Origin of the sequence: Photobacterium sp. GSS17 (assembly GCF_028621875.1) — a bacterium.
GTDB lineage: Bacteria > Pseudomonadota > Gammaproteobacteria > Enterobacterales > Vibrionaceae > Photobacterium > Photobacterium ganghwense.
On sequence record NZ_CP117518.1, the window covers coordinates 230,414 to 345,756 of the forward strand.

A 115,343-nucleotide genomic window follows, 5' to 3' on the forward strand; every position below is an offset into this window, starting at 1 on the left:
GAGATGGCGCGCCAGTTCGCCGGAAAAGACATCAAAATTATCGTGGTGACTGACAGTCAGGGTATCCTGGGACTGGGTGATCAGGGCGTTGGTGGTATGGGTATTCCAATCGGTAAACTGTCACTGTACACGCTGGGAGCCGGTATTCACCCTGCACGCTGCCTACCTATCGCATTGGATGTCGGTACGGATAATCAGGATCTTCTGGATGATCCTATGTATTTGGGTATCCCTCGACGTCGTATGCGTGGTGAGGAATATAAAACCTTTATCAAGAAATTTGTGACTCAGGTGAAACGTCAGTTCCCGGAAGCGGTGCTGCAATGGGAAGACTTCAGTAAGTCCAATGCTTTTGACAACCTGAGTGACTACGAAGAGTACATCCCGTCTTTCAATGACGACATTCAGGGCACGGGCTCCGTTGTGCTGGCCGGTATTCTGGGTGCAGTGAAGCGCAAAGGCGAGTCGCTGGTCGATCAATCGTATGTGGTCTACGGCGCCGGTGCGGGCGGCGTGGGTGTGGCTGATCAAATCTATGCCGGTCTGCTGAAGGAAGGGTGTTCACATGCCGTAGCTCGTGAGCGCATTTTCATTCTGGATTCGCAAGGGCTGGTTTTTGACGATCGTGATGGTCTGGATGAGTACAAAAAACGCTACGCCAAGCCAAGAGCGATCGCTGAAGGCTGGCAGGTGGCCGAGCAGGGCAAAGTATCACTCAGTGAGCTGATTGATAACTACCCGGTAACTGTACTGCTGGGAACCAGCGGCATTGGCGGTGCCTTCAAAGAATCGCATGTCCAGAAGATGATGGAATACACCAAACATCCGATGATCTTCCCGTTGTCTAACCCGACGGCAAACTGTGAAGCGTTGCCGGAAGATATCTACCGCTGGAGTGACGGTCAGGCAATCGTGGCAACGGGTAGTCCGTTTGACAACGTGACACACAACGGCGAAGAATTCCGCATCGGCCAGGGGAATAACGTTTTCATCTTCCCGGGGGTGGGTCTGGCTGCCATTGTTGCGAAGGTGGAAAAGATCACCATGGACATGTTCACGACCGCGTCGTACGCGCTGGCTGAAATGGTGAGTGAGGAAGACATCGAGCAAGGCTGTGTTTATCCGCGAATCAGTGACTTGAAAGCGGTGTCGCTGCATGTTGCCACGCGAATCCTTGAAAATATTCAGGCCACGGATCCGAACAGCCTGGTTGCAGGTCAGGATATTCGTCAGTCACTGGCAGAGCATATCTGGGAACCGGTTTACCTGCCGTACCGTCGCGTCTGATTTGCTACAGATCTTCACGATCAAATCTGATCTTGTGTTTACAGCCCGGTTTACGCCGGGCTGTTTTTATTTGAGTTCAGACATGGTGGTGACGTTGAGCCCAGAGACCGATCAGCCCAAAGACCGCGGTCACGGTGGCTGCCAACCAGAGGGCAGGTAACCGATGAAGCTGTTTGGCGAGGTATGGGGCAACGCTGACAATCATAAAACCATAACCAAATGCATTCAGTAATATGAATGCTAGCGTGCGGACAATGAAATGGGTACTGGCAAGCTGATTGCGCATAAACCGATTGATGTCTGCGCCGAATATCACCAGCAGGCAGGCAATGATCGCCGTTGCTATCTCTCCCAGCCATGGCCGCAGCCAGAGACCGAAATCGGCTATCCACCCCAGAATAATCTCCACTTTCTTGGCTCCTCCCTAATGTTCGTCAATGGCTTAAAATACAGTTATGGGCTTGCTCTGCGCCTTGCGAATCAGTACTTACCTGAGTTATGTATGGTCGCTATTGTGAAAAGCGTCTTGGATACATGGCGTTGAACCGACAAGCTCAAACTCGTTGTAGTCAATATGCGGCCGGGAGGCGTGAGTGAATAAATCGGATTTACCGGAAAAAATCTGCCCTGTTTGTCAGCGGCCATTTCGTTGGCGCAGCAAGTGGCGTCGCTGCTGGGAAGATGTTAAATACTGTTCGGAGCGGTGTCGTCGTGCCCGTGTGCGTGACAGGCAGAATCCGAAAGACGCTTTTGAGGCATGAAATGTCCAGATGAAGGATGCGAACACGAGGAGTTCGCCTTCAGTGCCTGGATAGGTATACTGAAAGTGTGTCTCAAGACACGATAAGTCTGTATCGAAGATAATCTATTCAAGATGTTAACAATTTCAAACACAGTTCAGCTGGGTGACTGGGAAATCGAGCTGACCCCAATCCGTGCCCAGGGTGCCGGTGGGCAAAACGTCAACAAAGTGTCCAGTGCGATTCATCTGCGCTTTGACATCAACCGGTCATCATTACCAGCTTTTTATAAAGAGCGCTTACTGGCACTCAGTGATAGTCGCATAACCAAAGACGGCATCATCATCATCAAGGCGCAACAGTTCCGGACACAAGAGCTAAATCGGGAGGATGCCCTGGCGCGCTTGGTGGCTTTGATTCAGTCTGCGGCGGTGCAACATAAATCGCGGCGGGAAACCAAGCCCACGCGATCCTCTCAGCAGCGCCGAATGGACAAGAAATCGCAACGGGGACAAACCAAAGTGCTGCGCGGAAAAGTGAAGTTTTGAAGCGCTTAACAAATTCTCTTACGGCTGCTGCTCTTTGTTGATATTTAGCGCTACAGTTTGTTTTTACATCGTTTTTTAATTGTGTTTATCGGGGATAGGGATGTCAGAATTGAAGAACAAACACCTACTACAGCTTTTCTATCGTGAGTCTGATCGGGTACGGTTGCTGGAACTGGACACCTTGCCTGAGCCGACAGGAGAAGAGCGAAAGGTGATGCAGGACTGGCTGGCCACCAAGCGCAGCTTTACGGTTGATGAAATTGCTACTCAGGCCTGGGTGAAAACCTGCTGTGCCGGAAATACCACGGAGATTTACCTGCACCCCGATGGTTCACTGGAAGAGTATGCGCTATTCAAACGTACCCGTGCCACCGGAGAGTGGCAGCTGAAGGATGGTTTGCTCACGTTGGCCGTCCAGAAAGATGGCGACCGGTACGTTTCTACTGTCGTGGCCAATAAGCTCAGCAGCATTCATTCGGCGATTGAAGCGAAAAATGGCCAGGTATATTCCTATCTGAAAGTGGCTCAAACACGTCAGTTGTGATTTTCTATGTGATTTTTCTGGAAAGTTATGCTGCGAGCTGGTATTCATTGGAAGAGTAATATCTACGTCAACAAAGAGTGAGCCCAAGCTGTGACTACAAGGAAGAAAATGAATAAAGTTGCCATTGTTGGTGGTACCCACGGTAACGAATTTAGTGGTATTTATTTACTGAAAAAATGGCGTCAGAACCCGGCGAAGATTCAGCGCGGCAGTTTCGAAATTCAGACGGTTTTTGCCAACCCGCAAGCATTTGAAGCCAATAAACGTTACCTGGACTGCGATATGAATCGCCAGTTTGGCCTCGATGATCTGAACAATCCTGAACTGGCCAATTATGAACAAAGTCGGGCGAAAGCGATCAATGCGCAACTGGGGCCGAAAGGGGATGCGCAAAGTGATTTTATTATTGATTTGCACAATACCACCAGCAATATGGGACCGTCACTGATCCTGCTGAAATCAGACGTTTTCAACCGTCAGATGGCGGCGTATGTCAAATCCAATATGCCTGACGCTGTTATCGTTCTGGAAGATCAGATCGAGATGGTCGAGCATACTTTCCTGTGTTCAATCGCCGAGCAAGGCGTAATCGTGGAAGTCGGGCCTCAGCCGCAGTCTGTTGTGCGTCAGGACGTTCTGGATTGGATGGAAGCGATGACGGGTCATATTCTTGATTTCGTCGACTTGTATAACCGCGATGAGGTGCCTGAACTGCCTAGCAGCTTTGAGGCATACAAGTACCATGAAACACTGAAATTGCCGGAAGATGAAAACGGTGAGCGTATCGGCATGGTACATAAAAATGTTCAGGACGCTGACTTTAAACCGCTGCGTAACGGGGATCCTATCTACACCTTGTTTGACGGTACTGAAGTATGCTGGGACGGGGACTACGAGGCGTATCCGCACTTTATTAATGAAGCGGCGTATTACGATAATAACCTGGCGATGTCGCTGGCAAAGAAGGTACTGGTTGAGGTGTAATTTTTCGTTTTGTATCTGCAACATGGACTTGCAATACGGACTCGCTACATAGCTTTTAAACGCGACATGGTTTTTTAAAACGCTACATAATAGATTTTTAAAACGCTACATAGATGTTTAAAACTAAGAAACGCCATTCGGAGAAATCCGTGTGGCGTTTTTGATAGGCCGCCGAAAAGAAAATAGCGAGATACGCTCTGAGAAATACAGCGAGAACTGCTACGAGCAACAAGACAGACTGCTTTTCACAAAACGCCCTGCGCCCGGCGGAATTACTCCCGATGGGCTAAGCGCAGATTTAAGCGCATTTCTAAGAGGTCAAGTGGCGTAACAGCTCGGTCCCCGCTGCTGCTGGCAGGGGTCATTGGCTGCGTCCTAAAGCCAAAGCGTTGATACAAGTTTCTGGCTGGATTCTCACTGAATACCCGTAATGCCAGCCAATCATGTTGTTTTTCTCGTGCGTGACGATAGGCAAATCGCAGGCATTCCGTCCCTATGCCTTTACCGTGAAATGCCGGTTCGATTTGGAGATCCCGGATGCAGGTTGTGTCTTCCAAATAGGAAAAGCGCAAGACCCCGACGCGGCGCTTATCGTAATAAATTTCATAGTTATCATATGTCAGCCAGCTTTGTGCAAACATCTCCGGTTGCCAGCTTAATTTTCGGCTGGCGTAATAGGGTGCCATGTTGGTTTGGGTCAGCCTGGCGGCATAGTCTGCCGCCGCAAGTTCAGGTTTTGCTGCTGTACATACTACTGGCTCTGGTTCTTTACCTTGCTGATTTAATTGGACACTACGTAACTCAATAAGCATTGCCACTCCTTATGATGACTATTTGAACCACCGCAGCAGGTTCATAAGCCCGGCAGCCATTCCTCCCGCAACATGCGCATGCGCGTAATCGCCGACAGCATGGGTGAAGTGGGAACGAAATTTATCTGTGGCTTCCTCTGGGGTATCAGCATAGATCACATCGTCATCAACAATGAATCCGGCTTGCAACAGCTGGGCTTTTTCTTCTTGGAAGGTACTGCTGGCCATATCCAGAAAAGTAAAGTTACGTCGTTCTGTTTCTGGCAGACAGAAAAACTGATATTTAGCCATGTTTACAACTCCTGTGATAACCAAAATAGTGTCAGAAACGGGGGGCATCACATTCAATATCCGGTTGTGAAAACAGAGCAAACACACTTTGGGTATTTTATAACTACCTGCTTACCTGCTTACCTGCTTACCTGCTTACCTGCTTACCTGCTTACCTGCATATCAGCCGCGTAAGTGAATGACGTTGCAAGTAAAAACTTCACGCTGTTCAGTTTGTCGCCTATAAATGAAAATGACTTGGTTACAGATGTGTAAGCGATTTGGTGTTGTTATGACATGGATTGATTATGCGTGAAACGCAGGGCGTGTAAAGAGGAAAGACCGTGAGCCGTGACGAGGCAAATAAATCACTACTGAGGGGAAGGTAACACGATGACAACATGGAAGATTTTGAGCGTGACGGCGCTGGCGATGATGGCTTTTGCAGCTAATTCTCTGCTCAACCGGGAAGCATTACTGAATACCGCCATCGATCCTGCCAGCTTCACCTTCATCCGTCTGGTCTCGGGAGCTGCTATTTTATGGCTCATTGTCAATGCACGTCATCGCAAAACCGGATTTACCAGCAGTCACGGCACGAACAGGCATCACGGCAAGCAAGGTGGGCCGGCATCGCTTGCGGCTAACTGGACATCGGCTTTAGCCTTGTTTGTCTACGCGGCGGCGTTTTCATTTGCGTACGTCAGCCTGACAGCGGCGACCGGTGCTTTACTCTTGTTTGCTGCAGTGCAGGCGACCATGTTGGGCACCGGATTGTGGCGAGGCGAGCGATTGAATACGGCCCAAAGTGCCGGATTGCTGCTGGCGTTGGCTGGGCTGGTGGTGTTGCTGCTGCCAGGTGTGTCCGCGCCGTCATTCTGGGGAGCCGTACTGATGATTACTGCTGGTATCTCCTGGGGAGTGTATTCGTTGCGTGGTAAGGGCGTGACCCAGCCGATTGAAGCCACCGCAAAGAACTTTTTGTGTGCTGTGCCGTTTACGGTTTTGCTGAGTGTTATGATGTGGAGTCGACAGTCGCTGGATTGGGCTGGGGTGGGGTATGCGCTGGCATCGGGTGCGCTGGCATCTGGCGTGGGTTACGTTCTGTGGTACAGCGTGCTGCCATTTTTACCCGCGACGGCGGCGGCATCGGTACAGCTCAGTGTCCCGGTGATTGCTGCACTCGGCGGTGTTGTCCTGCTTGGTGAGACCCTTACGGTCAGGTTGGCACTGGCATCTGTCGCTATCCTGGGGGGCATTGCGCTGGTGCTCAGGCGCGACAGAAAATCCGGTTAGAAGATTTCTTCTTTAATCGGCAGCACTTCACCCAGCCATTTGGCATGCAGGGTGTGGTCGGCCAGTTCATCCGGCGTCACAGGGTGGATCAGGACTGACAGCCCTTCACGGTGCGCATCCAGCCATTCGATGAAGCCATGACGGTTATCGTTAAAATGCACTTCGAACATAGGTTTGGTATGCGGCCCGACCAGTCGGTTCACCAGTGGGAAAATGGCCGTAATATCTGAACGCGAAGTACGGATTAGTTCGTGAATACGAGATGCAAGTGCTTGTTGTTCAAGTTCAAAATAAATATGAGCGTGGTACATAATGTTCCCTCCTTTCATATCGCACAGTGTAATTCACGGTAAAAAAAACGCGAGCAGTAAAGGTCGATTATGTCGTTCAGATAATTTGAATGATGGGATTATGTCCGCTGGTGGTGATCATCTGTACGATGAACCTGGAAACGGTAGTGCTTGATGAACTGAATGATCCAGCGGGTAATCAGCAGATGTTGCGTCGGAGAGGAAAGCGAACGAAGGGCTGTACGAATGGTCGGCTCAGGTAGCTGCGGTGCTCGAAGCCGGATCAGATCCTCCAGGTAGGCCGGGGTAAATTCCGGGTGTCCTTGTATCCCCAGAAAATGCTTGCCGGTCAGACACATTGCATATGGGCAAAGTGTGCTGCCTGCCAGCACCTGACTGTCAGAGGGTAATTGACTGATTTGGTCTTGATGGCTGCTGAGAAGAGCTATCTTGCGGCGTGGATTCGTCAGCCAGCTGTGTTCAAGCGCGGCAGCCTGATAGAGCTCGGCATGTTGTACACCCAGTCCCCACCCTGTGGAGGCTGGGGTAACATTCCCCCCGAGCGCCCAGGCGATCATCTGATGGCCGAAGCAGATACCGACCAGCGGACAGCGTTGAGAGTATAGCTGTTGTATAAACCCCTGAAAGACCCGAATCCAGCGCTGGTCATCGTAGACACTAAAACGGCTGCCGCTGGTGAGATACCCGTCGCACTCCGCCAGTTGCGATGGATATTGCTCGTCTGTCACACGGTAGAACACGAGGGTAATCGTCGGGTCGACCTGTGCAAATAGCTTGCTGAACATTTCCGGATAATTACCATGCCTAAGCTGTAATTCTGGCCTGACATCGTCACAGAGCAATACCCCAATTCTCATAGGTCGACTCCAAACGGTGATCTACACATGGTTTATACAGAACGCTTTAGGGCGAGTGAGGTTGCTGAATCCCGGATCCGTCAGGGCACAGCCGCGACCGGAATGTTTCACCCCGCTCCAGGCCTGCGCGGGATCCAGAGTATCACAGCGGTTCACGCAGAAGGTGCCTGTGTCAAGGTGTGTGCCGATACCAGTGGCCTTCTGAACGTCGCTGCTGAACACGCTGGCGGTCAGACCATATTCGCTGTCGTTCATCAGTGAAATGGCTTCTTCGTCAGAACCGACTTTCTGAACGGGCAGCACCGGACCAAACGTTTCTTCTGTCATGACCCGCATATGGTGGGTGACATCTGAGAGCAATTGCGGGGCAAGGTATGGTGTCCCTTCCCGGCTCATAGGGAAGTTGGACTCGACAATATGGGCCTTGGCACCCTGATCAATGGCTTCACGGATCTGCTCCCGGACGAAGTCAGCGGCGCTGGTACTTATCATGGGTCCCAGGGTAGTCGCATCATCCAGCGGCGAACCCAGGCGGTAACGGTTGATCAGATTTCTTGCCTTGGCGACAAAAAGATCGTGAACACGGCTATCAACGTACACCCGTTCAATGGCGCAGCATGACTGACCGGAGTTATAAAAGGCACTGTTGACGATAGTGGCGACAGCATGATCCAGATTGGCATCGGCGCGAACGTAAGCCGGATCTTTGCCACCAAGCCCCAGCCCGATGCTGTGAAAGTGCCCCGCAGCGGCCTGTTCGATCATGGCTCCGCCTGCGACTGAACCGGTGAACGAAACATGGTGCAAGCGCTCACTTGCAACCAAACGGTGCGTTGTCGGGTGATCGAGGTGAAGATATTGAAACACACCGGCAGGCAACTTTGCAGTTTTGAATGCCTGCTGCAGGCGTTCAGCACAAAGCGGTGTTTGTGAGGAATGCTTCAGGATAACACTGTTCCCTGCCAGCAGTGCCGGAATGATCGCGTTAATGGCTGTTAGATAGGGGTAGTTCCAGGGGGAAATCACCAACACAGTGCCGATAGGGGCGCGGGTGATGTATCGGCTGACGCCATTTGTCCGGGACTGAGTCATAGGAGCAAGTGCTTGCTCACTCTGTGTGATTATCCGTTGGGTGCGCGATTCAACGGCACGTAATTCATTGCTACTAAACCGGATAGGGCGTCCCATCATCCAGCTGATCTCGCAGGCAATCATTTCTCTGTGCTCAAGCAGCGCCCTGATAGCATCGCGGCAAAACTGCTGGCGCAAGCTGAGCGGCATCTGTTGCCAGTGCTGCTGGGCACGGTTTGCAATGTCCAGTGAACGATCGACATCCCGCAAGCTGTGAAGAGAGACAGACGCGATAACACTGCCGTCCACCGGCGAACAAGTGTGGCGGAGGGCCGGGGTATCCTGGTGAGAAACAGCCGCGGTATTAATCATAACGAACACCTGTCAGAGAAAGAAACGTCATAGGTGGTGCCGGCCGGAGCAATGGAACGCTCTGGCGCGCTGTTCCCCTAAATAATTTCAAAATAACGACTTAGTTCCCAGTCGGTTACGTGTTTACGAAACTCTCGGTCTTCCCATTCCCGTGAGGCAGAAAAATGCTCAACAAACGCCTCTCCGAACAGAGATTTGGCGATATCAGAGGCTTTGAACGCCTGTGTGGCATCCCACAGGGTACGAGGCAGTGACAGCGCATCATCATGCGGTTGCTGGTAGGCATTCCCGGTTACCGGATCGCTGGGCTCCCAGCCCTGCTCGATGCCGATCAAGCCCGAGCCTAATGCTGCAGCCAGTGCTAAATATGGGTTCGCATCGGCTGCCCCGATGCGGTACTCAACCCGCTGGCTTTTCGCGGAACCGGGAATGACCCGTAATGCGGTGGTGCGGTTTTCTACTCCCCAGGTGGCGTCTGTGGGGGCCCAGTAACCTGGAATCATTCGGGTGTAACTGTTGACCGAAGGCGCAACCATGCACAACAGCACGGGCATCAGGCGCTGCTGACCTGCCAGGAAATGGCGTTGGAGAGGGCTCATGGCATGGGGCTGGCTGGCATCATAGAAAGCGCTGCTGCCATCTGCGGCATGGTTGAGGGACAAATGAATATGCCCGCTCTGGCCCGGATAGTCATTGCTCCACTTGGCCATAAATGTCGCCATCAGCTCATTTTTCTGTGCCAGTACCTTCATGTAAGTCTTAAATAATGCGGCTTTATCTGCGGCATCTGCGGCCTGATCAACGGCGATGGCGGCTTCAATGACACCTGGCCCGGTTTCGGAATGAATGCCTTCAATGGGGAAGTCCATGGTTTCCGCCATACTCAGAATGGCCTTATATAAACCGGAATAGGTGGAATTTCGGATCATGGAGTAACCGAACCAGTCTGGCGTGATGGTTTCCAGGTTACGGAATCCTTTTTCACGGGCGGAATGGGGCGTTTCCCGAAACAGGAAGAACTCATATTCAAAAGCCGCCTGGGCGTTAAATCCCATTGCTGTCGCTTTGTCGATAACACGACGGAGGGTCGCGCGAGGGCAGACCGTTTCGGCTTCACCGGCAAATTCCGCAATGAACAATAACATGCCGTCTTCATCCAAAACGTCCCGGCAGCTGGAAGGAATAATCCGAACCGGCGCATCAGGATAACCAGTATGCCAGCCGGTGTAACGGGTGTTGTCATAGAGTTGATCTTTCACATCCCACCCCAGAACCACATCACAGAATGCGAAACCGTGTTCCAGGGAAGCAAAGAACTTCGCTTTTGACATGTATTTACCGCGCATAACGCCATCGTTATCAAATAAACCGACTTTGATATGGGTTAGTTTGCGCTCTTCAATGATGCGTTTCGCATCATCAATACTGCGTACCTCTCTCGGAACCATAACGGCAGGTATCCTCAACAACGAGTGTTCAGCTCACATCAAGATGTCGATACGGAATCAACAAAATCACGATTCTGTGATCAACTAGGATTTTTTTGTTATTGATAATAAACGTAGGAAGGAGAGGTGAATTCGTCAACTGTGCGTTAGCGGCAAAAAGCAATGTCCATACAATTGCTCATCGTTGTTTGGGAATAAGCTCGTCAGGAGAGTGAGCGATGCATGAGACACCCTGTTGAAACAATTGATATAAAAAAGTAAAAATAACAGCGGTTGTACCATATGCATTTGGTTTCTAATTTCTGTGCGTTAAATAAAATTAATGCCAGGGTCGCCTTTAAAAACTGCTTTAAGAGGATGGGGGAGAAAATATGCGAAACGTGTTTATGCACATGTTGGTGCTGGGGATTAGTGTGGCTGCGGCGTTCAGTGCCCCTGCGATAGCGAAGGTAAACGAAGTATCGATGAAGCCACAACCGGCAATTACGCTGGAAGGTGAACTGACCCAGCATCGCGCCTGTTTCTATGACGGCAAGAAATATTCTCTTGGATCCGTAATCAGTGTGGGGGCTGTGCTGCTGGAGTGTGTGCCAGAAAAGTCATTTGAAACGAACGGTAAACTGCGCTGGCAAACGTTGGAAACAAAGGCGAAATAGCCGCTGCGCAGGCTTCCCGGCCTTAAGATAACTCATTGCATTAGCGTGCTGGTTTCTCGGGTCTTCACTCTTTGACTGGCGCTTTGGCTTTGTTGGTATGGCGTTGTAGGTATAGCTTCGTTGGTATGGTTTTACTGGGATGGCGAGTCACGACGTCAAATGTGATCCTGGTAAACAAAAATGCAGCCACGAGGGCTGCATCAGTACAACGATTAAGAGTGATTTCAGTACCCGGCGGATATGTATGATTCCGATGTCATGCTTTACATTGTTGCTGTGAAAGTGAGTCACACTCAGCCACAAGTTAAAGCCAAAAATCAGTGCACATCCCGGTGCTCAATCACTCCGATGGCGGGATAGTCATGCTTGTACTGGTCAATACTGATTAACATACCAACCAGCGAAGACTTAGATAACGACTAACGCACCATACGGCCGGAGTTCGGAGCCAGTCTGCCGGTACCACCTTGGTGATGCGGAGTGGTTGCGCCCATTTCCTGCATGAGAAACTCTTTCATTGCAGCCGCTTCACGTTCATTGACTGGTTTCCAGTTTGAGATCACTCTTGCTTTATTGCTATTCATAGAACATTTCCTTTTCCTGTCATGATGAGAATTGTCATCATGTGCCCTGTGATTCATACTGAGCTTCATTCTCATACAATTTGTAGGGGAATGCCAGCAATAAATTGGTACAGGGTATAACTGAAATAGCGATTTTATCTATAAAGCAATGGATTACATTGCAGATCTGACCAGAGTAGATGCATAAAACTGCATCAGTCCTGTTCAGTAACTCCATCCCTAACCTTAGTCTGTTTTGATGCGATAAAAAAGCCAATTCTGGCGAAGAATTGGCTTTTCAGGAAAATTCGCAACTTTGATGAGAATGCACTGAATTGGGAGGTGTCTCAGTTGCGTGCCAGAGAGCGAGTCTTCAGTTCGAAAATCAGTTTTTCAGCACTGCATTCAAACTGGAAGCGAGCGGTTAACTCGGTACTGTCTTCGCTGAGCTCAATGACTTCATGTTTGACGTTAGTATTGACTGTTTTGGCCAGTGATACGTAGTTAGCCAGTTCGGCCTCAAGGGCTGGCTTATCGCCTCCGAAGATGTGTACTTCTGCAACTTCATCACCTTCTTTGATGATGAACCCCATTTCTGCAGACACACCGCAGGCTTCACAGGTCTGGTATTCTTGGCTTTCGTTGGTCATGGCGTTAACTCTATCTCCACTATTGTTATAGGGTCATTCTAAAGCGTTGTGACAGAGATCGCTATATACGATCACGGTTTTCGTATGACAAAAATCAAAGAGAAGATAGATACCCGGCAACCAACATTGAGAATACACGTTGGAGTAAGATTACAAATTGGAGTAAGAATAAAAATTGAAGAAAAGGTCAAAGGGCAGGGGCAAAGCACTGGAAATGTGCTTTAGTGTCACTTGGAATACGAAAAGCAGGGGAAGAGGCTCTCTTCCCCCGACAGCGGTAAGCTGGAGTTCAGCGATTGTCTGACAGATACTTGTCGTAGCTGTAATCCACATTTACGACAGCACGGTATTTGACCTGACCGGAAGCTGTCGAAAATTCATCAATCTTAATACGGGAATCATCCACCTTGATCGTGTTGGTTTTCATGCCGTATTCGTAAATCCCTAATGTTCTTTTTAACCTTGAAGGAGATTCCGATTTGAGGTTGGTGGCAAAATCCTGCCCCTTACGCATAGCGCCTTCACGAGAATCACTGACGCCGGCAACAATGTTGCGACTTTCGTGATTCATATCCCGGGTAAAGGCATTTGCTCCTGTACTGATACCAAGCATAACCAAAGTGATAAGCAGCTTGTTCATGATTGAACCCTCTTGATTGCAGGTCATGCAGGCGTCGCTGTCTGCCTGACTGCCAGTGCTACTGACAGTTGACCCTCATAGGCTGTCGCCACTTTCAATTTTAGCTGTTTTTCCTTAAAAATTATGCAATTAGGTCTATACCAGATGCTAACGCCATGAAAGATGACACAAACTTAGATGACGTTTTTCTTTCAGCTGGTATGCGGAAACAATGTTCGTACCTGTTCCAGGGTTTTTGCGAAAGGGTGCGCCTCCAGTTTGCCGAAGCCGCTCATTTGCCGCGCTTTAATCTGAGTGTGTAACGGCATGGCCATTCCACACAAAAAGCGGGTTATGGCGTGTGCGGATGGCGGGGTCGGGCATGCATTAATAAACGGGTCACACCAGGTCTTCAGCAAGTTGTCGGATACCGGTTCTAGCGCATTGGGTGCCGGTAATTGGGCGACATTGCCACGGCAAACCGAGCAGTGACCACACTCGGTTGGCGCGTTGTGATCGGCGAAGTAACCGGCCAGGGTGTGGCTGAGGCAGTGCTCATTTTCAAACAGGGCCAGCATGTCTGCCAGTCGTTTAATCTCGCTTTGCTCTTTGGTTTTGAACAGTTGATACAGGCGTTCTGTCAGTTGCTCGGGATCAAAGTGCTGTTGGCATACCCGGTACACATCGGTCATTTGTTTACTTTCCAGCGTGATCCAGCCTTTTTCGCTGAAATAATCAATGGCTGCGACAACACGCTTTCGTTCCGCCCTTCCGGTATGCCACAACGCGTCAAAATCGACGGTATGCCAGGTGCGTGCTTTAGGCGAGCAGGCGAAAATCTGGCGGACAAAGGTTTGGCGTTCCCCCTGAAAACTGTTAACGATGAGGGTTTCATCAACCAACAGTTTGAATCGGTAATCTGCAAAATAGGTGTACTGCGGCTCAATGATGCTTTCAATTTCAAGGTAGACCAGCAAGGTTTTCAGCGGCAACAGGCGAATATTGACGGTTTTGGATAACCGGTTGAGCATCACTTCCCATTGCTGGGGGTGAGCCTGAATCTCGTTCAGTACGGCATGGATGGCGGAACGATCCGGGGTGTCACCGTAGACGAAGTTTTCCAGCACATTCATTCCACTCCGATCTGCCAGCAGTACGCACTCAGACCGCAAACCATCCCGGCCGGCACGACCGATTTCCTGGCTGTAATTCTCGATGGATTTAGGCAGATCAAAGTGGATCACCTTGCGGATATCCGCTTTATCTATGCCCATGCCAAACGCGATAGTGGCGATGATGCAGTGATGCCGGCCGGACATGAAATCCTGCTGAATCTGCTGGCGTTGTTCGCTGTCCATACCGGCATGGTAGGCGGAGGCCTCATAGTTGTGTGCTTTTAGCCAGTGAGCGAGATCTTCGGCGGTTTTTTGCAAGGTAACATACACAATTGTAGGTAACCCCGGAGTGTGGTTCAGTACCTCAAGTAGTTGCTGGTTTTTACTCTCAGCTGAGGCTGGAGTAATCGCAATGTCCAGATTGGGGCGGTAAAAACCGGTGATGACAATATGCTGCTTTTCAATGGCAAATTTGGCGCACATGTCGTCAATCACGGCTGGTGTCGCCGTGGCGGTCAGTAACAGCACCTGCGGAATGTTGAGATCGGCGCGGTGCTGAGGCAGTTTTAGGTAGTCAGGGCGGAAGTTATGTCCCCACTCTGAAATACAGTGTGCCTCATCAACCACCAACAGAGAAATGGGGACTTGTGAGATAAAGTGCCGGAAACGCTCGTTATTCAGCCGCTCGACGGAGATCATCAGCACTTTGATCTCTCCGGCTCTGACGGCTTGCATGACGCGCTGGCTGTCTTCCCAGCTCTGGCTTGAATCAATAGATGCCGCCGGAATTCCCTTGCTGTGGAGAAAATCGAGCTGATCTTTCATCAGCGCGAGTAAAGGGGAAATGACCAGAGTCAGATGGGGTAATTCCAGTGCAGGGAGTTGATAGCACAACGATTTGCCGGAGCCCGTTGGAAATATGGCTGCTGACGAGTGGCCATCAAGAAGCTGTTTAATCACTGTTTCCTGACCTGGTCGCAGCGAGCCAAAACCGAAGTAGTGTTTCAGATTGTGCAGATACATAGAGAGCTGTGAGGTAAGTTGCCGTAAGCCGGATCATAGCGAATTCGGACTGAATTACCCAGCCAGAGTGAAAAAATAGCGGATTGATCGCATCCCTCTGCGCCATCAGCGCCTGCTACTGTCTCAAAACGAGAAGTGGCATGCCTGCGCGTAGGCATGCCAGATGATAGCTGAGCGTTAAGACATCTCGGATGGTAAACCGAACTATCGCACCTTATGAAGGCAAGTCTTTGATATTGAAGTGCTCAAATAAACACCAAAGGTTAGCTACGGCGCTCGTTGAAGCGGTACGCCAGATGGTAAAACTCATCGACCCGGGCTTTCAGAATGGCACTGCTGTTTTCCACTTGAGTCACTTCATCCAGATTCTGATGGGAGGTGGCGGCAATCGCATGAACATGCTGACCTGTTTGTTCAGACAAGGTTTCCTGCTCCGCTGCTGATGAGCTCACCTGTTCAATCAGTTGATTGATTTCTAGCATGTTGGTTTCGACTTCCTGAATGGCCCTCACCCCGGCTTCTGCAAGTTCAACACAGGCATTGGTATCATCGCGGTTGCGTTCAATCAGTGATTGCCAGTTTTCAATGGTCGCCAACATATGGTTGATACTGGTCTGAATCTGTTCGGTCGCAGACTGGGTTCTGGATGACAGGGCTCGAACTTCATCGGCAACAACGGCAAAGCCTCGGCCATGCTCTCCGGCGCGGGCAGCTTCAATGGCAGCGTTTAGCGCCAGCAGGTTGGTCTGGTCGGCAATGCCACTGATTTCTGACATGACAGAGCTGACTTTCCCGGCTTCCTGGCTTAATTGACGGGTTGCTTCTGTTGCCTGTTCCGCTTGCTCGGCAAGGTGACACAGGCTGGTTTGCGTGGTATCTAAATGCTGGCGAGTCTGCGCGCAGTGATTGCGCGTTTGGTCCAATAGAATTTGGCTGTTGTTGGCATGTTCAGCTACGGTGCGGGCTGAGCCTGAAATATCGTCCATTGCATTTGCCACGTGCTGGATGTTGTGATTCTGCTCCGTGATTGCGTTGCTGACACGGCTGGCGGAATCATTCAGTTCATCGGCCAGGCCGTTGAGCGGCGCGACAGCATCGGTCATTCGACCCAGCACAGTGCGGATACGCGCGGATGCCATCTTGAGGTGGTAATCAGCCACTGAGAAGGGGGTCTTACCGGAGAAAATGAGGCGGCTAATACTGTCATACTGGGATTTCAGTTTGTTAAGCCGTGTGGGAGTATCCAGTAGTTCGTTACGGAAAAACAGTGCCAGAGCCGTAACCGGCGCGAGGGATAACCAGGTTTGTGCTGTCAATCCATCGTTATTCAGACTGGCGATGAATGGTGCTACGCAGGCCAGAGCCAGTAGGCTGTACTTAAAAGCTGGGGGAATAGAGAGCTGAAGTGAGCTGCTATTTCCTTCTGTTTTCAATAAGTGCTGATACGCCTGCTTGGCAGAATGGACCATTTCTGGGTCAGGTTTCACTCTGACTGACTGATATCCGGTGATCTTACCCTTGTCATAAAGTGGGGTGATATAAGCATCGACCCAGTAAAAACCTCCGTTTTTGGTGCGATTTTTCACCATGCCCCGCCATGCATTGCCAGCTTTAAGGCGTGACCACAAATCGCGGAAGGCGGCTTTTGGCATGTCCGGGTGACGGATAATATTGTGGTGTTGTCCCTGCAGTTCTTCCATGGTGTAGCCGGACACACGACAAAACGAAGGATTACAATAGGTTATAACACCATTTAAATCCGTTGTTGATACCAGTTGTTCACCTTCGGCGAAGGTTACTTCCTTGTCACTTTCTTGAGCAAATATAGAAGTCGGAATATTTTGAGCTGACACGACAATTCCTTTTTTATTGTCTTGTTATTTATGCGCGCATAAAAGCACATTGTTATTATGGATATCAATATGTTAACGGATAATTTGACGGTTTTGTTAAACCTGAAAGTCAAATGTCTAATAAATCATCATATTTGTCGGTGTTTTTTTGCGGGTGGTGTCAGAATGTGAACGGGGTGTGTCAGTCTTGGTGTATTCAAGGAGCATTTAAACGAGGCGGGAACGGAAATGTTTCGGAATGTTTGGCGATACGTCACCGCTGGTCTGAGCTTGTGTTTCCTGCTGTAAACAGACTGTTTCTGAATGAACTGTGTTTCTTAGAGCCAACAACCGATAAAATTATGCGCAACCGATTACGTCGGAATAATACATTCAAACAGTCAGCCTAAAAGATATCTTGACCATGAAATTGGAAGCAGTCGATTATAACGCCGAAAATGCCGCTGAGCTTTTCGTTGAATCCCTACGTACGACAGGTTTCGGTGTGCTGAAAAACCACCCGATTCAGCAGGAACTGGTTCAGTCTATTTATGACAACTGGCACCGATTCTTTAATACCGAAGAAAAGGAAAACTTCCGTTTTAACGTAGAAACGCAGGACGGTTTCTTCCCATCAGAAGTGTCTGAAGTGGCTAAAGGTCATACCAAGAAAGACATTAAAGAATATTTCCACTATTACCCATGGGGTCAGTGTCCGGCAGAGTTGAAAGACGAGCTGCAACGCTACTACGATGAAGCCAATAAGCTGGCTGGCGAACTGCTGGCATGGGTTGAAAATCATTCTCCAGCTTCTGTGTCTGAAGGCTATTCGCAGTCTCTGTCGAGCATGATCGACGGCAGTGATAAAACGCTGTTGCGCGTGCTGCATTATCCGCCGCTAAACGGTGAAGAAGAGCTGGGAGCGATTCGTGCGGGTGCCCATGAAGATATTAACTTGCTGACTGTTCTGCCATCCGCCAACGAGCCGGGCTTGCAGGTACAGACCAAAGAGGGTGACTGGCTGGATGTTCCTTGTGACTTTGGCAACCTGATCATCAACATTGGCGATATGCTGCAGGAAGCATCGGGTGGCTATTTCCCGTCGACGACACACCGTGTTGTCAACCCGGAAGGGACGGATAAAACTAAAGCGCGTATTTCGCTGCCGCTGTTTCTGCACCCGAAACCGGAAGTCGTCTTGTCTGAGCGCTACACTGCCGATAGCTACTTGATGGAGCGTCTGCGTGAGCTGGGTGTGATTTAACCTGATCTATAAACTGAAAGAGCCAGCCGGTGTGCTGGCTTTTTTTTTGATGAATATCAATCAACCTGCCACAAATCCGCCGATTCCCCCTCTGCCTCTTCCATTTTCATCTGCCGCATTGGCTATGCCAACTACACTTAACAACGTTGACATAATCATTGCGCTGCCGTCAGGCGGGCAAAAAAGAAGGAGTGGTGTGATGAAATCGGTTCTGACAATCATTGCCTTGAGTTCGCTGTTGCTGACAACAGGCTGTGAGCCAAATCAGCGGGGCAATACCCTTTCTTTTACCTTGCCGCAGGGGAACGCTCAACGTGGCGAACAGCTATTTGAAAAATATCAATGCCTTAGCTGCCATACGATGGAAGGTTATGAACGGCCTGAAGTCCTGGATGAATCCGGTGTAAGTGTTGAGCTGGGCGGGCGTGTACCGAAATTGAAAACATATGCCGAGCTGGTTACATCGGTCATCAACCCTTCCCACTCCATCGCCCCCGGCTATGATGTGCAGGAAGTCACGCATTCTGGCGAATCCATTATGCCAAGTTATAACGACGTGATGACAGTAACGGATTTGGTCGACCTCATTACTTTCCTCGAAGCGAAGTATGAACTTGAACCGTATGAGTACACCACTTACGGTAAGTACCGTTAATCGCATTGGATACTGACTCGGAATGCGGGCATGCCCATGGCCTGAAGTGCATCAATGTAGCAATTCAGGCGGGTTTGCCCTTCAGGAGGAGATGGGTGAGCACGGTTCAGCTGATTCTGCACAGCAATATGATCCAAGTGGATCTGGCTGCCCGTCGTTCGCAGGGCGTGGTTTTCGCTGGTGGCGTATTCAGCGTCCGGTGCCGCAGTCGAGTCACAATCCGAATGCTGCGCCTGCAAAATGTCTCCAACTATCTGAGCTCGATGCACGTGGTCTGCGGTGCTGAGCAATGTCGCATGCCGTATGCCAGCTTGCAGTAACAGCGGTAAACTGAACCGAAGATTCTCTATCGTGTTTGCAGACTGAGATTCAACTAAGAGTCGTTGCGGGCTGACCCCGTGTTGCGACAACCAGTGAGCCATTCGTTCTGCTTCGCTCATCCCTTGCTTGGCCAATCCACCACTGACCAATATCTTACTGGTTGGGTAACGTGTTGCCAGTTGAAGCGCTAATGCAAGCCGATTCAGTAGTCTCGCGGACATCGACCCATCGGCATTAAGTGTGTATCCCAGAATAACAAACGCATGTGCTGAAGATGCCTCCAATGACGAAGTCCGCCATGATGAATATGACAATGATGAACATGGCAACGAACTGATTCTCTGAGAACTATCGGGTGTCTTTTCTGAGATATCCGTCAGGTAGCGGACGGGTTGTGCCAGACATCGATTAAGTATTTCCAGCGAGCGGTTAAGAAGCACAGTAGGTGGGGCGTGATGGTTTGACTGGTACAGCGAACTGGGAGAGTTTTCAGCCAACTGATGCTGATACCATCGGCTCAACATCTGCTGACCGGTTGCATGGTGCCAGACCGCAAAGTAGCACAGTATGTCTTGCCGTTGTTGCCGGGTAGCGAGCGGTAATGCCTTTGCATACAAAGACAGGGCGCTTGAGAGTCGGCCCTGAAACGTTTTGATGTTGGCCAGTGTCAGCAATATATTGCAACGCAGTTTATCATCCAACGGGGTTGGATTGGATTCATTCAGGGCCTGATAAAGATAATAGGTGGCTACGGCCAGGTTCGATTCTGTTTTGTCCTTGAATGGGTATTGAGAGCGGTTTGGGCTGTAGAAGGCGGCACTTGCCTGCTCAAGGTACTTGTTCAACATTGCATTGGCGGCAATGGCAGGCATCGAGAAACATCCTGTTGAATGATAGCGTGAAAGTGTACGGATTATATTCTGGGCGCTGAATATCCTACTGACCGAGGCTAAGTAAAGGAATGCAAATGCCCGGAAAAGTCGACATGTTCGTCACAATATTTGCTTTTTACGTCTTTAGACGGCTCGCCTTGAACTAAGGTTAGAAAACGCTTTTTCATCACGAAAGAGGAACTGACAATGAGCAATGCGTTCGAGCAACACGGTGCCTTCAGTTGGTCTGAACTACTGACCGATGAGCCGGAAAAAGCCGTGGAATTTTATACCAAAGTGATTGGCTGGGAAGCGGAGGCAATGTCGATGCCGGAAGGGACTTATTATGTCCTGAAGGCAAACGGTCAGCCGGTTGGCGGTATTATGGGAAAACCTGACGGTTATCAGGATATACCGAATCACTGGGGGACGTACATTACCGTAGCCGATGTGGATGAAACGCTGGCAAGTATTACGGCTGCTGGGGGGAGTGCCGTGTACGAGCCTATGGAAGTACCGGGAGTCGGGCGAATGTGTGCTGTCAGGGATCCTCAGGGTGCGGTTGTGTCGATTATCACTTACGAAGCCAAGGATTGTGAGTAGTCTTACTCAAGATGAAAAGACCGCCCTGAGGCGGTCTTTTTGTCAGTCCGAATTACTTAATACTGTGCAGCATGTAATCGATGATAGGGTCGTCATTGGCTTTCATCGCCAATGCTTTTGGCAGATGAGTCGGTTTGTTTAAGATCTCCCGGGTGATTAGCTCATCCAGTAGTGGCTTAAATTCAAAACCGGTTTTGCCGACAAACAGTGAAGTCAGATCTTCCTCGGCGTAACTTTGCAGCGCATCCTTCAGCCCTTTCAGGTAGAGGTAGTCTTTGGTGAAACCACCGCCACGATACGCGCGAGCCGTAATCGTAAAGGCCAGGTTATCACTCAGGTTGTAGTTATGCTTCAGAAGGTGGAACGTTTCGCTGAAGCTCTCACCACGCACCATCATGTCAACCGCAATTACACGCAGCGCCAGAGTTTTCAGACGATGCAGCGGGAAACTGCCGGACAGATGCTCACACAAAATGGCAAGACCTTCCTGAGTATGGGTGTTACCCGGCAGACCCAGTTTCAGTACTTTCAGCGGCTGCAAGTCAGCGTTAGCACTGGTAACCAAGTGGACCCCAAGCTCATGGTGAATCAGCGCATTCAGATCCTTCTGGTTAAACTTGCTGGCAAGGTTAACCTTGATAACTCTACCGCTGACCATCGCACGAGCAATTAACTGCTTCGAGCCTGTTACCTTGCATTTCATGCCATACTCATCAGCGGCAACTTTGAAAGCCTGAATGGCTTCTTCAGCACTGATGGTTTCTGCTTCCGGCGTATTGTATTCGCTCGCATGCAGAATAAAGTTGGCATTGGCAATGTCTTGAGCGTCCGGCTGACCGTAGTAACGCAGCGAGTTATACAGGAACTCATCGCGGCCGATGCTGGTCAGCAGGTCAATACGTACTGCCAGCTGATCAATGACCTTACGGTACATCTGCTGAATATCCGCATCACGAATATCTTCTACCGGCAGGCGGTATAGTTGCTCGCGGAACTTATACGGATCCAGATCCAGCTGACGGTAAGTGAACGTCGGCTCATAATCGTGCGGACGGTGCAAGAACCGGCGCTTTTCCTGCTTCAGGTTCAGCGGGTTGATATAGCTCAGCGTATTGACGCCACGCGCAATTGTGTACAGCTGGCGATCCAGTTTCAGCACTTCTCGTGGCAGACGAGAAGCCAGAACGTGGCTGCTGGTCAGCTTTTTCACTTTGGTGCGGCGCAAAATCGTTTCGGCGGCGTGCTCACTCAGCGCGGTTTTCATAGCGGCTTTCAGGGTTTCGATCACCAGCGGGTAACTTTCCCCGCGGCTCTCATCCATGTAAACCTTTTTGATTTCCAGCGGCAGGATCAGGGTATTACGGAAGTTCGCTTTAATGAAACTTGCCTGATAACCCATGCCCATGAACACGTCATTGTTTTTAGCCGTAACATTAATGTTCGGTAACTCAATGGCGTCCAGCCCTTTCAGGAAACTATCAATTTCTTTACGCCAGCGGCGCGTATTGACCTGCTTGGTACCCAAATTGAATACCGGGGTATCGCGTTCAATTCGTTGGTAGTTGTAGGAATGAACATCATAAAGCAGGCACAGGCCAAAACGTGTTTCCAGTGTATCAACCAGACACGCCAGAATACGGTAATAACAGTTGTGCTTCGCCAGTGAGGTTGAACGCTCAGAATCTGTCAGAGGCTCGGCCCATACCGGCTTGCCCCAGGCTTCTTCGTAAATACAATTATCCGGCGCGCGGTTTAGATCGTATTCGTAACGGGAATCTTCACCTTGCAGCACGATTGGCAGAGATGAAATAAAGTCCCCGGTGAATGGATCTTCTTCGTAGTAGCGTTCATCCTCATTGAGCAAGCACTTAGGGATCAGGTCACCGCGCAGGCGGTGACCGTGATGGATGGCAGTTGCAATATAAGGCTGATACTCACTAATCCGAATTGTCAGACTCCCGTCCGGCAGCTGAGCCTCAAACGGGATTTGTTGCTGGATTCTGTCCAGCACTTCTGCTTCAGAAAGTTGTAGCATCGGCAATTACCTGTCGGAATTCGTTTTTACGTGCAATGCTAACTTCTTTAGCAGTGACTACGGTTTCAACAAAATCAATAACCTGAGCCTGAAGTTTTGTACGGTTCAGGCGGTTAATACGGGTGATACCACCAGGGCTGAGTACGTTAACTTCAACCAGTTTACCTTTGATTACGTCCAAGCCGACAAAATACAGACCATCGCGAACCAGTTTTGGACCAATGTGCTTACACAGACGCAGCTCTTGCTTCGTTAGTGTATGTTTCACTTCTTTACCACCGGCATGGATGTTCGAGCGGACATCACCCTGAGCAGGAACACGGCGCATTGCACCAATGGGTTCGCCGTTCAGCATCATGATACGCACGTCGCCTTCTTCCGCACCCTCAATGTAATCCTGCAGGATCACATAGTTCTTGTCGTCACCGATGTAGAAGTCCAGCAGAGATTTCACACTTGATTTTGCGCTTTTCTCTACCAGGATCACACCTTTACCACCGTAACCATTCAGCGGTTTCAGGATCATGCGCTCGTTAGGGTTTTCTTCCAGGACACGTTCCAGGTAGTCACGGTTCTTTGATACGTGAGTCGCTGGAATAAATTCGTTACCCGGATCTGGCAGTGAAGTCGTGTACAGTTTGTTGTTTGCAACACGTAGGCCATCAATGTCATTAACAATGAAGGTCTGGTCACGAACAGAATCCAGGAAGTTCAGTGCCATGGTATCCAGTGGCGGGTTGGCACGCATGAAAATTACGTCAAACCCGGCCAGAGGTAGCTGTGCTTTACGGAACTCGGCCTTACGGTAGAAGCTGGGGATGTTCGCGGAAACTTCACCCTGTTTCAGAACGTGGCAGAATGCGATAGCAGTGCTGTGGCGCATGGTCAGGTTATTTGGAGTTGTAATGGCTACCGTGTGACCACGCGATGCGGCTTCATGGATCAGGCGCAAGGTTGAGTCATTTTCTGGCTCAACTTTGCTCCACGGATACATAACAAAACAAATTTTCATAGCTGTTGCCTATTAGCTGTCATCAATTAGACAGGTTATAAAAAAACGTAAGCCATCGCACAACAGTGGATGGCTTACCGGTTTGACTTAATAATAGCTGGTTAAGCTGTGTGGCTTAGATGTCCAGGTCGGAATCGTTATCCACATCGTCATCTTCGTCGAAGCTACTGCTTGCTTTTCGCTGTGATACGCACAGAGTATAGCTTCGAACTTTGTTTGTGGTTTTATTTAGGTATTTCGTCCAGCATTTTGCAAAGCTGGAGGTAATTTCCTGCTTACCGCTGAGTTCGGCCAGGAAGAATTTTTCTTCATCGGATTCTGGCTCGATAGAGCCGTCGATGAGGCCGCGCATGGTACGACCATAGTTTTCAAGGATCTGAGCTTCGCTGACGGTAAAAACACCAGAACGGTTGAAGCCTCGTGGGAAATTTTTATCGTCGTAAAATTTACCTACACTTCTCATTTGATATGCTTCCAGACGAAATTTGCGATGATATTCTTTCAGAGTTGTGCTGTTGTAAAACAAATATTTTTACTTGTTACGATAAGAAACATTGATTAATCTATGTCTCTAAACTGAGATACTATCGCTGTTTTATCTTCTTCTTCGTTATAGAGAACGCTAGTGGATACCGAACTACTCAGAACCTTTCTTGAGGTCACAAAAACCCGCCACTTCGGACGGGCGGCAGACAATCTATTCCTCACGCAGTCTGCTGTCAGTTTCCGCATTCGTCAGCTGGAATCGCAGCTGGGTAATGAGCTTTTTTCTCGTCAACGAGGCAACGTCCATCTGACCGCTGCCGGTGAACGCCTTCAGCCTTATGCAGAAGCGATTCTGCAAACCTGGGGACGGGCGAAGCAGGATGTTGCCCTGAGTAACAGTCTGAACCAACAGATTACGATTGGTGCTTCTGCTTTATTCTGGGAGTTTGATGGCATTTCTGATTGGGTTAGCCGTATCTATCGTCACGTTGAAGGCTTGGCATTGCGTCTTGAGTCTGTTCCTCGTCAGAGTCTGGCCAAACAGCTGCTGGACAAAACCATCGATGTCGCGATTACCAGTGAACCGCCGAAGATTGAAAATCTGCATGTGACAAGAGTGCGCGACTTTCAGTTGCAGTTGATGGCAAGCCACCCGAACTGCACGCTGGAGCAGGTGATGTCGAAGCCATTAGTGTACCTGGACTGGGGCACGCGTTTTTCGATGGAACAAAGCCGTATTACTGAAATGCAGAAAACACCGATCATGCACACTCACTCCAGCCGTATGGCGATGGAGTTTTTACTGAGCAGTGACAGTGTCGGCTATTTACCTTCTCCGGTCGTCGCGCAATGTGTTCAGGAGGGGCGTTTGCATCCTGTCATTGATGCTCCGATCATGGAGCAATCGTTGTACTTAGTTTGGCGAGAGGACAGCGAAAAACTGGACATGTTAGAGGCACTGCTCACCGTGCCGTTTAACCAGATTATCGAAAGTCTGTAAAAAAATAGCCCACCTAATAATCAGTGGGCTATGCTTTTTCTGAACGAGAAGTTTTATTTATCGTAACGAGAAAAATATCTCGTTGTACAGAAAATGCCGATTTCTCCTATGCTCCGAATATCCCCTGTAGTAGGGGAATGGGTATAAGAAAAACCTGATGTACATCACAAATGGCATTTTCTTTTTGATAGCAGCCTTACTATTCTGTACCGCGCTTTTGGTCTTTAGTATTTCTGTCATAATCAAAAAATACACTTCAGTTTCAATAGGCAACGGCATTCTGTTTATGTCTGGAATGGTTGCTGTTGTTCAACTAACCTGTATATGTTACTTACTCTGGAATAGTTTCAGGAAACAGCTATGGCTAAGTTAGATCAAAAGTTTTCTAAACGGTCTAAGTCAAAAGACAAATTTGATATTGAAGACGAATTTTCGGACTTCAATCAACAATCAAGGAAGAAGAAACGCCGAACTACACGTCACCGCGACGAATATCCGGAGTATGACGACAGTTATTGATTTTGCTTGAAGTATGAATGCCAAGGGTGCCGACAGGGCACCCTTTTTTGTTTTGGCATTTTTGTGACTGATTTTCCTTCCACGATAGCTGTTCAGGCCTCTGCTCTAGAGTTGCAATGTAAATTGTCTGGAAGCGTTGAGCGGCTGTTGTAGTGTCAAAACAACGGACTGAAGCCAGAGCCTCTTTCAGGATACACATTCTTATACGCTTGCTTTTCTCCTATTACATATCATTCCTTCTTTTTATTTCGTCTACTATAGCTGCATCTTGTATAGCTACGTCTTGTATAGCTACGTCTTGTATAGCTATGTCTTGTACAGCTGCACCATGTCTTCCGCCGATTGCCTGTAGCTTTTTCTACGTGCAATTCTCGCTAAGGCTGCCTGTGTGAAGCCAGAAGCTTACGTTGCAAGCTGTCACGGTGTTTGATCAACATTTCTCTATTCTTATGATGTATACTGTGGCCAGCTGTCTGGTTTAGATAAAAGGTAATACCATTTTATGTTTGAGAATCTGAATATCCCTGAGGGGATGGAGAAAGAGCCTGAACTGCCTATTCCTACGTTGGAAGAGCAAAAAGCCATTGTGGCAGAACTCAAGCGCCTGGAAGACGCTGGTGAGCTGACGCCAGAAGTTCTGGAAGCCTTTATGACCGGTAAGAAAACACCGGGTCAGGAAAGCTGATTCTCAGGTTGATAGCGCCTGAGGTGAGTTGGGTTGACGCTGTATGGTTGAATCGTGTATCAGTAAATTGATACTGAAGTGCAGGGTGCGTAGCTGATGAATGTCTTGATGATTACCGTCAAAATAACGTCACGCAATAACTGGTTAGTTCCAACGCGTTAATCTCACTGAGTTTAAAACCTCAAATAAAAAGCGGTGTCTTTATAGGCGCCGCTTTTTATTTGTCTTTAGGGGGTTGGAATAGCCTTGATTAAGGCTGAGTACTATAAATTTCACTAAATAATGTTAATTAACTGTCATTTTTATTAGGACAAAAAAGTGCAGTCTTCAATTGCGAAGCTATCCTTTTAGCTATACTTATCAGTATCGGTTTTAAGACAGGAGTAATGAATTTACTGATAACGGAGTATTCATAGTTTATCTAATGGAGTGAGATGAATGGTTGAGGAAATTCAATTTTACGAGCCTAACGATGCAAATGGCTTTTTGTCCAATTTTGCGGCAAGCCCTATCGAATTAGGCGGCGTCATTTGGCCTACCAGTGAACATTATTATCAGGCGCAGAAATTCAGTGATCCTGAAATACAACAGCAGATACTTCATGCCGCTACTCCAGATGAAGCTTTTGCCTTGAGCCGCTACAATGAAGACCACGTCAAAGCTGACTGGGTGGACGTTCGTCATGCTGTTATGCGGTATGTGGTCTTTGAAAAATTTCGTCAGAACACTCGCTTGGCGCACTTGTTGGTCAGCACCGGCGATAAGATGCTGACCGAACATTCCCATAAGGATCCTTATTGGGGAGATGGCGGCGATGGGAGCGGGCAAAACGAACTGGGTAAAATTCTGATGGAAGTGAGGGACCATTTTGCTGAGCGCGAACCTTACAATCTGGTGCATTTTGTTGACAGTGCCAAACTGCCGACCCAGTGGGGCACATTTCAGATGTACGGGTTTATCGAACAAGCTACCGGAAAAGAACATCTGGCGTTGGTGTATGGTCAGCTTAAAGAGAATGAACCCCCTCTGATCCGTCTTCACTCTGAGTGTCTGACCGGGGATGCTTTGTTCAGCGCCCGTTGCGACTGTGGCTTCCAACTGGCCCGCGCGATGCAGAATATTGTAGAAGCCGGGAGTGGGGTGCTGTTCTATCTGCGACAAGAAGGGCGTGGTATCGGCCTCATCAATAAAATTCGGGCCTATCATTTGCAGGATGAAGGCGCTGATACCGTGGAGGCGAATGAGGCGCTGGGGTTTGCTGCTGATATGCGTGATTACTCTTTCTGCCGCGGTATGCTGAGCTTCCTGAATATCAAATCCGTGAAGCTGATGACGAACAACCCACGAAAAGTTAAAGCATTGGTAAAAGCGGGTATTAATATTTCAGAGCGCGTACCACTGCAAGAAGGAAATAACCCGCATAATCAAGGTTATTTAAAAACCAAAGCGAAGAAGCTGGGACATATGTTCGATTCCTCGTTTATTGATTAGAAAAAAAAGCATAACCATCAATGTTGTGGTTATGCTTTTTCTTTTTTGCCCGTCTGGCTAAGGGGGGTTAATAATACTTTTGGATAATATCGTTAATGGTTCCGGCCGTTTTTAATTCTTTCAGGCGCTGATTAATAAATGTTTCGAGTTTTGGATCCATCAGCGGGTCAAAAGCCAGGTAGATAGGATAATCGGGAATGACGGCACCAAAAGGCTGAATATCATATTGATCGTCATCCAGATGCTGAATATTCATGTTATAGCGAACGCGTGATTCCATTTCGACAAACGTAGCATCGCCGGGCAGTTTGTGAATCACGCGAAAAGCGGCCCCGTAATCTTTAACCCTGAGTTCTTCGACAGTGCCGTTATTGATGTAAGGAAGCAGTTGAGGGTAGTCAAAGCCATGAAGTAGTACTACGACCTTATTTCTGATGTCTTCAATCGTATTGAACTGAAAAGGCTTTTTATGACTGCTGACCAGTACATGGCGAACATTGTAAATTGGCTCTGCCGACAGGTTATCGGCCTGAACGCTGCCCCACTCAGGGCTGCCGTACGTGATCCAGTTGGGTTCGCCTCCGGCTTCGAGCAACGAGATCATGCGATTGAATGGGTAAGTATGATACTCAATTTGATAATCGCTGTTACTAAAAACAGCTTTGACAATGTCGGTAACTATACCTGAGTGTTGATTGTGATCTTCGATTTGAAATGGGGCTGCTTGTTTCGCAATCACATAGTAATTGATGACCTTACCGTGCTCGGCCAGTGCAGGGAGAGCGAACAAAGTAAGGAGGGGTAACAGCTTTGTCATTATATTTTCCTTACCAATCATAGAGTAAATCCGTCTACTATTATGGTAGTAAAGGATATTGAAGATGCGAGTTTAAGGATGGACAAAACGCTTCAACCATCACACAAAAAACGGAGCCTCAGCCTGTCAAAACAGCTATTGCTCTGGATCACACTGCTTAGTGTGTTATTTACCGTGCTGACGACCGGATTAAGCCTTTATGTCGATTATCAGCAGGAACTGAATGAAATTCAGAAGCGCTTTGATGAAATCGAAAAAAGCTATCTTTCAAGTCTGACAGCCAGCTTATGGGTTGAAGACCGCGAGCAACTGAAAACCCAGGCTGAAGGGATTATGAAGTTACCGTCAATTTCCTACTTGAGGATCAATGACGGGTTTGATGACATTGTTGAGTTGGGCAAACCTTTTACATCAGCCATGCTTGAGCATGAGTGGAGGATGACTCACACAGCTATCAATCGGACGTATGAATTAGGCAAAATTATCATTCACTCAGATTTGAGTGTGGTGTATCAAAACTTATGGAATAAATTTCTGCTGCTGCTTATTGGGCAAACGTTACAGATTTTTGTGCTGTCGGTGTTTATTCTTTTGGTGACCTACCGGTTAGTGGTGAAGCCTCTGACGGATATGTCCCATGCCGTTACGCAGTTTGACGAAAAAAACGTCCCCACACCGCTGACATTACCTCATCGCTGGTTTAGAGATGAAATCTCTATCCTTGCCCGCCAGTACAACAAATCGGTGAATCAAATTCGTGAGAACTACCAACAACTGGAAGAAGCCCGTAAATATGCAGAAGAGGCCAATCTCAAGAAAAGCGAATTTTTGGCCAATATGAGCCATGAAATTCGAACCCCAATGAATGGCATCATTGGTTTATCCGGCCTGATGCGGGACATGGATATGCCCGCAGAGCAGAAAGAATACATCAATATGCTTCATACCTCTTCGTTATCCTTGCTCGATTTGATTAACGATATCCTCGATTTTTCCAAGATTGAAGCCGGTCGCCTAGAGCTGGAATCCATGCCGCTGAACCTGTTTGAGCTGAACAAGGAAGTAGAATCCCTGTTCAAAGTTCGGGCCGCTGAAAAAGGGCTGGCACTGCGTTGCACGGTAGACAAGCAGGTTAGCCCGTTATTGATGGGGGATGCCACCAAACTGCGTCAGATCCTGAACAACCTGATCAGTAATGCGGTTAAGTTCACCGCTTCTGGTTACGTTCATCTTCATATACAGCATCTTGAGGAGTTGCAAGACAGTCACCGGATTCAGTTTGAAGTGATTGACAGCGGGATTGGGGTTCCTGAGGAGATGCACGAAGCTATTTTTGAAAAATTCCGTCAGGCCGACGGCAGTACCACCCGCAAATATGGAGGTACGGGGCTGGGGCTGGCAATATGCAGAGAGATGGTCTGGCTGATGGGCGGAGAGCTGAAAATTGTCAGCTCAGCAGGGAAAGGCAGTCGTTTTTATTTTGTGCTGGATTTGGCGAAAAATGTAAGTCATCAGGTAGCCGATGACAGAGATGTTCTGAACGGCTTACGCGTTCTGCTGGTGGATGACAGCATGCTCAATATGCGAATAACGTCGTCTCAGCTCAATGCCTTTGGTGCGACGGCCGTCAGTTGTGACGACGCTGCTTGTGCAGCAGGTATGGTTAATGAGGCTATCGTTGCTAATGCGCCGTTTGATATTGTCATCATTGATAAGGTAATGCCGGAAATGGATGGTTTCCAGCTTGCTCATCAGCTTAAAACGACATTTGGTGAGAATTGCCCGAAAATGATGATGATTTCCGCTGCACCTGATGTCGGCGATGATAAGCGAGCCCGGGAGGTGGGTGTCGGGGGCTTCCTGGCCAGACCGTACAAAGAAAGTAATCTCAAATGGGCAGTGCAGCAACTGGCTGCTTTCCGAACGCAGTCCCTCTCCCCGGCAACACTACATAACGATAGTGCTACACAGGTTCCGGTTACACCTAAGCCATCGGAAACGACGCCGGAAGGGTATTTCCGTTCATTGCTTAATGAGCCTGGCATGCCCATTCTTACTGAAACCAACCCTCTGGAAAGTCCTGTCCATTCCAGTGCAGGTATAGACAGGGCTGAGAAAACAAACGAGCAGCCAGTGTTGGTGAAAACATCAGTCATGGTTGTCGAAGATACCATGATCAATCAGAAGGTATCGAAAATGATGCTGGAGAAATTGGGCGCTGAAGTCACTATTGCCGAAAATGGCCAGGAGGCGATTGAAGCCTTCAAACGTGCTCATTTTGATCTGATCTTCATGGATTGCCAGATGCCTGTGTTAGACGGTTTTGAGGCGACGAAGGCGATTCGGCTGCTCGAGAAAGAAGGTGAACACATACCGATAGTTGCCTTGACGGCAAATGTTATGAAGGAGGAGCGGGATAAATGCCTGGCGGCTGGTATGGATGATTTTGTTTCAAAGCCTGTCAGCCAGACTACATTAAGGCAAAAACTGATTCAGTACACACCGGGCAAAGTGGTGACGACCGATTAAGATCGCCACCAGCAGTGGCCGTTTATGTCAGGGTTCGATTAAGTGTGCAATCTGCCTTGTTCAGTAAGGCTTTGCCACTATGGTCTTAGCATAAGGGTATGCCCTTGCCGTAAGAAGGCATCGCATCCCGGGTGCGTGAATCTGTTTAATCTACTCAGGAAACCTGGAAATCGTCAGCCAGTTCATTATCTGGCAGGTTGTACAGATTGACTGTGACGGTCAGTGTTTCTTCACTGGTGTCTTCGGTAATGTCTTCAATCACGTAAAAATCACTACTTTTATGTTTTAGTGAGTCGTCAACCAGTATCAGCAGACTGTCATTAATATTGCCGGTTATCTCTACCGTTTCGACAAGTTCAAATTGCCCATATTCCAACTCCGTCGGTGCCAGAAGCTCCGGAGTGGCGTGTGCAACAGTGGAGAGGGCCAGAAGGGAAAATGCGGTCAAAGTTTGCTTAATCATAGCTATTTGGATCTTGCTCGTAACAGAGAAAATGAATACGGTTCTACTTTGCCATGCGGGTGTTTCTGATTGTCAAATGGACGTCAAAAAGCAAACTTTTCTCCCGCAGTAACGAGAAGAGCCGCCCGAGCATCAAAATCGAAAATGATGGAAAAGTTGAAGCTTACTATTCCCCGTGTATCACTGACAGCGAAAGCCAGAGAGGAATGGCTAAAAACGAAGCGCTACTGACGAGGAACCAAGACGTGTGTTCTCAGGTGCGGCAACTAGTATCTGGGCAGCGATAAAAAAAGGGAAGCTTAGCGGGTAGCCGTCGTCTTCCCTTGGAAATGTGTGTCGTGAGAGAAACGGATATCAGGCGCGCTGTGCATCCGGCTGATTAACTTTGATTTTTTCTGCTCCCCTCAGCATGGCGTGGATCAACTCATTGGCTTCAAACTTGGTCAGGGCTTCATGCGCCCCCACCTGGTGCGCCTGAGAGACACTGATCTCACTGGACAACGAAGTGTGCAGAATAATGTAGGCCTGATTCAGGCGCGGGTTGTTTTGAACCTCAAAGGCCAATTCATAGCCATCAAGCCCCGGCATTTCGATATCACTGACCAGAATCTCAAACGGCGCGCCAGCATCTGCCGCGTGCTTGAGCATCTCGAGGGCATCACTGCCGGTTGTGGCAATGAAATAAGGGATTGAAATACTGTCCAGTGCTTGTGACAGTTGGCGCCGGGCAACGGCAGAGTCATCGACCAGCAGAATTTTCAGTGGGCGAAGAATCTCTCGCTCAATGTCGGTCAGTACCGGATGCAAGCTGTCTGGAGCATCAGGAAAGACTTTTGACAGCAACAGCTCTACATCCAGCAGTTGAATCAGCTTGTTTTCTACCGTGGTGACCCCGGTGACGAACACATGTTTACCCAGGGAGCTTGGTGGAGCATCAATATTATGCCAGTTACATTCTGTGATTTTATCAATTCCGCGTACCAGGAAACCCACCAGCATCCGGCGGCAGTCGGTGATAATGATGTAACAGTTTTTCAATTCATCCGGCTGTAAGGGAGGATAGCCAACGGCTTTTGCCATATCAATCACTGGAAGCGTTTCACCGCGCAGGCTGGCCGCCCCCAGAACAGTAGGGTGAGAATGAGGAATGACCGTCAGTGGGGTATAAGGAACAATCTCTTTCACTTTTAACGTACCAATCGCAAATGTCTGCAATGGCGTTAAATGAAAAAGCAGCATGCCTTGCGACTGATTGGTGGCTGATTTGATCATTCGGCAGTCCCTTTTTTACGGAAAGTTAAGCTCAGCAGCGCCGCAAAAAATGTCAAAGGCGCTGGATTGGTATCTTTAGCAACTATAGTAGCTTTTTATAGGGGAGGGAGGGAAGGAAGTTATTGAGTTTTAGGTGATTAAATGGACACCCACGCTAAATCGAAGGACAGAAAAGTCGCAATTTACGGCTGCGACAGGAGTCATTGAGGTGACCGGAAACTTTGAGCCTCTGGCTAACTATCTTGTTACATTTACATACTTTTCACAGAATGCTTTGAGTTGACAGCAAAAAAGTGAATTCACATTTCGCGTGTCAAAAAAACTTCGCTAAGACTTATGGAGTCTTTTTTGGTTGTGCAAAAAATGCCCAACCAATTCTGCCAATAACATGACTTCAACATTAGTGGAGAACAACATGCAAAAGGGATTACGTCTGAGCAAAATCGCCGGGGCGATGGCTGCAATGCTGATGGCTGGTGCCACCGCAAATGCTTTCGCTGCGCCAACTCATGACAAGAACGTCATTGGTTATATTACTCAGTGGGAGGCCTGGAAAGGCGCAGATGCAGGCTTTTCTGTCAAAGGTGAGGCGACCCATCTCAACGTTAATATGGATATTTATTCTATCCTGAATTTCTCCTTCTTTGGTGTCGCAAAAGATGGTTCTTTGCACAGCGGTGATTTACGCAATAAGAACATCTATCAGCCGGGTTCGGTGCAGGAGCCGGGTCCTCTGCTACACCCTGATGTGTACTCAAGCTGGGACTTCCACATTCTTTGGGGTGAGCTGGAGTATGTACACCAATTCCCTGGAAATGAAGCCTGGGAAGCTGAGCAACTGCGCAAGGTGCAGGAGCAGGGCTTCGTGAAAGATGGCAATGGCTGGCTGCACACCCCTTCCGGTGTGAAAGGGCAGATGCCAATTCCACTGAAAAAAGCGGGTGGTGCACCGGGCTTGATTGACCTGGCGCATCAGAAAGGGGTGAAGGTCATGGCTTCTCTGGGTGGTTGGAGCATGTCCAAACACTTCCCTGAAATGGCCGCCGATCCGGTGAAAAAAGCCCGTTTCCTTCAAGATATTGATAAGGTGATGGCACTGGGATTTGATGGTATTGATATTGACTGGGAATACCCAGGTACCGGCGGTATGAACTTCCAGGGCAATCCGGAAGATTATGCAAACTTTGAACAGTTGATGGAAGACATCCGCGAGCGAATTGGCCCTAATAAGCTACTGACTGCCGCATTCTCAGCATCAACGGCGAAACTGGAAGGTTACAACTGGCCTCGTCTGGTTGCGTCAATGGATTACTTCAACATGATGACTTACGACCTTAACGGTGGTTGGTCAAATGTTGCAGGTCACAATGCCCCTCTTTACCCATATCCGGAAGAAGAGTTCCAGGGGTTGAACCTGGATTACCTGAAAAACTGGATGGCAGCCAAGGGGATTCCATCGAACAAGATTAACTTTGGCGCAGCGTTTTACGGGCGTGGCGTACAAACCACAGAAGCAACCGCATACGTGGGCGCGCCGACTGACAAACGTACGGTCAATTTCAGTGTTGATGGCCCGACAGAGTCGGCGGTAGATTTGGATAACTGGCAAGTATTTGAAGGCCAGCCAAACTACAACTACATCATGAAAGCACCGGGCTGGCAGCACATGTGGGATGTCAATGCTGAAGTGCCTTACGCAGTGAAAGGAAAGTACTTCCTGAGCTACGACGATGTACCGGCTATTGAGAAAAAGGCGCAGTACATTGTTGATAACAACTTGGGTGGTGTAATTGTCTGGCAGGTACACGGTGACATTCAGTGTGAAGGGACTTTCATCAACTACGGCAGCAAGCTGAAACAATGTACCAAATTGAGTTCACCATTGGCAGAAGCCATTGACCGCGTATTCACTCAGGGGACTACCCCTAATGCGGCCCCAGTGCTGGCTGCACCAGGGACTCAGGCGGCAACTTCCGGTCAGGTGATCAGTTTTGAGGTCTCTGCGACCGATGCCGATGGCGATGCGTTAGCATTTAGCGCCACCAATGCAACGATTGTTGACAATGGTAATGGTACTGCGACGGTGACTTACCAGGCCCCCAATACTTCGGTTGATCTGCAAGACAGCATCACCGTAAAAGTATCTGATGGTCGCAAAGCCACGACGTCTGTTGTGGTTGTTAACGTTAAGGGCTCAGGGCAGGCAGGCAATACTGCTCCGGTACTGAATGCGCCAGCAACGGCTACTGTTAACAGCGGGGAGTCTGTGGTGATTTCTGTCTCTGCTCAGGACGCGGATGGCGATACGCTGACTTTCACCGCTTCGGCAGGAACAGTTAGTAATACGGCATCAGGGGCTGACATTACATTCGTTGCACCAGTAGTTACGGCGGATACGAACGTTAATTTGATCGTCACCGTTTCTGACGGTCAGTTTGAAGCAACCTCAACAATTGCCGTAACGGTGAAGGCTGGCAGCACCGGTGGTGAAACAACTTGGGATGCTAATCAGGTTTATACCGCAGGTGACACGGTTTGGTTTGAAGGCGTACAGTACAAAGCCAAGTGGTGGACGAAAGGTGAAAAACCAGGAACCAGTTCGGTATGGGAAGCGGTAACAGCCGCTGGCGCTAATGAGTGGAGTTCAGCGACAGCCTATACGGGTGGCGAAGAAGTCATTTTCAACGGCCAAAATTACCGTGCCAAATGGTGGACTCAGGGTGATCAACCTGGCAACACCAGTGGTCCTTGGACTCAGCTATAATTTCCGTAATCTGCATCTGTAACTTAGCCCGGCCTTGTGCCGGGCTATTTGCATTCAGGAAAAGTTGGTGTGGCGCCACTATAGTTAAGGGGTGGAGAGGCAATGCGGAGCTAAGGTGATCAAATGGAACTACGTAATAAATCAGGTGAAGTAGCGAAATTGGCTGACAATTTAACGTTGAAAGAAATCGTGGATATGGGCTTCTCGCTGGATATTTGTGATGAAGCTTATGATCCAAATGAACATTGGAAAGTGAAAGGTACTAAGCCAAAAGGCCATCAGGGAGAATATCCTGAAAAGTAGGGTACGATATTCATTCGGACAGCACATCAGCTCATCTGGTCAGGCATAGATATCATGCAGTCGTCGTAAACCCTATGCGACATAAGATACCCTGACGAGTCATATGGCGTTAACCATCTTATCTTTATCAGAAAGCCAGCCTCTGCTGGCTTTTTTGTTACTTCGCGATTTTTTTCCCTGCTTGTGGCGTCTTTCCTCGGTAGTGGAGCGGGCAGTCTCCACATTTTGTCGTCGCCGGGAGCTGGTGGCGAAGGCAGCATGCTATACGGGGTGTTGGCTCCTGGCTTTCCAGTTTTATGGTTCGCCATAGTGGGTGCGGGATCGTGCCCAGGTTTGGTGAATTAAAAAGTTGTTGCCGGCAAAAATGTTGTTCATCGTCGGAAAGTGACAGCTGGCCTAAATACCAGTGAATAATGTAACCAGCATGACTCCAGTGCAGTTTCGCCGCCACAGGAGAAAGGGACGCTAGCCTATCAACCATTGGTGCAAGCAAGTCGGTTAATAAAGACTCTATCTGCTTGATCGGAGATTTCAGTTTTTGACAAAGTGAGCCTTGCGAGAAGGTTGTAGTAAGGTTCAGTGGCGCATGCATGTAAACGGGTTGACTGATTTCGATGAAGAAACGTTCTGGCCGCCCGCTGTCATGTGGACGCAGCCAAACCAACTCTGGCGACCAATTCGCCTTTAAATGGGATGCGAAAGACCAGTACATCAATGGGGGAACAAGTAACCCAAAAAACCACTGGCTCCACATGGAATGCAGTGCTTTCGTGTCTACACCATGAACAGTCCCGCGTCGCTCCCGAAGCTTTTCATTGTTATCACTTTGAGCTGCATAGTCTCTTGCAAACTCGTCAATCAGTGAAAAATAAGTGTCTTGCTGCAAGAGATGCTCAATATTCAACACATTTGCGCCATGCCCGGAAGGTTGAGCGGGAATCGCTGTTAAATGTTGCGCATAAAAAGGGGCATGTTCAGCCAGCTCGGCATTTAAACGATCACACAGCGCCGCTTGAGTGGCTGGTTGGATGAGGTTGATGGCGTTCATTGATTAAGGTCTCACTCATACGCAATTGAACGGCAGAGCCGGTACCAAAGCAGGGGAGACAATATCACGGAGAGTAATAAATAGAAATCATTATCATTGTTGTTTGAGTGGCTTGAGAAGGCGTGTTCTCAGAATAACGTGTCTAGCGTCAGGGACTTAAATCTACCTAGAGATTGTCAGACGGATAAAAATAGGTGTGTAGAACTGTATTTTTGAGCGTTTTTAATACAGGTGAATAATAATTGTGTGATTTTGTTCACAACCTTGCCGCGAATACTTTTATTCATCCAATGATGTGACATTATGAAGCGGTCTTACCGATGCAGAGCGCTTCGCTCAATCATTTGCGGGCATCGTATAATGGCTATTACCTCAGCCTTCCAAGCTGATGATGCGGGTTCGATTCCCGCTGCCCGCTCCAAGAATTCTTCAATAAAAGCCCACATTTAGGTGTGGGCTTTTCTGTATGCGGTAAAAATACGGTAAATTTTGAAACATCCCGTGTTATCAGAAAATTCAACAAAATTTTTAATAGTAGTATGGGATTTCAAAAAAAAGCAAAGTAACCTAACAACACATAACACTGACTGTGTTAGTCTGCTACTAACTACTAAGGTAGTAAATCTGATGGTGCACACTCAAGCGCCTTTGCTAACTGGTAAAGCTTCTCAAGTGTTACGTTGACCTTTCCCATTTCGATCCGTTCCATATAACTTCTATCAATACCTGTAATAAATGCTAGGTGTTTTTGGGAAATGCCTTTTCCTTTACGAATCTTTCATGACCTGCCCCCAATAATTAATCCAACACTTCTTTAGTAATGTCAGTTACGTTACTGTTTAGCCCTGAACGTGTCAGTACTGCAAATTCAGAGGGAGTTAGGTATCCAATTGATGAGTGCGGCCGATTTTCATTGTAGTCAATGCGCCAGTCACTGATCAGTTTACGAGCATGGCTCAAGTCTCTGAACAGATGCTCGTTTAAACACTCGTCCCTGAACTTGCCGTTAAAGCTTTCGATATAAGCATTCTGGGTTGGCTTACCAGCCTGTATCAGCTTCAGAATGACACCATGATCATATGCCCATTGGTCGAGGGTTTTACCCGTAAACTCAGGCCCCTGATCTGTTCAAACAGCCTCAGGATAACCACGGAAAGCAGCAATAGCCTCAAGTATGGCGACCACCTCATCTCCAGAAATTCCTGATGCAACAGTAATATCCAGGCACTCCTTTGTGAAGTCGTCAACGATAGTGAGGCACTTTATCCTACGACCAGAACTGAGTGCATCCATGACGAAGTCCATTGACCAGGTATGGTTGGGCAGTGAGGGAAGTAAAAGTGGCTCTCGCCCGACACATAATGATTTCCTTCGCATCCGTTTACGAGCGGTCAGTCCAGCCTCTCGGTATAACCGGTAAACACGCTTATGATTAACCTCTGTCCCTTCCCGCCGAAGAAGATGGTGAATACGGCGATATTCGAACCTTTTTCTCTCTAGTGCCAGTTCTTGTATATGAGCCGACAGCTCCACATTACTCTCTTTAGATTGAGGTTGGTATCTCATCGATGCGCGATTTATACCGACGAGCAGACAGGCTTTGCGCTCCGAAATCGAGGTAACTTAATGCATTGCATGCACGGCCTTGCTCTTGTCTCCGACGGTCAATACTTTTGGTAAAGAGCCGCTTTTAAAGCATCAACATCAAGCATGGATTCTGCCAAGAGCTTCTTGAGCTTGGCATTCTCATCTTCCAATGCTTTCAAACGACGGGCATCGGAAACATCCATGCCTGCGTACTTTTTACACCATAGGTAGAATGTGGCATCGGAAATATTGTGCTTGCGGCATAATTCTTTGACGGGCAGACCCGCTTCCGCTTCCTTGAGAATGGCAATGATCTGCTGTTCGTTGAATAGCTTCTTCATATTCATCTTCCTTCTTATAAGATGAACATTACTAAGTTTTGGCTGGATTAGAAAGCGGGGAGCAGGTCACTCTCGCTATTTTAAAGTGAGCATGATAAAAAACTTGCAACTTTATCGACTAAAATTAATGCTCTTAAAGCTGCTATAGAATATGTAAAAAAGAACAATGGTCATTGTTAGCTGTATTTTTGTCATTATCTACTCACGTAGGTTGTAGAGAAAAGATATTTAATGGTTGCAAAAGCTTAGTTCTTTATAATGAGGAATCAAGGTCAGCGCATTTAGATAATATAAAATTATTACAACATAAGCATCAAGAGAAGAAAACGGCCTTCATAGCTGACCACGATTTTCTACTGACTAATGAGCTATCGTCTTATTTTGCAGATATCACATCCCTTATTCAGCTCAATCAAATTCTATACATGGAAGTAAATGGTATGAAGCAGTTCCCGACTTTTCAGTTGACTGATGAAGGTGTTGTTCATGAAGTACTTCAATTGTGCTTACCGCGTTTATTGAATTCAGGTAGAAGCGCCTGGGACATCTGTTTTGTCTCTATCAAGAATTAAGCGTAACACTTAAACGTACGGATCCTGACGCTGCAAGATTACAAGATGTTTCATTCTCAAGATGACAATCGACGAGGCGGTTAAGGCTGATCCATTCCCTAAACTGCTGATTAACGGTAAGTGGCAGACTCATAAGGAGTTGGCCAAAGCAACCGGGCTTGGTATCGATACGATTAATCGGCGATGGCGTAAGGGATTACCGATTGATGAGATCGTCAATCCTCCCAAAAGGCGGATGACCAAGTATCTTTATAAAGGGGAGATGCGTAGCATCAGTGCGATTGCTAAGCTGAACGGTGTACTTCATGGTAGCCTTTCAAGACATATTCGCAACGGCATGTCGCTTGAAAAGGCGCTGGCACACATGGGTGTTTCTGATTAAGAGAGCCGATTATGTAGTGTCAGCATTCTTTAAATGTCTTGTAGGCCGTTCCATACAACCCATTGATTTTATGGAGCGGCGTTATTTTTGCGCTCTAACTTCAGTATATGGCATAGCGAATTTGACATGAAGTGGTAAATCTAATACGGTCACTTAGTTAGAGGTAACTTTTGATACTTTTACTAATTTGACTTCTATCGAATTAAGTCGAAATTTTAACGAAGTTTGTCTAGTACCAAGTCAATGAGTCATAGCTGACTCATGATTGTCCTCACAAGTAATTGAAAGCTTTGTTTACTGCACTTTTTAATCTCAAGCCATTAAGTGCAATCGTTTATTTTTGAAGCGCTGACGCTGCCTATTGTGATTCGGACACTTTAGGAATGGTTTTGTGGCAAATCAGCGTATCCGTGGTTGCACTGATAACTGGAAAAGACGAGTGGTTACTGCTATAGGATGATATCAGAAATCGTAGTCTTGGATTAAATAATGAGCGCTCTGTGCTCAATTTAGTGCTTAATTTGTCAATATAAACTCAATTATTGACAAGTATTTAATTATATTAATGATCTGCCACTCATTAAAACTTTAAAGCTAGCTAGGTCATTATCAAAGGTGTGACTAGTTGTTCAGTAGTAACGGAGTAAGGTTTGAACGTCCCGCAAGTAGCCGTAATTATTGCGACCAAAAATAGACCCAATCTATTAAAACAACGTGCACTAAAATCGGTATTAAAACAGACCAGGTTACCGAACTTCCTTATTGTAGTAGACGACTCTTCAGAACAAACTCAGCAAAAAAATAGGTTAATTGTCGAATCCCTTCCATCGAGTGACTACCATATTCAATATTTGATAAATCAGCGAACGCATGGTGCTAGTGGATCGTGGAATACGGCAATAGATTACCTGAGCAGCCAGTATAGAAAGGGCCATGATTCGCTGTTTCTAGCATTTCTTGATGACGATGATGAATGGCATCCTAACTATTTAGAAAGCAGCTTAGTGGCAGCAAGCTCAAACCATTGCAATATGGTGGCTGCGGGATTCTACCGCTATGAAAGTACTGAACAGCGGCCTATCGAGTGCTTATCACCTAAGTCATTAAATGAAGATCTATTCTTACGGGGCAATCCGGGTATTCAAGGTTCTAACCTGTTCTTATCACTCGATACCATGCTGATGGTCGGCGGTTTTGATGAGCATCTACCAAGTTGCACTGATCGTGATTTGTGCATACGTCTCTGTGAATTAGAAGTGATTCGCTACCACAGCATAAATGAACCACTGTTAAATCATTATGCAGATAGTGATCGCCAACGGCTTAGCACACCAAACTCACCAGCTAAGAAAAAAGGTTTGGCAGCGTTTTGGCAGAAGTATCATGGGCGCATGAGTAACGCGCAGCGTGAAGCATTTCTTAATCGTGCGCAGAGCCTGTTTAACTGGAAACCAGAAGCATCATCGGAAATAGCATCAGAGCCGGCAATTCAAATTGCGTTAACACTTGGCATTGAGTTAGGAAGTATTTCGTTTAGTAAGTTAAGCCAAGCCATCGAGCGAATTCATCAAGTAGGCCAACAGCATCTAGTTGGCTTTAACCTAGTCTTAACGGCAACTCAAGATTTGGACTTGAACGAATTGAGCGCGTTTCTTGAATTTGTGAGGCAACAGGGAATTACTTGCTACAATTTATGCGCTCAACAAACTTGTATTGAAACGGCTACTGCTTTTGTAGCCAAAGAGAACATTGGCCATAGCGCATGGGTGTTAAGAGGTTGGCAGCCTCAAGGGCAACCATACTGTAAAAACGAAAATGTTATTTCAGCATTATTAACAGAGTTAGGTGCTCGTCAGCTGTGCGACGACAGCCTTAATGAGCTGTTAAAAAAGCAGCAAACAGAACTAGTTCAGGAAATAACACAGAGGCGTGCTGACGAAGCCCGTGCTCGTATCGATAAGCTATTTTGTATCGACACCGACGATCTACAACTGCTTGGTATTGGCTCTGAAGCCATTGTGATGACTGACGGTAAACGCGTTTTTAAGTGTATTGATTACTGGAAAACGCGTATACCTGCTGAGCAAATTAAGTTTTTACAACAGGACTGTTCACAATGGCGTTATCTGCCTGGTTTATATACCCTCGATGAAGTCATTGTCGATGGCAAAACCTTAGTACTCACTTACCCCTATGAGGTGAGCGCCCCTTACCAAGGTGGCCACTGCGAACAAGTAATTAACTTACTTCATAGTTGCAGTAAAGCGGGTATTGTATGTAATAACATTCATCCGAAAAACTTGATCAAAACCCAGAATGAAGTGAAGTTGATTGATTATGGTTCGGATATTCGGCCATGGAATGAGTTGGGTTTTGAACACATGGCGCGGCGCGCTTATCTAACTATTTATCATGCGGCTCATCCATGTCTTAAGTTCTTAATGCGTCAATCGCTGCATACCACAAAAATGCCGGAGATGGATGGCTATCAAGCGTTTCGCCAACGATTAACCGGTATTGACTGTAACTTGAAGCAAGCACAGCAAGTCAGGTTGCCCCTGGCTCCGCTAGCAGAGCTGCCAGCACCTTTTGCATTAACTATCGGTGTGATTACAGGTGATGCCCATAAATTATTACCATTGCTTAACAGCATTGCCGAACTTGCGCAGTGTGGTTTTTTATCTGAGGTAAGCACCATTGTTCTGTGCAACGGTTGCTCGGATAGCTCTTTGACAGCAGTTTTGGAGCATAGTAAGCGCCCACTCGGCAATGTGCGAATAATTACCGAAGCACAACAAGTAGAAGACTCCGAAAGTGGCTTATTTGGTTCAGGCTTAGCTAACCGCCAGAGGGGACTGGTGGGTATCGCACAAGCACGCAGTATGTTGCAAAAGTACGTTGGGTTAAAATGCGAAGCGAATCCGGATAGCATTGCTTGGATTCTTGATGATGACATGCGCCTAGATGCGCGTGCAAAGCAATATCTTCCTTGGCTACCAAAATTTAAACAAGAGGGTATTGATGTTGTGATTGGGCAATATGAAGGCTCCTCTCCCAATCCTCCATTAAATGGCCTACGTGGTCAGCTGGTAGACCTGCTGCATAACTTACGTTGGCTAGATACACTATCAAGCAATATTGAACTGCCTGACCGCAGCGACGAAAACACAATACTTCGAAATACGTACCCCGATTATTACTACGACTTATCGCGTAAACATTCGGCCCATGTTGAAGTTCCATTTTGGCTTGAACCCGCTTACAAAGGCGAAACTGTAGCGGAAGCCCGTGCACGTTTGTTTGCTTATGCGCCATTGTTAGTCACGGGCTTTCCGCTTACTCGTAGTATAATCCCGGCATGCTCTGCAGACCCACTGATGGAAATGAAAGACACGGTCAACCGTGGTGGCAATACGTTTGTACTAAATCCTAAGGCGTTAACACAAACACCTAACCTAATCCCTAAAATTAATGGCCGTGAAGCGCGCCGTTCAGATATGGTTTGGGCAATGGTCAATAAGCATCACCACAGGCTAAGTATTAAAAGTGCCCCCTTTCCTGTACAACACACCGGCCGCGTGAAAAACGAGAAAATTCTGGATTTGAAGAAGGTACAGGATGAGATTATGGGATCAGCACTGTATGCTGGTCTGCAAGAATTTTTGCTTACAAAAGAAGAGCATAATTTGGTTTTTACTCCTGCTGAAATTACCAACGTTTGGAAAGCTACTAGATTAGCACGCAACACTCGTCTTTCACGTTTAAAACATAGCTTTTATCGAATTAATGGCTTGGCACAAGCATTATCCAAGTTTCCAGAACTCACGGAGCTATGTGAATACCTTGCTCGCTCCTTTAACCCTGCCACGATTGCGAAACTAGAAGCTCAGGTTAAGCAAATGAACGAGCACCATATTTGTGAGTTTTTAAATCAAATAGTGCCGCAGAGTACTAGCTTTGCAAATGCACACCAGAAAACTGTTGAGACAATAGAATAAAAATGCCTTATAAAAATTACTGTGAACTACCTACACCACATGGCACATTCAGAATGTATGACACTGGCAACGAATTGCTACGAGTGGTCACCTTTGGCGATATTAATAAGCTAGGAAGTAAGCCAATGGTGCGATTGCATTCTTCATGCTTGGCTTCAGAAGTATTCGAAGCGCGCGACTGCGACTGCGCAGACCAATTGCGCGAAGCCATGAAATCCATGGCACACAACGGAAGCGGTATAATTTTTCATTTGCATCAAGAAGGGCGCGGTCAAGGCCTATCGAAGAAGATTCAAGCAGTATATAAAATGCAGGCTGAGGCACTAGATACAGCTGAATCATTCCAAGCTATGGGCTTAGAACAAGACATTCGCGACTATACGCCTGCTATCAAAGTGCTAAAAAAAATGGCAATAGAGCAAGTGCGTTTAGTGTCAAACAACCCGCGAAAACGACGTGCACTGGAACAAGCTGGTATTGCAGTAGAAGTTGTTAATACTCACCCCCTAGTACGCCCCGAAAATGCAGACTACTTACAGAGTAAGAATGACAAACTGGGGCACTGCCTGCCCTTGGGCCTTGAACATGATAATACCGGCCCAATCCACTTTTATCATTCCGACCAAACGTGGGGGGAGTTTTCCAACTTTTCGCAACATGCTGTTTATCTTCATGGCAAAATTTGGCGTACAACCGAGCACTTTTACCAAGCACAAAAATTTAGTGAACCCGTACTACAAGAGCGAGTTCGTTCTGCTGCGAGTCCGATGTTAGCTAAACAAATTGCTGATCAACTGGAATCACAGCACCTCCAAGCTAACTGGCACAACGTAAAAGAAAATGTTATGTGGCAAGCACTTGCAGCCAAGTTTACCCAGCACCCTGATCTCAAAGAGTTATTATTATCTACACAGCAACGTAACATAGCCGAACATACACGTAATGACAGCTACTGGGGCGACGCAGGGGATGGTACTGGATTAAACCGACTAGGCGAGTTGTTAGTGCAATTGCGCAGCCAGTTACGGGATAACAAAGAACCACAACTATGTGCGGAATAGCGTTACTCTATGGCGACACTGCGGAGCAAAGCATGTCTGCCACTCTAGCGCGGCTTTCTCATCGTGGGCCAGATGACCAGCACTGCTGGGTAAGCAATCAATTAGCTATAGGTTTTGTACGTTTGGCGATCAATGATGAAAGTATTGCTGGTCGTCAACCATACAAAGCTGGCGATTTGATTGGGGCATTTAATGGCGAAATCTACAATGCTGATGAACTTGTTAAACACCACAACTTAATGCTAAATAGCCAATGTGATACACATGTTATTGCACCGCTATTTACGAAATTTGGTAGCCAGGTACTGGCAGAGTTAGACGGATTTTACTCAGGCCTCATCTACCAACCTGGTACGCATACTCTTTACTTATTGCGCGACCATATGGGCAAAAAACCTCTATTTTATGGCCGCGATGGCAATAACCTATTTGTTGTAAGCGAACTTAAAGCGTTGCAAAACATTGAATGGTTCGAGCAAGTACCACTGGGCATTAGTCAGCTAGATTTAATCACAGGAAAATTAACACACATAGCAGTACATCAACCACCAGCCAACACTACGTCCAGTCTGGCTGTGGCGATGGAACAAGCGGTTATTAAGCGCTTGCCGAAACAGCCGTTTGGTGTTTTTCTGAGTGGTGGCTTGGATAGCTCTATTATTGCGACATTAGCTAATCAGCACCGCCAGGACATCACTTATTTTGTTCTTGGCGATCCTGATAGTTCTGATGTCGCGATGGTTAATAGACTCGTTAAGTACCTAGGGTTAAAACAAGTTCATTACATTCCATTGCCAACGGAGCAAGAGTTACCCCCATTGATTGCCAAAGTGCTTTACACAACTGAGAGCTACAATCCATCGATCATAAGTAACGGCTTGGCGACTTATTTATTAGCAGAGGCAGCACATAAGGAGGGGTTGAAGGTAGTACTAACTGGTGAGGGAGCAGACGAGCTCTTTGCTGGGTACCATGAGCAGCTATCAGAACAAGAATGGCAATCAATTCGTACAAACCTAATAACCGACATGCGCTTTACCGAGCTTCGTCGGCTAGATAAGTGCAGCATGGCGCATAGTATTGAAGTTCGATGTCCATTTTTAGATCGTGCGGTTAAGCATATAGCGGATACCTTGAAGCACAAAAAGTTCTATTTGGCTGGCCGTAACAAGGTGGCACTTAGGAATACCTTTGGGCATCTATTGCCTACCGAAATAGCTAATCGTAAAAAAACATCATTTGATGTAGGTAGTGGCATACGCAAGTTGGTGGTGACCTATTTATCTCGCAACGGAAATATGGAAATAGTCGAACTTAAGAAAATCTGGCAACAGGTATTTACTCACGATGCTGAAAATACTTATTTTTTTAGCTACCCTACGTTTGATGCCGTTATTGCAAAACGCGGGGAGACTCACAGGTGACAGTACAATTAGCCCAACAAATATTGCTCGATAAATTCAAGCAAGAACCATTTCATAACCTCTACCTACTCAATAATGTGCTACCCACCACAACGGCATATGGAGGTACTTGCTCAGACAAAACTCTGAGCTATTTAGAGGCAGCTAAAGCTGCAGGACTTGATGCACACTTGCACTCTGCTCGCATTGGCGGGCAAGAGATCCACCGGTTGGTAAGGCTTGAAATTGACAATCAGCGCTACTTTGCTGATATTGGCAATGGCTGGCCATCTATTCAACTGTTTCCAGCTGCAACCCCTATTGAGTATGAGTGCTACGGAATGCGCTATAGGACTGAAATAGAAAACGGTGTGATCAGGGTTTACCACCTCAAACGTGGTGTCGAAAAGCTACAAATGGAAATAGATATTGCAGCAAAACCTGAAGCCGAAATCCGCCAAGGTATAGCGAACCGCTTTTCGACCAACATAACCTACCCATTTAGCAACCAGTTGCGATTCTCAATGGTTGTTGGCCAGCGATTTTTATTTATTCGCGATAGACGGTTAGAGATATACAGTAGCAGCGGCTACGAAGAAGTACCTAACATCAGTATAAGTGATCTACTAAATGTGCTAACGAAATACTTTGACTATGATATTAAGTCTGTGATTCATAGAGATGGTTTCAATTTTCTTAGTTGAAGATCGAGCTTGTAATTCTGCTATTGAAACCTCTCTGACCTGCCCCAATAATTAATCCAACACTTCTTTAGTAATGCCAGTTACGTTACTGTTTAGCCCTGAACGTGTCAGTACTGCAAATTCAGAGGGACTTAGGTATCCAATTGATGAGTGCGGGCGACTTTCATTGTAGTCAATGCGCCAGTCACTGATCAGTTTACGAGCATGGCTCAAGTCTCTGAACAGATGCTCGTTTAAACACTCGTCCCTGAACTTGCTTGCCGTTAAAGCTTTCGATATAAGCATTCTGGGTTGGCTTACCAGCTTGTATCAGCTTCAGAATGACACCATGATCATAAGCCCATTGGTCGAGGGCTTTACCCGTAAACTCAGGCCCCTGATCTGTTCGAACAGCCTCAGGATAACCACGGAAAACAGCAATAGCCTCAAGTATGGCGACCACCTCATCTCCACAAATTCCTGATGCAACAGTAATATCCAGGCACTCTTGTTAAGTCGTCAACGATAGTGAGGCACTTTATCCTACGACCAGTACTGAGTGCATCCATAACGAAGTCCATTGACCAGGTATGGTTGGGCAGTGAGGGAAGTAAAAGTGGCTCTCGCCCGACACATAATGATTTCCTTCGCTTCCGTTTACAAGCGGTCAGTCCAGCCTCTCGGATAACCGGTAAACACGCTTATGGTTAACCTCTGTGTCCCTTCCCGCCGAAGAAGATGGTGAATACGGCGATATCCGAACTTTTTTTTCTCTAGTGCCAGTTCTTGTATACGAGCCGACAGCTCCATATCACTCTTTTTAGATTGAAGTTGGTATCTCATCGATGCGCGATTTATACCGACGAGCAGACAGGCTTTGCGCTCCGAAATCGTGGTAACTTCCTGCATTGCATGCACAGCCTTGCGCTTGTCTCCGACGGTCAATACTTTTGGTTAGGAGCCGCTTTTAAAGCATCAACATCAAGCATGGATTCCGCCAAGAGCTTCTTGAGCTTGGCATTCTCATCTTCCAATGCTTTCAAACGACGGGCATCGGAAACATCCATGCCCGCGTACTTTTTATGCCATAGGTAGAATGTGGCATCGGAAATATTGTGCTTGCGGCATAATTCTTTGACGGGCAGACCCGCTTCCGCTTTCTTGAGAATGGCAATGATCTGCTGTTCGTTGAATCGCTTCTTCATATTCACCTTCCTTCTTATAAGATGAACATTACTAAGTTTTAGTTGGATTAGAAAGCGGGGAGCAGGTCAGGTAAAAATACGTTCTTTTTCTAGGCCATGTCAGACGACGTCTGACAAACTGGTGGTTTCTATTGTATTGATATCATTAGATGAAGTATTGAACTCTAAGGTGTAAAATTCACTGTTCAGCGGGTTCGATTCCCGCTGCCCGCTCCAAGTTTCTTCTCTAAGTAAACTTCACATATCTACTTGAAATTAATGCGCTTAATGGCGTGTTTTGGCGTATCTAGCGTTATGCTGGTAATGACTGCAAATTTGCGCTGTGGCCAACTTGTGACCAGAATGGTGTCCACTGTGTGTTGTTTTCATGTGGAAAATGATTGGCTCAGTAAACACCGTTAGCCATTCACTCGACTAGTTATCAGCTAAATATGAGTAAAACTAACCATTCCCTTCTTGCTGAAACGCGAACCGTTCATCAACAGAAGCATTAAGGGAGTTTCACGAAGTATTGATTTTTTCTAATGTCAGTGTGAACCAACCTTAAGGTCATGGATTCTTGAGGGATTTTGTGTGAACGATTGTTAATTTTTAAATCATTTTGAATGAAAGCCAATAGTGGCGTTTTTGAGTTTCATTAAAATGAGAGAGCTTCCAGATTGCCCGACGGTTTAGCCGCGCGCAGGGTGCGTCGCGGCCAATACCAAATGACATCAGGCAAATTGCGATACTTTTTTGGGTACCAGCCACACTTCATCAGCCGGTTGAATCAAGTTGATGATTGGGTCGTGGCTGGCCAGTTCCACCTCCACCAATTGTTGTGGGGCCTGACTGTATGTTTCTAAACGTATGATGTTACCTAACGGAAGTTTACGAACGACGTTGACCGGCATCCCATGTTCTTGAGGTTTGGTATGTACGTTAAAGTCGTGTGGCCGGCAGTACAGCTTATTCAAGGCGTTTTCGTTTCTGGTGAAGGTGTATCCCCGGTCAGCGGCATAAATACGGTTTGATGAACCTACAAACTGGTACACAAATTCTGTTTTTGGTGCATGATAAATTTCTTCCGGCGTACCAATTTGCTCTATTTGTCCTTTGTTCATCACCACAATGTGATCGGCGACCTCCAGTGCTTCTTCCTGATCGTGGGTAACGAACAGGCTGGTAATGTGCAGCTCATCATGCAGTTGGCGCAACCACCTGCGTAATTCCTTACGCACTTTGGCATCCAGAGCACCAAAAGGCTCATCCAGCAGTAATACTTGCGGCTCAATCGCCAGTGCCCTTGCCAATGCCACGCGCTGACGCTGACCACCAGATAGCTGTGCAGGATAGCGATCGGCTAACCATTCCAGCTGCACAAGTTCGAGCAGTCGGTTGACTTTTTGCCTGATGGTTGTTTCATCAGGGCGGGTCGCTTTGGGTTTGGCGCGCAGACCGAAGGCAACATTTTCAAAAATGGTCATATGTCGGAACAGCGCATAATGTTGAAACACAAACCCAACCTGGCGCTGTCGAATGTCCAACCCGGAAACGTCACGCTTATGGATAGTAATGGTGCCAGCATCGGGACGTTCCAGACCGGCGATTACTCTTAATAAACTGGTTTTGCCACAACCGGAAGGGCCAAGCAATGCCACCAGCCCGCCACTGGGAAACTCGATGCTGACGTTGTTCAATGCGGTGAATTGACCAAAATGTTTGTACAGTCCTGAAACTTGAATGCTCATAAATTACTTCTCCCGGTGCTGGTTTCTTTGCAAAATTTCTTTGATGACAAGGGTGACGATCGCTAATAACGCGAGTAAGGAGGCACAGGCAAATGCAGCGGTGAACTGATATTCGTTGTAGACCACTTCAACATGCAGCGGCAGCGTGTTTGTTAAGCCGCGAATATGGCCGGAAACGACAGAAACCGCACCGAAATCCCCCATCGCACGTGCGTTACACAAAATGACGCCGTAAAGCAGGGCCCATTTGATGTTGGGTAACGTAATGCTGTAGAAAATCCGCCAGCCAGAAGCGCCTAATACTCTGGCGGCCTCTTCCTCATCGGTCCCTTGTGATTGCATTAATGGGATCAGTTCGCGGGCAATAAACGGGAAAGTGACGAAAACCGTTGCCAGGACAATACCAGGAACAGAAAACACAATCTGAATCCCCGCATTTGCTAGTGCATCGCCAAACCAGCCTTCACTGCCGAACAGCAGAATAAAGATCAGGCCGGCAATGACTGGGCTGACGGAAAATGGTAGATCAATCAATGTCATCAGCAGACGTTTACCTACAAATTCAAACTTGGTTACCGACCAAGCAGCAGCTAAACCAAATATCAGGTTTAAAGGCACTGCAATGGCAGCAACGAGCAGAGTCAGTTTGATGGCTGACAGCGCATCCGGTTCTGTGATTGAGGCCAGATAGACATGCCATCCGGAACGGAACGCTTCATATATCACCATCAAAAGGGGCAGAATGAGGGTGGTGGTCACAAACACCAACGCGATGGTCGTTAAAGTTGTTATTACCCAGTTCTGTTCGGTTGTTGCTGACGGGTGCACCGTCATCGTCGGTCTTGGCGAAATAAGAGATTGAGTCGTGTTCTGTGTCATGCCATGACTCCCTGATGTTTTTTATCTCGTCGTTCCAGCCAGCTTTGCAGACTGTTGATGACAAACAGCATCACCAGCGAAAAACTCAACATGGCACAGGCAATAGCTGTTGCGCCGGGGTAATCGAACTGTTCCAGTTTGGTGACGATAAGCAATGGGGTAATCTCGGAGACGAAGGGGAGATTACCGGCGATAAAAATGACCGAGCCATATTCACCCACTCCGCGGGCGAAGGCTAAGGCAAAGCCAGTCAGCAGCGAGGGAAATAAATGAGGAAGAATAACGTGGCGAACGGTATACCAACGATTAGCGCCTAATGCGGCCGCGGCTTCTTCCAGCTCCTGCTCAAAATCTTCCAAAATTGGCTGCACGGTTCTAACCACAAAGGGAAAACCGATGAAGATCAATGCCAGCGTGATCCCCAAAGGTGCGTAGGCAACTTTAATCCCCGCTTGGAGTAAAGGCGCACCGATTGGCCCATTGGGGCCATAAATCGCGACCAATGCAATGCCCGCGACAGCGGTCGGCAGGGCAAAAGGCAGATCAATCAGCGCATCAACAATGCGTTTCCCGCGGAAGGAGTAGCGGACTAATACCCATGCGACTAATGAGCCGAATAACAGGTTGATCAACGCAGCCACAAAAGCCGTGCCGAACGTCAGCTGATATGAAGCAACGACCTGCGGATGAGAGACCACGTCCCAGAATTGTGACCAGCTGAGTGTCATGGTTTTGCTGACCAGAGCGGCCATCGGGAGTAAAACAATCAGCCCCAGATAAAACAGGGTGTACCCCAGGCTCAGAGAAAGCCCGGGAATCACCGAATATTGCTTGAAACCGTTCATTTATTTCTGCCCTGGCTGATAAATTTCATCAAATATCCCACCATCACTGAAATGTGTTTTCTGTGCGTTTTGCCAACCTCCAAATTCGTCATCGATAGTGATGAGATGCACGTCAGGGAAACGGGTTAAATCGTGCTTATCAGCATATTGAGGGTTAACCGGACGGTAGAAATGTGCCGCTGCGAGCTTTTGTGCTTGCGGGCTGTACAGATATTCAAGGTAAGCTTGCGCTTCCTTAGCTACCCCATGTTGCTCGGCATTGCTATCGACAACGGTAACAGGAGGTTGGGCAAGAATACTGATTGACGGCACCACAATCTCAAAGTCACTGGCACCTTGCAGTTTTTCGGTCGTCAGCAGAGCTTCGTTTTCCCAGGTAAGCAGCACATCCCCAATACCGTTACGAACGAATGTATTGGTCGCCCCCCGTGCACCGGAGTCGAGAACTGGCGCTTGTCGGTATAGGTCACCGACAAATTGGCGGATTTTGGTTTCATCCCCTGCATACTGTTTTGCAGCGTATGCCCACGCTGCCAGGTAGTTCCATCGCGCGCCACCCGATGTTTTAGGGTTGGGAGTAACTACGGCGACGCCGGGTTTGATCAAATCATCCCAGTCCCGAATGTTTTTGGGATTGCCTTTACGGACCAGAAAAACAATCGTTGATGTGTAAGGCGCGCTGGCATGAGGTAGTTTGGCCTGCCAGTTTCGCGAGAAGGAATCTGTTCGCTCCTGAACGGCATTAATGTCGTAGGCCAGCGCAAGCGTCAGGATGTCGGCTTTCAGGCCGTCAATCACCGCACGAGCCTGTTTCCCTGAGCCACCGTGAGACTGGCGTATCTGCACATCTATCCCGGTTTTGGCTTTGTAATCCTGGCTGAAGCTCTGGTTAAACTCTCGATAAAATTCCCGGGTTGGGTCGTAAGACACATTCAACAGTGTTTTTGTTTCAGCCCAAAGTTGCCCGCTAAATCCGGTTAACGCAGCAAGTAAAGCAATTCCCACTACTTTTTTCATAACAATTCCTTCTTTTCTAATGATGTGGTGTCGACAATGTCGACACCACACATACAAAACAAGAAATATGCCAAAATTTAAGTTGTTGAAATACAATATAAAAAATGGTTTGGTTCTATAAGTGCTAAATTTTTATAACTAAAAAACAGTGAGATATCGTAGTTTTTCACTGAAAAAGGAGCGCAGTCGCGTGACTCTACTTAGTTGCTGTTGTCTCTGTAGTAGCAATGAGGTTATCTAGCAGGCTTTTGATTTTGGGATATGGACCGTGCCCGGATTCAATATTGATATGTCCCACGTAACCAGCGTTGTGGAATCGCACTCCCCACCGTACTGCGAGTTCATGGGCATCCGGATAAGCTAGCCAGGGATCGTTTTGGGAAGCCATGATCAGCCCTGTCACCCCAAGCGGAGAGCTTGGTAGACTATCTGAAATTGAAGGTGATGTTGGGTCGTGAGTGATATGTCCCTGTTCCGTGAAACGGTGAGGTGACGCGGGGGCAACAAGCAAAGCGGCATTCACCTGTCGCTTATGTTTTGCAATGACATGCGCAGCAGCAAGACAGCCAAAACTATGGGCCACGAGAGTGACAGGTTCGTTTTGTTGAACCAGATAGCGCTCAATTTCTTCGGACCAGGTTGAGAGTATAGGTTGATTGACGTTCACTGATTTCAATCTGTCACTATTCGGATAGTGCCCTTCAAGCCATGTTTGCCAGTGGCCTGCAGGGCTTCCTTTATATCCCGGGACGATAAGAATTTTACCTTTCATAAGCCGTATCCTGATAATGAGTTGAGCCTGTTAGCTATCAGAATGTGTGCCATTGATTGATTATCTCCAAGGGGTATTTTCAAGGTATTGAAATACAATCAAAATTTTACAACTCAAAAGCGTTCATATAACCATTTATTCAATAAAGTAATAAAAAATCATTTATAAATAACATTTATCCCTTTTAATCTAACTGAAAATCCATGAGTTTTGTTATAAAGGGAAATCATGATTGTCGGCCATGACAAGGGACTAAAACGTGCAATCCGTGAGGTCGATTTAGTTGCACAAACGGACTCTACGGCATTAATACTGGGTGAGACCGGGTCAGGTAAAGAGCTTATCGCCCGTTATATCCACCAACACTCTGCAAGGGTTCACAGCAGTTTTATTCGTGTTAACTGCGGTGCGATTCCGGCCGAATTAATTGATTCTGAGTTATTCGGTCATGAAAAAGGCAGTTTTACGGGGGCGGCATCTCAAAAGAAAGGCTGGTTTGAAAGAGCCACTGGCGGGACACTTTTTTTAGATGAAATCGGTGAGCTGAGCTTAGCAGCGCAAGTTCGTTTACTCAGGGTACTTCAGGAAGGCACGCTGACTCGTGTGGGTGGCGAGAGGGAGATTGACGTTGATGTCAGGATTGTGGCTGCAACGCATCGAAACTTAGAAGAGTCGGTTAAAGAGGGGCAGTTTCGTGAAGATCTCTGGTTTCGAATCAATGTATTTCCTATTCGGTTGCCATCATTGCGGGAAAGAGAAGAAGATATCGCCGATTTAACCGAACACTTTGCCCGAAAAGCCTCAGAAAAGCTCGGTTTACCGTTAGCGTTACCCACGGCGCAGCAAATCAATTACCTGAAAAAATACAATTGGCCCGGTAATGTCCGTGAGCTTCAGGTTATTGTCGAGAGGGCTGCAATACTGGGGCAGGGGAATTTTCTGGCGATTGAAGAGTCGTTGGTGCTTCCTCTGCCTTCACTGGACCGTGGCGCTTGCGCTGTACCTCAGGTTTACAGCCGAACTCAAGTTTCAACGGAATTTCTGACATTAAATGAAGCATTAAAACTGCATATAACGAAAGCGTTGGTTCATTGTCGTGGGCGTGTTGAAGGGCCATTTGGTGCCGCACAATTATTGGCTATTAACCCAAATACACTGCGTTCAAAAATTAAGGCGTTAGGCATTAATAAGGCAACGATACGGTAGTAAATCTATTCATAAACTCCGGTGTTGATGTGATTGATTAAATTCAGGGTATCTATCAACGGGATAAAAACACTTGGGTTTTAAATAAACGGCATACCATTAAACAGCTAAACAGCTAAACAGCTAAACAGTTAAACAGCTAAACAGTTAAACAGTTAAACAGTTAAACAGTTAAACAGTTAAACAGTTAAACAGTTAAACAGTTAAACAGTTAAACAGTTAAACAGTTAAACAGATAAACAGATAAACAGATAAACAGTTAAACAGATAAACAGATAAACAGATAAACAGATAAACAGATAAACAGATAAATAGATAAATAGCTCTGTGATCCCTTGGGTGCTTATCGGTGTTAAACAGAAGGGGGCGGAAATGGTTGCCCCCTAATAGCGATGTCGCGACTACATCACTGTATTTTCAGGCGTCGTTTCTGACTTTTAACCTGTTCTTGTTGTCTCGGTTGGTGATAACTTGCTGGTGGTCATCAACCATACCCGCTGTTTTAGCTAAGCGGTCATACAATAAAACATTGACGGTCGCGGCGAGGTTCATGCAGCCGTTGGTCGGTACGTACACAACATGCGTCGCTTTATCGACAACCTCTTGCGGCAAAGAGCCGTCTTCGGGGCCAAACAGATAGATGGCTTTTTCCGGGTGGGTAAACGAAGGCAGTGCGGTGGCACCGACAACCAGTTCTACACACACGATCTCTACGTCCTCATTAAGTCCGGCAGTGAGATCATCCATCTCAACTAACTCAATGCGTTCATGCGTTTTTTGTGTATCGGTTTGGAATTTTGCTGCGCGGTTGTAGCGCGTGCCGTTATAGCGCACTTGTGTGGCGTCATAACAGCCTGCGGCTCGCATCACGGCTCCAACGTTGGTTGGGCTTTTCGGGTTGTACAGTCCAATAATGACCGTTGACTGTGTTGTCATTGCTGTTGTGCTACTTATGGTTTTCTTTGGTTAGAGTCATAAACTCGCGAGTGACGGTATTATCGCTCTTTTTAACACAAAGACAAAAGAGCCTTTAACTAGGAAGCTTCCAGTTAAAGGCTCTTAAAAGGAGCGGATTAAGCCTGAAGGGTTCGGCTTTGCTGACTAAACTGCAATTAATAAGCGTCAATTAAGCGCTAGGTTACACACTAAAAAATCGGTCTACGTGTCTCACCAATTCGCTCGTGTCGATGGCTTTGCAGTTGTAGCCTGCTGGCTTAAACGTCAGTACGTCTTCAGCAGCGACCATCGCATTGATTACTGATTCTTCTACCGACTGAACTGCTGCCATGTAAAAGTCGTCAAACAGCTCGTCATTCACACACGTCATTGATGCGTAATTGCCGGATAGCTGAGGCAAATCTTGTGCGTTCGCCGTACTAAACGCCAGGAAGATATCGCCCGAGTTATTACCGCCAGGCGACCCATTTCGGCCGATACCAATTGCTGCACGTTTCGCCATCCGTTTCAGTTGGTGAGGCAACATAGGGGCGTCAGTGGCTAAGATGACGATAATGGATCCCATCTCTTTCTCTTCTGGCATCATCTCATCTGGCATGTATTTCCCGACAGGAACGCCAAGCACATTAAACCAAGGACGAATGCCGTGATTCGCTTGGACAAGCGCTGCGACGGTATAGCTATCATCACCGACGTTGACCACACGGGAAGACGTACCTGTCCCCCCCTTAAAGCCGTAAGCGATCATACCCGTTCCGCCACCGACGTTACCCTCAGCAATCGCACCGCCTGCGGCGTTTTCGATGGCGTCAACGGCATCTTGCTCGGTGACGTGCATGGCGTTGATATCATTAAGCACACCGTCATAAGTTTCAGCGACAACAGGCATCGCCCATAAATGATTGTTCGCCCACGCCTCTTTGTAGTGGTTCACCATCCACTTCACCGTGGCATGGTGAGTGATCCCGACACCGTGAGTATTGGTGATCATCAGTGGTCCGCAAAAATAGCCACCATCCTGAATCCAATGGGTGCCGGTCATTTCGCCGTTACCATTTAATGCATAGCTGCCCGACCAGACTGGCTGAGGAGTTTTTGAGTATCCGCGAGGCAATATAGCCGTTACGCCCGTTTGTACCGGCGAGTCAGGGTTAGGTTTGACCAAGGTTTTATAGCCAACAAGCACCCCAGGTACGTCAGTTATTCCGTTGTTCGCGCCAGTCACGCCAGGAAACGGGAGGCCTAGCTCTCTAGCTCTGAGTTTTTTAGTCATATCTCAACTCCATATCCTTATATTGAGCTTTTCTTAGATTTAAAGTAGATACCCGCATAAGCGATAACTAATGAGAACAGCAGCATTAGCGTCGCTATGGCATTGATTTCCGGTTTAATTCCTTTGCGGATCATGCTGAGTATGTACACAGGTAAAGTGGTCGAATCCGTACCACTGATAAAGTAAGTAATCACCACGTCATCAATCGAGATGATGAAGCTGAGTAAAGCGCCGCCAATCACACCTGGAAGGATTAAAGGCAGAGTCACGCGTTTGAATGTTTGCCATTCATTAGCACCGAGGTCGGCAGAAGCGCTTTCTAATAGCGGATCCATCCCAGCCAGTCGTGAACTCACAACGATAAATACGTAGCTTATCAAGAACGTACAATGACCGATGACGATTGTGGTTGAACCAAGAGTCAATCCAGAGCCAATGAAAAATATCAGCAGCGCAATGCCCAGAACGATATCAGGCATCACCATTGGTACATGCATGAGCATTTTTTAAAACGGTTGCAGCTTGAAGCGGAACCGCGCCAGTGCCAGCGCAACCATGGTGCCTAATACGGTGGAAATGAGGGTTGCACTACTTGCGACCACTAAGCTGTTTTTTAACGCACTCAGTAGTTGCCCTGTCGAATCAATATAGGTTTCCGGCATTTGCATGTCGGTTTCTAAGCCAAACATGATTCGGTACCAGTCCAAGCTTGCCCCTGCCCAGTTCATGAGGTTTACCGGGTTAGCGTTGAAGGAGTAAGCCACAATCAACAAGACTGGCGCATAAAGAAAGACAAAAAACAGCAGACTGTAAGTCGATAAAATCCGTTTCAACATCGAGTTCCCTTGCATACTATTTCCTTACTGATTTGCCGGAGAGCGATTAATTCGATAGAAAAACACACTTAATAACACCAACATAAACAGTGTGATGATCATCGATAACGCCGCACCAAATGGCCAGTTTCTCGCGTAAAGGAATTGCTGCTCAACCATATTGCCAATCATCAGAACCTTGGCGCCGCCAAACAATTCTGGAATCACAAAGTTGCCTAAGCTCGGAATGAACACCAATACGCTGCCAGCCATAATGCCGGGTAATGTCATTGGGAATATCACTTTGCGGAAGGTGGTAAACGGCGTTGCGCCGAGATCTTCTGATGCCTGAATCAGCCTCGTGTCTAACTTCTCAACACTTGAGTATATAGGCAGGAACATAAACGGTACAAAAATGTACACCATGCCAATGATCACGGCTGTCCCTGAGTACATAATGCTCAAAGGTGCGGAGATAACACCTGTCCACTCTAAAAATTGGTTAGCAAAACCGGAATCTCGCAGAATCAGGATCCATGCGTACAAGCGGACGATCATGCTGGAGAAGAAAGGCAGTGTTATCAATAAGATAAAAAGTGACTTCATCTTAGGTGATAAACGACTAATCCAGAACGCAACAGGGTAGCAAACCACTAGAGAGCAAATAACCGTTGCAACAGCTAAGCCGATTGAGCGAAGTAAGATCTCCAGATAAACAATGTCGAATTCTTCATCGATACCGTCAGCCCAGCCCAGAATTCGGCCATAGTTCCAGTGGTAAAAACTCCTTTCAACACCGCCATATAATCCCGGTGCCAAAAAGCTGTAAGTCAGCATGATCAGTACCGGGATGACGAAAAATACCCCCAGAAATAGCGAGGTGGGTGACAACATGATTAGCAGCGACAACTGCTCTCGGGAGAACCTCTTTGAGGATGGCTTCATGCGACCTCCCGCTCAGATTTCCTTTCAAGACTGATGATATGCGGGGCGCTAACCTGATAATAAAGTGTCACTTTATCACCCACGTGGTAACTACCGTCACTGCGACGAGCCAATGCGGTGACCGTCTGCCCGTTGACTAATTTGCCATGCAATTGGTAGTCGGCACCGACAAAAACCACTTCGTCGACGGTCATGTCAATACCATGGGTCAGCCCTTGATCCATCGCTGGTTTAAGAGAGAATTGCTCCGGTCTTAGCAGTAACTCAATGCTCTCGCCAACACGGTAATTATCCTCCTCGCAGAATACTTTTATCCCGTCGCAGTCAACGACCGCGACGTGATTTTCCACCAGTATTACCTTGCCATTAAACAAATTGCTTTCGCCGATAAATGTCGCGACGAATTTGTTTTTCGGGGTATGGTAGATCTCATCAGGCGTCCCCATCTGCTGCACCTTACCACCGTTAAGCACGACGATACGGTCTGACATGGTCAAGGCTTCTTCTTGATCGTGTGTCACGAAAACAAAGCAGATACCGAGTTCGGTCTGTAAACGCTTAAGCTCCAGCTGCATCTTCAGACGCAGGTTCTTATCCAACGCAGATAACGGTTCATCGAGTAACAAAAGTTTAGGGCGATTGATAATGGCGCGCGCCAGCGCAACACGTTGTTGCTGACCGCCTGAAAGCTGGGAAGGGATACGCTTTTCAGTACCGCTAAGACCAACCATTTCCAACGCTTCTTTTACGCGCTGGTTACGTTCTTCTTTATTAACTTTAGCGACATCCAATCCGTAGCCGACATTGTCTTCAATGGCCATATGCGGAAATAACGCGTAAGACTGAAATACGGTGTTCACCGGGCGTTTGTGAGCAGGGAGTGCGACGATAGACTCGTTATCAATTAAAACATCTCCTTCGTCTAGGTTTTCAAAACCCGCGATGATTTTCAGTAGTGTGGTCTTGCCACACCCTGAGGGGCCCAACAGCGTGATGAACTCTTTTTTGGCGATGGAAATATCAACGCCATCAAGCGCTTTTATTACACTGCCTTCCGGTGTTGTAAACTGACGGAAACCACGGCATATGCGGATGTATGCTTCGGATAGAGAATCTGGCATCTAAGTCACCATTTAAAATAGTTGAGTACGGGCTTAGGCTGTAAGCCCGTATTTATCGATCAATTAGTGAGTGCGGATCTTGGTCCAGACGCGGTCATACAGCTTGATGTCTTTGCCTAAATCAGCAAAGAGTTGCAGCTTTGCACGCACTTCAGGTGATGGGTTAATGCTTGGGTTATCACGAATGTGTTCCGGCAGAAGCGCAATCGCATCTTTGTTGGCCGTGCCGTTCATTTGCTGCCGAGTATTCAGCGCCGCAATTTCAGGCTGAGTGAAGAACTCTAAGAACTTTTTCGCATTGCTCTTGTTTGGCGCCGATTGAAGCACGCACATGTTTTCTTGATACATGGTGGCGCCTTCTTTAGGAATCACATAGCCCAGGTCGTCCGGTGTTTGGTTTACGTAATGCATCGCCCCGACATACCATTGAGCGGCGGCAATATCACCGGACTGTACCAGAGGGGCACTGTCATACGTGAATGATGAGACATAAGGTTTTTGTTTGATAATGAATTCTTGCGCCTTCTTCAAATCATCACGATCTGTTGAGTTCACGCTCTTGCCATGTTCGATCAACCCAACGCCGATAACTTCACGCATGTCATCCAGCATCGCAATTTTCTTGCCGTCTTTAGGTAGGTTAAAGAACTCTTCCCATGAATTAATAGAACCAACCAGTTTCTTGTTATAAAGAATACCGACGGTTCCCCACGCATACGGCAGGCAGTATTCACCGTTGGGATCGGATTTTGCGTTTAAGAAGCGGGTATCGATATGTGAGAATCCGGCGTATTGGTTGATATCCGTTTTCTCCAGCAGATTTAGCTGAGCCATGATGTCTTGCATATGCACGGAAGGAAAAACAACGTCGTACCCCGTTGCCCCTGCTTGCAATTTTGCCAACATTTCTTCGTTTGACGTATAGGCATCAACACTGACGGCGATCCCTGTTTGTTTTGTGAACGTTTCGAGAACGGCCGGGTTGATATAATCCCCCCAGTTGTAAAGCTTAAGTACTTCAGCAGAAACTGCTTGTTGAGAGATCCCTATTCCCGTGATTGTTATTGCCGTTGCCAATGTTTTTCGATTTATAAAGCGGGTGTAACTGTTAACATTCAATGCCTTCATGTATCCACCTTCCATGTGTTCAAAACAAACTGTTTAAAACTCTTCTGATTCACAAAATCATCGCTCTCGATTTCGTTAACAATTCTTTTACAATGGCATGTTTGTTTCAATATCATGATATGTTATTCATGTAACATATTAATAAGCACGGTATAGGGGGCACATTAACCTGATGATGTTCCGGGAAGGTGCACCTGAACACAAGGAGGTGTCATGGTTCATACGTTTAGTAACCCGCCAGATGCGGTCACGTCAGCAACAGCACAAAAGCTGAAGTCACTGATCCCAAAGCTCTCGGTGTCGGAGGCCAGAGTGGCACAATATATTTTGCTCAATCTGGCGCAGATAAGTTTTGAAACCGGCGCTTCGATTGCTGAAAAAGCCGCTGTCAGCCAGATAACCGTGAGCCGTTTTTTAAAAAAAGCCGGATATCACGGTATTGCGTCTTTAAAAGAAGAAGTGAAAAAAGAGCTGATAGAGAGAAAGTACAGCAGTGATGCCGATGTTTCGATTGATAGCTTTTACCAAGAGCATATGAAGAATGACATGCAGGCATTAATGCGTCTTTATGAGTTTTTTGGTTCCGAAACCTGGGATGGCATTGTCGGTTGTGTGAGCGCTGCCCAAAAAGTATATGTGACGGGTTTCCAGTCAATCAGAGGGACGGCTGAAGACGTTACTCGCAGGCTTTCTTTTGCGCGCGACAACGTACAATTTATTTCAGCTCACGATGGGATGTTAGCTGAATGGCTATGGATGGAAACACAATCTGAGAACCGGACAGGCTACGATGCTCTGGTGGTGTTGGATATTGTCCCTTACGCCGCAGAGACAAAGCGGATGTGCGAAGAAGCCAAGAAACGTGGTATTCAGATTGTCATCATCACCGACGAGTTTTGTTACTGGGCCGAAGAATATACATCCCATGTCTGTCATACCAAGTCAAAAGCGGGGTTGTTTCTGGAATCCACCTGGGGGATCGTGATGGCGGCCAACATGCTGGTGCACAGAATCGCTCAACAAAACCCTCATAGCGAACAACGAGTCAAACGTTGGCACAGCCTTTCTAAAAGTATGAGCCTCTTCTGAGTGAGGCTCAGTTAGTACGTCATAACTAAACGCACTTCCCCCAGCGCCAACGCTGGGAGAAGTGTGAATAGCCAAGGATACAAACGCTATTTATTACTAGGGAAAGCAAATTGCGCGGTTTCGTTAGATTGTGGCTTTGGCCATTTTTGAGTAATGGATTTACGGCGCGTGTAAAAACGTACACCGTCAGGGCCATAGGCATGCAGATCGCCAAACAACGAACGTTTCCAGCCGCCAAAGCTATGGTAAGCAACAGGCACCGGAAGCGGCACATTAACGCCTACCATGCCAGCTTCCACTTCATCACAGAAGATCTCTGCCGTTTCACCATCGCGTGTAAATATACAGGTCCCGTTTCCAAATTCGTGTTCGTTAATGAGCTGAATACCTTCTTCAAGGGACTTCACGCGAACCACACACAGCACAGGGCCAAAAATTTCATCGGTGTAAATCTTCATATCGGGCGTCACTTTATCGAACAAGCTGCCACCAATGAAGTAGCCGGTAGAGAAGTCAGGGACCGACAGGCCTCGGCCATCCACGACTAGTTCAGCGCCTGCCTCAACACCGCCTGCGATATAACCAGAGATTTTCGCCAGATGCTCTTTGGCAATCACTGGACCCATATCAACAGAATCTTGTGTATAAGCACCGACCCGCAGTTCTTGAATCAAAGGCGTCAGTTCCTTCACCAGATTATCTGCTACTTCATCACCCACGCAGACGGCAACAGAAATCGCCATGCAGCGCTCACCACACGAACCAAATGCCGCACCCATGAGGGCATTGACGGTACTCGAGACTTCTGCATCCGGCATGATGATCGCGTGGTTTTTAGCCCCGCCAAGTGCCTGAACACGCTTGCCGCGTTTGGTGCCTTCAGAGTAAATGTATTCAGCAACAGGGGTTGAGCCAACGAAGCTCATCGCTTTTACTTCTGGTGCCTCGATTAAAGCATCGACGACCTCTTTTCCACCATTAACCAGATTCAACACGCCACTTGGCAGCCCTGCTTTATGTAATAGTTCAACAATGAACAGGGTTGACGCTGGCACCTTCTCTGACGGCTTAAGAATGAAACAGTTACCGCAAACAATCGCCAGTGGGTACATCCAAAGCGGGACCATCGCCGGGAAGTTAAATGGCGTGATACCGGCAACAATACCGACAGGCTTGTGGTCACTCCACGCGTTAATACCCGGCCCGGTTCCTCTAGTGTATTCGCCTTTTAGCAGCTCTGGTGCGCCACAGGCGTATTCAACATTCTCAATCCCACGCTGAAGCTCACCCAGCGAATCTTCGATTGTCTTACCGTGTTCTTCACTGATCAAACGCGCGATTTGGTCTTGGTTTTCTTCCAATAGCTGCTTGAATGCAAACATGACTCGCGCTCTTTTCAGCGGTGGCGTTTTGCTCCATGCCGGGTAGGCACGCTTCGCCGCTTCTACCGCCTGCTGAACTGTTTCTGTCGTACCCATTTCAACCTGGCGAATTGACTCGCCCGTCGCAGGGTTATAAACATCGATGGTTGTGCCTGAGTGGGAAACTGTCTCTCCGGCAATAAAATGCGAAATAACGTCCATGATCTGACTTCCTTTGCTTAATTTTTAATTTAGTTGATTCAATGTTTCGTAAACCGCGTCAAATAAACGCTCAAGGTCATCGGCTTTAGCATTAAACGTCGGACCAAATTGAATCGTGTCGCCGCCTGAGCGAACATAAAATCCTTTTTCCCACAGCGACAATGTACATTCGAACGGTCGAACTGTTGGATCATTGTCTCTTGGGGCAATCTGAATTGCGCCGGCGAGGCCACAGTTTCGGATGTCGATAACATGGTTCGCGCCTTGAATGGCGTGCAACTTGTTTTCGAAAATAGGCGCAAGTTCACGCGACTGCTGAATTAGTGCGTCTTTTTCTAACAGATCCAATGTGGCTAAACCTGCGGCACACGCGACCGGATGGGAGGAGTAGGTGTAACCATGTGCAAATTCAATCATGTGAGGCGGTAAATCCTGCTCCATAAAGGCCTGGTAGATTTCATGGGATGTGATCACTGCGCCCATCGGGATTGCGCCGTTGGTCAGCTGCTTGGCTGTGTTCATGATATCCGGCGTCACGCCAAAGTACTCAGCACCACTCCAGCAACCCATTCGCCCGTAGGCGGTAATGACTTCATCAAAGATCAGCAGGATGTCATGCTGGTCACAAATTTCACGCAGACGTTGTAGGTAACCTGTCGGCGGTACAATTACGCCTGCTGAGCCTGACATGGGTTCAACAATAATGGCTGCGATATTGGATGCGTCATGCAGTTCAATGAGTTTCAAAAACTCATTAGCAAGTTCTACACCACCGGTGTCCGCACAGCCTTTTGTGAAGGCTAAATCAGGCTGCAATGTGTGGGGAATATGATCAGCATCGACTAACTGGCCGAAGGTTTTTCTGTTACCGCCGATACCGCCCAAGCTGGTGCCACCAAAGTTAACGCCATGGTAACCACGCGCCCGGCCGATGAGTTTAGTTTTCGATGCTTTGCCTTTTACACGCCAATAGGCTCTGGCCAGTTTTAATGACGTATCAGCGCATTCCGAGCCTGAACCGGTGAACAGTACATGGTCTAATCCCTCAGGCATTTTCTCGACGATTTTCTCTGCCAGCTTAAAGGAAAGCTCATGGCCAAATTGGAACGCAGGTGAGTAATCCAGTGTGCCCATTTGTTCATAGACCGCCTTTTGAATTTCTTGGCGACCGTGTCCGGCACCACATGTCCATAATCCAGATAGCGAGTCGTAAATATCCCGGCCACTTGCATCTTTCAGCCAAGACCCTTGGGCTTGAGTGATGATGCGTGGGGTTTGGTGAAAGCTGCGATTGGAAGTGAAGGCCATCCAATGAGCAGAAAGATCTGTCTCTAGTCCATCTTGTGCAAATTTATATTTACTCATCGTTATGTCGTCCTTGTATTGACTGGACTTATTTTTATCACATGAGTATGTTTAGAAAATTGTAAATCTACTGTACGTTGGTTATGGAAAAACTCAACAATAGAAGAAAAAGCATCATTAACCAGATCACCGACTTTGACATCAAATTGATCCGCCTTTTTAAAACGGTGGTTGAGTGTGGCAGCTATACCGCAGCAGAACCTGTTCTCGGTATTACTAAGTCGGCGATATCGCTACAAATGAGTGACCTTGAGAAACGCTTGAACATGAAGCTGTGTCATCGAGGCAGAGGGGGCATTACTCTGACCGACGAAGGCGAAGCGGTACTGGAGTCTGCCGACATCCTCCTTGCTTCGATTGAACAGTTCCGAAATGACGTTAACCAAATCAATAATGAACTGCGTGGTGAACTCAATATCGCACTGGTTAACAATCTGGTGACCCAGCCTCATATGAAAATCACCCGCGCGCTCAAGCACATCCGCAAGATGAGTGAAAAAATCAACATCAACATCACGATGTCGATGCCGGCAGATATAGAAAAAGGGTTAATCGATGGCCGGTTTCATGTGGGCGCATTCCCGACCAATAACAAAAGTAACAACTTTGACTACCGAGCCTTGTATAGCGAAAACTATTTCCTGTACTGCAGCCATGAGCATCCTTTTTTTTCTGAAAGCGATCAGGAAATTGAACGCCTTAAGCACACCAATGCAGTGATAACGCGACACAGAATGTCTCCAGAAGTCAGCGATCTGTATCAGCAGTTAAAATGCACGGCCACGGCGTCTGACCATGAAGGCATCGCATTTCTCATATTAACAGGCACTTATATTGGCTTTCTTCCGCAACACTATGCTGACTATTGGTGTGCGAAAGGGCAAATGCGTCCCTTGTTTCCTGAGGTTTTTAACTTCAGTTCTGATATTTCACTGGTTACCAAAAGCGGATTAAAGCACAACCAAATCATCAATAAGTTCATAGAACTCATTGAGTAATAAAGAATAATAGTGAGAAACAGAGGGAATGTTTTTAATGAATAACGTCTAGAGGCGTGGCGCGTGTGCTGAATGTCTGAGAAGTTCTGTACCAGCCATGACCAGCACAAACGTTAACTGTCGCCTGTCACCTACTGGCAAAGCAATACTTTCTGTCATTGTATCTGAATTCTTCCATACAAAGCTTTGCATATGCCTCTTGGCATCTAAAGCTTTTAATATGAATCGCTACACTTATTTCACTTCCAAACATCCCCAAAATACTGCCACAAAAATCACACTGGAAACATTTTTATAACAAAAGTGATACATCTTTGTTGTTTTTTGAAATGATGCGAATTACTTTTGTTTTAGGCTGAATGATAATTTTTCTTCTTATGATGCCTTTGTGTACAGGGAGTGCATGGTTTTTAAGAATCATGCTGAAGTCGTTAAATCGGATTCATATGGGATGAAGTAATGCGAAATTTTTCTATGACAATAAATGGTGAACAGGTTTCTGCTACAGAATCATTGTCTGTGATTAATCCTGCAACAGAAGAGGCATTTGCACGTTGTGCACTGGGCAGTCGGGAACATGTTGAGCTGGCCGTACAGGCGGCATCTCGCGCGTTTAAGCCGTGGAGTGCTCTGGAAGATAGCGTTCGCGTGGATAAAATTAATGCGCTTGCATCGCTGCTTGAAGCAAACATGGCGGAATTGACACAGCTGGTGACTCAGGAAACGGGTAAACCTGTTAATGGATTGAATGGAATTGGGTCCATCATGGAAGTCGGAGCGTCTGTCGCCTGGACGCAATATACCGGCAGTTTGTCTCTTGGCAATGAAATCATTGAAGATTCTGAAATTGCTAAAGTCGAAGTCGTTCGCCAGCCATTAGGCGTTGTAGCATCGATTACACCTTGGAACTGGCCGTTGATGATTGCTATCTGGCATGTCATTCCTGCATTGCGAGCCGGTAATACCGTGGTGATGAAGCCTTCACCCCTGACGCCAATTGCGACGCTGCGCTTTGTTGAACTGGCAAACTCCATTCTTCCTCCAGGCGTACTAAACGTCATTACTGGTGATGCCGACGTGGGTGAGACACTGGTGACGCATCCTGGTGTCAGCAAAATTGTGTTCACTGGCTCAACCCAAACGGGTAAGCACATCATGCAGTCGGCATCAGCCAGTCTAAAGCGCCTGACACTTGAACTCGGCGGCAATGACGCAGGTATTGTTTTCCCTGATGCGAAGGTCGAGAACATTGCCGAGAAGCTGTTCACTGCGGCTTTTCATAATAATGGCCAGACCTGTGCCTGTTTGAAGCGCTTATATGTGCATGAAAGCCTTTTCGATGACGTTTGTATAGCGCTTACCAAAATGGCACAGGCAGTGAAAGTAGGCGATGGAATGCTTGATGAGACTCAGTTGGGTCCACTTCAAAATGAAGTTCAATTCAATAAAGTCTGTCAGCTAGTTCAGGAATCCGTTGAGAATGGCGCGACGGTTCTTGCAGGCGGGAAGCCAATCGAAGGGAAAGGCTACTTCTTTGAGCCAACCATTCTTATCGATGTACATAACGGGATGCCAATTGTTGATGAAGAACAGTTTGGTCCTGTACTGCCCATCATCAAATATTCAGATATTGAACAGGCGATTCAGTTTGCCAATGCCTCTCCGTATGGGCTTGGCGCATCACTTTGGACCAGTGATGTGGAGCAGGCTCAACGTGTTGCTCAAGACATTGAAAGTGGTTCCGTTTGGATTAATGACCATGGTGCGATTCAGCCGAATGCGCCATTCGGTGGCGTTAAACAGTCAGGTTTAGGCGTGGAATTTGGTGAGTATGGGTTGCATGAATATGTTTCTTTGAAAACCGTCAAAGTGTGTAAAGCATAATTTTATTCAGGGAAGAATGAAATGAACCAAAGTAATTTACTGAAATGGAGTTTATGTCTTCTTGGGGCACTGCAACTTGCAGCGTGTAGCAGTAACCAAGAAGTCAGTGCTGGTAGTGACGAAAGTTCGGCTACCCAGCAGGCCACTCACCAAGTCACACAACCGGTCACGCCAAATAGCTCCCTGCCTAGCTTACCGATCGAAACGGTCGGTAAAGTAGAAAGGCTGCCAAAAGCCTTTCCGGAGAGCTGGATCTATGTCGACGAAACCAGTTTTTCGAGTATGTTTGGCGGCAAAATGATTTTGATGGATGCCCTTGAGCCAACGCATAGTAAGCGTATTAAAGGGATGGTCGATAAAAGTCTGATTGGTAACTTTCTCACGACACAGAAAAGAAATGAATTCTACGTGGTGGAAAGTTTCCATGAAAGAGGAAGTCGGGGAAAGAAGACAGACTGGTTAGTTATTTACAATAAAGAGACATTGGCACCGGTGAAAGAAGTGCAATTAACGAAGACGCGTCTGATGGCTCTACCCAGAAGACACGCGATGGCAATGTCGCCTGATGAGCGTTTTCTTTATATCGCAAACTTCAGCCCGGCGGCATCTTTTACCGTCTATGACTTAGAACTGCGCAAAATTGTCGGCTCTATTGATACACCAGGGTGCGTGCTGACTTTTGCTACGGGGCAACGCAGCATTACCTCGCTATGTAGTAATGGCGCATTATTAACAACGGTTTTGAATAAAGACGGCAGTAAACAGCGACAAGAGTTTGTGGCCCCGTTTTTTGACACCGACAAAACGCCTATTTTTGAAAGACCCGCCATTATTGATGGCATCGCTTATTTCCCTGGTTTTAAAGGTGAAGTCCATGAAGTGGACTTATCGGGTGAAGTGGCTCGATACCGAGGAAAGTGGAATCTGGTAACAGAGCAGGGCACCAATTGGCGTCCGGGCGGGTTGGCATTAACCGACTCAGATGACCAGGGCTTGTTTTACGTGATCATGAATCCGGAAGGATTTGACGGTTCTCAAACCCACGGCGGTTCACAAATTTGGGTGTTCGATGTGAATACCAAAGCGCGTATCAGAACGATAGATGCACCTAATTGGGCGGTATCGATGTCAGTTACCCGCGGTGAAAATCCAGCTCTTGTTGTGACGAACGGTGAGATGAATCTTGATGTTATTGACTCCAAAACGGGCGCACTAATCCAAACGCTGTCTGATTTTGGGAATATCACACCGCTCGTTGTGCATAAGGCGTATTAACCATGATTGAAAAAGTGTTATCAGATAGCAGTGCGCTCTTTTTATTTTGGTTGTTTGCCAGTGCGGGCTTCGGAAAATTAAAACCAGAAAATCGACAATATTATTCTTCACTGATATCCGATTATTTTGGCGCAGTGGGTGAGAAGTTTGGTTTCATTGTTTTATTGGTTGGTAGCCTGGAAATAGTATCCGGATTTCTGATGCTATCGCCAGCTACTCGACATATCGGTACGGCTTTCATCTTGATTCTGTTAGCTGCCTATCTGTCATTAATGATTTATCAGATATACCAAGGGAAAGTTAATCAGGATTGTGGTTGTGCAGGACCACATTCCAATATCAAGGTAGGCATTGAAACCATAACAAGGAACGTTGTGTTATGTGGCATAGCGGCGTTATGTGCTTTACCGGCTGTCGGTGATTTTTATTTAACCTTTGGTTTGTCACTCTGCTTATCACTATTTATGGCGCTGACTTATCTGAGTGCTGAAAAAACAATTTCTAACTTACAAAAATCGAAATTATTACAGGGAAGATAAAATGGACATTATGGATATTTCAATGGTGTTGTTGTGGATTGTTGTTATTGCACAATCTCTGATCATCTACGCATTATTACGTCAGGTGGGTATTTTGTTTGAGCGTGTTGCACCTGCCGGGGCACTGGCAATGAATCAAAAACTCGAAGTCGGCCAAAAAGCGCCGGAGATGTCATTGCAAACCATCAACAAAAAACTGATTAACATCGGTGGCAGTCAGAGCGGAAAGTCCCAGTTGGTTTTCTTTTTATCGCCAGATTGCCCTGTCTGTAAAACATTGCTTCCGGCACTGAAGTCGGCGTCTAAGCATGAGTCTGAATGGCTTGATGTGGTACTGGCAAGTGACGGTGACAAAGTAGACCATCAGTCGTTCATTGATAGGTCTCAGCTCAGCGCATTTCCTTACGTGGTATCAGAACTGCTGGGGAAAAGTTTTGGGGTTTCAAAACTGCCATATGCCGTACTTCTTGACGAAAAAGGGATGATTGCGTCGATGGGTATCATTAATTCCCGAGAGCACTTAGACAGCTTATTTGAAGCAAAAGAACGCCGCGTTGCTTCAATTCAGGACTATATGCAAGGAAAAACGACTGAGAACCAATTTGTGGAGGTGAAATAATGCGTTTCTTTGACAAGTTTTTTGAAAAGTCTGCTCGTAGTGCTGCTCAAACCAGCTCCCGTCGTGGTGCAATGAAAAAGCTGGGAGGAATGCTGGTCGGTGGGGCAGCCATTCCATTGCTTCCTGTCGCCCGGGCGGCTGAAAAGCCGTCAGCACCCACCGAAATCGGGGACCCTTCATCCTGTGATTACTGGCGATATTGCGCCATTGATGGTTTCTTGTGTGACTGCTGTGGTGGATCAGCTAACTCATGTCCTCCCGGCACGGAAATGTCGCCGATCACCTGGATTGGTACCTGCCGTAACCCGGTAGATGGGAGAAATTATGTCATTTCCTACAATGACTGCTGCGGAAAATCACAGTGTGGAACGTGTTTATGTCAGCGTGATCAGGGGGATCGCCCGTTGTACCGCTCTGATAAGTCGAATGACGTGAACTGGTGTTTAGGTGCAAGTAGCTCTGTCTACCACTGCTCAACAGCAATAGTAGTAGGGATGGCTTTCGAATAATGAAGCACATAGTGACAAAGATCTGTGTATTGGCAGCACTTTTCTCAGTAAGCCATCAGTCGATGGCAAGCTCGGGTTTGTCTCCCAACGCGTTACCTAAAATTCGGTTTCAATATCAGATGTTTTGTCAGGGGTGCCATGTTGGTGATGGTCGTGGCGGCAAGGATGTGCCTGACATGCGAAATCATATTGGGACATTTTTATCGATTCCGGATGGCCGTCGCTACCTTATCCAGGTTCCTGGCTCAGCTAATGCCGCGATTGGTGATGCAGATTTGGCGAATCTTATGAATTGGATTGTCACCGAGTTCGGGGGAAGCAGCACTCCGGATGATTTTATCCCCTACACCGGTGAAGAGGTGGGTGAGTTGCGAAAGTCCCCATTAACCGAAGTGGTTGATTACCGAAAAATGTTGCTCCAAAAAATTGCGCTGAACAATGGGAATGTGACGGAAGAGAGGGAATAAATGAATTTTTTACAGCGGAAGTGGCCATTGTTTTTGTTGGGCGGGGTAGTGATTAATTTTAGCGTTGTGGGCTTGGCGTCTGCACAGTTAAAAGCACTGGAGACATGTGAAAGCTGTCATGGTGAAAATGTTGTCACTCAGGTGACGACCTATCCAATTTTGCATGGTCAAAAGCAAGGCTACCTTGAGAATCAACTGATCGCCTTTCGTGACGGAAGCCGAACAAACGAGGTGATGTCGGGAATAGTAAAAAATCTGAGTGATCATGAAATTCAAGCGTTAGCGGAGCATTACTCGGAGCAAAAATTTGTAAAAGCTGGGAAGGTGGCATCAGACAGACGCGGTGCTGACGTCAGGGCGCGTTGCGTTTCTTGCCATGGGTTGTCAGGCAATACCGTCAATACAGAATGGCCAAACTTACAGGGTCAGAACAGCGGTTATATTCTTAATCAGCTGAACAGCTTTGCAAACGGGGAGCGTAAGTCTGTCATTATGGAGCAGATAGCAAACGAGTTAACACCTGAGCAAAGAAAGTTAGTCGCTGTTTACTATGATCAGCAAAGCAGAACTGAGTAATCATTCTTTCTCATCGAAACAGCTGTCAGGACATGAGTGGTCCTAGACTATTCATGCGGTTCATAGGCATCCCATAGATTACAGGAATGGGTCATATGGGTGCCTATGACCGATAATGTTTACCCCTCTGTATAAACTGACATTCATACACAGCCAACACGGATTGAAATGAAAGCAGCATAACTTTTTTATTAAAAATGCTTGTACAGATTCTCCTGCCGAATAAAGGCGTCTTTCCTCAAAGCGCCACAAAACTTGTCTCTTTCTAAATCAAGCCCTGAACATTGAGCATTGAGCACTGACAAACAGAGGACGCTCCTGTCTTGCCATAACAACTCATGGGGCGGGAGAGCTGATTGCACAGACACAGATTAAAGTGGAGCTTTTTCATTCAGCATCCATACTCAAAACCATATCGAGTATTACTTGGTTCATCGTGTAAGGAGAAATCCCATGAAATTAGATGTGATGAGCAAACGTTTCTTGTGGTTGCTGCAATGTCTGATGCTACTTTTCGTCGGAAGTGTAATGGCTGCTGATGATATCCGTACCGAACGGGTACAGTTCAAGAAGGGTGAAAGCAGTGCCGTGGTTGAAGGCAAAATCAAAGGCTATGAAATTGTTGATTATGTCTTGGGTGCCAAAGCTGGCCAGAGCATGAATGTGAGCATGGCCACGAAGCATACCGCGACGTACTTCAACATCATGGCACCGGGTGAGAATGAAGTGGCGATGTTTGTTGGCTCCACCAGTGGTAATCAGTATGAAGGTACGCTACCGGCATCCGGTGATTACAAAATACGTGTTTATATGATGCGCTCGGCAGCTCGGCGTGATGAGGTCGCGGATTACCGACTGGAGATGATTATCAGCGGTAATTGATAGAATTTTTTGTGAACTTTTTATGACAGTTGCTTGGGGAGATTGACGGCAGATTGGGTAATCGTAATATATGCGGATATTCATATATAAGGCTTGTAACAAGCCCATTGCGTAAGGAACCGTACGATGACCCATCCAACATGGGAACTGCCTGTCAATCAACTTGCTGATAACCAAGAGGAAAAGGGCGCACTTGTTTTAACGCCTTGTCCGGGAACGAAAGGTGTTTCTCTGATAGATACGCTTACGCAGTTTGCATCTCAGGGCGTTAAGGCGATTGTGACTGCCATTAACCACGATGAAATGCAGTCAAAGGGCGTTGAGTCATTGGGTGAGGAAGCCGAAAAGCTGGGTATCCGCTGGTTCTATGCTCCAATTGAAGATGATTGTGCGCCGGGGGCTGAGTTTGCCGCAACCTGGTCGACGTTCAATACGGATCTTCATGAGATTTTGGCTGGTGGCGGTAAGATTGCGCTGCACTGTATGGGCGGTTCTGGCCGCACCGGTTTATTGGCAGCACATGTGCTAATTGAACAGGGTTGGACGTTGACGGACATTATTGAACAGGTGCAGGCGCTGCGCCCAGGTGCGTTCACTAAACCTGTTCAGGTTGAATATATTCAGGCTGTTGCGAAATAATCAAAGCCCTGTGGTGAGACATGAGAGAGCTGCCTGTGGCAGCTCTTTTTATATTTCTTTCTTGCGTGGCTAGACGACTGGTCTAATTGGCGTTAAGATGCGCCCCATGAACGCAAAGACGAATGACACACGCCAACATATTCTGGAAGTCGGTTACGAGCTGATCGTGACCAAAGGCTTTACCAGTGTCGGCTTATCTGAACTGCTTAAATCGGCCAATGTGCCGAAGGGCTCTTTTTATCACTATTTTAAGTCGAAAGAGCACTTTGGTGAATCGCTGATCCAAGACTACTTTACTCACTATCTCGCTAATCTGGCGGAGTTGTTTCACCATCCCGCTCAGACGGGTTATGAATGCCTGATTGCCTATTTTGAGCGCTGGATTGAAGTGAACAACGGGTGCTGTAATGCTAATAAGTGCCTGATTGTAAAGTTGAGTGCAGAAGTGTCGGATCTCTCTGAACCGATGCGTCTCGCGCTAAGAAGCGGAGCAGACAGAATTATTGATGCGATTGCTGGGTGCATTGAAAAAGGCATCACGGATGGATCAATCAAGGTCAATGAAAGTCAGAAGGCAGCCCACCAGATTTACTATGTCTGGGTAGGCGCAAGCCTGTTGAATAAACTGTATCAGGATCAGTCCGGGTTGAAACAGTGCCTGGAAAATACAAAACTGCTATTGAAAGGTCAGTAGCACTATCGTGTACAAATTGCCGCCATACTTATTGGCGGTTTTTTTGAAAATTTTACTAGACGACTGGTCTAATAATGAAAGAGGAAGACAACATGACCCCTGCAGAAAAGAGTCAACTGAACCGCCGTATTGTGCTGGCATCTCGTCCGCATGGTGCACCACAGCCAGAGAACTTCCGTCTGGAAAGTGTTGAAAAACCCGAGCCACAGGAAGGTGAGATGTTACTCCGCAGTGTGTATCTGTCATTGGATCCATACATGCGTGGCCGCATGAGTGATGCAAAATCATATGCTGAGCCTGTCGCAATTGATGAGGTGATGGTTGGTGGTACTGTGTGTCAGGTTGAAACAACCCGTCACCCTGATTTCGAAGAAGGTGAGTGGGTGCTGGCATACACAGGCTGGCAGGATTACGGCATTTCCAATGGGGAAGGGCTGATCAAATTGGGCAAAACGCCGGTACACCCTTCCTACGCGCTGGGCGTTATGGGCATGCCGGGCTTTACCGCTTATATGGGGTTACTGGATATTGGCCAACCTAAAGCCGGTGAAACACTGGTAGTGGCTGCCGCCACCGGACCGGTAGGTGCGACCGTGGGCCAGATTGGCAAAATCAAAGGGTGCCGGGTGATTGGTGTCGCAGGCGGTGAAGAAAAATGTCGCTATGCCAAAGAGGTGCTGGGTTTTGATGAATGTATCGACCATTATGCGGAGGACTTTGCCGAGCAACTGGCGGCTGCCTGTGATAAGGGCATCGATGTCTACTTTGAAAACGTGGGCGGTAAAGTCTTTGATGCCGTCATGCCATTGCTAAATACCAGTGCCCGAATTCCGCTTTGTGGTCTTGTGTCACAGTACAACGCCACGGCATTGCCGGAAGGTCCGGATCGTATGTCGATGCTTATGGGACAACTGCTGGTGAAGCGCATTAAGATGCAGGGCTTTATTATCTTTGATGATTACGCCCATCGCTATGGTGAGTTTGCGAAAGACATGTCTCAGTGGCTGGCGGAAGGCCGTATCCAATACAAAGAACAGCTGGTAGAGGGTTTAGAAAACGCGCCGGAAGCGTTTATCGGTCTGCTGGAAGGGAAAAACTTCGGTAAGCTGGTCATTAAAACCAACGATCCGCTTTAAGGCATGACAGAAAGGAAGACGGCATGATTAAACTTCATCACCTGAATCAATCGCGATCAAAGCGGATTATCTGGCTGCTGGAAGAGCTCGGGCTGGAATACGAGGTTGTTCCCTATCAGCGTGACAGCGTGACATTCCTGGCACCACCTGAGCTGAAAAGTGTGCATCCACTTGGTAAGTCACCAGTGATTGAAGATGACGGTCTGGTGATTACGGAATCCGGCGCAATCACTGAGTATCTGATTGAAAAATACGGTGCTGAAAAGCTGGCACCTCAACGGGGAACTCAGGCATACACTGAGTATCTGCAGTGGCTGCATTTTGCGGAAAGCTCGGCAATTTTGCCGTTGTTGCTGAAGGTGTTCGTCAATAAGGACGGCGCAAAGATGAATTTTCTGGACGGTTATGCCGACTCTGAAACGCAAAAAGTGATGAGTTACTTCGATACCTGCCTGAAAGAAAAGGTGTACCTGGTAGAAGATCGCCTGACCGGGGCTGATATCATGATGTCTTTCATTGTGGACCTGCTCGGTAAGTTTGGTTTGCTGGATCAGTTCACCCATATTAAGCGCTATGCGGCCCAACTGGCTGAGCATCCGGCTTTCCAAAAGGCCGATGAACTGGAGGCGAAATTTGACGCGGCTGAGACTGTTTAAATCCGTCTCAACCGATTGTCGTTACCGCTTTCTGTGATGGCGAACAAAGTCATTAAGCCGCTGATTGTTCAGCGGCTTTTTTGTTTTCAGACTCCGAATGCCGAATGTTGGAGTTTGGATATAACGGAATAACCAGACAAGGAACCACGGTCAGGAACCGGTGGGAACGAAGACATTTAAGTCACTGAAAATCAGCGGTCATACTTAGTAACAACTGTCCATCACAATGCCTTGCATCCATACAGTTCCAAACAATGTCATGAAGTCATGACATTTATAATTCCGGCTTCATTTCATTATCTACTTATCGATAAGGCGTATGAAAAGTCGCATTGTTTGGCCCTGCAAGAAAGTAGTTCAGTTCGCGGAAAGGCGTGTATCGATTGGCATTTTGCCAAGCGGTTTGTCTGGCGTATTACTAGGGATCATTTGTTTAACTCTGCTTTGTATGATCCTTTATCCCCAATTGACAGCGTTACGAAGTGGTAGCCGGGTGGCAGCGCTGGATGGTATGAAAGAAGCCATTGATAACACCAATAAAATGATTTTTACCCGAGCAACAAAGGCCGGTATTGCCACTGAACCCTCTGCGGCTTTACCTCCGTCTACAACGGGCAAGTTGCCCATCCCATTGAAGTTTGGTTACCCGGACTGGGGAGCGGCATTGTCAGTGCGTGTTATTTCACTGGATGATTCCAGTTGGGTGTGGCGTGTGGTGCAAAGCGATGCTGAGCCACTTATTGGCTCTCATCTGGCCCCTCATCTTGACCAACATGTCACGGAAGTGCGTATCAGTCTGAAAGACCGAGATGAACAAAATGTGGAACAAAATGATTATCGCTGTTTTGTTTCTATTCGTCAGGGAAACGGTGTACCGGAGGTCCGGGTGAATCACCTGGATTGCTAAAGACTGCATGAAGAAAGAATCCAGCGGATGTTCCGCCCGGTTTAGCCCTATGTCGCAGGCTGATTCACCGGAAACCATGCTACGAAGCCTACATCACTTAAGGCAAAGAGCCGGGATTGGCCAGTTATTGTTTCCCTGTGAAGAGTTCTCAATTGTCTGTGATCAGGCCGCCATATTGCTCAGAATGCTTGAACAAACAGAGGATCACGCAGAGGATAGGCCACCAGTCTGCAAAACGGCCTTTGCAGAGGTTTTCAATGCGATAGTTGGTTGTCAGGAGCAATTGGAAACCTTGCTGTTATTGCGTGATGAAATCGACAAGACAATAGCCCGTCTTCCATCGTAACCGGTTTCCCTCCTGGCATTTTAGCTAATAGCCAATCGCGAAGAAATCGCCGGCCAAGCGCATGACCAATACCAAATGGACATGTTTAAGCCGGCAGACAACCGTTTATTCGGCGGGGCTTGAACGGATAACGGGCTCTGTGGGTGCTTGTTTCCGCAGCATTTTCATCGCTGGTCGTTCAATACAGTAATAGCTCACCGTGGAAACCGAGAACGTCAGCACCAAAAACAGACCTATCGCCATTACGGCCAGCACGATACTTTGCTGGGCGTACCACCAGGTGAGGAGGTCTGGTGCGAGTTGTTGTAAGGCTTCAATGCCGATTAACAGTAACACGGTATGCCACAGGTACATCGAGTAGGAGATATCGCCAAGATATTGTGTGACGCGATTGTTGAGTAACCGGAAACCAACGCTGTTTCGGGGAGTTTGCCTTGCTCCGGTAATGACCAACGCAGCGAAGAGAACATAGACCGCAATCAGGCTGGGTATACTGGTTGAATGATGCAGGACAAGTGCGATACAACCCAGCAGAACGACTAATACCCAGTCCCGGTTGAGATGACGCTGAACCCTTGCCGACAGAGGCAGTGAAGCGAGCCAGATGCCAAGTACAAAGCCACACATCCCCCGCAGAAACGCTACGACACCACCGGTGATATCCAAATTGCCTTTGTGCTCAATCAATCCGTAGATCACCAGTAAAACCAAGCCGGGTAGCCACAGTGTCTTCTTCGCAGAACGATTCAGCAAGGGAACGATCAGCGGGAAAATCAGGTAGCAAAGCCATTCGATACTCAGTGACCAGGAGGAGATGTTCCAGCTGAGCATGCTTTCAGTGAGGCCCTGTAACAGCAATATATTGGGAAGAATGGCATCAGCCCGATTAAACGGCCCGCTAAAAGCGGGGATGTCTTTTAGCCCCCAGCTTTCCAGCAACATACCGCCATAAAACCCAATTTGATGGTGGTATTTAACCAGTTCCCAGCTGAGCAAGACCACAAAGGTAATGAAAAACAGCGGATAAATCCGGCTAAAACGCAGCCATACAAAGTGCCGCCATTGAGAAAACGTGCATGGGCGAGCAAACTGCTCACGATACACGTGCAGCATCACAAAGCCACTCAAAATGAAAAACAGATCGACCCAGACATAGCCATTTTCGATGAACTGTGTCTGACTGGCGAGAAGGGGCTGCCACTGAGGGAACAGTATGAGTCGAGCATGAAATAAAACGACAATCAGAGCCGCGATACCACGCAGAGGCGTCAAGATGGGGAGCGAGCGAACCATGAAGAGATCCTTCTGTCAGTGTGCCACATAGCGCGGTTGAAAGGCACCTCTGAACGTGAGCAGAGTGAGCGTTGACGATATTTGGAATGATGGCAACGGAATGACGGATTCTTACTCTTTTGGTCTGGCAATCATAGTAAAAACGTCAAGATTCGAACGCCAATGCACAGACTTTTACTGTTATTTCATGAATTACAACCAAGGCTTGAAGCTAAACGACACGAGCAAGGAATCGCACACGTAATTTGTGAAACAATCTTTTACAACTGTCTGTTTGGGCCAAGCGGATCCATACGCATCCGCACAATGTTTCTTCGGGGACGCGAATATACTTCCTCTCACGATTCCAACATAAAAAGAAGTGCGTATGAAAGTTCGTGGTTTTACATTAATAGAAATGGTGGTGGTGATTGTTATATTGGGAATACTCTCAGTCACAGCGTATCCAAAATTTATGTCGCTCCAGAGCGATAGTCGGAAAGCAACATTACAAGCCATGAAAGGGGCCATCAACAGTGCTAATGGCATGGTATATGGTAAAGCAACGCTGGCGGGTGTTGAAAACCAGAAAGAAGCCAGATTGCCTCTCTATGCCGGTGATACAAAACCACTTTCGGTGAAGTACGGCTATCCTGCTTGGTCTTCGGACAGCATGAAACGCCTTGTTACCTTGGATGATGATGAGTGGACGACTTATACCCTGTTAGATCTGGGCGGCAATGAATACCGAATTGGCCTGAAAGGGTATTATCGTGATGCTTTTCCGCAAGAAAGTGGTATTCGACAGTGTTTCATCGGCGTTTCGTTTATGGAAAAAGCACCTGTAGTGAAAATATATGATCGGGACTGCTGATTTATCTGATTCTTAATACATAAACAGACGTGATAAACAGCTGTCATGATTAATTGTTGTCATCACAAACAACTCTCATTGTTAATACCAGTCATTGTTAATAGCAGTCATCGTTAATAGCTATTATTGTTAAAAACAGCCATCGTTAATAACTGGCATTGTTTAAAATAGTGTCATGACGAATGTATGGCAGTTATTGACTTACATATCGGGCGAATGGTTGTTTGTTTTAACGTTATTTGTGAATGATGGTTATCATAAAGGTGTAAACCAACCGACCTGGCTAAATGATTCGAAGGCTGCTTCTCTGTGGGACGAAAGCCATTTGGCAGGTCGGTGTCGTGGACTGTTTCCCCTTTTACTGTCTTCGGAAAACAATGGCCTCATTGTTTGGTGATTATTTAGTCAGGTTACATTTTTTCTTGAGCCCAACAAGGGAATATTGGCTCCACTTAATTGTCATTTTGCCTAACCTTCCGTCTAATTCAGTATAAATGCCTATTTATATGGGTTTTCTTCATTTTTGGCTTTCTGTAAGCAATAAATCACCATCATGCTGAGATCACACTTTTCTATATTTGTGATCCATTGCCAATATTTACAACTTTATCGGTAAAAATATTTGCTGATAAAGTCAGCAATAACGTGCTTGCAACTTATTATCATTATCTTCTCTATTTTCTCAAACAATTCTGCAATAACAATGCCTTGAGGGTATTATCCTTTGTTTTTAAATGGTTTTTTAATTGACCATTATCTCATTTATGAAACGTAAGATTTCATTTAGAGCTAGTGAGCTTCCTTTTTAAGATCCGCATAATGCGCTGCTTGTAACAATTTGTTTCTAAATGTAACCGTAATGATTGTGTGGATAAGAGAGTGTTTCTGCTCTGTTTGCCAGGCAGCAATTTCGCTACACCGGGAACAATTGTGCAATGCTCAACACCTAAAACGCTTATTAGAACTAACAGCAACAGCCTGAAAGTGCCGACTTTTGTATAGGAATGTTGCAAAACAATCGAGAAAGTAAATGGAAGCCTCAAGATATAAAAACATCTTGTCGAGGGTAGGGTTGTTTACGGCAATTTTACTGCTCTCCGGGTGTAAATCTGCGCTGCTGGATCCTAAAGGGGTTGTTGGCGTTCAGGAAAAGGAGCTGATCATTACAGCTTTGCTCCTGATGCTAATTGTCGTCATCCCAGTGATCCTGATGACAATCTATTTTGCCTACAAGTACCGTTCTGATAACACCCAGGAAGAATACGCGCCGGAATGGGCCCACTCGACAAAAATCGAAGTCGTGGTGTGGACAATTCCAATCATCATTATCGCTATTCTGGGTGTGATCACCTGGCGTTCTACGCACGAATTGGAACCATCCAAACCACTCGTGAGTGATGTGAATCCGGTTGAGATCCAGGTGGTGTCACTAGACTGGAAATGGCTGTTCATTTATCCGGAACAGAACATCGCCACAGTGAACTATGTCGCCTTCCCGAAAGATGTACCGGTGAACTTCAAAATCACGTCTGACAACATCATGAACTCCTTCTTTATCCCACGTTTAGGAAGTCAGATCTATGCCATGCCTGGCATGGTGACGCGCCTTCACCTGATTGCGAACCATGAGGGTGAGTATAAGGGGATTGCAGCCAGCTATAGCGGTGAAGGTTTCTCCCACATGAAGTTTAAGGCGGTTGCCCTGTCAGATCGTGACAGCTATAACCAGTGGGTTGAGCAGGTGAAAGCGGAGCCACAGGTGATTCGTGACTTCAGCGACTACCGTACACTGGCGAAGCCAAGTATTGATGCACCTGTTACCTACTTCTCAGAAGTTCCGCACACCCTGTTCTCCGACATTGTGACCCAATTCGAGGGTGGCATGCACTCGCCGATGTCTGAGGAAGGCCATATGGCCCATGGTGAGATGCACCACGGTCAAATGCACATGGCTGAACACGAAGGTTAATGAAATTATGTTTGGAAGACTAACGTTAGAGTCCATTCCTTACCATGAGCCCATCATTATGGTGACGCTTGGGGTGATCGCTCTGGTCGGTATCGCTGTTGCAGCGATGATCACCCGCGCTGGGAAATGGCAATACCTCTGGAATGAGTGGTTTACTTCCGTAGACCACAAGAAAATCGGTTTTATGTACATCGCTGTTGCGATGATCATGCTGCTGCGTGGCTTTGCGGATGCCGTAATGATGCGAAGCCAGCAGCTGTTTTCTGCTGCGGGTGAAGCCGGTTACCTGCCACCGCATCACTACGATCAGATCTTCACCGCGCACGGCGTGATCATGATCTTCTTCGTAGCCATGCCGCTGATCATCGGTCTGATGAATATCATCGTTCCGCTGCAGATTGGTGCGCGTGATGTAGCGTTCCCGTTCCTGAACAACCTGAGCTTCTGGCTGTTTGTTGTGGGTGTGATCCTGACCAACATGTCACTGGCTGTGGGTGAATTCGGTCGTACCGGTTGGCTGGCGTACCCGCCGCTGTCCGGCATTGACGCGAGCCCGGGGGTAGGGGTCGATTACTGGATCTGGGCACTGCAGATTTCTGGTGTGGGTACCACGCTGTCTGGTGTGAACTTCTTTACCACCATTCTGCGTATGCGTACGCCGTCGATGCCTCTGATGAAGATGCCGGTATTTACCTGGGCGTCTCTGTGCTCGAACATCCTGATCATTATCTCGTTCCCGATTCTGACCGTGACCATTGCGTTGCTGACGCTGGACCGTTACGTTGGTACACACTTCTTCACCAATGACATGGGAGGCAACATGATGATGTATGTCAACCTGATTTGGGCATGGGGTCACCCGGAAGTGTACATTCTGGTGCTGCCGGTATTCGGTGTGTTCTCAGAAGTAACGGCAACGTTTGCACGTAAGAAGCTGTTTGGTTACACCTCACTGGTTTGGGCAACGATTGTTATCACCATTCTGGCGTTCGTGGTATGGCTGCACCACTTCTTTACCATGGGCGGCGGCGCGAATGTAAACGCCTTCTTCGGTATTGCGACCATGATTATCTCTATCCCGACCGGGGTGAAGATCTTCAACTGGCTGTTTACCATGTACAAAGGCCGAATCACGTTCACCACGCCAATGCTGTGGACCATCGGCTTCCTGATTTCCTTCTCTATCGGCGGGATGACAGGCGTACTGATGGCGGTTCCGGGGGCAGACTTTGTACTGCATAACTCAGTATTCCTGATCGCGCACTTCCACAACGTCATTATCGGTGGTGTGGTATTCGGTTGCTTCGCGGGCCTGACTTACTGGTTCCCGAAAATGACGGGTTACACCCTGAATGAAGCCTGGGGTAAGCGCGCATTCTGGTGCTGGATCATCGGCTTCATTCTGGCGTTTGTTCCACTGTACGCACTGGGCTTCATGGGCATGACCCGTCGTCTGAGCCAGGATATCAACCCTGAGTTCTTCCCACTGCTGGCTGTGGCTGCTTGTGGTACGGCTGTTATTGCTGCGGGTGTATTGTGTCAGTTCATCCAGATCTTCGTGAGTATCCGTGACCGCCACCAGAATGTTGACCTGAGCGGTGACCCATGGGATGGCCGTACTCTTGAGTGGGCAACGTCTTCACCACCGCCGTTCTACAACTTTGCCGTGCTGCCAAAAGGCAACGAGCTGGATGCTTTCTGGTACCAGAAAGAGCGCGGCGAGCACAACAAAGATCAGGAAGCAGAATATCAGCCTATCCATATGCCGAAAAACACCCCAACCGGGATGTATGTTTCAGCATGGTCTCTGGTGTTTGGTTTCGCCATGATTTGGTACATCTGGTGGCTGGCAGCGATCGGCTTTGTAGGCATGATCGTGACTTGTATTCGCCACAGCTTTAACGAAGACGTGGACTACTACGTGACAGTTGAAGAAATCAAAGCGATTGAAGCAGCGCACAAAGCGAAGCTGAAGCAAGCGAAAGGGCAAGTGACGTCCGGTAACGAAGATAACGACGATGATCTGGAGGTGACGTATGCAAACTAATGCCATTTCGCATGATCATGGTCATGATCACCACGACACGGCAGGTAACAAGCTGTTTGGCTTCTGGATTTACCTGATGAGTGACTGCATTTTGTTTGCAAGCCTGTTTGCAACTTATGCAGTATTGGTCACCGGCACTGCCGGTGGCCCAGGCGGTAAAGACATTTTCGAGCTGCCGTTCGTATTTACTGAAACCATGATGCTGCTGTTCAGTAGTATCACTTTCGGATTCGGTATCATTGCGATGAAGCGCAAAGATATTGCTGGTCTGAAACGCTGGATGGGGATTACCTTCCTGCTGGGCCTTGGCTTTATCATCATGGAAATCTACGAGTTCCATCACCTGATTGAAGAAGGCTTTGGTCCTCAGCGCAGTGCTTTCCTGTCAGCGTTCTTTGCGCTGGTTGGTACCCACGGTCTGCACGTGACCTTTGGCCTGATTTGGCTGGCGGTGTGTTACTGGCAGCTGAACACTAAAGGCCTGAACGAGATGATGGAAACCCGTTTCCACTGTCTGAGCCTGTTCTGGCACTTCCTGGACATCGTCTGGATTTGTGTATTCACCATTGTGTATCTGCTGGGGGTAATGTAATGAGCCAACAACACGCTGATACCGGAGTACAGGATTACATCAAAGGCTTCGTTGCCTCACTGATCCTGACGATTATTCCGTTTTACTTCGTGGCGACGCAGAGCCTGCCAGACACCATCACCTACGCGCTGATGTTTGGCTGTGCCATTGTTCAGCTGGTGGTGCATCTGGTGTACTTCCTGCACATGGAAATTCGCACTGAAGATGGCCAGTGGAACATGATTTCCCTGGTGTTTACTGCCCTTGTGGTATTTATCGTGATTGCCGGTTCCATCTGGATTATGTGGAACCTGAACGTCAATATGATGATGTAGGGCGTCATGATCAAAAGCTACATTTCCATTACCAAGCCGGGCATCATCATTGGTAACCTGATTTCTGTGGCGGCGGGGTTTTTCCTCGCTGCCAAAACAGAAGCAGCCAGTGCCTCGTTGCTGGCTTACACCCTGTTGGGTGTGGCCTGTGTGATTGCCTCCGGCTGTGTGGTGAACAATATTTTTGATCGTGATATCGACAGCAAAATGGACCGTACCCGTAACCGGGTACTGGTTCAGGATGGGTTGAATATCGATCATGTGTTCATCTACGCGGTTGCGTTGCTGCTGGGCGGTACGGCAGTGCTGTACCGTATGGCAAACCCGTTGTCGGCAGTCGTTGTACTGCTGGGTTACGTGTTTTACGTGTTCTTTTACACCATGTGGTACAAGCGTACGTCGGTATACGGCACACTCGTGGGCAGTGTATCCGGCGCAGTACCGCCCTTGGTTGGTTACCTGGCGGTGACTAACTACATCAGCCTGGATGCGGTGCTGTTGTTTGCGCTGTTCTGCCTGTGGCAGATGCCGCATTCCTATGCGATTGCCATGTTCCGTATGCAAGACTACCGCGAGGCCGGCATTCCGGTACTGCCGGTGGTGGAAGGCATCAACAAGGCACGCAAGCACATGCAAGCTTATGTGGTGGCCTTCAGCGTTGTCGCGTTGGGCTTGTTCCTGCTGGGCAACGGGGGGTATGAGTATCTGGCGGTCGCTTCGGCTGTCTGCCTGATGTGGACCCGAGTGACATTCCGCAAAATGACGGCTGACAATTATGTTGACTGGTCGAAAGCGGTATTCAAAATGTCACTGCTGGTGGTAATGGGAATTAGCACCGTGCTGGGTGTCGAGCTGATTCCGCTGACAATCTGACCCGGCGCAAAGTAACAAACTTGGCTCAATGAAAAGGCATCCTTCGGGATGCCTTTTTTTGTTCCTTTGTATCAACATGTGTTGAGGCATGCTCCTTTGATGAAGCGTGCTCCTTTGATAAAGCATGCCCCTTTGATGATGCTTAATGGCTGCCTGGCTTATCAAAGTGTTCAGCAACACAACCAGCCATCGTACTCGCCACCTCAGAGGATTCCATTCTCAACCCTTTGACAACGCCTTGATTATCTTCTCTGTTTTTATTCTGGCTGACTTTCCAGGTTCCTTGTAACGCGGTGATTTCGACTTCAATCCCGATGATTCCCCTCAGTTGGCGAGCGATGAAATCGTCAGGTGCATCAGCGATCTTCCAGGGTTCTTTTCGTCCCGATTCGTTTCGGTTGGTGAGTTCATTCAGATGTGTAAGAATCCAGTTTTCGTCATGGTGAAGTGTGATCTTGCCGCGGGCATGGACAACAACATAGTTCCACGTCGGTACGACTTTATCGTGCTCCTCTTTTGATGGATACCATGACGGCGAAATGTAGTGATGAGGTCCTTGAAACATGACAAGTACCGGGATTGTGTCGTCCAGTTTCTTCCCTATTGGGTTGCCGCGCGCCACATGTCCGCGCAGGATTCCTCGCTCAGATAATTCAGGATGAATGACCATGGGAAGATGATCGGCGATGATTTCTCCGTCTTGCATCGAGACCAAACTCGCAAAGGGATTCATGCGAATCATTTCCTGCATAACGGCTATACGTTCTTCGCGAAAAATGGATGGTTGAAACATGCCTCAGCTCCTTTTCGGCAACTTAATTGATTTGAATTTATCCTGTTTTATTCCCAGCACGTCGTTCCCTTTGAGGCGGGCGCAACACCGGAGGTCTTGTTTTCAGGCACCGGTTTTAATGGTTCCTTACTATATTCAACACAGCCTTCACGTAGCTCGCAAATACAGGTCCCACATATGCCTGAACGGCGGCCTGGCTTTAATCTGACCCGGCGAAAAGCAACAAACTTCAATGAAAAGGCATCCTCTAAGGATGTTGTGTTGTTCGTTGGGGGGGGGGGGCAACACTCAACACGGTTTTGGACAGAAATGAGTCAGTAATTTTGCTAAATTAGAAAATGATAAATTACTTCCAGTATGGCAAACCACTAAGTAATGCTAAGTAGATACTCCTAAGCATCTGTGAGACTAACCTTTAACTTTCTGTAGCCACAGAATAAAGTGTCGACTTACTGGGTTTTAGTAGGTGCTAGCAAGAAATTTTCTATGATACCCAATGGCTCTTTAAATGCGTCAAGCAACTCCTGTATTAGAGCTTCATCTTGCGAGGACTCAATATGACGGCTTAATGCATCTTTGCCCTCATCGGTGAATCGATAGTTTAGTAGATCCTTTTGATGCTCAGATAGCTTACTAATAAGGTCATCAAAGCTAATGTTGTTATTGCATAATTTTTTTCGCCCACACTCAGTTAACTTTTCATAGTGGTCGTCAACTAGCTCGACCCAACCTTCCGTCTTGGCTAACTGCCAAAGTGAAGGAGGCATTAGCCTTTCCAGATCGGTACTTATGTTTAATCCGCCAACCTTGAACATTGCTTTTAGGTCATCATTTGGCTTCAATAAAAAGCGTTTGATATGCTTGGAAGCAACAGCATCGTCTAAAGTTTCTGAGGCCTTTTTTCCCGCATCATCATTGTCCAAAATGATAAGAGCTTGCAATTTATCATTGGACTTAACGTGCTTTTGAAGCAAATGAAATGCTTGTAGCCTATCTGCTGCTGAATTTGCACTGTTACTAGCATTTGATGGGACAAAAATATGAACCTTTTCATTAAGGCCTTTTGCTTTAAGTAAACAACCAAAAACTTTCTTATCACTTTTTCCCTCAAGGAAAAGGTGAGGTAGCTTAGTTTTAGACAGTTTATTTTCAAGATTTTCTAGAGATTGGATGTACTCTTTCTCTCTTTGATCCCACTCTTTTCTTTTATCTTCAACTATTGGTGCAATTAGCTGTAAAAAGCCCATATTACCATGTAATGCCTTCTCGTCAGTCTGACTAACAAAAGTGGCGTTGTCTTTCTGTCCAACATAGTAACTGGTTGTTTTAACATTTGAAGGTAACTTTTCAGATGAACCAATAGAGTAAATTGCTGGAGAGTGAGTTGTAATTAGTATTTGAGTGTAATTTTTTGCAGCTTCAATTAACTGCCTATTGAGCTCGAAGCAAGATAAGAACTCAACGTTATTCTCTGGCTCTTCGAAAGCCCATATCTGGGGTTTAATCGTATTTCTCTTTGCCGCTTTTTGCTTCCTAGACGCAATAAATGATAGGATCATTGGTATATGGCGAATTTTTATTCCATCACCTCTTCTGGTCAATGGAATGTCATCGGAATTAAACTCCAACGCCCCAAAGATGCTCCTAAGGCTTTTGGGTAGTTTGACCATATTACTACCCGAAAACTCATCGTCTATTGCCTGTGTAAGCTCTTGAACATGAGCATTTATCTCTTCTTCGAAACTTGAAGCAGATTGATGTAAACCTTGATCAGATAAGTTAGCCAATGAATCATATAGCTTAATCTGTAAATTCTGAAAATAATTCCAGTCTTTTGTTGCGGGTATATACTCGAAATCAATTGCGTTCAATAAATATGGAATTTTGCTGCGAGGAGGAAAATCTTTAGCTCTTTTTTGTATCTGGTTATTCCTAATTGTACACAACCCACTTTCTTCATAGTCATTTCGAACCCCTTCTTCCCGCCATACCTTTTTCCAGTAAACATGGTCTTGCGTTAAGTTTTTTCGATAGCTTTTAGGAAGCTTTAAGGCAAGTTCAATAACAATCTCTTGCGCACGTTGGTTGTACTTAGGAGCATATTTATTGTGATCGTTCTCAAAATTAAAGCTCTGATTGTGATCTGTTTGTCCATTGAAGAACAGGTTTAGTGCTCGTAGTACATTGGACTTTCCAGCATCGTTCCTTCCAACAAATGTCGTGATCTCTTCAGCCTTAAACGCTTGATTAGAGATAGAACGGAAGTTTTTGATAGAGATCAGGCGTATCATTTACTGCTCCAAAGTTATCTTAGAGCCTAAATACTAATTCAAAATTATACTTTTCAGTAGTTTAAATTTCTCAAGCAAAATGAAGAGTTCTAGCCAGTTCGCAAAGACTACTCATTCATGAATGCTCAGCTCACTTTGGGGCAAATGTGAGTTAGAACAAACAATATATAAGAAGCGATCTTCTTGGCATAGGTGAAGTGACTTTTTGGCGAACGGTGAGGTCTCTCTGACCTGCTCCCCGCTTTCTAATCCAGCTAAAACTTAGTAATGTTCATCTTATAATAAGGAAGGTGAATATGAAGAAGCGATTCAACGAACAGCAGATCATTGCCATTCTCAAGGAAGCGGAAGCGGAAGCGGGTCTGCCCGTCAAAGAATTATGCCGCAAGCACAATATTTCCGATGCCACATTCTACCTATGGCGTAAAAAGTACGCGGGCATGGATGTTTCCGATGCCCGTCGCTTGAAAGCATTGGAAGATGAGAATACCAAGCTCAAAAAGCTCTTGGCGGAATCCATGCTTGATGTTGATGCTTTAAAAGCGGCTCTTAACCAAAAGTATTGACCGTCGGAGACAAGCGCAAGGCTGTGCATGCAATGCAGGAAGTCACCACGATTTCGGAGCGCAAAGCCTGTCTGCTCGTCGGTATAAATCGCGCATCGATGAGATACCAACCTCAATCTAAAGAGAGTGATGTGGAGCTGTCGGCTCGTATACAAGAACTGGCACTAGAGAGAAAAAGGTTCGGATATCGCCGTATTCACCATCTTCTTCGGCGGGAAGGGAGAGAGGTTAATCATAAGCGTGTTTACCGGTTATACCGAGAGTCTGGACTGACCGTTCGTAAACGGAAGCGAAGGAAATCATTATGTGTCGAGCGAGAGCCACTTTTACTTCCCTCACTGCCCAACCATACCTGGTCAATGGACTTCGTCATGGATGTACTCAGTTCTGGTCGTAGGATAAAGTGCCTCACTATCGTTGACGACTTCACAAAGGAGTGCCTGGATATTACTGTTGCATCAGGAATTTCTGGAGATGAGGTGGTCGCCATACTTGAGGCTATTGCTGCTTTCCGTGGTTATCCTGAGGCTATTCGAACAGATCAGGGGCCTGAGTTTACGGGTAAAGCCCTCGACCAATGGGCTTATGATCATGGTGTCATTCTGAAGCTGATACAGGCTGGTAAGCCAACCCAGAATGCTTATATCGAAAGCTTTAACGGCAAGTTCAGGGACGAGTGTTTAAACGAGCATCTGTTCAGAGACTTGAGCCATGCTCGTAAACTGATCAGTGACTGGCGCATTGACTACAATGAAAATCGGCCGCACTCATCAATTGGATACCTAACTCCCTCTGAATTTGCAGTACTGACACGTTCAGGGCTAAACAGTAACGTAACTGACATTACTAAAGAAGTGTTGGATTAGTTCTTGGGGGCAGGTCATCTCAGCTAAATTGCGAAATGCGTTGTATTGTTGGCAAAGGGCGGGAGAAAAGGCATCCAGAATGGATGCCTTGGAAAGATTGATGTGTTCTAACGTTTAGGCTTTGATACGAATTTACTGAACCCAATACTAATATCCAATAACGTGCTTAGTAGGCTGTTTCTGTGTTTGTCGCTTTCATTGTTTGGTATTGGGTAATGGCGATGATGGTTAGGCTGGCGGTAATAAAGCCAGGCACAACACCAAATAAATCAAAGATTCCGCCCTGATTCTGATTCCAGATAAGCGCCACGACAGAACCGACAATCAACCCTGAAATGGCGGCCAGACTCGTCATTTTTTTCCAGAACAGGCTGAACAGAATGACAGGCCCGAAAGAAGCACCGAAACCACCCCAGGCATAAGCGACCATGCTCAATAGCGTAGAGTCTGCTTTCTGATAGGCCAGATAGAACCCGATTAGCGCCACAACCAGTACCGCCAGGCGTGCTACGTTCAGCACCTCTTTGTCTGATGCGTTTGGTCGGGCATAAGCACGATAGAAATCTTCTGATAATGTCGACGAGCATACCAGCAGCTGTGAGTCGATTGTGCTCATGATCGATGCCAGTACACCGGCGATAATCAGTCCTGCAACAAACGGATGGAAGATAGCCTGAGACAGCGCAATAAAAATGGTTTCTCCGTTATCCAGCGGATCGGCAAAGTAACTGCGTCCCCAAAAGCCCACCAGTACTGCGGAAATCATCGTAATGCTGGTCCAAATTACCGCAATTCGACGGGAGATTTTAATATCTTCGACACTGCGGACACTCATAAAGCGCACCAGCACGTGAGGCTGTCCCAGATAGCCGATACACCAGCCGCTGAGTGACAGCAGTCCCCAGAACCAACCTTGATCCGGACGAAGATCGCTGAGGGTAATGGCATTTACCATGGCTGCCGATGTTGCCGCGGATGAAGCGGTTCCCGAATCACCATTGGATACAAAAAACAGTGCCAGGGCGACAACCAGTAAAGACAACGCCATCATCAACCCTTGGAAAAAGTCGGTCCAGCAGACCGCTAGGTAACCGCCCAGGAAGGTGTAAGACACGATCACTATTCCGCCGACGAGCAGTGCGGTGTGGTAATCAATCCCGAAGGTGTTCTCAAACAATACCGCGCCACCACTCAGCCCGGCAGCGACATAAAAGGTAAAGAACGCCAGAGTGACGGCCGACGAAGTCAGGCGCAGAATGTTGGACTGGTCGTTGAACCGGTTTTGAAGGTACTCCGGAATCGTCTGAGCATCGCCCAGTTTTTCAGTCATTACCCGCAGTTTAGGCGCAATGAATTTCCAGTTTACGTAAACGCCCATCAGCGTAAACAGTACAATCCAGAGGTTACTCAGGCCACCGATATAGATAGCCCCCGGCAGGCCCATCAAGGCCCAGCCGCTTAAATCTGAGGCGCCGGCACTGAGTGCAGCCACGCTGGGGGGCAGGTTACGCGATCCTAAGATATAGTCTGAGGTGCTGGTGGTGCGTCTGTAAAAATAGAAACCAATCAGCAACATACTGAGCAAATATAGTAAGAAAGATCCATGAAGATAAAACATAACCTGCCTCCTTTTCCTTGGGCTAAGTGACCCTGTGCGGCTCACCTTCTTCGTTATTAGTAAGCGGATGAATCGCCGTTATTTAGGTTGTGGGTTTCCGTTCCCTTCAATGGGGGATTGAACACGCTGACCAGAATCAGATCTTTGTCTTCACTGGCACGTAGATAGTGTTTGTCATGCTCATCAAGAACATAAATGGTTCCCGGAACAATGCGGAATCGCTCGCCAGCCATGGTTTCAACTTCGCCCTCGCCACCAATGCAGTAGCAGGCTTCCAGATGGTTTTTGTACTCAAGCAGCGACTCAGTGCCACGGGTCACAACGGTGTGGCACACGGTAAAGCCCATCTTGTCCGCAAGTGTAAGCAGGCGATGGCTCGTACCATTGCCCCAGTTCACGTAATGCTCAGAGCCTTCGACATCATTCAACGATCTGATAAACATAAAAATATCCTTCAAAAAAACACGTTCATCGAAATCTCTGTTAGCGCTAATCAGAGTCCCTGAATGATAGGTTTGTTGCTTATTGGTTAACAACTCATTAAATCTCACATAGAATGTAAGAAAAACTTACACCTGAAAGATGCTGACTATGAAAATGCCTTTGAAATCAATTTATTACTTTGAAGCTGTGGCGCGTTTGGGCAGTTACTCTGAGGCGGCTAAAGAGATGTTCGTGACTCATGCGGCAGTGATTAGTCAAATCAAAGGCTTAGAGCAATGGATGGGTAAAAAGCTGGTTTACCGCAAGCAAAACCGGGTGACCTTAACCGAAGACGGGATCAAGTTTGCGGCGCAGCTGACTGACCCTTTTGCCCAGTTGCGCGCGGCAGTTGCAGACAATAGGAAGCGTCCGGTCAGGAATAAACTGGTGATTTACAGCCTGCCATCACTGGCTACCTGTTTTTTGCTGCCCAATATACATGCCTTCAAAGACCGTTTTCCCCAGATAGAACTGGAACTGCACTACCAGTTGTCAGGGCGGGATTATCACGCAGATATTGTGTTGGGTTTTACCGATAACGCGCTGGCGGACTCCGAACGTGTCTTGTTCAGTGGTTCGACCGTGCCGGTCTGTGGCCGGGGATATGCGGCGAAGATTAGCCACTTTTCGCCAGACCAGTTGAATCAGTATGAGCTCCTGCATGACGGTGACTCACAGGCGTGGCAGCGTTGGTATGACCGATACGCCAGCCAGCCTGCTGCGGGTGTGTCGAAAGTAAATCGCGGGACAGTGTTTAGCGATTTCAATATGATGCGTATCGCGGCGATGAACAACAATGGTATCGCCTTATGCCCTAAAGCGCTGATCGCCAAAGAGTTGGATTCGGGGGAACTGGTACAGCTCTCGCCTTTGGCCGGAAACCGACAGCGCCAGTATTACTTACGTATGAATGGCGCTCGTGACGAAGGGGAGCACGTTTTTACGGACTGGATTCTGGAACTGGCTCAGGCTACCGTTGATTCCATGTCGTTATCCGAGTAATTAGCCCACTTACCCTGTTTTCAAATCAGGCCTCAGAATCCGCTTCTCACCCGTAGCCTAACTTGTTTGCATGAACTGGCTGACGGGAGAGACGTTTCTCGCTGACAGATTCTCACTGACCTAAGGTGCGATTCACGCCAGAGCGTCATTTTGCGCTTTATCATGCGTCGTCAGTTTACGGTACAGCCATTGCTTGAACAGCTTGATCGCAACCTGATCCGGATTGCTATTTTTGGTCAGCAGGTAGTGATGACCGCGACTAGGCATAGTGACCGGGTGAACAATGCGCAGCCTCCCGGCATCCAGTGAAGACTGCACCAGAATGCGTTTTACCAGCAGAAAACCCGCTCCGGATTCAGCCATTTGAATGGCTAGCGATGTGCTGAAGGCTTCCAGTTGTGGCGGAGTCAACTGGCCATCGAATTCAACGGCGTGTGTATGATCCACAGCATCTGCTTCACTTTGTGTGACGTTTGTTTTCCTGCCAGTACTGTCGCCAGTTTCGGCTGCGAGCGAGAACCAGTCTTGCCAGCTTTCCCGATAGCCTATCGAGGCAATTTTCGGATACTGGGCAAACTGCCCCAAAGGGGCCGGCATCGGGTAATGGGTAAGCAGGGTATTGCTGGCGACCACAACCCACTCATCTTCCGTGATTTGCTCGACTTGTTTATTCAGCCAATTGCCATAGCCATTAAGAATTTCTAAATCAGGCTCATTGTGGTCGGTTTCCGGCACCGGTGTATTTGACGGTATTACCCGCAACCGAATTGTCGGATATTGCCGGACAAAATCGCCCAGCCTTGGTGTCAGCCAGCATTGGGCAAAACTGTAAGTACAGCGCAGGCGCAACACCGTGGTATTGCCGCGGCCAAACAGCTCGTGAGTCTGAGCCGCCAGAGCGTCAAACGCGGTGTTTAGAACCGGCAGATACTGGCGACCTTCATCAGTCAGACGGATATGCCGACCATTTCGGTGCAGCAGTTGCCGCTCAAGATGCGCTTCGAGTAATTTGACCTGCTGGCTGACTGCGGCTTGCGTGACGCACAACTCCTCGGCTGCTTTGGTAATACTCTGGTGTCTGGCGGTAGCTTCAAATGCCTTGAGAGCATTGAGCGGGGGCAGGCGACGGTTCTTTTTCACAATCTATCTCATTCTTTTTAGATAACCTTTTCTAACTGAAGATTGTTTCTAACTGAAGATTGTGACAATTGTGTTTTCTCTGACGGTAAAAACGCCGGTTTTCACTAAGAAAAACTAAGGTAAAGCGGAAGTTCTTCTCGATATTTCTGAGTGTCGCTGATGGGTAAAGTGAAACTATCAATTGGTTATCTCAGGAACCTAGCATGACAACTCCGGAACCTATGTCTGCCCCGGCTTTTAGTCGCCAGGACAGACAGCGTTGGATGAAAACGCTGGCGCTGGCCAGCGGTGAACAGTTACAGCAACTTTGGACTCAGTTTCCCGACAAACCCGATTTTTCTTATCTGCGTCCGACCGAAAGCGGGCTGGTGCAGGTGCGTGGCCGTCTGGGTAATACCGGTGATCGCTTCAATATGGGCGATATGACCGTTACCCGCGCGTCGGTTGTGCTGGAGAGCGGGCTGAATGGCTTCGCCTACATTCAGGGTCGCGACAAAACTCATGCCGACATCGCCGCTGTGGTGGACGCCTTAATGCAAAGTGAACGGGCTGCCGCGACAGACGATCAGATTTTGCAGCCATTGGTCGCCACTCAGCAGGCGAAACGCGCGGCTGCCACTTCAGACACCCTGAAAACCAAGGTGGATTTTTTCACCTTAGTCCGTGGGGAGGATGACTGATGGCACCAGCTCAACTGATTGCCGGTCTTTCATCGCCGGTATTTGACAGTCAACAGAACTTTCGTGTCCTGATGGATGCCATGGCGCGTCCGGGTACGATTGCCAGCCTGCCATATTGTGTGCCGCTCGATGGCATGCATCCTGCCAGTTTTGGTGTGCTGCTGACGCTATTAGACGCCAAATCTTCACTGTATCTGGCGGAATCATTCCGTCATGAAACTATCATGCGCAATATCGCTTTTCACTGTCAGTGCAATACGCAGTATCACAGTCTGCCTGCGCAGGCAGAGTTTGCGTTACTTGACGGTCATCAGCCATTTAACGGGCTGTTGTTTAATGGTGGCACCAATGAAAACCCGCATCACAGCACCACGCTACTGATTGAGGTTGAGCAGCTGGAGAACACTCTGGCAGCAACCGATGGGCAGACGACTGTTTCGTCACAAGATGCTGGTCAAGAGATTAAAAGGGGAGCTGAACACCCGGTGACCTTATTACTGTCTGGGCCGGGAATCGCCACCGAAACCCGGGTTCGGGTTACTGGACTGCATCCCAGCGCGCTGGATTATCTTACCAACCGTCAGCATGTGTTCCCTGCCGGGCTGGATATGGTGTTCATCACCCGGAACAAAGTGATGGCGTTACCCCGTACCGCCGAAGTGAAGGAGGCCTGAGTATGTACGTTGCAGTAAAAGGCGGTGAAACCGCCATCAATGCCGCGCACGACTTGCTGGCGAAAAAACGCCGGGGGGACACTACGGTTGCCGGGCTGTCTGTGGCACAAATTGCCGGGCAATTGCCGCTGGTGGTAGACCGCATCATGAATGAAGGGGGGATTTATGATCGCGAACTGGCAGGGTTGGCATTTAAGCAGGCCAGTGGCGATTTGATTGAGGCGATTTTCCTGTTGCGTGCCTTTCGCACGACGTTACCGCGATTTGGCATCGCAAACCCGGTTGATACGGCGACGATGCAGGTTGAGCGTCGGGTGTCGGCGACATTCAAAGACCTGCCAGGCGGGCAGATTCTGGGGCCGACGTATGACTACACCCACCGTTTGCTGGATTTCTCACTACTGGCGGGCTGCCCTGAGGTGGCAGCTAATTTGGCAGCGACAGAAGCCAAGGGCGGTAAACAGAACCGCAATCAGGACAGCCAGTTTCAGGAAAGCCAGTGTCAGGAGAGCCAATATCAGGACAGCAAGCAACCGGTAAGCGAACCGACAGAACATGTTGAAGCCGACTCGTTAACCTGCGGCAATGCCTTTGATTGGATCGCCAAAGCGGGTTTGCTGGTGGAAGAGCATGACAGTGGTGCAGAACCTTATGATTTGACCGAATCACCGCTGGCTTTTCCGGCAACGCGCCCGACGCGTCTGCAAAACCTGATCCGAGGTGACGAGGGTTTCCTGATAGGTATTGCCTATTCCATCATCCGTGGTTACGGCGATTCACACCCGTTTTGCGGCGAAATGCGCACCGGACAGACAGAAATCCGGTTTGAACCGGAAGAGCTGGGATTTGAGATCTGCATTGGCGAACTTCAGTTGACTGAATGCCAGATGATCAACGGTTATTCTCCGGCTCAGCGAACACCTCAGTTTACCCGAGGTTACGGGCTGACCTTTGGCCGTGCCGAAACCAAAGCCATGGCCGTCGCGTTGATTGATCGTGCCTTGCAGGCCGAGGAATACGGCGAAGAGCAAAGCTCTCCGGCACAGGATCCGGAATTCATTCTGTATCACAGCGACATCGTGGATGCGGTCGGATTTGTTTCTCACTTCCGCCTGCCGCACTACGTGGATTTCCAGTCAGAACTGCATATGCTGCGTCAGATGCGGGCAGCGAAATAAGGATCGGGCACCATGAATCAAACCTATAACTACGGCTATCTGGATGAGTCCACCAAGCGCATGATTCGCCGCACGCTGCTCAAAGCCATTGCCATTCCCGGCTATCAGGTGCCTTTCGGGGGGCGGGAAATGCCGATGCCTTACGGCTGGGGAACCGGCGGAATTCAGCTCACGGCCGCGTTGATTGGCCTGGACGATACCCTGAAAGTGATTGATCAGGGAGCGGATGACACCACGAATGCAGTGAGTATCCGCCAGTTTTTCCGCAAAGTGGCGGAGGCTAACACCACGGAAGTGACCTCAGAAGCGACACTGATCCAGACCCGGCACCGTATTCCGGAAACGCCGCTGGCGGAAAATCAGATCCTGATTTATCAGGTGCCGATTCCAGAGCCGATGCGATACATCGAGCCGAGCGAGGTTGAAACACGCACCATGCACGCCTTAGAGGAATATGGCGTGATGCACGTGAAATTATATGAAGATATTGCACGATATGGCCAGATCGCGACCAGTTACGACTATCCGGTTATCGTTAATGGACGCTATCTGACCAGTCCGTCGCCCATCCCGAAATTTGACAACCCGAAAATGCACATGAGTCCGGCACTGCAACTGTTCGGTGCGGGACGCGAGAAACGCATTTATGCGATTCCGCCTTACACCAAGGTTGAGAGTCTGGACTTTGACGACCACCCGTTCGAGGTGCAGCAGTGGGAAGAATCCTGTGCGATTTGCGGCTCTGGAAACAGCTTCCTGGATGAAGTGGTGGTGGATGAAGCGGGAAACCGTACTTTTATCTGCTCAGATACCGATTACTGCCGTCAGAGTTTGGCTCAACAAGGCAAAGCGGAGGTGGACTTCGTGACGTTTCAGGGCCACCAGATCAGCACAGACAGGCCTGAACAGCCAGTCCAAGTCGCCCATCGACACAGTCCGTCACACAATCAGGCTGGGAGTGAGTAAGTATGATACTTCTTGATGAAAAACCGCTTTTGCAGGTGAACAATGTCACCCGGTTGTATGCCGAAAACAAAGGCTGCCAGAACATTAACTTTGATCTGTTTGCCGGTGAGGTGCTGGGTATTGTCGGTGAGTCCGGTTCGGGTAAATCGACGTTGCTAAAGCTGCTTTCAGGGCAAATTGCCGCTGATGGTGGCGAGGTTCTGTATATCGACCGCGCAGCCAAGCTGCATTCTTTGTTTGAAATGCCGGTCAGTGAGCAGCGTAAATTGCTGCGCACTGAGTGGGGGGTAGTGCATCAGCATCCGCAAGATGGTTTGCGCATGAACATTTCAGCTGGTGGCAACATCGGAGAGCGCCTGATGGCCATTGGTGAACGTCATTACGGCAATATTCGTGACGAAAGTCTGACCTGGATGGAAGCCGTTGAGCTGGCAGCCGATCGTATTGACGACAAGCCTAAACAGTTTTCCGGCGGCATGCAGCAGCGCCTGCAGATTGCCCGTAATTTGGTGACTCGTCCGCGTCTGGTGTTTATGGATGAGCCGACCGGCGGACTGGATGTCTCGGTGCAGGCTAAATTCCTGGATTTGCTGCGCCGTCTGGTGATGGAGCTGAATATTGCGGTGATTTTTGTTACCCACGATTTGGGAGTGGCACGGCTGCTGGCTGATCGCCTGCTGGTGATGCGCCGCAGCGAAGTGGTAGAGCAGGGGCTGACTGATCAGATCCTTGACGATCCGCAACACGCCTATACCCAGCTTCTTGTTTCATCGATCGTGAGGTAACCGAGATGGAAATGATCAAAGCCAGCAATGTCTGTAAAACCTTTATTCTGCATAACCAAAATGGTGTGAAACTGCCTGTGCTGCAAGGGGCTAACCTGATTGTAAACAGTGGTGAGTGCGTTATTTTGCACGGTCATTCGGGATCGGGAAAAAGCACCTTGCTGCGCTCGCTGTACGGTAACTACAAAATCGACAACGGCGCGATTGAAATACGCTATGGCCGGGGCGAAACCGACTGGGTAGATCTGGCACAGGCTTCACCGCGTCAGATTGTCCGCCTGCGGCAGCAAACGATGGGGTATGTCAGTCAGTTTCTGTCGGTTATTCCACGTGTGTCAGCAATTGATGTGGTGATGGAGCCACTGCTGAATACCGGCGTGTGCCCGACGACTTGTTATGAAAAAGCCGCTCAATTGCTGACTCGTTTAAATGTTCCAGAACACCTCTGGCAGCTGGCGCCGGCGACTTTTTCCGGCGGGGAGCAGCAACGAGTCAACATTGCCCGGGGTTTTATGCTGGACTACCCGATTCTATTGCTCGATGAGCCGACCGCGTCACTGGATAAACAAAACAGCGATGTGGTGATTGATTTGATTCATCAGGCCAAACAACGCGGCGCTGCCATTGTGGGCATTTTCCATGACCCTTACGCCCGTGACGCGGTGGCCGATCGCCTTCATACCCTGTCAGCCGGCAAGTAATGATTCGAATTTAATGTATTGATATAGATTGGTTTTTATACAAACACATTGCGAAAAACAGCGACTAGACAAATTGAGACTCAGGTGTACTAAGTGATGATTCTGACAAACGCAAAACTGGTTCTGCTCAACGAAGTAATGGATGGCACGCTGTATATTGAAGACGGCAAGATTTCCCGCATTGAAGCGGGGCGGTGTGAACGTGACGAGGCCATCGACTGCCGGGGGGATTATCTTATCCCCGGTCTGGTCGAACTGCATACGGATCATATGGAGAAGTTCTTCAACCCACGTCCGAATGCTGAATGGCCGGCGCGCTCAGCATTAACGTCATTCGATGCTGTGTGTGTAGCCAGTGGCATCACCACAGTATTGGATGCGGTGACTGTGGGTTATGTGAATGATGGCGGCACCCGACTGGCCAACCTGTCGCGCATGGTGGAGGCAGTAAAACATGCCGCAGACTACCGTTGCCGGGTCGATCACTTGCTGCATTTGCGCTGTGAAGTGCCGAATGTCAGTACCGTCGAGCTGTTCGAATCCTTGTTTGATCCGGACATCGTGAAACTGGTGTCGATCATGGATCATTCTCCGGGTCAGCGTCAGTTTGCCACCTTAGCTCAATACCGTGCCTACTATCAGAAGAAATACGGCTGGGATGACAGCACGATGGCAAAATTTGAAGCTGAGCAAACGGAAAGCGCGCGTCTGTATTCGGCGGTCAATCGCCAAGCTATCGTAGCAAAATGCCGTGAGGCGGGGGTACCGATGGCCTCCCATGACGATGGCCTCGATAGCCACGTGATGGAGTCTAAACAGGACGGTATGGTGGTGGCCGAGTTTCCGACCACGCTGGACGCCGCCCGGACATCCCATCAACAGGGGCTGAAGGTGCTGATGGGCGCGCCAAATGTTGTGCGTGGTGGTTCGCATTCCGGCAATATTGCTGCCTACAAACTGGCAGAGCTGGGAGTGCTGGATATTCTTTCATCCGACTATTATCCGGCAAGCTTGCTTCAGGCGGCCTTCCAGATTGCAGACTTGGAAAATGGCTACGATCTTGCAGGTGCTATTGCACTGGTTACGGCCAATCCGGCAGAAGCGCTGGGTATGCGGGACCGTGGTCAGCTGGAGGCAGGCCGGATGGCTGACGTCGTGCGTGTTGAACTGGATCAGGGATTTCCTATGGTTAAGCAAGTCTATAAAAACGGCCAGCAGATATACTGATTTTATTATTCCGCGACAGTCTATTTGCTAATTATAAGAGTGGAAAATAATGGCAAAGTTATTTTATGTGACGGGTCCGTCAGGTGCCGGTAAAGACAGCGTGATGAGTTTGATTCGGGTACAGCAACCAGAAAGTCTGCTGGTGGCCCATCGTTATATTACCCGGCCGGCACATGCCGGGGGAGAAAACTACATTGAACTGACGCCGGAGGAATTCGAGGTGCGTAAGTCCATGGCACTGTTTGCCATGGACTGGGAAGCCAACGGATTTCAGTACGGTATAGGCGCTGAAGTCGATGACTGGCTGACGAAAGGTATCAATGTGATGGTCAACGGGTCGCGGGAATATCTGCCTCAGGCGCTGGAAAAATACGGTAAGCAACTGGTGCCGGTCGTGATTTATGTACCAGAGGCGGTACTGGCACAGCGACTTCAGGCTCGAGGCCGTGAAAACGATGCCATGATTCAGCAGCGGCTGGCTAGGGCAAAAGCTTTTCTGGGAGCTTGTCCGGAAAACAGTATCGTGCTGGATAACAGTGGCTCACTCCGTCAGACTGTGAATCAGTTTACTCAGGTAGCAGAACAGCTGATATGAAATTTACACTTTTAGGGACAGGTAACAGCGCGATGTTGCCGGTGTACGGTTGTGAGTGTACCGCTTGCCGCCGGGCGATGGATGAACCGAAGTATCGTCGTAACAAAACCTCGGCGATGGTGCAGAACAATGGCAAAACGCTGCTTATTGACGCCAATTTACCGAATTTACTGGAACGTTTTCCGCCAAAGTCGATTGATAGAATCTTGCTGACTCACTATCACATGGATCATGTACACAGCTTGTTTGACCTTAGGTTTGGCTTTTTCCGCACACAGGAAGAGCGCATTCCGGTCAATGGCCCCCATGACTCACTGGGGTGTGACGACCTCTACAAACATCCCGGTTTATTGGCCTTTCAGCCGCCATTTAAACCGTTTGAGACTTTTGAATGGGAAGGCATCCGTATCACCACACTGCCTTTGAATCATTCCAAGCCATGCCTGGGTTATGTCTTTGAATGGCAGGGACGACGACTGGCCTATCTGACTGATACATTTGGGCTAAGCGAACCGGCTCAAAACTGGCTGAAAATGAATCCGGTAGAATGGCTGTTTATTGATTGTGGGTATCCGCCGCAGGCATTTCGGGGCGATGGTGCGGTGAGAAATCATAGTACCGTCGAACAAATACTGGCGATTAAAAAAGAGTGCCAGCCTGTAAAAGTTGGGCTGATTCACATCGGACATGAGCTGGAAAACTGGGCGATTAGCCAGCCTGATTGTTTCAGTGAAAACCTGTTTCTGGCTCAAGATGGACTGTGTGTGACGTTACAATCTGATAATCAATCCGGTATCTGTTCTGTGATCTAATCAGACATGTTCTAAACCGATATGTTCTGAACTGATTGGGAAAGGGACGCACCTGAACATCAGAGTCAGAGACAGGTATTTATCGGATATTACAATTTGTCACTGCCCAGGCAGCGCACACTTCTGACTGGGCAGATCTTATCCTACAGAGATATTGTTTATCTGAAGGCTTTATTTCTCTATTTTGGCGCTATTTTTTTGCCTATGGTTCGCAGGATCAGGAGAATCGGCAGATAGACAACGATAAGCAGCAGGGTATCCAGCAGGAAAGAGATCTGCTGCTGTTCGAAGAACATATTAACGAGATAATTCTTCAGGGTAATTGCCAGAAAGACGGCTAAAAAGATAACCGCGAAATCGATAACTTTTCTGTTCATAGTTCACTTCACATTATGGCTATCATGGATAGCAACAATAAGGCTTTTTATTAGGTCTGATCAATATATTGCATTTGATAGCATAGGCAAAAACGTCAGCCTGATAAGCAAACTTGGAAAATACCTTAAATTCAAACCTAAAACCAACCGGATCCTCATACTTTAGGTACTTAGGGAATGGTTGCTCTCGTGGGTATATGTTTTTAACAACATGTCTCTTTGCGCGATGCGTTGGAAATTCGCTACCGAACCGGACAACCGGTATTACTCGGAACGAAAGAACGCCTTGAAGGGGGGCCTGATAATGACTTTTACCATTCGCTGATCGGGAAACACTTGGCGGCAAACCCTTTGCGGCAGACTTGGCCTAGTCAGGCTAGATTGCGTGCGTGAGCCAAGCTCTAAAAAAGACGGCGACCAGTAAGGTCGCCGTTTTCATGTTTATCTGTTTAGCGCATACGAACAGTGATTGGGCTCAGCCGGTATTATTCGCAAGGAATAATTTCCAATGTGTAGCCTGCATTAGCACTTTCCGGGTGCTGATAACGGATGTAGCAGTTATCACGAATCATCAGCGGGGGACGTTGCTGAGCAGCATAATCCAGATTGTTCTTTTCTGTAATAATGAGTGCGTCGTCATTATCAATCCGAGTAATGCCCCAATCTTTATCCTGATAATAGTGTTTATTAATACCATCAACGAGCGTTGTTAGTGTGTAAAAATCTGATTCCGGATAGCCATATCGGAAAATACAGCGCTCAGCTCCGCCTTTTTCACAACCAGGAATTGGAATTGATTCTGCCTTATAGTTACCGTCATCAGTCGCTTTATTCGTGATATATGCGACACTTTCCAGCCCAGCAACGGCCATTTTACCGTAACCCACGCTAAGACCTGCGTGAATGGCACCTTTAAGACCCTCCAGGGCCGCATTTCGGGCATCATTCTGCACATTGAGAAATCGAGGGGCGGCTGTTACGGCAATAATACCCAGAATGACAATCACGACTACCAGTTCAATCAGGGTAAAACCATTTCTATTCATGTTGTTGGCGTTCCGTCGAGTAATTATTCTACTTGCGTCAATTTAATGGCGGAAGGGTGTGCCGTCAACGCAATTTTGGAACGGAGAGCAAAAATGTGAAGGTAGAACAATATTAAGATGGAATCCGCCTCTGATAATGCTCTAAAGGTATTTGTCACTGGGATAGTAATATCTCTTTAGTGTTAAATATCAATAGTGCGAAGGAGGTTAGGTATATGGACTCAGTTCGAAATTAAGGCGGAAAAACCATTACTCACAGCTAATTTTGAGACTCTGAGGATATTCGTAGGCCGTCACTGTGTCATGGTCAAAGCGAAACAGCCAGGAAGCGGAGTCCGTCAGAGAAACCTGCCAGCCTGTTGTGGCTGTTTGCTGTATTTTTAGCAAAGGTGGCTGGCTGTTTTCCAGCACAAAGGGATGGGTAGGGTGAAAAATGGTTTTTAATGGCGCAAGATCCTTCTCGGCACTGTTGATAAGGATTGTCAGCTTCTCTTTTAACGATTCATGCGATAGCTGACAACCCTGGGATTGCGAAATTAAATACACGCTACCCAGAACATCATCTTCAAAAAGGAGACGTTCTTCTGCGCTGCAGGCTACCAGCGAACAGACCCAACCCGGAATAAACCAGTGCAGAAAAGCGTGTCTTTTTTTCATATGATGCTCCTTGGCGTCAGTGATTATTCGACCGTGATGTCATCAACCAGTATGGCGGTATCGTAAATACTGTCACCTTTATCGGAAGAGTAAACCGACAGTGTGACGCGCTGACCTGCCAGTTCCGATATATCGATAGATTCATTCTTCCATTCTGTTTTATAAACATCCCCTTGATCAAAGTGGATGTCAGAAGGAAGCAGCCCGCCTTCGGTGCAAAGCTGGTTTACACTGGTTTTGAAGCTTTTACATGTCGTGGAATCTTCATTGCATACGGTAACGCTGAAGGAATCATCATACTCGGTATGACAGTATTCACGGAATTCTTCAGAGAACATTTTCCAGTTAAACCGCAGCGTTTTTGCGCTTGATGCCAGACAGGCTGTTTGTTCGATGGTCCCTGATGTGGTGGTGAAACCCAGTCCGGTTGACACAATGCCCATAAAACTGCCGCCAGTGGGTTTCGTCACGCCTAACTGTGTCACGACCCTGCCATCGCCGTCTTTAGACCATACGCCAAGCACACCGTCTTCAAAGTCCAGGTTAGTGAGCGAGCCGTACGGCAGTTTCAGGTTATCTGCGCCCGTAGTGACAAGCTTGGCATCCGTTGCGCTGCCGTCGCTGGCACCGTATGTGGATTTGGCCACCGTCACTGCTTCGCCGAAGGTAGAATCATTGTTTAGCATTTCCTGCAAAATGGTATTTGTGGTGTTTTGGGCGTAAGTAGATAACACGTAGTCATCGTATCCAAGAATGGCTCCGGCCCCTTTTGCCATAAGGACATTGGCCAGGGAGTTGTTATGCATAGATCGACAAGCTGACAGTGCCACCAAGCTATTTGGCAATGTCGTTAAATAATGATCAAAGAAAGACGGCAGTATAACCAGCAAGCCACCAGGGCCAATAGCCAGTCGCTTCATGTGCAGGTCTTCTTCATATCCGCTGATGTTATAAGAACCGTCGTCATTTTGCGGCAACGCAATACCGGTATAAATAGCGACCAGTGAGAGTGCACCTTTCAGAAAATCATTTGGGCCCCATTCATCTTTCCATAAGCTGAGTAGGCCGTTGTAATAATTGTCCCCATGCGTGGAAAGGTGAATATATCCATACAGGCTGAAATCTTTGTAGCTGTCCAGGGTTACGTTGACAGTCCCATCGTTGATCAGCTCTTTATCCGCAGATAACTGGCAGGAATTTGCAGATTTCAATGTTTGCCACACTGAATGGTAATCATCAGTAGAGCCAAAGTTATTGGCTGGACTGACATTCGGGTTATTGATGAAAGGGCTGACAATGACGGCACGGGAGCTTTTTATCCGGTTATCTTCTGCCGCTTTTAAGCCAGAGATAGCGCTCTTAGATTGGTTGATACCGGTATGAATTGCTGTAACGGATTGGCTGTGACGTGCCTGATCGTCATAGCTGTAATATTGTGTGGTGAAAGTGGCCTTCAAAACCGGAGGTTGTCCCTCATTTCTGCGAAGCTCCACCCCGGATTTTGAGCCGGCAATCACCGGATGGTACAGGCCCAATATCCCTTTGTCATCGACCCACCACAACCCGCTGTCAGGCGATAAGCCCGAAGCTCCAATCGCCGGGTTGGTCTGCATTTTTTCATAAGCGGCTTGTGCGGCGGCTTTGACATCACTGCCGGCTTCAAGGCTGTTATCAATTAGCAGTTTGACGGAATCTGCCAACATGACTGCACTGGTTACATCCGCATTATCATAGCTGTCAGCACCCCAGAGGCACAGCTTTTCAGATTGGTAGCTGACAGCGTTTGTGTCCGTCAGTTTGGCGCGATAACAGATGCTGCCAACATTCGTCGCTTGTGCGTCAAATTTCGCAGTAAAGATACCGTCACCCTGGATTTCATCGGGTAAAACACCATCGTCAGAAAGAGTCGCAATCTCCTTATTGGCGCTATCGACCAACGTAATGGTCGGGTTGTTCGGATTATTCGTACCAATCGTGACAATGACAGATTTCGGATCTTGCCCTAAGTAAAGAGTGGTCGTATCAAACTGTAGGGGCGTAATAAAATCAATGTTCGGGTAATAAGTGATGTCTGTGGAGATGGAAAGGGATGTATCGTCGTCAGAGATCGCTGAGATATCGATGGTATTATCACCTTCTGTTAGAGCGATTTCTGCTTGCCAGCTATCTGCAATACCGGCGTCATAAGTGATACCTGTGGTCATGTTAATGACCTTAATGGATTTAAGCGGATGATCTGAAGTCACAGAGCCGCCAATCACGACCAGGTGTTGATCCGTTATTTTAATGCTTTGCCCTAACCCTTGCAGAGCCAGTGACAGCGAATGCTCAGCCGGGATCAGTGTCACCTCAATGTCGTCGCTGCTGCTTGTTCCGTCGGAAAATGCAGCGGTCACCGTAAAGTGCAACGTAACCTTGTCGTAGATATCCGGGGCGATAAAGGAGGCATTATTCTCGCTGTCAGTCTTGATGGAAACTTGCAGTGGGTCGCTTTCAGCCTGAGTCCACCTGACGGAGGAGAGGTTGCTAACGTCAGTTGAAAACGTCGGTGTTAACTGAACAGATTTTTTGCCGTAAGCAGACACGTCTGCACCAGCGTAGATATTGGGCTTGTTGTCTGTAGGAGAGGATTTCGCATCATCACCGCCACAGGCCGACAACATAAACAGGCAAGCCGCAAGGTAGGCTTTTTCACGCATTCAAACACTCCATTGTCAGTTTGTGATTTTAATATTCATCGGGTTGCATTTTAAGTGCGTAACTATATGTGATAGTGATGAGTTTGGGGAGTTTATGCTTTTCGATGCACTGATACTTTTAACATATTGATTTCAGGAATTAATCATGCGTTTGCTCATGTTTTTTGTGCATAAAACTGCCTCATAAAAATCATGATATGGAAGTGGTGTCACAAAAATGCTTTGCCTGAGGGGTGAAAATATTTGAATGAAATCGATTTTATTGAGCGATGTTGCGCTCAGGGCTGAACATTTATTTGTACAGGGAATCGATTCCTGGCAACAGCCCGCAATATTTCCGAACTGCCTCGCGTCTAATCGTCCGACTAAATAAGCGGGAAAATAATGGGTCCAGTTATAGGATCAGGAATGAGGGGCAATCCCTAAGGTAATGGCGTGCTGATTACGCTGTAAGTACACGATGTCGTCGAGATAACTCAGATGATGCCCCTCGGCAATATGCGCCTGAAATTGTGGATTGCCACTGTCTGCTTCAGCTTGCATAAAATCGACCAGCGCTTGGAGGCGGATAATCATAGTCTCAACCAACTGTGAACGCTGCTGAAGGTCTGCACCGTACCCGTCGCAGAAGCACAAGGCCCGTTGTATCTGATCCTGTAAGTTGCCCATTTTGTCATTTTTATGGGTCTTAAAGGGAGCCCAGCAATAGATCGAATAGGCTAAATCCCACAGACGCGGAGCGGGATGGGCAGTATCGAAATCAAAAATGCCAACCACTTGGTTGCCTTTCAAAACCACGTTATACGGCGTGAAATCACCATGACAGATGACCTCGGGTGGTGTGCGACCAGGTAGCATCCACTGGCACGAAAAGTCGGGATAGGCGTTCAGGAATGTTGTACTGGCGTCATGGAGCTGCCGCAATAGCCGAGCTGCAGAAAACAGCGCTTCTTCAGTTGCAATGGCGTCTCGAAGCGGGTAATTGAATGTATCGCCTTCAAGGTAACTGAGTACCTCATTACTTCCATCTATCCCCACAACATCAGGGCATTGATGAAAACCTTGGTTATGCAGGTGGGTAAGCAGTAAATGGACAGTGTCAGACCATGGATTCATCGGTCGAATCACAGTGTTATGTTTACGAAATATGACGCCATCTCGGCCGCCCTGGAGTGCCTCTGGTGTGTGCTTGGTCAATGAATCACTCCTTGTTCATTCAACTATTCATCATTGGAAGACACGAATTCTGTCGTTTTAATTAAACAAAAGAAAGGCAACTGTTGGTGTTTATAAACACTGTTTGCTGCGGTTTAGAGCGACGTCAACTTTTATGAGGTCACTGCTACTTAAATACACCATACCTATGTACATGCCCAGAAACCTGCCCAGAAACATGAGAGCGAACGCCATATATGATCAGGCCATTGCAGGATTCAGCTTCATCCATCCCAGAAGCAAAACGAAGGCGCAGCACAACCAGGTGACTGTTGCCAGCGATAGCGTCCAGGTTAAGCTAAAGCGATAACTCAAGTAATACACGGCTATCAGGTAGGCTGCGTAGGGAATCAAGGAATAAAGACCAAACAATGCAGTCGTTCTGAGCTCCTCCATGGTGCGTTCTACTCCCACAATATAATGGGCAATCAACGCGAAAGTGGGGAACAGGGGGACAAGCCCGGCAATGAAGAAGCTTTTGCTTTTCGACAATAATGCAATCAGGAGCACGGCCGCTGCGCCCAGTAAGCATTTAAGAAATAATGCAACCACGATTTTCTCTCCCTGATAAATCTGTTGAATGTCCCTGACGTGATGCTCTCTTCGAATGAGATAGCCGCTTTATATTTATCCCCGCGTACGTTTTTGAACCGCTGATATGGTGTTGAGCACTGTTCATATGCGAGGTCATGCTTGGATTATTACGGTCATTGCGGGGTAGACAAGGGCTTTTCTGGCTTTGAGATAATTAACCCAGTGAATTCTTATATGGTGAGATTTTATATGGGTGGCTGTTGGCGGTTTTGAACTTTAACATCAGAATGCAGAGAAGCTGGAATCTTCTGAAAATTCAAACTTCTCTGTCGTTTGGCGGTTAGCATGTTGTATGACAGTTGGTTTCCAGTTCTTTGCTTGCATAATCACCAATCACCAATCACCAATCACCAAGAACTAAGGCGCATCGAGCCTTAACGTCATCACTGTTTGAGGTACACCACTAATAAATCAGCTTCTACAGCATTGGCCAATTTGGGGACGGAGGAGAATAATCGGCTCAAGAAATTATGGTGATGACCGCACACGACCAGATCGATCCCCATCCTTTTAACGACTCCGGAGAGTTTGATGTGGAGGTCACCCATAACGACCAAAGTATCTGTAATCGGATAACCACTTTTTTTTGCCAGTACTTGCAGCTCATGTTCTATTTTATGTTCTTCTCTGGGGGCAATAAAAACGCTATTTACGTCCACAAACACAAAAGAAACTTTACAGTTGGTGCCTTTCGCTAATGAAATCGCTTTATCTATGACTACCTGGCTCGATGGCGTGAGATCGACCGCCACTAATATATGCTGATAGTTCATTCCAGTCCTCCTATTAATGGCTAAGTGCCTATCGTAAAGTCTAGCACCGGAGAACCTGACTTGAGTGGAGTCAATGACTCGGTGAAAATAAATAACTTTATTTTTCAGAATATTACGAGAGGTATTCATTGTGCCCATCGGTTTCTGTGTTCATACAATGGGAAATCTGGCAACAGGGCGTGAGGAGTGGTCTTTAACGTATTGAAGAGTAACTATAAATCGCGTATTTGGATTTTGAACTTGGGTCATTGGATTTTGAACATGATAGAAACAGTTTCATGCTGTTCTGGTTTTCTGGCGATATCGCGTTAAGATGAAATGTATTTTCTCCTGCGGGATTAACCCGTACCCAATGACTATAACAGGTGTCAGGTCTAGGTCACTAAGTCAGCATCTAAACTGAAAGGGATTTTTAATCATGGTTGAGCAGTACCTCTTTGTGTTGCCTATGGTTTCCTTGTTACTCTTTGGTGCGATGACACCGGGCCCGTCATTTGTTTTAGTTGCCCAAACAGCTATGTCGAAGTCGAGAATAGAAGCGGTATCGATAGCTCTGGGTTTAGGTCTTGGGGCGACGATCTTTGCCTTTTTGGCTTCATCGGGTCTCATCACTTTATTTAAGGTGGTCCCCGAACTGTACATGACATTTAAGGTGTTAGGTGGCCTGTACCTTTGCTACCTGGGTGCGAAAATGTGGCGTACCAGCAAAGACTCTCTGTCCGCCAACACAGCTACGGAGCCCGGTCGCCCTAAGCCTCTGAAAGCGATGTCGCTGGGTCTAATTACGCAACTGAGCAATCCCAAAACAGCCATTGTCTTTAGCAGCGTATTTGCCGCGTTGTTACCTGCTGACGTGCCAGAACACACAACCTGGATATTAGCATTCAGTGTGTTTTTACTGAACTTTTCATGGTATGCCTTTGTGGCGACTCTGCTTTCCAGCGCGAAAGCACAAAGAGGATATTTACGCTTTAAGTCCCATATCAATAAAGGGGCGGGCTTGTTAATGGGCTCGATAGGAAGCAAATTTGTCATGGATGGCTTCAGGCCATAACAGTGACGGGAATTCTGTAGTGCCGTCATGTATCTATCGCTCGGTATTTATGACGGTTATGGCCTTTGGTATCGGTTGATCACATTTTCCAGCGTCATGATGCCAAACATGATTTTTCGGACAAAAGATTCTGAGCTGCCAACGAAATAGAACTGGGGGTGTCTCGACCAAATTTTTTGCAGTTTGACGTCTATCAGGGCAGCCTGCTCAGACGACTCGTTTCTGACCGGGTTATTGCTGCTGATATCGTGCCCGGTGGCGCCCGCTGATTCAAAAAAAATCACCGCGTCATAACGTGCGATTTCTTCTTCAAACGTTGAGTTTACTTCTTTAAAAAAATCACTTTCCGTTCCGGGCCAGTATGCCAATCCGTCGAGTGACCCTCGGTCGCAGACCAGCAGCCTCTCCGGGTATTGTACTTTGTAGATGTCTTCCAAATTCTTCTGAAGATGAAAAATGGTTTTCTGGACCATTTTTATCAACTGTTCATTGTCCGAGCGTGTTATGCCACTGGAAAAGAGTACTGTGGCGGCCTCGGGAACCACCGCAATTTTATGGCACAGCTCTCTGCGAAAGAGATCCAGTGCGGTGGTTTTGCCGCCACCGGGGCCGCCTGTTACGACAACTTGCAACTGCTTTTTCATCTCGGCCTCTGACTGACTGTTATTAACAAAGCTTAGCCAAAAAAGAAAAAGGAGCTTGTTCGAGCTGAGTTAAGGTAGGTGTTAGGCTGGCTGGCGAATTGTGTGCCGGGATTTAATCTTTGGCGATTTGGCGATTTGGCGATTTGGCGATTTGGCGATTTGGCGATTTGGCGATTTGGTGATTTGGCGATTTGGCGATTTGGCGATAGGGGCAATACTTTGGGTGAACTTGGTGATGGCAACCGTAGCGCGGGGAGATGAAAAAGCCCCTTCCAAGGGAAGAGGCTTTGGCAAGTTCAGGTCGTGCCGTTATTTGTCGGCTTTTCTGACGGCTTGTCTGCTGTCTTTTCTGCCGTCAGTCCTATTGCCTGTGTTAGGTTTGGCTTTTGAGGCAGAACGAGGTTTTCGGTTATTTGTGTTGTTGCGGTTAGATCTATTACCTGGGTTCGCACGCTTTTGCGGTTTGTCCGTTGGGTCTTGATCGACATGCTTAGTTTTCGGCACGTAGTTCAGAATCGTTACCGGGACAGGCTTTTTCGGCGCAAAGCCTTCCACTTCACGGCGCTCAATCAGGTGGCCCAGGCGGCTTTCGATCATGCACAGGTTCTTGAAGTTGTCTTTTGATACAAACGAAATCGCTTCACCCGTGGCATTGGCTCGGCCTGTACGGCCTATACGGTGTACATATTCGTCAGCCGGGAAAGGCAGATCATAGTTCACTACGCGCGACAGGTCTTCAATGTCGATACCACGTGCTGCCACACCTGTTGCGATCAGGTATTTGATCGATCCGGCTTTGAAATCTTCCAGCAGCTGCGCGCGAATCGCCTGGCTGCGACCGCTGTGGAATGCTTCGGCTGCAATGCCGCGTTTTTCCAGCTGAGAAACCAGTTTGGCTGCACCATGCTTGGTTTCGATGAAGATCAGTGCCTGATCCCACTGGTTTTCCTGAATCAAATGGCTCAGTAGCGCGGATTTTTTGTCTTTGTCGACGGTGATCAGCCATTGTTCAATGTTTGATTTTGACGCCTGATTTGCCGCAATGGTGATCTCATGCGGGTTTTCGACCACGGATTTTGCCAAATCACGGACTTTACGTGACAGAGTTGCAGAGAACAGCAGGAACTGAATGTTTTCAGGCAAACGATCAAGAATCTTTTCGATGTCATCAATGAAGCCCATATCCAGCATGCGGTCGGCTTCATCCAGCACCACCATTTCCACTTCTTCGAAGTAGACAGCGCGGCGACCATACATATCAATCAATCGGCCCGGGGTGGCAACCAGTACATCAACGCCTTCGATCAAGCGTTGTTTCTGTTGTTGTTCATCTACACCACCGTACATCGCCAGAGACGTCAACCCGGTGTGTTTACCGTACTGGGTGATTTTCTCTTCCACCTGAATGGCCAGTTCACGGGTTGGTACCAGAATCAGAGCACGAATACGTTTCTTGCGCTTGGTTTCGCCTTTGCTCAGTTTTTCAAGAATCGGCAGGACAAAGCTAGCGGTTTTACCAGTACCGGTTTGCGCCGCAGCGATAAGGTTTTGTCCCTGCAGAACAACAGGAATCGCTTTCGCCTGAATGGTGGTCGGTTCGCTGTATCCGAGCTCATTCACTGCTTTAGTCAGTGATTCGCTTAATCCAAGTTTAGAGAATGGCATGAATCGTCTCTGTATGTACTGAATGCGATAAGGCAGAGTTATCTCTGCCTTACATGAAGCGCGCGATTCTATCACGAACCTTTGTCATAAGAGACATTAAATGTGAGGTAAATCGACTTATACAACCATCGCGGATACCGGCATTTATCGGCAGGAAATCATGACGACTGGGTTTTTTAAGCGAACGCGCTGGTATTTTACTGCCCCAGCTTACTGCCGCAGCCAACTAACAATTCTATTCGCTGGTGGACCAGACGTTTTTGATGTCAGGCCAGCCCCAGTTGGTCAGCTCAACATCTTTCAGCACACCCTTAAATCGCAGCGTCTGGCGATGATGAAACAGAGGCGTTAGCCAGTACTCGGTGATCAACGTTGAGGCAATGGGCTCCAGTGCATCCAGATAGTGTTCCAGTGGTGTGCTGGCTCGTAGTTGTCGCAGGGAATGCTGGAACCATTGGCTGGCTTGCTCGCCGATACAGTGATGCAGCACCGCATTGTTAAACAGGTTGCTGAATGCGGAGGCGTGGCGGTTATCATCAAGATTGATATTGGTCACCACCATATCTTCCGTCAGCAAATGCTGCTGGCAACGTTCAATCAGGTCACGATATGCGTAGACATTGACTTTGACACGGATCCCTTCCGGCTCCAGCAATGCCTGAATACCATAGGCGCAGTTTTTCAGGGCGGTATAATCGTACACCGCGATCGAAAGCTGTTTCGGCAGTTTGCTGAACGGGGCTTGAGGCCGGGTAATAACGTGCCAGTGCGAAAGCAGGTTGCCCGCCAGCACTGAACCAAACTGCGCGCCACGCTGATTTAGGTGTTCGGCCAGCTTGTCTGCAGACAGAAAGCTGGAAAGATAACGTCGCTGAGCGCTGGTGAGGGCATGGGCGCTTTGCTGGTTGAACAAAATGAACATGCAGCCGTCTTCGACCTGAGAATGCAGGTTTTCCTCGCAGGTTGGGTCACTCAGTTTAGGGGCAAGATAGTAGTTGCAGGCCGCCTCACTATTGGCTGAGTCAGCCCATGGTTGAGTTGTGTTTTTGGTTGTGTTTCCTGATGTGCTGTCCAGTGAGCCAGGCATCCCGATAGGGGCTGTTCCTTCGAGCTCTTTGCATGTTTCAGCCGGAGGGATATTCGCATTTGGATAGGGGATATCCGGGTGGTTTGTCCGGATGTGGGGTTGCCGTTGATCCTGCTCGTCGATCAGCCAGATAGTGACCTGATCCGTCAATGCCCGGCAGCCATAATAGCGATCAAACGCCTGCAGGCGGAGCTGAGTCGCGGTATGTTCAATAACCTCAAATGGGCCACATCCTACAACGGCGGGTGTTTGTGCATGATTCACCTGCCCCGGCGGCTGAATGGAATAGCGCACGCCAGAGATCATGCCACCAAATCCCAGATCCGGCTCTGACAGGGTAAAGACCACAGTCTGAGGCTGTGGCGCACTGACACTGATCACATGCGCCATCTCAGTCTGGTATTCCGTCAGGCTGCTCAGACGGGTAAACAGCGTCGCAATGGTATCGGCATCAATGGGCGTCCCGTTATGGAAAACCAGCCCCGGCCTCAGATAAAAGGTCCACTGCAAATTGTCGGCATCATAATGCCAGTGATGGGCCAGTTCGGGTTTAAGGTGACCCTCACGATCGCTGGACACCAGGCAGCAGTATATCTGGCGCAGGAAAAATCGTTCACTGGAGCGCTGTATCTGATGCGGAACAAGGCGTTCAAAGGGGCGCTTGTAGGTCAGTTGGATATGCAGCCGCCCCTCGCGCATAGAGGCACCGGAGGTATTTTGCAGTAAACGGCTAAAGGCCAGATTGTCATCATCCAGGATTGCCCGCGCTTTTTCGTATTTGCCTTCCCGTATCCGTTCGGCCGCCAGCTCTTGTTTGAGATCACCCAAATCCCGGTTCAGTAATAGGGTAGAGCGTTGGTTTCGGCCAACTTTGGGTTGCCAGAGCAGCCATCCGGCCTCTTGCATCTGGGCAAGCAGGCTTCGGGCATGGCGCAAGCTGGTAAACAGGCTGTCAGAAATGTCAGGCAACGATGTTTTAATGGCTTCCCCCACACCCATGGGAGTCAGCCGCGCATAGTAGCGCAATAAATTGAGGTCAGACACAGCGTTAAATTATCACAGGCCCAGTGGCGTGTAAGTTTGGTGAATAGATTGAGTGGTACCGCTTTAGTTACCTAGCGTTATTTTCATCGCTCATTTGCAGAGCTTTATTCATATAGCTTCGTCCACTTAGTTTCATGATAGCGAAATTCCTGAAACAAAAAGAAGCAATGTTTCATTCTATCTGTTCCGTATTTCCTTTTTTATCGCTGTTTCAGGCGAGTTTTTTGTGTCAGAAGGCAGTTATGCGGCAAGGTTTTTCCGTATTTGCTCTCTTTTTACTTTCCGGTTTCGGCGCGACACTGATGACGAGAAAAGGGAGATAAAATGATGAAAAATCCAGATAAAACCCAACAAAAACAGCAGAGTGTCTTCTGTAACGACGCCAGAACTGACGCCAGAACTGACGCCAGAACTATGACAGTCTACTTTCGCCAGCAATTAATGCGCAGTAATAGTCGGTTAGAAAAAATCGCCCTGTCAGCGATGCTTGATTTGCTGAACGGGTAATCAACATAGCGATGTCTGGCAGGGTAAACGGCTTACAGTCATGCTCCTGATACCCCCACGAGCTTTCTGTCAGATATCGCTTCTTTCTGAAACGTCGTTTCCTGTTGCAATGTCGATTTTTACGAAGAGGTCAGTCTGTTGAGGATAAGCCTGACCAACGTTAAAAGCCCGCTATCTGGCCGTAAATCATGCCAAATAGCGGGCTTTGTTCATATCAGGCGTTTTTTATTACAGTGCCTGTTTGGCTATAAGGTATCCGCTTAATACCCTTTTTTCAGAAGTCGGGATTCGGATTGAACTGACTTGTAATGCCGCCCCAACTGTTTTGATTTCGCACGTTCACGTTGCTTGTTGAGTGACTCACTGTTTCTTGCCTGCTCGCGGAGCAGCTTGAAATAGTTCTTCACTCGTCGAGGATCGAGCTCGCCACTGTCAATCGCCT

Annotated in this window: 111 protein-coding genes, 1 tRNA gene and 2 pseudogenes (2 of these 114 running past the window's edge); 60 read left to right on the forward strand and 54 right to left on the reverse strand. The window is 47.7% G+C overall.

The features are described from left to right. Positions 1–1,287, forward strand: partial view of an NAD-dependent malic enzyme gene (locus PGW97_RS17440; protein WP_047884763.1) — the 3' portion only. 429 nt of this gene lie to the left of the window's left edge; 1,287 of the gene's 1,716 nt are visible here — the last part of the coding sequence; its start codon lies off the left edge, out of view; its stop codon occupies positions 1,285–1,287. 76 nt (positions 1,288–1,363) lie between these two features. Here the strand turns inward: PGW97_RS17440 and PGW97_RS17445 are convergent, their stop codons facing one another. Then, a complete protein-coding gene (locus PGW97_RS17445; protein ID WP_273860263.1) occupies positions 1,364–1,696 on the reverse strand; it encodes a DUF3392 domain-containing protein in 333 nt (110 codons plus the stop codon). A gap of 184 nt (positions 1,697–1,880) precedes the next feature. On the opposite strand from PGW97_RS17445, the gene PGW97_RS17450 reads away from it, so the two are divergent. From PGW97_RS17450 to PGW97_RS17465, 4 genes are all read left to right on the forward strand, one after another. Next, on the forward strand, positions 1,881–2,048 hold the full coding sequence (locus PGW97_RS17450) for a DUF2256 domain-containing protein (protein ID WP_084712525.1): 168 nt from the start codon (positions 1,881–1,883) through the stop codon (positions 2,046–2,048). 113 nt (positions 2,049–2,161) lie between these two features. Further along, positions 2,162–2,575, forward strand: a complete 414-nt coding sequence (gene arfB, locus PGW97_RS17455; RefSeq protein ID WP_047884761.1) for an alternative ribosome rescue aminoacyl-tRNA hydrolase ArfB — start codon at positions 2,162–2,164, stop codon at positions 2,573–2,575. A gap of 100 nt (positions 2,576–2,675) precedes the next feature. Next, a complete protein-coding gene (locus PGW97_RS17460) occupies positions 2,676–3,119 on the forward strand; it encodes a hypothetical protein (RefSeq protein WP_047884760.1) in 444 nt (147 codons plus the stop codon). Positions 3,120–3,227: 108 nt separating this feature from the next. Then, the gene (locus PGW97_RS17465; protein ID WP_273860264.1) at positions 3,228–4,103 is read left to right on the forward strand and encodes an aspartoacylase; all 876 of its coding nucleotides are present in this window, start codon (positions 3,228–3,230) and stop codon (positions 4,101–4,103) included. A gap of 272 nt (positions 4,104–4,375) precedes the next feature. Here PGW97_RS17465 and PGW97_RS17470 read toward each other — a convergent pair whose 3' ends face one another. Both PGW97_RS17470 and PGW97_RS17475 read right to left on the reverse strand, forming a co-directional pair. Further along, entirely contained in the window at positions 4,376–4,915 is a 540-nt protein-coding gene (locus tag PGW97_RS17470) for a GNAT family N-acetyltransferase (RefSeq protein ID WP_273860265.1), read from the reverse strand. 18 nt (positions 4,916–4,933) lie between these two features. Continuing rightward, on the reverse strand, positions 4,934–5,206 hold the full coding sequence (locus PGW97_RS17475; protein ID WP_273860266.1) for a hypothetical protein: 273 nt from the start codon (positions 5,204–5,206) through the stop codon (positions 4,934–4,936). A 372-nt stretch (positions 5,207–5,578) separates the two neighbouring features. Here PGW97_RS17475 and PGW97_RS17480 point away from each other — a divergent pair, with 372 nt between their 5' ends. Continuing rightward, positions 5,579–6,481 (forward strand): DMT family transporter, encoded by a 903-nt coding sequence (locus PGW97_RS17480; RefSeq protein ID WP_273860267.1) that lies wholly within the window; start codon positions 5,579–5,581, stop codon positions 6,479–6,481. On the opposite strand, the gene PGW97_RS17485 is transcribed toward PGW97_RS17480, so the two are convergent. The 4 genes from PGW97_RS17485 to PGW97_RS17500 form a co-directional block, all read right to left on the reverse strand. Further along, positions 6,478–6,792, reverse strand: coding sequence for a DOPA 4,5-dioxygenase family protein (locus tag PGW97_RS17485; RefSeq protein WP_047884756.1), 315 nt, complete (start codon positions 6,790–6,792; stop codon positions 6,478–6,480). The two genes, PGW97_RS17480 and PGW97_RS17485, sit on opposite strands and share 4 nt — an antisense overlap. Before the next feature lie 98 nt (positions 6,793–6,890). After that, on the reverse strand, positions 6,891–7,649 hold the full coding sequence (locus tag PGW97_RS17490; protein ID WP_273860268.1) for a glutamine amidotransferase-related protein: 759 nt from the start codon (positions 7,647–7,649) through the stop codon (positions 6,891–6,893). A gap of 21 nt (positions 7,650–7,670) precedes the next feature. After that, the gene (locus PGW97_RS17495; protein ID WP_273860269.1) at positions 7,671–9,092 is read right to left on the reverse strand and encodes an aldehyde dehydrogenase family protein; all 1,422 of its coding nucleotides are present in this window, start codon (positions 9,090–9,092) and stop codon (positions 7,671–7,673) included. 77 nt (positions 9,093–9,169) lie between these two features. Then, a complete protein-coding gene (locus tag PGW97_RS17500; RefSeq protein ID WP_047884753.1) occupies positions 9,170–10,540 on the reverse strand; it encodes a glutamine synthetase family protein in 1,371 nt (456 codons plus the stop codon). Positions 10,541–10,911: 371 nt separating this feature from the next. Between PGW97_RS17500 and PGW97_RS17505 the strand changes: the two genes are divergently transcribed. Then, positions 10,912–11,196: a DUF1496 domain-containing protein gene (locus PGW97_RS17505; RefSeq protein ID WP_273860270.1), complete on the forward strand. Its 285-nt coding sequence runs from the start codon at positions 10,912–10,914 to the stop codon at positions 11,194–11,196. 419 nt (positions 11,197–11,615) lie between these two features. Here the strand turns inward: PGW97_RS17505 and PGW97_RS17510 are convergent, their stop codons facing one another. Then, positions 11,616–11,780 carry a hypothetical protein gene (locus PGW97_RS17510; protein ID WP_169776020.1) on the reverse strand — a complete coding sequence of 55 codons (165 nt, stop codon included), beginning with the start codon at positions 11,778–11,780 and terminating at the stop codon, positions 11,616–11,618. Positions 11,781–12,106: 326 nt separating this feature from the next. Continuing rightward, on the reverse strand, positions 12,107–12,409 hold the full coding sequence (locus PGW97_RS17515) for a YfcZ/YiiS family protein (protein ID WP_273860271.1): 303 nt from the start codon (positions 12,407–12,409) through the stop codon (positions 12,107–12,109). 84 nt (positions 12,410–12,493) lie between these two features. Between PGW97_RS17515 and PGW97_RS17520 the strand changes: the two genes are divergently transcribed. Beyond that, positions 12,494–12,634 (forward strand): hypothetical protein, encoded by a 141-nt coding sequence (locus tag PGW97_RS17520; protein ID WP_273860272.1) that lies wholly within the window; start codon positions 12,494–12,496, stop codon positions 12,632–12,634. Positions 12,635–12,698: 64 nt separating this feature from the next. Here the strand turns inward: PGW97_RS17520 and PGW97_RS17525 are convergent, their stop codons facing one another. The 3 genes from PGW97_RS17525 to PGW97_RS17535 all read right to left on the reverse strand — a co-directional run bounded on the left by PGW97_RS17525 (position 12,699) and on the right by PGW97_RS17535 (position 17,019). Beyond that, entirely contained in the window at positions 12,699–13,049 is a 351-nt protein-coding gene (locus PGW97_RS17525) for a DUF3316 domain-containing protein (RefSeq protein WP_217393915.1), read from the reverse strand. A 191-nt stretch (positions 13,050–13,240) separates the two neighbouring features. Next, entirely contained in the window at positions 13,241–15,166 is a 1,926-nt protein-coding gene (locus PGW97_RS17530) for a RecQ family ATP-dependent DNA helicase (protein ID WP_273860273.1), read from the reverse strand. Positions 15,167–15,429: 263 nt separating this feature from the next. Further along, positions 15,430–17,019, reverse strand: coding sequence for a methyl-accepting chemotaxis protein (locus PGW97_RS17535; RefSeq protein ID WP_443147132.1), 1,590 nt, complete (start codon positions 17,017–17,019; stop codon positions 15,430–15,432). Between the two features lie 403 nt (positions 17,020–17,422). Between PGW97_RS17535 and PGW97_RS17540 the strand changes: the two genes are divergently transcribed. Next, on the forward strand, positions 17,423–18,262 hold the full coding sequence (locus PGW97_RS17540) for an isopenicillin N synthase family dioxygenase (RefSeq protein WP_047884749.1): 840 nt from the start codon (positions 17,423–17,425) through the stop codon (positions 18,260–18,262). 199 nt (positions 18,263–18,461) lie between these two features. Further along, on the forward strand, positions 18,462–18,917 hold the full coding sequence (locus PGW97_RS17545; RefSeq protein WP_047884748.1) for a c-type cytochrome: 456 nt from the start codon (positions 18,462–18,464) through the stop codon (positions 18,915–18,917). Here the strand turns inward: PGW97_RS17545 and PGW97_RS17550 are convergent. Next, on the reverse strand, positions 18,914–20,110 hold the full coding sequence (locus PGW97_RS17550; protein WP_273860274.1) for a YdcF family protein: 1,197 nt from the start codon (positions 20,108–20,110) through the stop codon (positions 18,914–18,916). The two genes, PGW97_RS17545 and PGW97_RS17550, sit on opposite strands and share 4 nt — an antisense overlap. Positions 20,111–20,317: 207 nt before the next feature. Between PGW97_RS17550 and PGW97_RS17555 the strand changes: the two genes are divergently transcribed. Then, positions 20,318–20,713 (forward strand): VOC family protein, encoded by a 396-nt coding sequence (locus PGW97_RS17555; protein WP_217393908.1) that lies wholly within the window; start codon positions 20,318–20,320, stop codon positions 20,711–20,713. Positions 20,714–20,765: 52 nt separating this feature from the next. Here PGW97_RS17555 and PGW97_RS17560 read toward each other — a convergent pair whose 3' ends face one another. The 3 genes from PGW97_RS17560 to maoP all read right to left on the reverse strand — a co-directional run bounded on the left by PGW97_RS17560 (position 20,766) and on the right by maoP (position 24,223). Beyond that, complete coding sequence (locus PGW97_RS17560; protein ID WP_047884746.1) at positions 20,766–22,748, reverse strand: flavohemoglobin expression-modulating QEGLA motif protein; 1,983 nt, start codon at positions 22,746–22,748, stop codon at positions 20,766–20,768. Beyond that, the gene (gshB, locus tag PGW97_RS17565) at positions 22,732–23,760 is read right to left on the reverse strand and encodes a glutathione synthase (protein ID WP_047884745.1); all 1,029 of its coding nucleotides are present in this window, start codon (positions 23,758–23,760) and stop codon (positions 22,732–22,734) included. The genes PGW97_RS17560 and gshB overlap by 17 nt, the downstream gene beginning before the upstream one ends. A 115-nt stretch (positions 23,761–23,875) precedes the next feature. Next, complete coding sequence (gene maoP, locus PGW97_RS17570) at positions 23,876–24,223, reverse strand: DUF413 domain-containing protein (RefSeq protein ID WP_047884881.1); 348 nt, start codon at positions 24,221–24,223, stop codon at positions 23,876–23,878. A gap of 162 nt (positions 24,224–24,385) precedes the next feature. Between maoP and hdfR the strand changes: the two genes are divergently transcribed. From hdfR to ribA (PGW97_RS17590), 4 genes are all read left to right on the forward strand, one after another. Beyond that, positions 24,386–25,246, forward strand: coding sequence for an HTH-type transcriptional regulator HdfR (gene hdfR / locus PGW97_RS17575; RefSeq protein ID WP_047884744.1), 861 nt, complete (start codon positions 24,386–24,388; stop codon positions 25,244–25,246). Between the two features lie 360 nt (positions 25,247–25,606). Next, positions 25,607–25,765: a hypothetical protein gene (locus PGW97_RS17580; protein WP_169776019.1), complete on the forward strand. Its 159-nt coding sequence runs from the start codon at positions 25,607–25,609 to the stop codon at positions 25,763–25,765. 532 nt (positions 25,766–26,297) lie between these two features. After that, complete coding sequence (locus tag PGW97_RS17585; RefSeq protein WP_373689519.1) at positions 26,298–26,450, forward strand: ATPase; 153 nt, start codon at positions 26,298–26,300, stop codon at positions 26,448–26,450. 438 nt (positions 26,451–26,888) lie between these two features. Next, positions 26,889–27,941 (forward strand): GTP cyclohydrolase II, encoded by a 1,053-nt coding sequence (ribA, locus tag PGW97_RS17590; protein WP_273860275.1) that lies wholly within the window; start codon positions 26,889–26,891, stop codon positions 27,939–27,941. A 67-nt stretch (positions 27,942–28,008) separates the two neighbouring features. Here ribA (PGW97_RS17590) and PGW97_RS17595 read toward each other — a convergent pair whose 3' ends face one another. After that, the gene (locus PGW97_RS17595; protein WP_207104217.1) at positions 28,009–28,758 is read right to left on the reverse strand and encodes a substrate-binding periplasmic protein; all 750 of its coding nucleotides are present in this window, start codon (positions 28,756–28,758) and stop codon (positions 28,009–28,011) included. 78 nt (positions 28,759–28,836) lie between these two features. Here PGW97_RS17595 and PGW97_RS17600 point away from each other — a divergent pair, with 78 nt between their 5' ends. Then, positions 28,837–31,287: a response regulator gene (locus PGW97_RS17600; protein ID WP_273860276.1), complete on the forward strand. Its 2,451-nt coding sequence runs from the start codon at positions 28,837–28,839 to the stop codon at positions 31,285–31,287. A 154-nt stretch (positions 31,288–31,441) separates the two neighbouring features. Here PGW97_RS17600 and PGW97_RS17605 read toward each other — a convergent pair whose 3' ends face one another. After that, on the reverse strand, positions 31,442–31,750 hold the full coding sequence (locus PGW97_RS17605; protein WP_047884740.1) for a hypothetical protein: 309 nt from the start codon (positions 31,748–31,750) through the stop codon (positions 31,442–31,444). A 354-nt stretch (positions 31,751–32,104) separates the two neighbouring features. Continuing rightward, positions 32,105–33,022: a chemotaxis protein gene (locus tag PGW97_RS17610; protein ID WP_217393902.1), complete on the reverse strand. Its 918-nt coding sequence runs from the start codon at positions 33,020–33,022 to the stop codon at positions 32,105–32,107. Positions 33,023–33,437: 415 nt separating this feature from the next. Here PGW97_RS17610 and PGW97_RS17615 point away from each other — a divergent pair, with 415 nt between their 5' ends. Together PGW97_RS17615 and PGW97_RS17620 are read left to right on the forward strand one after the other, a co-directional pair. Next, the gene (locus tag PGW97_RS17615) at positions 33,438–35,786 is read left to right on the forward strand and encodes a glycosyl hydrolase family 18 protein (protein WP_273860277.1); all 2,349 of its coding nucleotides are present in this window, start codon (positions 33,438–33,440) and stop codon (positions 35,784–35,786) included. 123 nt (positions 35,787–35,909) lie between these two features. Further along, positions 35,910–36,089 carry a hypothetical protein gene (locus PGW97_RS17620; protein WP_047884738.1) on the forward strand — a complete coding sequence of 60 codons (180 nt, stop codon included), beginning with the start codon at positions 35,910–35,912 and terminating at the stop codon, positions 36,087–36,089. Positions 36,090–36,246: 157 nt separating this feature from the next. Here the strand turns inward: PGW97_RS17620 and fhuF are convergent, their stop codons facing one another. Then, positions 36,247–37,137 carry a siderophore-iron reductase FhuF gene (fhuF, locus tag PGW97_RS17625; protein WP_273860278.1) on the reverse strand — a complete coding sequence of 297 codons (891 nt, stop codon included), beginning with the start codon at positions 37,135–37,137 and terminating at the stop codon, positions 36,247–36,249. Between the two features lie 346 nt (positions 37,138–37,483). Between fhuF and PGW97_RS17630 the strand changes: the two genes are divergently transcribed. Then, positions 37,484–37,558, forward strand: a tRNA-Gly gene (locus PGW97_RS17630). 189 nt (positions 37,559–37,747) lie between these two features. Here PGW97_RS17630 and PGW97_RS17635 read toward each other — a convergent pair. Both PGW97_RS17635 and PGW97_RS17640 read right to left on the reverse strand, forming a co-directional pair. Then, a complete protein-coding gene (locus PGW97_RS17635) occupies positions 37,748–37,912 on the reverse strand; it encodes a helix-turn-helix domain-containing protein (protein WP_273860667.1) in 165 nt (54 codons plus the stop codon). A gap of 23 nt (positions 37,913–37,935) precedes the next feature. Beyond that, positions 37,936–39,065 (reverse strand): annotated as a pseudogene (locus PGW97_RS17640) (IS3 family transposase). 633 nt (positions 39,066–39,698) lie between these two features. On the opposite strand from PGW97_RS17640, the gene PGW97_RS17645 reads away from it, so the two are divergent. The 5 genes from PGW97_RS17645 (at position 39,699) to PGW97_RS17665 (ending at position 47,185) form a co-directional block, all read left to right on the forward strand. Beyond that, on the forward strand, positions 39,699–40,019 hold the full coding sequence (locus PGW97_RS17645; RefSeq protein WP_273860279.1) for a hypothetical protein: 321 nt from the start codon (positions 39,699–39,701) through the stop codon (positions 40,017–40,019). Between the two features lie 650 nt (positions 40,020–40,669). After that, positions 40,670–44,017, forward strand: coding sequence for a glycosyltransferase family 2 protein (locus PGW97_RS17650; protein ID WP_273860280.1), 3,348 nt, complete (start codon positions 40,670–40,672; stop codon positions 44,015–44,017). A 2-nt stretch (positions 44,018–44,019) separates the two neighbouring features. Then, complete coding sequence (gene ribA / locus PGW97_RS17655; protein ID WP_273860281.1) at positions 44,020–45,078, forward strand: GTP cyclohydrolase II RibA; 1,059 nt, start codon at positions 44,020–44,022, stop codon at positions 45,076–45,078. 32 nt (positions 45,079–45,110) lie between these two features. After that, positions 45,111–46,502, forward strand: a complete 1,392-nt coding sequence (locus PGW97_RS17660) for an asparagine synthetase B family protein (protein ID WP_273860282.1) — start codon at positions 45,111–45,113, stop codon at positions 46,500–46,502. Next, the gene (locus tag PGW97_RS17665; RefSeq protein ID WP_273860283.1) at positions 46,499–47,185 is read left to right on the forward strand and encodes a hypothetical protein; all 687 of its coding nucleotides are present in this window, start codon (positions 46,499–46,501) and stop codon (positions 47,183–47,185) included. The genes PGW97_RS17660 and PGW97_RS17665 overlap by 4 nt, the downstream gene beginning before the upstream one ends. Before the next feature lie 51 nt (positions 47,186–47,236). Here PGW97_RS17665 and PGW97_RS17670 read toward each other — a convergent pair. The 6 genes and pseudogenes from PGW97_RS17670 to PGW97_RS17695 form a co-directional block, all read right to left on the reverse strand. Next, positions 47,237–48,369 (reverse strand): annotated as a pseudogene (locus PGW97_RS17670) (IS3 family transposase). A gap of 713 nt (positions 48,370–49,082) precedes the next feature. Further along, a complete protein-coding gene (locus PGW97_RS17675) occupies positions 49,083–50,099 on the reverse strand; it encodes a sulfate/molybdate ABC transporter ATP-binding protein (RefSeq protein WP_273860284.1) in 1,017 nt (338 codons plus the stop codon). A gap of 3 nt (positions 50,100–50,102) precedes the next feature. Beyond that, positions 50,103–50,933, reverse strand: coding sequence for a sulfate ABC transporter permease subunit CysW (gene cysW, locus PGW97_RS17680; RefSeq protein WP_443147150.1), 831 nt, complete (start codon positions 50,931–50,933; stop codon positions 50,103–50,105). Between the two features lie 41 nt (positions 50,934–50,974). Beyond that, the gene (gene cysT, locus PGW97_RS17685) at positions 50,975–51,823 is read right to left on the reverse strand and encodes a sulfate ABC transporter permease subunit CysT (protein ID WP_273860286.1); all 849 of its coding nucleotides are present in this window, start codon (positions 51,821–51,823) and stop codon (positions 50,975–50,977) included. Continuing rightward, complete coding sequence (locus PGW97_RS17690; RefSeq protein WP_047884733.1) at positions 51,824–52,840, reverse strand: sulfate ABC transporter substrate-binding protein; 1,017 nt, start codon at positions 52,838–52,840, stop codon at positions 51,824–51,826. Positions 52,841–53,036: 196 nt separating this feature from the next. Next, on the reverse strand, positions 53,037–53,612 hold the full coding sequence (locus PGW97_RS17695) for an RBBP9/YdeN family alpha/beta hydrolase (RefSeq protein ID WP_273860287.1): 576 nt from the start codon (positions 53,610–53,612) through the stop codon (positions 53,037–53,039). A 228-nt stretch (positions 53,613–53,840) separates the two neighbouring features. Here PGW97_RS17695 and PGW97_RS17700 point away from each other — a divergent pair, with 228 nt between their 5' ends. Then, a complete protein-coding gene (locus tag PGW97_RS17700; protein ID WP_273860288.1) occupies positions 53,841–54,818 on the forward strand; it encodes a sigma-54 interaction domain-containing protein in 978 nt (325 codons plus the stop codon). A 417-nt stretch (positions 54,819–55,235) separates the two neighbouring features. Here PGW97_RS17700 and PGW97_RS17705 read toward each other — a convergent pair whose 3' ends face one another. The 7 genes from PGW97_RS17705 to PGW97_RS17735 all read right to left on the reverse strand — a co-directional run bounded on the left by PGW97_RS17705 (position 55,236) and on the right by PGW97_RS17735 (position 61,057). Then, entirely contained in the window at positions 55,236–55,754 is a 519-nt protein-coding gene (locus tag PGW97_RS17705; RefSeq protein ID WP_273860289.1) for an RNA methyltransferase, read from the reverse strand. Positions 55,755–55,956: 202 nt separating this feature from the next. Next, positions 55,957–57,048: a DmpA family aminopeptidase gene (locus tag PGW97_RS17710; RefSeq protein WP_273860290.1), complete on the reverse strand. Its 1,092-nt coding sequence runs from the start codon at positions 57,046–57,048 to the stop codon at positions 55,957–55,959. Positions 57,049–57,065: 17 nt separating this feature from the next. Next, positions 57,066–57,545 (reverse strand): ABC transporter permease, encoded by a 480-nt coding sequence (locus tag PGW97_RS17715; protein WP_273860291.1) that lies wholly within the window; start codon positions 57,543–57,545, stop codon positions 57,066–57,068. A 9-nt stretch (positions 57,546–57,554) separates the two neighbouring features. Beyond that, positions 57,555–57,899, reverse strand: coding sequence for an ABC transporter permease (locus tag PGW97_RS17720; RefSeq protein ID WP_273860292.1), 345 nt, complete (start codon positions 57,897–57,899; stop codon positions 57,555–57,557). Between the two features lie 9 nt (positions 57,900–57,908). After that, entirely contained in the window at positions 57,909–58,700 is a 792-nt protein-coding gene (locus PGW97_RS17725; protein ID WP_273860293.1) for an ABC transporter permease, read from the reverse strand. Between the two features lie 104 nt (positions 58,701–58,804). After that, positions 58,805–59,929 (reverse strand): ABC transporter ATP-binding protein, encoded by a 1,125-nt coding sequence (locus tag PGW97_RS17730; RefSeq protein WP_273860294.1) that lies wholly within the window; start codon positions 59,927–59,929, stop codon positions 58,805–58,807. A gap of 63 nt (positions 59,930–59,992) precedes the next feature. Continuing rightward, on the reverse strand, positions 59,993–61,057 hold the full coding sequence (locus PGW97_RS17735) for a polyamine ABC transporter substrate-binding protein (RefSeq protein ID WP_273860295.1): 1,065 nt from the start codon (positions 61,055–61,057) through the stop codon (positions 59,993–59,995). Between the two features lie 213 nt (positions 61,058–61,270). Between PGW97_RS17735 and PGW97_RS17740 the strand changes: the two genes are divergently transcribed. Continuing rightward, entirely contained in the window at positions 61,271–62,146 is an 876-nt protein-coding gene (locus PGW97_RS17740; protein WP_273860296.1) for a MurR/RpiR family transcriptional regulator, read from the forward strand. Between the two features lie 86 nt (positions 62,147–62,232). Here the strand turns inward: PGW97_RS17740 and PGW97_RS17745 are convergent, their stop codons facing one another. Together PGW97_RS17745 and PGW97_RS17750 are read right to left on the reverse strand one after the other, a co-directional pair. After that, complete coding sequence (locus tag PGW97_RS17745) at positions 62,233–63,729, reverse strand: CoA-acylating methylmalonate-semialdehyde dehydrogenase (protein ID WP_273860297.1); 1,497 nt, start codon at positions 63,727–63,729, stop codon at positions 62,233–62,235. A gap of 24 nt (positions 63,730–63,753) precedes the next feature. Next, positions 63,754–65,094: an aspartate aminotransferase family protein gene (locus PGW97_RS17750; protein WP_273860298.1), complete on the reverse strand. Its 1,341-nt coding sequence runs from the start codon at positions 65,092–65,094 to the stop codon at positions 63,754–63,756. Positions 65,095–65,177: 83 nt separating this feature from the next. Between PGW97_RS17750 and PGW97_RS17755 the strand changes: the two genes are divergently transcribed. The 15 genes from PGW97_RS17755 (at position 65,178) to PGW97_RS17825 (ending at position 77,221) form a co-directional block, all read left to right on the forward strand. Continuing rightward, positions 65,178–66,092, forward strand: a complete 915-nt coding sequence (locus PGW97_RS17755; protein WP_273860299.1) for a LysR family transcriptional regulator — start codon at positions 65,178–65,180, stop codon at positions 66,090–66,092. 459 nt (positions 66,093–66,551) lie between these two features. Beyond that, positions 66,552–67,976: an aldehyde dehydrogenase family protein gene (locus PGW97_RS17760; protein ID WP_207103993.1), complete on the forward strand. Its 1,425-nt coding sequence runs from the start codon at positions 66,552–66,554 to the stop codon at positions 67,974–67,976. Between the two features lie 21 nt (positions 67,977–67,997). Beyond that, a complete protein-coding gene (locus PGW97_RS17765) occupies positions 67,998–69,251 on the forward strand; it encodes an amine dehydrogenase large subunit (protein ID WP_273860300.1) in 1,254 nt (417 codons plus the stop codon). Between the two features lie 2 nt (positions 69,252–69,253). After that, on the forward strand, positions 69,254–69,790 hold the full coding sequence (locus PGW97_RS17770) for a MauE/DoxX family redox-associated membrane protein (protein ID WP_207103995.1): 537 nt from the start codon (positions 69,254–69,256) through the stop codon (positions 69,788–69,790). 1 nt (position 69,791) lies between these two features. Then, complete coding sequence (locus PGW97_RS17775; protein ID WP_207103996.1) at positions 69,792–70,409, forward strand: redoxin domain-containing protein; 618 nt, start codon at positions 69,792–69,794, stop codon at positions 70,407–70,409. Beyond that, complete coding sequence (locus PGW97_RS17780) at positions 70,409–70,918, forward strand: methylamine dehydrogenase light chain (RefSeq protein WP_047884723.1); 510 nt, start codon at positions 70,409–70,411, stop codon at positions 70,916–70,918. The genes PGW97_RS17775 and PGW97_RS17780 overlap by 1 nt, the downstream gene beginning before the upstream one ends. Further along, positions 70,918–71,385 (forward strand): hypothetical protein, encoded by a 468-nt coding sequence (locus tag PGW97_RS17785; RefSeq protein WP_273860301.1) that lies wholly within the window; start codon positions 70,918–70,920, stop codon positions 71,383–71,385. Before PGW97_RS17780 ends, PGW97_RS17785 begins: the two co-directional genes overlap by 1 nt. Beyond that, the gene (locus tag PGW97_RS17790; RefSeq protein WP_273860302.1) at positions 71,386–71,961 is read left to right on the forward strand and encodes a c-type cytochrome; all 576 of its coding nucleotides are present in this window, start codon (positions 71,386–71,388) and stop codon (positions 71,959–71,961) included. A gap of 453 nt (positions 71,962–72,414) precedes the next feature. Further along, on the forward strand, positions 72,415–72,843 hold the full coding sequence (locus PGW97_RS17795) for a hypothetical protein (RefSeq protein ID WP_207104000.1): 429 nt from the start codon (positions 72,415–72,417) through the stop codon (positions 72,841–72,843). 126 nt (positions 72,844–72,969) lie between these two features. Then, positions 72,970–73,482: a cyclin-dependent kinase inhibitor 3 family protein gene (locus PGW97_RS17800; protein WP_273860303.1), complete on the forward strand. Its 513-nt coding sequence runs from the start codon at positions 72,970–72,972 to the stop codon at positions 73,480–73,482. A 106-nt stretch (positions 73,483–73,588) separates the two neighbouring features. After that, positions 73,589–74,176 (forward strand): TetR/AcrR family transcriptional regulator, encoded by a 588-nt coding sequence (locus PGW97_RS17805; protein WP_273860304.1) that lies wholly within the window; start codon positions 73,589–73,591, stop codon positions 74,174–74,176. 92 nt (positions 74,177–74,268) lie between these two features. Next, entirely contained in the window at positions 74,269–75,312 is a 1,044-nt protein-coding gene (locus PGW97_RS17810) for an NADP-dependent oxidoreductase (RefSeq protein ID WP_273860305.1), read from the forward strand. Positions 75,313–75,335: 23 nt separating this feature from the next. Continuing rightward, a complete protein-coding gene (locus PGW97_RS17815) occupies positions 75,336–75,968 on the forward strand; it encodes a glutathione S-transferase family protein (protein WP_217392667.1) in 633 nt (210 codons plus the stop codon). Positions 75,969–76,434: 466 nt separating this feature from the next. Next, entirely contained in the window at positions 76,435–76,875 is a 441-nt protein-coding gene (locus PGW97_RS17820) for a hypothetical protein (protein WP_273860306.1), read from the forward strand. A 7-nt stretch (positions 76,876–76,882) separates the two neighbouring features. Further along, a complete protein-coding gene (locus PGW97_RS17825; RefSeq protein WP_273860308.1) occupies positions 76,883–77,221 on the forward strand; it encodes a hypothetical protein in 339 nt (112 codons plus the stop codon). Positions 77,222–77,326: 105 nt separating this feature from the next. Here PGW97_RS17825 and PGW97_RS17830 read toward each other — a convergent pair whose 3' ends face one another. Further along, a complete protein-coding gene (locus tag PGW97_RS17830) occupies positions 77,327–78,514 on the reverse strand; it encodes an acyltransferase family protein (protein ID WP_273860309.1) in 1,188 nt (395 codons plus the stop codon). Between the two features lie 367 nt (positions 78,515–78,881). Here PGW97_RS17830 and PGW97_RS17835 point away from each other — a divergent pair, with 367 nt between their 5' ends. The 6 genes from PGW97_RS17835 to cyoE all read left to right on the forward strand — a co-directional run bounded on the left by PGW97_RS17835 (position 78,882) and on the right by cyoE (position 85,162). Next, positions 78,882–79,367, forward strand: a complete 486-nt coding sequence (locus PGW97_RS17835; protein WP_273860310.1) for a type II secretion system protein — start codon at positions 78,882–78,884, stop codon at positions 79,365–79,367. 1,030 nt (positions 79,368–80,397) lie between these two features. Next, positions 80,398–81,336, forward strand: a complete 939-nt coding sequence (cyoA, locus tag PGW97_RS17840; RefSeq protein WP_273860311.1) for a ubiquinol oxidase subunit II — start codon at positions 80,398–80,400, stop codon at positions 81,334–81,336. A gap of 7 nt (positions 81,337–81,343) precedes the next feature. Then, positions 81,344–83,383, forward strand: coding sequence for a cytochrome o ubiquinol oxidase subunit I (cyoB, locus tag PGW97_RS17845; protein WP_273860312.1), 2,040 nt, complete (start codon positions 81,344–81,346; stop codon positions 83,381–83,383). Further along, complete coding sequence (gene cyoC / locus PGW97_RS17850) at positions 83,373–83,975, forward strand: cytochrome o ubiquinol oxidase subunit III (protein WP_047884712.1); 603 nt, start codon at positions 83,373–83,375, stop codon at positions 83,973–83,975. Before cyoB ends, cyoC begins: the two co-directional genes overlap by 11 nt. Further along, complete coding sequence (gene cyoD / locus PGW97_RS17855) at positions 83,975–84,289, forward strand: cytochrome o ubiquinol oxidase subunit IV (RefSeq protein ID WP_047884711.1); 315 nt, start codon at positions 83,975–83,977, stop codon at positions 84,287–84,289. The genes cyoC and cyoD overlap by 1 nt, the downstream gene beginning before the upstream one ends. 6 nt (positions 84,290–84,295) lie before the next feature. Next, positions 84,296–85,162: a heme o synthase gene (gene cyoE, locus PGW97_RS17860; protein WP_273860313.1), complete on the forward strand. Its 867-nt coding sequence runs from the start codon at positions 84,296–84,298 to the stop codon at positions 85,160–85,162. A gap of 142 nt (positions 85,163–85,304) precedes the next feature. Here cyoE and PGW97_RS17865 read toward each other — a convergent pair whose 3' ends face one another. Both PGW97_RS17865 and PGW97_RS17870 read right to left on the reverse strand, forming a co-directional pair. Then, positions 85,305–85,955, reverse strand: a complete 651-nt coding sequence (locus PGW97_RS17865) for an FMN-binding negative transcriptional regulator (RefSeq protein WP_273860314.1) — start codon at positions 85,953–85,955, stop codon at positions 85,305–85,307. 449 nt (positions 85,956–86,404) lie between these two features. Next, on the reverse strand, positions 86,405–88,246 hold the full coding sequence (locus tag PGW97_RS17870) for an ATP-dependent nuclease (protein WP_273860315.1): 1,842 nt from the start codon (positions 88,244–88,246) through the stop codon (positions 86,405–86,407). 296 nt (positions 88,247–88,542) lie between these two features. On the opposite strand from PGW97_RS17870, the gene PGW97_RS17875 reads away from it, so the two are divergent. Beyond that, positions 88,543–89,678 (forward strand): IS3 family transposase gene (locus tag PGW97_RS17875; protein ID WP_273860316.1). Its coding sequence is split into 2 segments (ribosomal slippage): positions 88,543–88,801 and positions 88,801–89,678, totalling 1,137 coding nucleotides; the frame shifts between segments, so codons are not numbered across the junction. 166 nt (positions 89,679–89,844) lie between these two features. On the opposite strand, the gene putP is transcribed toward PGW97_RS17875, so the two are convergent. Further along, positions 89,845–91,296 carry a sodium/proline symporter PutP gene (gene putP, locus PGW97_RS17880; protein WP_273860317.1) on the reverse strand — a complete coding sequence of 484 codons (1,452 nt, stop codon included), beginning with the start codon at positions 91,294–91,296 and terminating at the stop codon, positions 89,845–89,847. Between the two features lie 56 nt (positions 91,297–91,352). Beyond that, entirely contained in the window at positions 91,353–91,739 is a 387-nt protein-coding gene (locus PGW97_RS17885; RefSeq protein WP_047884700.1) for an ectoine synthase, read from the reverse strand. 148 nt (positions 91,740–91,887) lie between these two features. On the opposite strand from PGW97_RS17885, the gene PGW97_RS17890 reads away from it, so the two are divergent. Next, positions 91,888–92,781, forward strand: a complete 894-nt coding sequence (locus PGW97_RS17890) for a LysR substrate-binding domain-containing protein (protein ID WP_273860318.1) — start codon at positions 91,888–91,890, stop codon at positions 92,779–92,781. Between the two features lie 132 nt (positions 92,782–92,913). Here PGW97_RS17890 and PGW97_RS17895 read toward each other — a convergent pair whose 3' ends face one another. Beyond that, entirely contained in the window at positions 92,914–93,921 is a 1,008-nt protein-coding gene (locus PGW97_RS17895) for a LysR substrate-binding domain-containing protein (protein ID WP_273860319.1), read from the reverse strand. A 203-nt stretch (positions 93,922–94,124) separates the two neighbouring features. On the opposite strand from PGW97_RS17895, the gene phnG reads away from it, so the two are divergent. The 9 genes from phnG to phnP all read left to right on the forward strand — a co-directional run bounded on the left by phnG (position 94,125) and on the right by phnP (position 101,539). Next, positions 94,125–94,601: a phosphonate C-P lyase system protein PhnG gene (phnG, locus tag PGW97_RS17900; protein ID WP_217392655.1), complete on the forward strand. Its 477-nt coding sequence runs from the start codon at positions 94,125–94,127 to the stop codon at positions 94,599–94,601. Next, a complete protein-coding gene (phnH, locus tag PGW97_RS17905; protein WP_273860320.1) occupies positions 94,601–95,275 on the forward strand; it encodes a phosphonate C-P lyase system protein PhnH in 675 nt (224 codons plus the stop codon). Before phnG ends, phnH begins: the two co-directional genes overlap by 1 nt. A gap of 2 nt (positions 95,276–95,277) precedes the next feature. Continuing rightward, complete coding sequence (locus PGW97_RS17910) at positions 95,278–96,453, forward strand: carbon-phosphorus lyase complex subunit PhnI (protein ID WP_273860321.1); 1,176 nt, start codon at positions 95,278–95,280, stop codon at positions 96,451–96,453. A gap of 12 nt (positions 96,454–96,465) precedes the next feature. After that, positions 96,466–97,419, forward strand: coding sequence for an alpha-D-ribose 1-methylphosphonate 5-phosphate C-P-lyase PhnJ (locus PGW97_RS17915; RefSeq protein WP_273860322.1), 954 nt, complete (start codon positions 96,466–96,468; stop codon positions 97,417–97,419). A gap of 2 nt (positions 97,420–97,421) precedes the next feature. Continuing rightward, the gene (gene phnK, locus PGW97_RS17920; RefSeq protein WP_047884695.1) at positions 97,422–98,204 is read left to right on the forward strand and encodes a phosphonate C-P lyase system protein PhnK; all 783 of its coding nucleotides are present in this window, start codon (positions 97,422–97,424) and stop codon (positions 98,202–98,204) included. 11 nt (positions 98,205–98,215) lie between these two features. Further along, the gene (phnL, locus tag PGW97_RS17925; protein ID WP_207104219.1) at positions 98,216–98,905 is read left to right on the forward strand and encodes a phosphonate C-P lyase system protein PhnL; all 690 of its coding nucleotides are present in this window, start codon (positions 98,216–98,218) and stop codon (positions 98,903–98,905) included. A 96-nt stretch (positions 98,906–99,001) separates the two neighbouring features. Further along, the gene (gene phnM / locus PGW97_RS17930) at positions 99,002–100,132 is read left to right on the forward strand and encodes an alpha-D-ribose 1-methylphosphonate 5-triphosphate diphosphatase (RefSeq protein WP_273860323.1); all 1,131 of its coding nucleotides are present in this window, start codon (positions 99,002–99,004) and stop codon (positions 100,130–100,132) included. Positions 100,133–100,181: 49 nt separating this feature from the next. Further along, the gene (gene phnN, locus PGW97_RS17935) at positions 100,182–100,727 is read left to right on the forward strand and encodes a ribose 1,5-bisphosphokinase (RefSeq protein ID WP_273860324.1); all 546 of its coding nucleotides are present in this window, start codon (positions 100,182–100,184) and stop codon (positions 100,725–100,727) included. Beyond that, entirely contained in the window at positions 100,724–101,539 is an 816-nt protein-coding gene (phnP, locus tag PGW97_RS17940; protein WP_273860325.1) for a phosphonate metabolism protein PhnP, read from the forward strand. The genes phnN and phnP overlap by 4 nt, the downstream gene beginning before the upstream one ends. 179 nt (positions 101,540–101,718) lie before the next feature. Here phnP and PGW97_RS17945 read toward each other — a convergent pair whose 3' ends face one another. The 7 genes from PGW97_RS17945 to PGW97_RS17975 all read right to left on the reverse strand — a co-directional run bounded on the left by PGW97_RS17945 (position 101,719) and on the right by PGW97_RS17975 (position 108,900). Beyond that, entirely contained in the window at positions 101,719–101,916 is a 198-nt protein-coding gene (locus tag PGW97_RS17945; protein WP_047884691.1) for a hypothetical protein, read from the reverse strand. A gap of 485 nt (positions 101,917–102,401) precedes the next feature. Then, entirely contained in the window at positions 102,402–102,962 is a 561-nt protein-coding gene (locus PGW97_RS17950) for a prepilin-type N-terminal cleavage/methylation domain-containing protein (protein ID WP_273860326.1), read from the reverse strand. Between the two features lie 249 nt (positions 102,963–103,211). Next, positions 103,212–103,619 (reverse strand): hypothetical protein, encoded by a 408-nt coding sequence (locus PGW97_RS17955; RefSeq protein WP_273860327.1) that lies wholly within the window; start codon positions 103,617–103,619, stop codon positions 103,212–103,214. A 23-nt stretch (positions 103,620–103,642) separates the two neighbouring features. Beyond that, positions 103,643–106,318 (reverse strand): hypothetical protein, encoded by a 2,676-nt coding sequence (locus PGW97_RS17960; protein WP_273860328.1) that lies wholly within the window; start codon positions 106,316–106,318, stop codon positions 103,643–103,645. A 402-nt stretch (positions 106,319–106,720) separates the two neighbouring features. Beyond that, positions 106,721–107,515 (reverse strand): phosphotransferase enzyme family protein, encoded by a 795-nt coding sequence (locus tag PGW97_RS17965; RefSeq protein ID WP_273860329.1) that lies wholly within the window; start codon positions 107,513–107,515, stop codon positions 106,721–106,723. A gap of 219 nt (positions 107,516–107,734) precedes the next feature. After that, positions 107,735–108,085 carry a GlpM family protein gene (locus PGW97_RS17970; RefSeq protein WP_047884687.1) on the reverse strand — a complete coding sequence of 117 codons (351 nt, stop codon included), beginning with the start codon at positions 108,083–108,085 and terminating at the stop codon, positions 107,735–107,737. 425 nt (positions 108,086–108,510) lie between these two features. Continuing rightward, entirely contained in the window at positions 108,511–108,900 is a 390-nt protein-coding gene (locus PGW97_RS17975) for a universal stress protein (protein WP_273860330.1), read from the reverse strand. 418 nt (positions 108,901–109,318) lie between these two features. Here PGW97_RS17975 and PGW97_RS17980 point away from each other — a divergent pair, with 418 nt between their 5' ends. Then, on the forward strand, positions 109,319–109,954 hold the full coding sequence (locus PGW97_RS17980; protein ID WP_217392437.1) for a LysE family translocator: 636 nt from the start codon (positions 109,319–109,321) through the stop codon (positions 109,952–109,954). Positions 109,955–110,010: 56 nt separating this feature from the next. On the opposite strand, the gene PGW97_RS17985 is transcribed toward PGW97_RS17980, so the two are convergent. The 3 genes from PGW97_RS17985 to PGW97_RS17995 all read right to left on the reverse strand — a co-directional run bounded on the left by PGW97_RS17985 (position 110,011) and on the right by PGW97_RS17995 (position 114,394). Beyond that, positions 110,011–110,598: an AAA family ATPase gene (locus PGW97_RS17985; RefSeq protein ID WP_207104029.1), complete on the reverse strand. Its 588-nt coding sequence runs from the start codon at positions 110,596–110,598 to the stop codon at positions 110,011–110,013. A 309-nt stretch (positions 110,599–110,907) separates the two neighbouring features. Further along, on the reverse strand, positions 110,908–112,263 hold the full coding sequence (locus tag PGW97_RS17990; protein WP_084712520.1) for a DEAD/DEAH box helicase: 1,356 nt from the start codon (positions 112,261–112,263) through the stop codon (positions 110,908–110,910). Positions 112,264–112,498: 235 nt separating this feature from the next. Continuing rightward, positions 112,499–114,394, reverse strand: a complete 1,896-nt coding sequence (locus tag PGW97_RS17995) for an SgrR family transcriptional regulator (protein ID WP_273860331.1) — start codon at positions 114,392–114,394, stop codon at positions 112,499–112,501. A 324-nt stretch (positions 114,395–114,718) separates the two neighbouring features. On the opposite strand from PGW97_RS17995, the gene PGW97_RS18000 reads away from it, so the two are divergent. Next, positions 114,719–114,901 (forward strand): hypothetical protein, encoded by a 183-nt coding sequence (locus tag PGW97_RS18000; protein ID WP_273860332.1) that lies wholly within the window; start codon positions 114,719–114,721, stop codon positions 114,899–114,901. A gap of 260 nt (positions 114,902–115,161) precedes the next feature. On the opposite strand, the gene rsgA is transcribed toward PGW97_RS18000, so the two are convergent. Continuing rightward, a protein-coding gene (rsgA, locus tag PGW97_RS18005) for a ribosome small subunit-dependent GTPase A (RefSeq protein ID WP_273860333.1) crosses the window boundary here: on the reverse strand, positions 115,162–115,343 show its 3' portion. 868 nt of this gene lie beyond the right edge of the window; the window shows 182 of its 1,050 coding nt (coding positions 869–1,050); its start codon lies off the right edge, out of view; the stop codon is at positions 115,162–115,164.

Coding starts and splice junctions, on each gene's coding strand:
- PGW97_RS17485 (WP_047884756.1), bottom strand. CDS start 6,792: ATGTACCACGCTCATATTTATTTTGAACTTGAACAACAAGCACTTGCA.
- PGW97_RS17620 (WP_047884738.1), top strand. CDS start 35,910: ATGGAACTACGTAATAAATCAGGTGAAGTAGCGAAATTGGCTGACAAT.
- PGW97_RS17515 (WP_273860271.1), bottom strand. CDS start 12,409: ATGACCAACGAAAGCCAAGAATACCAGACCTGTGAAGCCTGCGGTGTG.
- PGW97_RS17605 (WP_047884740.1), bottom strand. CDS start 31,750: ATGATTAAGCAAACTTTGACCGCATTTTCCCTTCTGGCCCTCTCCACT.
- PGW97_RS17980 (WP_217392437.1), top strand. CDS start 109,319: ATGGTTGAGCAGTACCTCTTTGTGTTGCCTATGGTTTCCTTGTTACTC.
- PGW97_RS17890 (WP_273860318.1), top strand. CDS start 91,888: ATGAAAATGCCTTTGAAATCAATTTATTACTTTGAAGCTGTGGCGCGT.
- PGW97_RS17490 (WP_273860268.1), bottom strand. CDS start 7,649: ATGAGAATTGGGGTATTGCTCTGTGACGATGTCAGGCCAGAATTACAG.
- PGW97_RS17815 (WP_217392667.1), top strand. CDS start 75,336: ATGATTAAACTTCATCACCTGAATCAATCGCGATCAAAGCGGATTATC.
- PGW97_RS17480 (WP_273860267.1), top strand. CDS start 5,579: ATGACAACATGGAAGATTTTGAGCGTGACGGCGCTGGCGATGATGGCT.
- PGW97_RS17610 (WP_217393902.1), bottom strand. CDS start 33,022: ATGATCAAATCAGCCACCAATCAGTCGCAAGGCATGCTGCTTTTTCAT.
- gshB (WP_047884745.1), bottom strand. CDS start 23,760: ATGAAAATTTGTTTTGTTATGTATCCGTGGAGCAAAGTTGAGCCAGAA.
- putP (WP_273860317.1), bottom strand. CDS start 91,296: ATGTTTTATCTTCATGGATCTTTCTTACTATATTTGCTCAGTATGTTG.
- PGW97_RS17835 (WP_273860310.1), top strand. CDS start 78,882: ATGAAAGTTCGTGGTTTTACATTAATAGAAATGGTGGTGGTGATTGTT.
- PGW97_RS17530 (WP_273860273.1), bottom strand. CDS start 15,166: ATGTATCTGCACAATCTGAAACACTACTTCGGTTTTGGCTCGCTGCGA.
- PGW97_RS17960 (WP_273860328.1), bottom strand. CDS start 106,318: ATGCGTGAAAAAGCCTACCTTGCGGCTTGCCTGTTTATGTTGTCGGCC.
- PGW97_RS17870 (WP_273860315.1), bottom strand. CDS start 88,246: ATGATACGCCTGATCTCTATCAAAAACTTCCGTTCTATCTCTAATCAA.
- PGW97_RS17910 (WP_273860321.1), top strand. CDS start 95,278: ATGTACGTTGCAGTAAAAGGCGGTGAAACCGCCATCAATGCCGCGCAC.
- PGW97_RS17760 (WP_207103993.1), top strand. CDS start 66,552: ATGCGAAATTTTTCTATGACAATAAATGGTGAACAGGTTTCTGCTACA.
- PGW97_RS17675 (WP_273860284.1), bottom strand. CDS start 50,099: ATGAGCATTCAAGTTTCAGGACTGTACAAACATTTTGGTCAATTCACC.
- PGW97_RS17525 (WP_217393915.1), bottom strand. CDS start 13,049: ATGAACAAGCTGCTTATCACTTTGGTTATGCTTGGTATCAGTACAGGA.
- PGW97_RS18000 (WP_273860332.1), top strand. CDS start 114,719: ATGATGAAAAATCCAGATAAAACCCAACAAAAACAGCAGAGTGTCTTC.
- PGW97_RS17600 (WP_273860276.1), top strand. CDS start 28,837: ATGGACAAAACGCTTCAACCATCACACAAAAAACGGAGCCTCAGCCTG.
- PGW97_RS17555 (WP_217393908.1), top strand. CDS start 20,318: ATGAGCAATGCGTTCGAGCAACACGGTGCCTTCAGTTGGTCTGAACTA.
- PGW97_RS17660 (WP_273860282.1), top strand. CDS start 45,111: ATGTCTGCCACTCTAGCGCGGCTTTCTCATCGTGGGCCAGATGACCAG.
- PGW97_RS17520 (WP_273860272.1), top strand. CDS start 12,494: ATGACAAAAATCAAAGAGAAGATAGATACCCGGCAACCAACATTGAGA.
- PGW97_RS17510 (WP_169776020.1), bottom strand. CDS start 11,780: ATGAATAGCAATAAAGCAAGAGTGATCTCAAACTGGAAACCAGTCAAT.
- phnG (WP_217392655.1), top strand. CDS start 94,125: ATGACAACTCCGGAACCTATGTCTGCCCCGGCTTTTAGTCGCCAGGAC.
- ribA (WP_273860281.1), top strand. CDS start 44,020: ATGCCTTATAAAAATTACTGTGAACTACCTACACCACATGGCACATTC.
- PGW97_RS17975 (WP_273860330.1), bottom strand. CDS start 108,900: ATGAACTATCAGCATATATTAGTGGCGGTCGATCTCACGCCATCGAGC.
- PGW97_RS17580 (WP_169776019.1), top strand. CDS start 25,607: ATGGCTAAGTTAGATCAAAAGTTTTCTAAACGGTCTAAGTCAAAAGAC.
- cyoA (WP_273860311.1), top strand. CDS start 80,398: ATGGAAGCCTCAAGATATAAAAACATCTTGTCGAGGGTAGGGTTGTTT.
- PGW97_RS17830 (WP_273860309.1), bottom strand. CDS start 78,514: ATGGTTCGCTCGCTCCCCATCTTGACGCCTCTGCGTGGTATCGCGGCT.
- fhuF (WP_273860278.1), bottom strand. CDS start 37,137: ATGAACGCCATCAACCTCATCCAACCAGCCACTCAAGCGGCGCTGTGT.
- PGW97_RS17545 (WP_047884748.1), top strand. CDS start 18,462: ATGAAATCGGTTCTGACAATCATTGCCTTGAGTTCGCTGTTGCTGACA.
- cysT (WP_273860286.1), bottom strand. CDS start 51,823: ATGAACGGTTTCAAGCAATATTCGGTGATTCCCGGGCTTTCTCTGAGC.
- PGW97_RS17810 (WP_273860305.1), top strand. CDS start 74,269: ATGACCCCTGCAGAAAAGAGTCAACTGAACCGCCGTATTGTGCTGGCA.
- PGW97_RS17470 (WP_273860265.1), bottom strand. CDS start 4,915: ATGCTTATTGAGTTACGTAGTGTCCAATTAAATCAGCAAGGTAAAGAA.
- PGW97_RS17990 (WP_084712520.1), bottom strand. CDS start 112,263: ATGCCATTCTCTAAACTTGGATTAAGCGAATCACTGACTAAAGCAGTG.
- PGW97_RS17615 (WP_273860277.1), top strand. CDS start 33,438: ATGCAAAAGGGATTACGTCTGAGCAAAATCGCCGGGGCGATGGCTGCA.
- PGW97_RS17730 (WP_273860294.1), bottom strand. CDS start 59,929: ATGCCAGATTCTCTATCCGAAGCATACATCCGCATATGCCGTGGTTTC.
- PGW97_RS17740 (WP_273860296.1), top strand. CDS start 61,271: ATGGTTCATACGTTTAGTAACCCGCCAGATGCGGTCACGTCAGCAACA.
- PGW97_RS17695 (WP_273860287.1), bottom strand. CDS start 53,612: ATGAAAGGTAAAATTCTTATCGTCCCGGGATATAAAGGAAGCCCTGCA.
- PGW97_RS17595 (WP_207104217.1), bottom strand. CDS start 28,758: ATGACAAAGCTGTTACCCCTCCTTACTTTGTTCGCTCTCCCTGCACTG.
- PGW97_RS17805 (WP_273860304.1), top strand. CDS start 73,589: ATGAACGCAAAGACGAATGACACACGCCAACATATTCTGGAAGTCGGT.
- PGW97_RS17950 (WP_273860326.1), bottom strand. CDS start 102,962: ATGAATAGAAATGGTTTTACCCTGATTGAACTGGTAGTCGTGATTGTC.
- phnM (WP_273860323.1), top strand. CDS start 99,002: ATGATTCTGACAAACGCAAAACTGGTTCTGCTCAACGAAGTAATGGAT.
- cyoB (WP_273860312.1), top strand. CDS start 81,344: ATGTTTGGAAGACTAACGTTAGAGTCCATTCCTTACCATGAGCCCATC.
- phnN (WP_273860324.1), top strand. CDS start 100,182: ATGGCAAAGTTATTTTATGTGACGGGTCCGTCAGGTGCCGGTAAAGAC.
- PGW97_RS17985 (WP_207104029.1), bottom strand. CDS start 110,598: ATGAAAAAGCAGTTGCAAGTTGTCGTAACAGGCGGCCCCGGTGGCGGC.
- PGW97_RS17495 (WP_273860269.1), bottom strand. CDS start 9,092: ATGATTAATACCGCGGCTGTTTCTCACCAGGATACCCCGGCCCTCCGC.
- phnP (WP_273860325.1), top strand. CDS start 100,724: ATGAAATTTACACTTTTAGGGACAGGTAACAGCGCGATGTTGCCGGTG.
- PGW97_RS17800 (WP_273860303.1), top strand. CDS start 72,970: ATGACCCATCCAACATGGGAACTGCCTGTCAATCAACTTGCTGATAAC.
- PGW97_RS17475 (WP_273860266.1), bottom strand. CDS start 5,206: ATGGCTAAATATCAGTTTTTCTGTCTGCCAGAAACAGAACGACGTAAC.
- phnH (WP_273860320.1), top strand. CDS start 94,601: ATGGCACCAGCTCAACTGATTGCCGGTCTTTCATCGCCGGTATTTGAC.
- PGW97_RS17465 (WP_273860264.1), top strand. CDS start 3,228: ATGAATAAAGTTGCCATTGTTGGTGGTACCCACGGTAACGAATTTAGT.
- PGW97_RS17710 (WP_273860290.1), bottom strand. CDS start 57,048: ATGACTAAAAAACTCAGAGCTAGAGAGCTAGGCCTCCCGTTTCCTGGC.
- PGW97_RS17500 (WP_047884753.1), bottom strand. CDS start 10,540: ATGGTTCCGAGAGAGGTACGCAGTATTGATGATGCGAAACGCATCATT.
- PGW97_RS17585 (WP_373689519.1), top strand. CDS start 26,298: ATGGAGAAAGAGCCTGAACTGCCTATTCCTACGTTGGAAGAGCAAAAA.
- PGW97_RS17955 (WP_273860327.1), bottom strand. CDS start 103,619: ATGAAAAAAAGACACGCTTTTCTGCACTGGTTTATTCCGGGTTGGGTC.
- PGW97_RS17540 (WP_047884749.1), top strand. CDS start 17,423: ATGAAATTGGAAGCAGTCGATTATAACGCCGAAAATGCCGCTGAGCTT.
- cyoD (WP_047884711.1), top strand. CDS start 83,975: ATGAGCCAACAACACGCTGATACCGGAGTACAGGATTACATCAAAGGC.
- PGW97_RS17505 (WP_273860270.1), top strand. CDS start 10,912: ATGCGAAACGTGTTTATGCACATGTTGGTGCTGGGGATTAGTGTGGCT.
- PGW97_RS17715 (WP_273860291.1), bottom strand. CDS start 57,545: ATGCATGTACCAATGGTGATGCCTGATATCGTTCTGGGCATTGCGCTG.
- PGW97_RS17865 (WP_273860314.1), bottom strand. CDS start 85,955: ATGTTTCAACCATCCATTTTTCGCGAAGAACGTATAGCCGTTATGCAG.
- PGW97_RS17460 (WP_047884760.1), top strand. CDS start 2,676: ATGTCAGAATTGAAGAACAAACACCTACTACAGCTTTTCTATCGTGAG.
- PGW97_RS17735 (WP_273860295.1), bottom strand. CDS start 61,057: ATGAAGGCATTGAATGTTAACAGTTACACCCGCTTTATAAATCGAAAA.
- PGW97_RS17945 (WP_047884691.1), bottom strand. CDS start 101,916: ATGAACAGAAAAGTTATCGATTTCGCGGTTATCTTTTTAGCCGTCTTT.
- PGW97_RS17775 (WP_207103996.1), top strand. CDS start 69,792: ATGGACATTATGGATATTTCAATGGTGTTGTTGTGGATTGTTGTTATT.
- arfB (WP_047884761.1), top strand. CDS start 2,162: ATGTTAACAATTTCAAACACAGTTCAGCTGGGTGACTGGGAAATCGAG.
- PGW97_RS17780 (WP_047884723.1), top strand. CDS start 70,409: ATGCGTTTCTTTGACAAGTTTTTTGAAAAGTCTGCTCGTAGTGCTGCT.
- PGW97_RS17690 (WP_047884733.1), bottom strand. CDS start 52,840: ATGAAAAAAGTAGTGGGAATTGCTTTACTTGCTGCGTTAACCGGATTT.
- PGW97_RS17785 (WP_273860301.1), top strand. CDS start 70,918: ATGAAGCACATAGTGACAAAGATCTGTGTATTGGCAGCACTTTTCTCA.
- cysW (WP_443147150.1), bottom strand. CDS start 50,933: ATGACGGTGCACCCGTCAGCAACAACCGAACAGAACTGGGTAATAACA.
- PGW97_RS17915 (WP_273860322.1), top strand. CDS start 96,466: ATGAATCAAACCTATAACTACGGCTATCTGGATGAGTCCACCAAGCGC.
- PGW97_RS17645 (WP_273860279.1), top strand. CDS start 39,699: ATGACAATCGACGAGGCGGTTAAGGCTGATCCATTCCCTAAACTGCTG.
- PGW97_RS17700 (WP_273860288.1), top strand. CDS start 53,841: ATGATTGTCGGCCATGACAAGGGACTAAAACGTGCAATCCGTGAGGTC.
- maoP (WP_047884881.1), bottom strand. CDS start 24,223: ATGAGAAGTGTAGGTAAATTTTACGACGATAAAAATTTCCCACGAGGC.
- PGW97_RS17750 (WP_273860298.1), bottom strand. CDS start 65,094: ATGAGTAAATATAAATTTGCACAAGATGGACTAGAGACAGATCTTTCT.
- PGW97_RS17795 (WP_207104000.1), top strand. CDS start 72,415: ATGAAATTAGATGTGATGAGCAAACGTTTCTTGTGGTTGCTGCAATGT.
- PGW97_RS17825 (WP_273860308.1), top strand. CDS start 76,883: ATGAAGAAAGAATCCAGCGGATGTTCCGCCCGGTTTAGCCCTATGTCG.
- ribA (WP_273860275.1), top strand. CDS start 26,889: ATGGTTGAGGAAATTCAATTTTACGAGCCTAACGATGCAAATGGCTTT.
- PGW97_RS17560 (WP_047884746.1), bottom strand. CDS start 22,748: ATGCTACAACTTTCTGAAGCAGAAGTGCTGGACAGAATCCAGCAACAA.
- PGW97_RS17550 (WP_273860274.1), bottom strand. CDS start 20,110: ATGCCTGCCATTGCCGCCAATGCAATGTTGAACAAGTACCTTGAGCAG.
- cyoC (WP_047884712.1), top strand. CDS start 83,373: ATGCAAACTAATGCCATTTCGCATGATCATGGTCATGATCACCACGAC.
- PGW97_RS17885 (WP_047884700.1), bottom strand. CDS start 91,739: ATGTTTATCAGATCGTTGAATGATGTCGAAGGCTCTGAGCATTACGTG.
- PGW97_RS17790 (WP_273860302.1), top strand. CDS start 71,386: ATGAATTTTTTACAGCGGAAGTGGCCATTGTTTTTGTTGGGCGGGGTA.
- PGW97_RS17720 (WP_273860292.1), bottom strand. CDS start 57,899: ATGCAAGGGAACTCGATGTTGAAACGGATTTTATCGACTTACAGTCTG.
- phnK (WP_047884695.1), top strand. CDS start 97,422: ATGATACTTCTTGATGAAAAACCGCTTTTGCAGGTGAACAATGTCACC.
- PGW97_RS17755 (WP_273860299.1), top strand. CDS start 65,178: ATGGAAAAACTCAACAATAGAAGAAAAAGCATCATTAACCAGATCACC.
- cyoE (WP_273860313.1), top strand. CDS start 84,296: ATGATCAAAAGCTACATTTCCATTACCAAGCCGGGCATCATCATTGGT.
- PGW97_RS17745 (WP_273860297.1), bottom strand. CDS start 63,729: ATGGACGTTATTTCGCATTTTATTGCCGGAGAGACAGTTTCCCACTCA.
- PGW97_RS17725 (WP_273860293.1), bottom strand. CDS start 58,700: ATGCTGACTTACAGCTTTTTGGCACCGGGATTATATGGCGGTGTTGAA.
- phnL (WP_207104219.1), top strand. CDS start 98,216: ATGATCAAAGCCAGCAATGTCTGTAAAACCTTTATTCTGCATAACCAA.
- PGW97_RS17765 (WP_273860300.1), top strand. CDS start 67,998: ATGAACCAAAGTAATTTACTGAAATGGAGTTTATGTCTTCTTGGGGCA.
- PGW97_RS17770 (WP_207103995.1), top strand. CDS start 69,254: ATGATTGAAAAAGTGTTATCAGATAGCAGTGCGCTCTTTTTATTTTGG.
- PGW97_RS17705 (WP_273860289.1), bottom strand. CDS start 55,754: ATGACAACACAGTCAACGGTCATTATTGGACTGTACAACCCGAAAAGC.